Annotated in this window: 90 protein-coding genes, 1 tRNA gene and 1 pseudogene (2 of these 92 only partly in view); 38 read left to right on the plus strand and 54 right to left on the minus strand. The window is 72.8% G+C overall.

The genetic code is table 11. From position 1 onward, the window contains the following. The 3 genes from ACZ6K0_RS11270 to ACZ6K0_RS11280 form a co-directional block, all read right to left on the minus strand. Positions 1-160 carry the beginning of a rhodanese-like domain-containing protein gene (locus tag ACZ6K0_RS11270; RefSeq protein ID WP_376409089.1) on the minus strand. It extends 422 nt beyond the left edge of the window, so 160 of the gene's 582 nt are visible here — the first part of the coding sequence; the start codon lies at positions 158-160; the stop codon falls past the left edge of the window. A 98-nt stretch (positions 161-258) separates the two neighbouring features. Continuing rightward, complete coding sequence (locus tag ACZ6K0_RS11275; protein ID WP_469231635.1) at positions 259-1,647, minus strand: MBL fold metallo-hydrolase; 1,389 nt, start codon at positions 1,645-1,647, stop codon at positions 259-261. Between the two features lie 84 nt (positions 1,648-1,731). Next, entirely contained in the window at positions 1,732-1,872 is a 141-nt protein-coding gene (locus ACZ6K0_RS11280) for a hypothetical protein (protein ID WP_376409084.1), read from the minus strand. 186 nt (positions 1,873-2,058) lie between these two features. On the opposite strand from ACZ6K0_RS11280, the gene ACZ6K0_RS11285 reads away from it, so the two are divergent. Further along, a complete protein-coding gene (locus ACZ6K0_RS11285) occupies positions 2,059-3,333 on the plus strand; it encodes an MFS transporter (protein ID WP_469231637.1) in 1,275 nt (424 codons plus the stop codon). Between the two features lie 57 nt (positions 3,334-3,390). Here ACZ6K0_RS11285 and ACZ6K0_RS11290 read toward each other — a convergent pair whose 3' ends face one another. The 3 genes from ACZ6K0_RS11290 to ACZ6K0_RS11300 form a co-directional block, all read right to left on the minus strand. Then, positions 3,391-4,860, minus strand: a complete 1,470-nt coding sequence (locus ACZ6K0_RS11290) for an oxygenase MpaB family protein (protein ID WP_469231638.1) — start codon at positions 4,858-4,860, stop codon at positions 3,391-3,393. Beyond that, positions 4,857-5,543, minus strand: a complete 687-nt coding sequence (gene uppS, locus ACZ6K0_RS11295) for a polyprenyl diphosphate synthase (RefSeq protein WP_376409402.1) — start codon at positions 5,541-5,543, stop codon at positions 4,857-4,859. The genes ACZ6K0_RS11290 and uppS overlap by 4 nt, the downstream gene beginning before the upstream one ends. Before the next feature lie 474 nt (positions 5,544-6,017). Further along, on the minus strand, positions 6,018-6,203 hold the full coding sequence (locus ACZ6K0_RS11300; RefSeq protein WP_469231640.1) for a CsbD family protein: 186 nt from the start codon (positions 6,201-6,203) through the stop codon (positions 6,018-6,020). 201 nt (positions 6,204-6,404) lie between these two features. On the opposite strand from ACZ6K0_RS11300, the gene ACZ6K0_RS11305 reads away from it, so the two are divergent. The 5 genes from ACZ6K0_RS11305 to ACZ6K0_RS11325 all read left to right on the plus strand — a co-directional run bounded on the left by ACZ6K0_RS11305 (position 6,405) and on the right by ACZ6K0_RS11325 (position 10,872). After that, a complete protein-coding gene (locus ACZ6K0_RS11305) occupies positions 6,405-7,058 on the plus strand; it encodes an HdeD family acid-resistance protein (RefSeq protein ID WP_469231642.1) in 654 nt (217 codons plus the stop codon). Between the two features lie 96 nt (positions 7,059-7,154). Then, complete coding sequence (locus ACZ6K0_RS11310) at positions 7,155-8,501, plus strand: nicotinate phosphoribosyltransferase (protein WP_469231644.1); 1,347 nt, start codon at positions 7,155-7,157, stop codon at positions 8,499-8,501. A 145-nt stretch (positions 8,502-8,646) separates the two neighbouring features. Continuing rightward, positions 8,647-9,309, plus strand: coding sequence for a DUF4389 domain-containing protein (locus ACZ6K0_RS11315; RefSeq protein WP_376409066.1), 663 nt, complete (start codon positions 8,647-8,649; stop codon positions 9,307-9,309). A 169-nt stretch (positions 9,310-9,478) separates the two neighbouring features. Continuing rightward, the gene (locus ACZ6K0_RS11320) at positions 9,479-10,669 is read left to right on the plus strand and encodes a cytochrome P450 (protein WP_376409063.1); all 1,191 of its coding nucleotides are present in this window, start codon (positions 9,479-9,481) and stop codon (positions 10,667-10,669) included. A 14-nt stretch (positions 10,670-10,683) separates the two neighbouring features. Further along, positions 10,684-10,872 (plus strand): ferredoxin, encoded by a 189-nt coding sequence (locus tag ACZ6K0_RS11325; RefSeq protein WP_469231647.1) that lies wholly within the window; start codon positions 10,684-10,686, stop codon positions 10,870-10,872. 35 nt (positions 10,873-10,907) lie between these two features. On the opposite strand, the gene ACZ6K0_RS11330 is transcribed toward ACZ6K0_RS11325, so the two are convergent. The 4 genes from ACZ6K0_RS11330 to ACZ6K0_RS11345 all read right to left on the minus strand — a co-directional run bounded on the left by ACZ6K0_RS11330 (position 10,908) and on the right by ACZ6K0_RS11345 (position 15,125). Beyond that, entirely contained in the window at positions 10,908-11,567 is a 660-nt protein-coding gene (locus ACZ6K0_RS11330; protein WP_469231655.1) for a response regulator, read from the minus strand. Next, on the minus strand, positions 11,564-12,763 hold the full coding sequence (locus tag ACZ6K0_RS11335; RefSeq protein ID WP_469231663.1) for a sensor histidine kinase: 1,200 nt from the start codon (positions 12,761-12,763) through the stop codon (positions 11,564-11,566). Before ACZ6K0_RS11335 ends, ACZ6K0_RS11330 begins: the two co-directional genes overlap by 4 nt. Then, positions 12,751-13,722, minus strand: coding sequence for a hypothetical protein (locus tag ACZ6K0_RS11340; protein WP_469231665.1), 972 nt, complete (start codon positions 13,720-13,722; stop codon positions 12,751-12,753). The genes ACZ6K0_RS11335 and ACZ6K0_RS11340 overlap by 13 nt, the downstream gene beginning before the upstream one ends. A gap of 167 nt (positions 13,723-13,889) precedes the next feature. Beyond that, entirely contained in the window at positions 13,890-15,125 is a 1,236-nt protein-coding gene (locus ACZ6K0_RS11345) for a lipase (RefSeq protein WP_469231666.1), read from the minus strand. Positions 15,126-15,809: 684 nt separating this feature from the next. Here ACZ6K0_RS11345 and ACZ6K0_RS11350 point away from each other — a divergent pair. From ACZ6K0_RS11350 to ACZ6K0_RS11370, 5 genes are all read left to right on the plus strand, one after another. Next, positions 15,810-18,980: a non-ribosomal peptide synthetase gene (locus ACZ6K0_RS11350; RefSeq protein ID WP_469231668.1), complete on the plus strand. Its 3,171-nt coding sequence runs from the start codon at positions 15,810-15,812 to the stop codon at positions 18,978-18,980. Between the two features lie 191 nt (positions 18,981-19,171). After that, on the plus strand, positions 19,172-24,904 hold the full coding sequence (locus ACZ6K0_RS11355) for an amino acid adenylation domain-containing protein (RefSeq protein WP_469231670.1): 5,733 nt from the start codon (positions 19,172-19,174) through the stop codon (positions 24,902-24,904). Continuing rightward, positions 24,901-28,215: an amino acid adenylation domain-containing protein gene (locus tag ACZ6K0_RS11360; RefSeq protein ID WP_469231672.1), complete on the plus strand. Its 3,315-nt coding sequence runs from the start codon at positions 24,901-24,903 to the stop codon at positions 28,213-28,215. The genes ACZ6K0_RS11355 and ACZ6K0_RS11360 overlap by 4 nt, the downstream gene beginning before the upstream one ends. A gap of 201 nt (positions 28,216-28,416) precedes the next feature. Continuing rightward, positions 28,417-31,545 (plus strand): class I adenylate-forming enzyme family protein, encoded by a 3,129-nt coding sequence (locus tag ACZ6K0_RS11365; protein WP_469232205.1) that lies wholly within the window; start codon positions 28,417-28,419, stop codon positions 31,543-31,545. A gap of 107 nt (positions 31,546-31,652) precedes the next feature. Further along, positions 31,653-33,161 carry a DUF4246 domain-containing protein gene (locus ACZ6K0_RS11370; protein WP_469231673.1) on the plus strand — a complete coding sequence of 503 codons (1,509 nt, stop codon included), beginning with the start codon at positions 31,653-31,655 and terminating at the stop codon, positions 33,159-33,161. Between the two features lie 48 nt (positions 33,162-33,209). On the opposite strand, the gene mvaD is transcribed toward ACZ6K0_RS11370, so the two are convergent. The 4 genes from mvaD to ACZ6K0_RS11390 are packed head-to-tail and all read right to left on the minus strand — an operon-like array spanning position 33,210 to position 38,134. Next, positions 33,210-34,211, minus strand: coding sequence for a diphosphomevalonate decarboxylase (gene mvaD / locus ACZ6K0_RS11375; RefSeq protein WP_469231675.1), 1,002 nt, complete (start codon positions 34,209-34,211; stop codon positions 33,210-33,212). Further along, positions 34,208-35,272 carry a mevalonate kinase family protein gene (locus ACZ6K0_RS11380; RefSeq protein ID WP_469231676.1) on the minus strand — a complete coding sequence of 355 codons (1,065 nt, stop codon included), beginning with the start codon at positions 35,270-35,272 and terminating at the stop codon, positions 34,208-34,210. The genes mvaD and ACZ6K0_RS11380 overlap by 4 nt, the downstream gene beginning before the upstream one ends. Next, entirely contained in the window at positions 35,269-36,645 is a 1,377-nt protein-coding gene (locus ACZ6K0_RS11385; RefSeq protein WP_469231677.1) for a hydroxymethylglutaryl-CoA reductase, read from the minus strand. Before ACZ6K0_RS11385 ends, ACZ6K0_RS11380 begins: the two co-directional genes overlap by 4 nt. A 7-nt stretch (positions 36,646-36,652) precedes the next feature. Beyond that, positions 36,653-38,134 carry a hypothetical protein gene (locus ACZ6K0_RS11390; RefSeq protein WP_469231679.1) on the minus strand — a complete coding sequence of 494 codons (1,482 nt, stop codon included), beginning with the start codon at positions 38,132-38,134 and terminating at the stop codon, positions 36,653-36,655. Positions 38,135-38,406: 272 nt separating this feature from the next. Here ACZ6K0_RS11390 and ACZ6K0_RS11395 point away from each other — a divergent pair, with 272 nt between their 5' ends. Together ACZ6K0_RS11395 and ACZ6K0_RS11400 are read left to right on the plus strand one after the other, a co-directional pair. Beyond that, on the plus strand, positions 38,407-39,729 hold the full coding sequence (locus tag ACZ6K0_RS11395) for a hypothetical protein (RefSeq protein WP_469231681.1): 1,323 nt from the start codon (positions 38,407-38,409) through the stop codon (positions 39,727-39,729). A 703-nt stretch (positions 39,730-40,432) separates the two neighbouring features. After that, on the plus strand, positions 40,433-43,738 hold the full coding sequence (locus ACZ6K0_RS11400; protein ID WP_469231683.1) for a S8 family peptidase: 3,306 nt from the start codon (positions 40,433-40,435) through the stop codon (positions 43,736-43,738). Between the two features lie 89 nt (positions 43,739-43,827). Here ACZ6K0_RS11400 and ACZ6K0_RS11405 read toward each other — a convergent pair whose 3' ends face one another. The 3 genes from ACZ6K0_RS11405 to ACZ6K0_RS11415 all read right to left on the minus strand — a co-directional run bounded on the left by ACZ6K0_RS11405 (position 43,828) and on the right by ACZ6K0_RS11415 (position 46,953). Then, complete coding sequence (locus ACZ6K0_RS11405; protein WP_469231684.1) at positions 43,828-44,304, minus strand: hypothetical protein; 477 nt, start codon at positions 44,302-44,304, stop codon at positions 43,828-43,830. Positions 44,305-44,371: 67 nt separating this feature from the next. Further along, the gene (locus ACZ6K0_RS11410) at positions 44,372-45,718 is read right to left on the minus strand and encodes a hypothetical protein (protein WP_469231686.1); all 1,347 of its coding nucleotides are present in this window, start codon (positions 45,716-45,718) and stop codon (positions 44,372-44,374) included. Between the two features lie 119 nt (positions 45,719-45,837). Then, positions 45,838-46,953: an ABC transporter substrate-binding protein gene (locus ACZ6K0_RS11415; RefSeq protein ID WP_469231688.1), complete on the minus strand. Its 1,116-nt coding sequence runs from the start codon at positions 46,951-46,953 to the stop codon at positions 45,838-45,840. Between the two features lie 211 nt (positions 46,954-47,164). Here ACZ6K0_RS11415 and ACZ6K0_RS11420 point away from each other — a divergent pair, with 211 nt between their 5' ends. Together ACZ6K0_RS11420 and ACZ6K0_RS11425 are read left to right on the plus strand one after the other, a co-directional pair. Further along, positions 47,165-48,667 carry an APC family permease gene (locus ACZ6K0_RS11420; RefSeq protein WP_376398495.1) on the plus strand — a complete coding sequence of 501 codons (1,503 nt, stop codon included), beginning with the start codon at positions 47,165-47,167 and terminating at the stop codon, positions 48,665-48,667. A gap of 1 nt (position 48,668) precedes the next feature. Then, on the plus strand, positions 48,669-49,085 hold the full coding sequence (locus ACZ6K0_RS11425) for a universal stress protein (RefSeq protein ID WP_469231691.1): 417 nt from the start codon (positions 48,669-48,671) through the stop codon (positions 49,083-49,085). Between the two features lie 43 nt (positions 49,086-49,128). Here the strand turns inward: ACZ6K0_RS11425 and ACZ6K0_RS11430 are convergent, their stop codons facing one another. Beyond that, a complete protein-coding gene (locus tag ACZ6K0_RS11430) occupies positions 49,129-50,361 on the minus strand; it encodes a serine hydrolase domain-containing protein (protein WP_376398501.1) in 1,233 nt (410 codons plus the stop codon). A gap of 91 nt (positions 50,362-50,452) precedes the next feature. Beyond that, on the minus strand, positions 50,453-50,677 hold the full coding sequence (locus tag ACZ6K0_RS11435) for a hypothetical protein (protein ID WP_376398504.1): 225 nt from the start codon (positions 50,675-50,677) through the stop codon (positions 50,453-50,455). 229 nt (positions 50,678-50,906) lie between these two features. Here ACZ6K0_RS11435 and ACZ6K0_RS11440 point away from each other — a divergent pair, with 229 nt between their 5' ends. Further along, positions 50,907-51,860 (plus strand): LysR family transcriptional regulator, encoded by a 954-nt coding sequence (locus tag ACZ6K0_RS11440; RefSeq protein ID WP_469231693.1) that lies wholly within the window; start codon positions 50,907-50,909, stop codon positions 51,858-51,860. On the opposite strand, the gene ACZ6K0_RS11445 is transcribed toward ACZ6K0_RS11440, so the two are convergent. From ACZ6K0_RS11445 to ACZ6K0_RS11475, 7 genes are all read right to left on the minus strand, one after another. Next, positions 51,835-52,500 carry an HAD family hydrolase gene (locus ACZ6K0_RS11445; RefSeq protein ID WP_469231695.1) on the minus strand — a complete coding sequence of 222 codons (666 nt, stop codon included), beginning with the start codon at positions 52,498-52,500 and terminating at the stop codon, positions 51,835-51,837. The genes ACZ6K0_RS11440 and ACZ6K0_RS11445 overlap by 26 nt on opposite strands. A gap of 55 nt (positions 52,501-52,555) precedes the next feature. Next, the gene (locus tag ACZ6K0_RS11450; RefSeq protein ID WP_469231697.1) at positions 52,556-54,310 is read right to left on the minus strand and encodes a glycoside hydrolase family 35 protein; all 1,755 of its coding nucleotides are present in this window, start codon (positions 54,308-54,310) and stop codon (positions 52,556-52,558) included. Between the two features lie 46 nt (positions 54,311-54,356). Then, positions 54,357-56,300, minus strand: coding sequence for a glycoside hydrolase family 5 protein (locus ACZ6K0_RS11455; RefSeq protein ID WP_469231699.1), 1,944 nt, complete (start codon positions 56,298-56,300; stop codon positions 54,357-54,359). A 70-nt stretch (positions 56,301-56,370) separates the two neighbouring features. Further along, the gene (locus ACZ6K0_RS11460; RefSeq protein ID WP_376398518.1) at positions 56,371-57,216 is read right to left on the minus strand and encodes a carbohydrate ABC transporter permease; all 846 of its coding nucleotides are present in this window, start codon (positions 57,214-57,216) and stop codon (positions 56,371-56,373) included. Positions 57,217-57,223: 7 nt separating this feature from the next. Next, positions 57,224-58,243, minus strand: coding sequence for a carbohydrate ABC transporter permease (locus tag ACZ6K0_RS11465; RefSeq protein ID WP_469231702.1), 1,020 nt, complete (start codon positions 58,241-58,243; stop codon positions 57,224-57,226). Continuing rightward, positions 58,240-59,523: an ABC transporter substrate-binding protein gene (locus tag ACZ6K0_RS11470; protein ID WP_469231704.1), complete on the minus strand. Its 1,284-nt coding sequence runs from the start codon at positions 59,521-59,523 to the stop codon at positions 58,240-58,242. The genes ACZ6K0_RS11465 and ACZ6K0_RS11470 overlap by 4 nt, the downstream gene beginning before the upstream one ends. Before the next feature lie 122 nt (positions 59,524-59,645). Continuing rightward, on the minus strand, positions 59,646-60,812 hold the full coding sequence (locus ACZ6K0_RS11475) for an ROK family protein (protein WP_376398526.1): 1,167 nt from the start codon (positions 60,810-60,812) through the stop codon (positions 59,646-59,648). A gap of 131 nt (positions 60,813-60,943) precedes the next feature. Here ACZ6K0_RS11475 and ACZ6K0_RS11480 point away from each other — a divergent pair, with 131 nt between their 5' ends. The 9 genes from ACZ6K0_RS11480 (at position 60,944) to ACZ6K0_RS11520 (ending at position 69,637) form a co-directional block, all read left to right on the plus strand. Next, complete coding sequence (locus ACZ6K0_RS11480; RefSeq protein WP_469231705.1) at positions 60,944-63,070, plus strand: alpha-galactosidase; 2,127 nt, start codon at positions 60,944-60,946, stop codon at positions 63,068-63,070. Between the two features lie 110 nt (positions 63,071-63,180). After that, complete coding sequence (locus ACZ6K0_RS11485; protein ID WP_469575771.1) at positions 63,181-63,810, plus strand: alkaline phosphatase family protein; 630 nt, start codon at positions 63,181-63,183, stop codon at positions 63,808-63,810. Positions 63,811-63,819: 9 nt separating this feature from the next. After that, entirely contained in the window at positions 63,820-64,083 is a 264-nt protein-coding gene (locus tag ACZ6K0_RS11490; protein ID WP_469575774.1) for a hypothetical protein, read from the plus strand. A 118-nt stretch (positions 64,084-64,201) separates the two neighbouring features. After that, a complete protein-coding gene (locus ACZ6K0_RS11495) occupies positions 64,202-65,806 on the plus strand; it encodes a sensor histidine kinase (RefSeq protein ID WP_469231708.1) in 1,605 nt (534 codons plus the stop codon). After that, a complete protein-coding gene (locus tag ACZ6K0_RS11500) occupies positions 65,803-66,204 on the plus strand; it encodes a roadblock/LC7 domain-containing protein (protein WP_376398539.1) in 402 nt (133 codons plus the stop codon). The genes ACZ6K0_RS11495 and ACZ6K0_RS11500 overlap by 4 nt, the downstream gene beginning before the upstream one ends. Next, the gene (locus tag ACZ6K0_RS11505) at positions 66,201-66,554 is read left to right on the plus strand and encodes a DUF742 domain-containing protein (protein WP_376398542.1); all 354 of its coding nucleotides are present in this window, start codon (positions 66,201-66,203) and stop codon (positions 66,552-66,554) included. The genes ACZ6K0_RS11500 and ACZ6K0_RS11505 overlap by 4 nt, the downstream gene beginning before the upstream one ends. After that, positions 66,535-67,170: a GTP-binding protein gene (locus ACZ6K0_RS11510; protein WP_376398545.1), complete on the plus strand. Its 636-nt coding sequence runs from the start codon at positions 66,535-66,537 to the stop codon at positions 67,168-67,170. Before ACZ6K0_RS11505 ends, ACZ6K0_RS11510 begins: the two co-directional genes overlap by 20 nt. Then, positions 67,167-68,396 carry a cytochrome P450 gene (locus tag ACZ6K0_RS11515; RefSeq protein WP_469231709.1) on the plus strand — a complete coding sequence of 410 codons (1,230 nt, stop codon included), beginning with the start codon at positions 67,167-67,169 and terminating at the stop codon, positions 68,394-68,396. The genes ACZ6K0_RS11510 and ACZ6K0_RS11515 overlap by 4 nt, the downstream gene beginning before the upstream one ends. Next, entirely contained in the window at positions 68,393-69,637 is a 1,245-nt protein-coding gene (locus ACZ6K0_RS11520; protein WP_469231711.1) for a cytochrome P450 family protein, read from the plus strand. Before ACZ6K0_RS11515 ends, ACZ6K0_RS11520 begins: the two co-directional genes overlap by 4 nt. A 59-nt stretch (positions 69,638-69,696) precedes the next feature. Here the strand turns inward: ACZ6K0_RS11520 and ACZ6K0_RS11525 are convergent. Beyond that, a tRNA-Leu gene (locus ACZ6K0_RS11525) sits at positions 69,697-69,784 on the minus strand. A gap of 177 nt (positions 69,785-69,961) precedes the next feature. On the opposite strand from ACZ6K0_RS11525, the gene ACZ6K0_RS11530 reads away from it, so the two are divergent. Next, positions 69,962-70,633: a DUF2278 family protein gene (locus ACZ6K0_RS11530; protein ID WP_469231712.1), complete on the plus strand. Its 672-nt coding sequence runs from the start codon at positions 69,962-69,964 to the stop codon at positions 70,631-70,633. Positions 70,634-70,684: 51 nt separating this feature from the next. Here the strand turns inward: ACZ6K0_RS11530 and ACZ6K0_RS11535 are convergent, their stop codons facing one another. Continuing rightward, entirely contained in the window at positions 70,685-73,294 is a 2,610-nt protein-coding gene (locus ACZ6K0_RS11535; RefSeq protein WP_469231714.1) for an MFS transporter, read from the minus strand. A gap of 124 nt (positions 73,295-73,418) precedes the next feature. Here ACZ6K0_RS11535 and ACZ6K0_RS11540 point away from each other — a divergent pair, with 124 nt between their 5' ends. Both ACZ6K0_RS11540 and ACZ6K0_RS11545 read left to right on the plus strand, forming a co-directional pair. Continuing rightward, positions 73,419-74,252 carry an amidohydrolase family protein gene (locus ACZ6K0_RS11540; RefSeq protein ID WP_469231716.1) on the plus strand — a complete coding sequence of 278 codons (834 nt, stop codon included), beginning with the start codon at positions 73,419-73,421 and terminating at the stop codon, positions 74,250-74,252. 38 nt (positions 74,253-74,290) lie between these two features. After that, positions 74,291-74,629 (plus strand): thioredoxin family protein, encoded by a 339-nt coding sequence (locus tag ACZ6K0_RS11545; RefSeq protein WP_469231717.1) that lies wholly within the window; start codon positions 74,291-74,293, stop codon positions 74,627-74,629. 57 nt (positions 74,630-74,686) lie between these two features. On the opposite strand, the gene ACZ6K0_RS11550 is transcribed toward ACZ6K0_RS11545, so the two are convergent. From ACZ6K0_RS11550 to ACZ6K0_RS11575, 6 genes are all read right to left on the minus strand, one after another. After that, positions 74,687-75,715, minus strand: coding sequence for a LacI family DNA-binding transcriptional regulator (locus tag ACZ6K0_RS11550; protein WP_376398566.1), 1,029 nt, complete (start codon positions 75,713-75,715; stop codon positions 74,687-74,689). A gap of 71 nt (positions 75,716-75,786) precedes the next feature. Next, complete coding sequence (locus ACZ6K0_RS11555) at positions 75,787-77,625, minus strand: glycoside hydrolase family 36 protein (protein ID WP_469231719.1); 1,839 nt, start codon at positions 77,623-77,625, stop codon at positions 75,787-75,789. A gap of 5 nt (positions 77,626-77,630) precedes the next feature. Beyond that, positions 77,631-78,446: a carbohydrate ABC transporter permease gene (locus ACZ6K0_RS11560; protein ID WP_376398572.1), complete on the minus strand. Its 816-nt coding sequence runs from the start codon at positions 78,444-78,446 to the stop codon at positions 77,631-77,633. Next, entirely contained in the window at positions 78,443-79,447 is a 1,005-nt protein-coding gene (locus tag ACZ6K0_RS11565) for a carbohydrate ABC transporter permease (protein WP_469231721.1), read from the minus strand. The genes ACZ6K0_RS11560 and ACZ6K0_RS11565 overlap by 4 nt, the downstream gene beginning before the upstream one ends. Positions 79,448-79,449: 2 nt before the next feature. After that, positions 79,450-80,784 carry an ABC transporter substrate-binding protein gene (locus ACZ6K0_RS11570; protein ID WP_376398578.1) on the minus strand — a complete coding sequence of 445 codons (1,335 nt, stop codon included), beginning with the start codon at positions 80,782-80,784 and terminating at the stop codon, positions 79,450-79,452. Beyond that, on the minus strand, positions 80,769-81,974 hold the full coding sequence (locus tag ACZ6K0_RS11575; protein WP_469231723.1) for an aminotransferase class V-fold PLP-dependent enzyme: 1,206 nt from the start codon (positions 81,972-81,974) through the stop codon (positions 80,769-80,771). The genes ACZ6K0_RS11570 and ACZ6K0_RS11575 overlap by 16 nt, the downstream gene beginning before the upstream one ends. Positions 81,975-82,342: 368 nt before the next feature. On the opposite strand from ACZ6K0_RS11575, the gene ACZ6K0_RS11580 reads away from it, so the two are divergent. Next, positions 82,343-82,828 carry a VOC family protein gene (locus ACZ6K0_RS11580; protein WP_469231725.1) on the plus strand — a complete coding sequence of 162 codons (486 nt, stop codon included), beginning with the start codon at positions 82,343-82,345 and terminating at the stop codon, positions 82,826-82,828. A 113-nt stretch (positions 82,829-82,941) separates the two neighbouring features. After that, the gene (locus ACZ6K0_RS11585; protein ID WP_469231727.1) at positions 82,942-83,718 is read left to right on the plus strand and encodes a YqjF family protein; all 777 of its coding nucleotides are present in this window, start codon (positions 82,942-82,944) and stop codon (positions 83,716-83,718) included. Between the two features lie 135 nt (positions 83,719-83,853). On the opposite strand, the gene ACZ6K0_RS11590 is transcribed toward ACZ6K0_RS11585, so the two are convergent. The 4 genes from ACZ6K0_RS11590 to ACZ6K0_RS11605 form a co-directional block, all read right to left on the minus strand. Continuing rightward, a complete protein-coding gene (locus tag ACZ6K0_RS11590) occupies positions 83,854-84,147 on the minus strand; it encodes a hypothetical protein (protein ID WP_376398590.1) in 294 nt (97 codons plus the stop codon). An 86-nt stretch (positions 84,148-84,233) separates the two neighbouring features. Continuing rightward, positions 84,234-85,520, minus strand: a complete 1,287-nt coding sequence (locus ACZ6K0_RS11595; RefSeq protein WP_469231729.1) for a TerD family protein — start codon at positions 85,518-85,520, stop codon at positions 84,234-84,236. 115 nt (positions 85,521-85,635) lie between these two features. Beyond that, the gene (locus ACZ6K0_RS11600; RefSeq protein WP_376398597.1) at positions 85,636-86,091 is read right to left on the minus strand and encodes a MarR family transcriptional regulator; all 456 of its coding nucleotides are present in this window, start codon (positions 86,089-86,091) and stop codon (positions 85,636-85,638) included. Between the two features lie 2 nt (positions 86,092-86,093). Further along, entirely contained in the window at positions 86,094-86,594 is a 501-nt protein-coding gene (locus tag ACZ6K0_RS11605) for a MarR family winged helix-turn-helix transcriptional regulator (RefSeq protein ID WP_376398599.1), read from the minus strand. A 187-nt stretch (positions 86,595-86,781) separates the two neighbouring features. On the opposite strand from ACZ6K0_RS11605, the gene helR reads away from it, so the two are divergent. Next, positions 86,782-88,962 (plus strand): RNA polymerase recycling motor ATPase HelR, encoded by a 2,181-nt coding sequence (gene helR, locus ACZ6K0_RS11610; protein ID WP_469231732.1) that lies wholly within the window; start codon positions 86,782-86,784, stop codon positions 88,960-88,962. Positions 88,963-89,016: 54 nt separating this feature from the next. On the opposite strand, the gene ACZ6K0_RS11615 is transcribed toward helR, so the two are convergent. Continuing rightward, positions 89,017-90,462 (minus strand): sensor histidine kinase, encoded by a 1,446-nt coding sequence (locus ACZ6K0_RS11615; RefSeq protein WP_469231733.1) that lies wholly within the window; start codon positions 90,460-90,462, stop codon positions 89,017-89,019. Continuing rightward, positions 90,459-91,121 (minus strand): response regulator transcription factor, encoded by a 663-nt coding sequence (locus tag ACZ6K0_RS11620; RefSeq protein ID WP_376398608.1) that lies wholly within the window; start codon positions 91,119-91,121, stop codon positions 90,459-90,461. The genes ACZ6K0_RS11615 and ACZ6K0_RS11620 overlap by 4 nt, the downstream gene beginning before the upstream one ends. Positions 91,122-91,232: 111 nt before the next feature. On the opposite strand from ACZ6K0_RS11620, the gene ACZ6K0_RS11625 reads away from it, so the two are divergent. Next, complete coding sequence (locus tag ACZ6K0_RS11625; RefSeq protein ID WP_376398611.1) at positions 91,233-91,880, plus strand: PepSY domain-containing protein; 648 nt, start codon at positions 91,233-91,235, stop codon at positions 91,878-91,880. 1 nt (position 91,881) lies between these two features. Here ACZ6K0_RS11625 and ACZ6K0_RS11630 read toward each other — a convergent pair. Beyond that, positions 91,882-92,019 (minus strand): annotated as a pseudogene (locus ACZ6K0_RS11630) (flavoprotein); the annotation flags it as partial. Positions 92,020-92,047: 28 nt separating this feature from the next. Between ACZ6K0_RS11630 and ACZ6K0_RS11635 the strand changes: the two are divergent. The 3 genes from ACZ6K0_RS11635 to ACZ6K0_RS11645 are packed head-to-tail and all read left to right on the plus strand — an operon-like array spanning position 92,048 to position 94,634. After that, positions 92,048-92,410: an ArsR/SmtB family transcription factor gene (locus ACZ6K0_RS11635; RefSeq protein WP_376398614.1), complete on the plus strand. Its 363-nt coding sequence runs from the start codon at positions 92,048-92,050 to the stop codon at positions 92,408-92,410. Further along, positions 92,407-92,598, plus strand: coding sequence for a hypothetical protein (locus ACZ6K0_RS11640; RefSeq protein WP_469231736.1), 192 nt, complete (start codon positions 92,407-92,409; stop codon positions 92,596-92,598). The genes ACZ6K0_RS11635 and ACZ6K0_RS11640 overlap by 4 nt, the downstream gene beginning before the upstream one ends. 59 nt (positions 92,599-92,657) lie before the next feature. After that, a complete protein-coding gene (locus tag ACZ6K0_RS11645; RefSeq protein ID WP_469231737.1) occupies positions 92,658-94,634 on the plus strand; it encodes a flavin monoamine oxidase family protein in 1,977 nt (658 codons plus the stop codon). 33 nt (positions 94,635-94,667) lie between these two features. On the opposite strand, the gene ACZ6K0_RS11650 is transcribed toward ACZ6K0_RS11645, so the two are convergent. Beyond that, positions 94,668-96,155 (minus strand): SulP family inorganic anion transporter, encoded by a 1,488-nt coding sequence (locus tag ACZ6K0_RS11650; RefSeq protein ID WP_469231740.1) that lies wholly within the window; start codon positions 96,153-96,155, stop codon positions 94,668-94,670. 315 nt (positions 96,156-96,470) lie between these two features. Here ACZ6K0_RS11650 and ACZ6K0_RS11655 point away from each other — a divergent pair, with 315 nt between their 5' ends. From ACZ6K0_RS11655 to ACZ6K0_RS11665, 3 genes are read left to right on the plus strand one after another with little or no spacing between them, the layout of a single operon-like run. Beyond that, the gene (locus ACZ6K0_RS11655) at positions 96,471-98,711 is read left to right on the plus strand and encodes an MMPL family transporter (protein ID WP_469231742.1); all 2,241 of its coding nucleotides are present in this window, start codon (positions 96,471-96,473) and stop codon (positions 98,709-98,711) included. 4 nt (positions 98,712-98,715) lie between these two features. After that, positions 98,716-99,876 carry a sensor histidine kinase gene (locus tag ACZ6K0_RS11660; protein ID WP_469231744.1) on the plus strand — a complete coding sequence of 387 codons (1,161 nt, stop codon included), beginning with the start codon at positions 98,716-98,718 and terminating at the stop codon, positions 99,874-99,876. 1 nt (position 99,877) lies between these two features. Further along, positions 99,878-100,561: a response regulator gene (locus ACZ6K0_RS11665; protein ID WP_469231745.1), complete on the plus strand. Its 684-nt coding sequence runs from the start codon at positions 99,878-99,880 to the stop codon at positions 100,559-100,561. 19 nt (positions 100,562-100,580) lie between these two features. Here ACZ6K0_RS11665 and ACZ6K0_RS11670 read toward each other — a convergent pair whose 3' ends face one another. The 12 genes in view from ACZ6K0_RS11670 to ACZ6K0_RS11725 are tightly spaced (at most 22 nt apart) and all read right to left on the minus strand, a layout consistent with a single transcriptional unit that may run on beyond the window. Next, positions 100,581-102,974: a hypothetical protein gene (locus tag ACZ6K0_RS11670; RefSeq protein ID WP_469231747.1), complete on the minus strand. Its 2,394-nt coding sequence runs from the start codon at positions 102,972-102,974 to the stop codon at positions 100,581-100,583. After that, positions 102,971-106,696: a hypothetical protein gene (locus tag ACZ6K0_RS11675; protein ID WP_469231749.1), complete on the minus strand. Its 3,726-nt coding sequence runs from the start codon at positions 106,694-106,696 to the stop codon at positions 102,971-102,973. Before ACZ6K0_RS11675 ends, ACZ6K0_RS11670 begins: the two co-directional genes overlap by 4 nt. Positions 106,697-106,715: 19 nt before the next feature. Beyond that, positions 106,716-107,801 (minus strand): hypothetical protein, encoded by a 1,086-nt coding sequence (locus ACZ6K0_RS11680; protein ID WP_376398641.1) that lies wholly within the window; start codon positions 107,799-107,801, stop codon positions 106,716-106,718. A 13-nt stretch (positions 107,802-107,814) separates the two neighbouring features. Then, positions 107,815-108,429, minus strand: a complete 615-nt coding sequence (locus tag ACZ6K0_RS11685) for a hypothetical protein (RefSeq protein WP_376398644.1) — start codon at positions 108,427-108,429, stop codon at positions 107,815-107,817. Beyond that, the gene (locus ACZ6K0_RS11690) at positions 108,426-110,636 is read right to left on the minus strand and encodes a hypothetical protein (protein ID WP_469231751.1); all 2,211 of its coding nucleotides are present in this window, start codon (positions 110,634-110,636) and stop codon (positions 108,426-108,428) included. Before ACZ6K0_RS11690 ends, ACZ6K0_RS11685 begins: the two co-directional genes overlap by 4 nt. Beyond that, positions 110,633-111,961 (minus strand): baseplate J/gp47 family protein, encoded by a 1,329-nt coding sequence (locus ACZ6K0_RS11695; protein ID WP_376398650.1) that lies wholly within the window; start codon positions 111,959-111,961, stop codon positions 110,633-110,635. The genes ACZ6K0_RS11690 and ACZ6K0_RS11695 overlap by 4 nt, the downstream gene beginning before the upstream one ends. A gap of 3 nt (positions 111,962-111,964) precedes the next feature. Next, a complete protein-coding gene (locus ACZ6K0_RS11700; protein WP_469231752.1) occupies positions 111,965-112,348 on the minus strand; it encodes a DUF2634 domain-containing protein in 384 nt (127 codons plus the stop codon). Positions 112,349-112,353: 5 nt separating this feature from the next. After that, positions 112,354-112,695, minus strand: a complete 342-nt coding sequence (locus tag ACZ6K0_RS11705) for a hypothetical protein (RefSeq protein WP_469231754.1) — start codon at positions 112,693-112,695, stop codon at positions 112,354-112,356. Beyond that, positions 112,695-114,380 (minus strand): hypothetical protein, encoded by a 1,686-nt coding sequence (locus tag ACZ6K0_RS11710; RefSeq protein WP_469231756.1) that lies wholly within the window; start codon positions 114,378-114,380, stop codon positions 112,695-112,697. The genes ACZ6K0_RS11705 and ACZ6K0_RS11710 overlap by 1 nt, the downstream gene beginning before the upstream one ends. Next, entirely contained in the window at positions 114,377-114,721 is a 345-nt protein-coding gene (locus ACZ6K0_RS11715) for a hypothetical protein (RefSeq protein ID WP_376398661.1), read from the minus strand. The genes ACZ6K0_RS11710 and ACZ6K0_RS11715 overlap by 4 nt, the downstream gene beginning before the upstream one ends. Before the next feature lie 22 nt (positions 114,722-114,743). Next, positions 114,744-115,232, minus strand: coding sequence for a hypothetical protein (locus ACZ6K0_RS11720; RefSeq protein ID WP_351813542.1), 489 nt, complete (start codon positions 115,230-115,232; stop codon positions 114,744-114,746). A gap of 3 nt (positions 115,233-115,235) precedes the next feature. Further along, a protein-coding gene (locus ACZ6K0_RS11725) for a hypothetical protein (RefSeq protein WP_376398664.1) crosses the window boundary here: on the minus strand, positions 115,236-115,343 show its end. It continues 171 nt past the right edge of the window; the window shows 108 of its 279 coding nt (coding positions 172-279); its start codon lies off the right edge, out of view; the stop codon is at positions 115,236-115,238.

Consider the following 115,343-nt stretch of genomic DNA (forward strand, 5'->3'; position numbering starts at 1 on the left):
CGCGCAAGGTGCTCAGAGGCACGTTGTACGAGCCGGGGATGTGGGAGGTGCGGAACTCGCCCGGGGTGCGCACGTCGAGCAGGCGCGGGGCGTGGCCCTCCTGGACGAGACGGTGCAGGACGGCGGGGGTGATCGACTGGACGGTGCGCTCGGCGCTCATGCGGGACTCCGGAAGATATATACGGGTGGGGGTATGCAAAGGGCCGTGACGGCCGGCGGTTCGTGGACGGGCGGGACGGGCGGGACGGGCGGGCGCGCTCAGACCTTGACGGACCCGGCCGCCAGGGCCCAGGCCGCGTAACCGCCCAGGATGTCGGAGACGTCCTCGATGCCGCGGTGGCGGAGGAGGCTGGCGGCGATGGAGGAGCGGTGGCCGCCCGCGCAGTGCAGGACCAGGGGCCGGTCGGTGGGAAGTTCGCCTACCCGGGAGGGCAGTTCGCTCAGCGGGATGTGCAGGGCCTCGGGGATGAAGCCGTTGGCCTCGCGCTCGCCGCAGGTACGGACGTCCACCACGAGCGGCGGGTTGGCCCCGGCGAGGGCGGTCTTCAGGTGCACGGCGGTGAGGCGGCCGGCCGGGGCGACCTCTGCCTCCATCACCCGCAGGGCGTCCTCGGGGTTGCGGACGTAGCCCACGACGCGGTCGAAGCCGATGCGGGCGAGACGGGTGACAACCTCCACCTCACGGTTCTGCGGCGCCATCACCACCAGTTCCTCCGCCGGGTCCAGGACGGTGCCGGCCTGCTCGGCGAACCGGCCGTCGGCCGGCACGTTCACCGCGCCGGACAGGTGACCGGCCGCGAACTCCTGCGGGTCACGCGCGTCGACCACCACCGCGCCACCGGCCCGTAGCCCGGCGAACTCCTCCAGGGACAGCGGACGGGAGGCCGAGGCCCCGTCGTACAGCGGGCGCTCCTTGCGGTTGAGGTCGGCGTCGTAGGCGAAGTAGCCCGGAGCCGCGGACTGGCCCGCGGTGACCAGCGCGACGAAGGCCTCCCGACTCATCGGGGCGCAGGCGTAGTTGGTCGCGCGCTGCTCACCGATGGTGGAGTGCTTCTCGGTGGACAGGTTCTTGCCGCAGGCCGACCCGGCGCCGTGCGCGGGGAAGACCCGGACCTCGTCCGCGAGGCCCATCAGCTTGTTCTGGACGCTGTCGTGGAGCATGCCGCCCAGTTCCTCGGCCGTCACGCCCACCGAGGCGAGCAGGTCGGGGCGGCCCACGTCGCCGATGAACAGCGCGTCACCCGTCAGGACACCGTACGGAACGGTGTCGCCGGCGCGCTCGTAGACGATGACGCTGATCGACTCCGGGGTGTGCCCGGGGGTCTCCATGACCTCCAGCACCACCTCGCCCAGCGTGATCCGCTCGCCCTCGGCGAGGTGCCGGACCGGGTACTCGGTCTCCGCCCGCGAGCCGTAGCCGATCCACGCGCCCGTCTCGTCGGCCATCTCCAGGTGTCCGGCGACGAAGTCCGCGTGGAAGTGGGTGTTGATCACGCCGACCACGGTGAAACCGTGTGCCCGCGCATCGGCGAGGTACTCCGAGACGTCCCGGCGCGGGTCGACGACAACAGCCTGCCCGGTCGTCTCGTCGGCGATCATGTACGACGCCTGGGACAGGCAGTCGAGGTAGTACTGGGCGAAGAACACGGCGAACCTTTCGACGGAGAGCAGGGCGCGGAGCGGAGCCCCGCGAGACGGGATGAAGCGAGGTGGGGGTGGGCGGCCGGCCGTTCAGGCGGCCCGGGCGTCCGTTCCGCACACGATCGGGCGGCCGGTGCGGGCCCGTCCGGAGTCGTCCGGTTCGCGTACGTCGACGGCGAAGGCTCCCTCCGCCAGGTCGGTCGCGAAGACGTCCAGATCCACTTCACGCATGGAAGATCACCCTTTCGGATACCCCCCGGGGTACTTATGCCGCCGACTGTAGGCAGGGGCACCAGGGGAAGTCAAATACCCCCTGGGGTATCGCACGTCACAGCCCGAACCCTTCGCGGGGGCATAGATGAAAATACCCATGGGGGTATGGTGACCTGTGGATATGAGAACGGATGGAACATCGGGATGACACAAGGGACCACGACGGCGCAGCCCCCGCAGGACACCGTGCTGCTGGGCCTTCGGGAGAACAGGGCGCAGTTCGGCCTGCTCGTCGTCGTCACGGCGGCGGTCGGGGCGCTCGTCGGTCTGGAGCGGACGACGGTCCCCCTGATCGGCACCGAGGTCTTCGGCCTCACCGGGAACCTGGCCGTCTTCTCGTTCATCGTCGCCTTCGGCCTCGCCAAGGCCCTGACGAACCTCGCAGCCGGTGTGCTCACCGCCCGTTTCCGGCGCAGGCAGCTCCTGCTGGCCGGCTGGCTGATCGGCGCACCCGTGCCGTTCGTCCTCGCCTGGGCGCCTTCGTGGTGGTGGATCGTCGCCGCGAACGTCCTGCTCGGCGTCAACCAGGGCCTGACGTGGTCGATGACCGTCAACATGAAGATCGACCTGGTGGGGCCCGCCCGCCGGGGACTCGCCACCGGCCTCAACGAGGCCGCCGGCTACGTCGCGGTCGGCGCCACGGCCCTGCTCACCGGCTACCTCGCCACCCGGTACGGGCTGCGCCCCGCCCCCGAGCTCATCGGTGTCGTCTTCCTCGCCGCCGGTCTCGGCCTGTCCCTCCTGGCCAAGGACACCGCCGCCCACCTCGCCCTCGAACTCGCCCGCCACCCGGCGCCCGAGGGCGGCAAGGACGGCAGGCCGTCCTTCACGGAGACCTTCGCCCGTACGTCATGGCGCGACCGGTCCCTGCGCGGTGCCGGCCAGGCAGGCCTGGTCAACAATCTCAACGACGGCCTGACCTGGGGCGTCTTCCCGCTCCTCTTCGCCGACCACGGCCTCGGCGTCGCTGCGATCGGCCTGATCAAGGGGCTCTACCCGCTGCTGTGGGGCATCGGCCAGATCCCGGCCGGCCACCTCGCCGACCGGATCGGCCGCAAGCCGCTCGTCGTGACGGGCATGCTCGTCCAGGCGGCGGCGCTCCTGATCGCCCTCGTGCTCCTCGATCGCCCGCTCCTCGCCGGGGTCCTCTCCGCCGTCGGCCTGGGCCTCGGCACCGCGCTGGTCTATCCGGCGCTCATCGCCTCCGTCTCCGACCACGCCCACCCTTCCTGGCGGGCCCACGCCCTGGGCACGTACCGGTTCTGGCGCGACATCGGCTACGCGGCCGGCGCCCTGCTGGCGGGTGTCCTCGCCGACGCGCTGGGCCTGGACGCCACGGTCCTCGCCGCCGCCGTGCTCACCGCGATCTCCGGCCTCCTCGCCGCCCGCTGGATGACCGACCGCCCTCGACAGCACTGACCCTCAGGCACTCCTGACGATCCCTACGAAGCGCCTCAGGCGTCGGTCAGACATCGGTCAGGCGTCGGCCAGGAGGGGGTCGTACGGGGTGCTCGTCCGGCGGCCCGACATGAAGGAGAGGAAGTCGCCCACGAAGGCGCTCCGGCCGTAGGCGCCGTCGGTGGCCGTGAGGTCGCGGTGGAAGGCGGTACGGAAGAGGGTCCGGTACTCGTCCGCGTCGATGGTCCCGCTGCCGTCCTTGTCGGTGGCGTCGAAGAGGACCTCGGCGACGCGGATGAGCGCGGGTCCGGCGAGGGAGGGGACGGAGGCGGCGTACTCGTCGGGGCTGATGCGGCCGTCGCCGTCCGTGTCGAGGGCGGCCTGGAGCTCGCGCCACCATGCGGCGAAGGCGTCGTAGAGCCGGGTCTCCTCGGGTTCGTCCAGGTCGAGGCGGGTGGAGAGTTCGCGGGCCATGGCGGCGAGGTCGGGCCAGTCGAGGTAGCCGTCGCCGGTCTGGTCCAGCACCCGGCGGAAGAAGTCCTCCGCCGAGCGTCGGCCCTCGCCCGTGGCCTCCGATGCTGCCGGGCCCGGGGCCGGGTCGGCGTCGCCGCCCAGCGGTGCGAGGAGGCGGAGCAGGGCCGATGCCCGCTTCATGCGGGCGCGCAGGGCGGTCACGGTCCGGGCGCGGGGGTCGTCGCTGCCGGGCGGGAGTGAGAGGACGTCGATGATGCTCTCGGCGTTGATCCAGCCCGCGGGCAGGAAGCGGGCGAGCCCGGCGGCGAAGTAGGCGCCCTGCATGAGGGTCGGGGCTCCGGGCATCTCCGGCAGGCCGGCCCGGCGCCGGTACGGCTCGGGGAGCGAGGCGACGGTGATCGCGCCGAGGAGCGGACCGGCGACGGCCCGGCCGGCCGCCCACAGCGTCGGCGCGCCGTCGAGCAGCGCCGGGGCGGGCAGGTGGTCGAAGAGCCGGTAGAGGATGACACGGGCCGCCTCGGTGTTCTCCAGTTCGTTCTCGACGACCCTGTCGAAGTACCGCCAGAAGTCGTGGAGTTCCTCGGGGAGTTCGTCGGCGTCGCCGTCGAGCGCGGCGAGGAACGCGCGGTACTCGGCGTACATGCGTTCCATGGTGTCCTGGTCGAGCGGCTGCCCGCTCAGCCGGCACATGGTGACGGCGCTCTCGAAGAGGGTGGCGATCACCCAGGCGCGGGTCGCGCGGTCCATGGCGTCGTAGGCGCGGCCGCGGGAATCGGAGCCGTTCATCCGGGTGTGCAGCCGGTTGAGCCGGGCGGCCTCCCGTTCGCGTACCTCCGGGTCGGCGTCGAACATGCGCCGCATGCTGAGGAAGGTGTTGCGGAGTCGGCGCCAGGGGTGGGCGACGAAGGTGGAGTTGTCGACGAGTGCGGCACCGATCTGCGGGTGAGCGGCCTCCAGTACGGTGGCCCGGATCAACGCCAGCGCCCAGCGCGGGTCGTCGAAGAAGGCATGGAACTGTGATTCCGTGCCGAACAGGGGTGCCTCGTCGCCCGTTCCCATGGTTGCGGTCGTCATGATGGGTCTCCGTTGGTCCGGGGCGGCACTCCGCCGAAGCGGCGGTCGCGGCGCCGATAGGTGTGCAGGCAGGCGAGGAAGTCGGGGGCCCGGAAGTCCGGCCAGAGCGCCTCGGGGAAGATCCACTCGGCGTAGGCGACCTGCCAGAGCATGAAGTTGGAGATGCGCTGCTCGCCGGAGGTACGGATGACGAGGTCCACGTCGGGGGTGTCGGGGAACGGCAGGTGGTCCGCGAAGAGCCGCTCGGTCACCTCGCCGGCGGGCGTCCCGCTGCGGATCAGCGACCTGGCGGCCTCGACGATGTCCCGGCGCCCGCCGTGGTCGAAGGCGACCGTGAGCGTCATCCCCCGGTTGTCGGCCGTCAGCGTCGTCAGGTCGTCGAAGTCCCGGGCCAGCTCACGGGGGATGCGCGAGTCGGCGACCCCGAGGAAGCGGCAGCGGATGCCGCGGGCGAGCAGCAGCGGCGCGTGCTTGCGTACGACCCGGCGGACCAGACGCATCAGGTAGTCGACCTCGCTGCCGGGGCGGTTCCAGTTCTCGGTGGAGAAGGCGTACAAGCTGAGCCACTCGACGCCGGCCGCCCGGGCCGCCTCGATGATGTCGATGACGGTGGTCTCCGCGGCCCGGTGGCCCGCCGTGCGGGGCAGCGAACGCTGCTGCGCCCAGCGGCCGTTGCCGTCCATCACACAGGCCACGTGCCGCGGCACGACACGCGTCGCCGGCCCGTCGGCCCGGCGCTGCTCGCCGGGCCCTTCGATCCGCCGCTCCCGGCCCGGCCGGTCGTCCGGCTGCTGCCCGCCGGGCTCCTCGGCACCCTGTCGCCGGCCAGGCCGGTCCTCCGTCACCCCGCGTGCGCGCGGCACGCCGTGGTCCGTCACGCCCGGCCCCGTCCCCTCCGGAGCGGCACGACCAGTCGTCCCGCGTTCGGTCACGCCCACCCTGTCTCGCCGCCCCCGCCTCGCCCGCGCTCCGCCGGCGCGTTCCCTCCCGAGAGTCTGACTATGTGAAAGGGCCTGACCGGCGGAAACGGGTGACTGTCACCCTTGGCGCGTGCGTTCGTGCCCGCTCAGGGGCCGGCCCTTCTCCTGCCGGGGACGACCGGGCTCGCGGGCGGGGCCTTCGCGGGGAAGTCGATGCCGATCGACAACGGTGCTGTCCTACGAGCGATCGCGCTTGAGCGAGTCCATGATTCCTTCGGCCCGGTGGCGAACACTGTTCACCTTCTGGCGGAGCTTGGCTTTCGTCTGGTCCGTCCTGCCCTCGGCCTCAAGGCGCTCGTGGCCGGTGATCTTTCCGGCGATCTCTTTGAGCCTGCCCTTGGCCTTGTCCATGGCGTCGCTCATGCTCGCGATCCTCCGTCCGATCGGTTCCCACCCTCCACGCTAGGTTCGGTCGCCCCCCGGTGCTCGTCGGCCGAACCCGGCGGCAGCGCCCCGCCCTGCCCGTTCCACATGAGGTGAGGCGGCGGGCACGCGAAAGGTGCAGACTTGTATCGGAGCCTCGCGCGGCCCGCCTCTTACGACGGGCGAGCGGGAGGAGGACACATGACCACGCCACAGGGCAGCACGCCCGGTGCCGGACCGGAGGACACGACCGGCGAGGCGCTCACCGGTCCCGCGGTCGACCCGGCGGACCAGCTCGCACGACTCGGCCGTTCCTGGATCTGGCTCCTCGGCGCGGCGATGGCGACACTCGTACCGGGCATCCTCGTGCTCGTCTGGCCGGACGTGACCCTGCACATCCTGGCCGTACTCATCGGGCTCTACCTGCTGGTGATCGGCGTGTTCCGGTTCGTGTCCGTGTTCGGCCGCGACAGCGGCGACCGCGTGCCCGGCCTGATCGTGGCCGTCCTGTGTGTCCTGGGCGGGGTGCTGTGCCTGAGGAACCCGCTCCAGACGATCGCCGCGCTCTCGCTGATCGTCGGCTCCGTCTGGCTGGTGTCCGGCGTCGTCACCCTGTACTCGGCCATCGCCACCAAGAACATGCCGCACCGCGGCATCGTCATGGCCCTCGCGGCCCTCGGCATCGTCGCGGGGATCGTGGTCCTGGCGCTTCCGGCGGAGTCGGCCCGGGCCCTGACCAGGTTGCTCGGGCTGTGGCTCGTCCTCATGGGCCTGGCCGAAGCCGCGGTCGCCCTGGCGTGGCGGTCGGCCCTGCGCAGGGCGGGCATCCCCCCGGGCCACGACGCGTCCGGCTGAGTGCCGGTGGCATGGCCGGGACTCTGTGAAGCTCCCGGCCGTCGTGGAGTCGGCGTTCCCGATGCGGGTCGCGGATCCGCCGCGCATGCTCGAAGCATGTCCCAGGTGACGACCACCGACCTGTACGAGGTCACGATGGCGCTCTCGTACCTGCGGGAGGACATGCGCGCACCGGCGACTTTCAGTCTCTTCGTGCGCGGCCTCCCGCCGGGGCGCGGCTTCCTCGTCGCCGCGGGACTCGAACCTGCCCTGGACTACCTCTCCCGCTTCCGGGTGAGCGGCTCCGACGTCGAGGAGTTCGCGGAGGTGCTGCGGCGGCCCGTGGAGGACCTCGCACCGCTGCGCGGTCTGTCCTTCGACGGCCAGGTCCGTGCCGTGCCCGAGGGCCGGCTCGTGTTCGCCGGAGAGCCGCTCCTGGAGGTCACCGCACCGCTGCCGCAGGCCCAGCTCGTGGAGACGTACCTGCTGTCCCTCGTCTGTCATCAGACGGCGGTCGCGTCGAAGGCGGCGCGGTGCGTGCTCGCCGGCGCCGGCCGGCCCCTGGTGGACTTCTCCCTGCGCCGCTCCCACGGTCCGGAGGCGGGCATCCAGGCGGCCCGCGTGTGCGCGCTGGTGGGCTTCGCCGGTACGAGCAACGTCGCCGCCGCGCGCCGGTACGGCATCCCGGTGGCGGGCACGATGGCCCACTCGTACGTCGAGGCCTTCGACTCCGAGGAGCAGGCGTTCCGCGCCTTCGCCCGTACCCATCCGGGCCCGGTGACCTTCCTCGTCGACACCTACGACACCGATCGCGGCGTCGCGACGGCCGCACGCGTGCTCGCGGACCTCGGGCTCGGCCCGGAGTGCGGGATCCGTCTCGACAGCGGCGACCTGGGCGCCCAGGCCCACCGGGCCCGTGCCGCGCTCGACGCGGCGGGGCTGCGGGACGTGCGGATCATCGCGAGCGGCGGTCTGGACGAGTACGGCGTCGACCGGCTCGTACGGGAAGGGGCGCCGATCGACGCGTACGCCGTGGGAACGAAGGTCGGCACGGCCGCCGACGCCCCGTACCTGGACGCGGCCTACAAGCTGGTCGAGTACGACGGCCGGCCCGTCATGAAGCTCTCGGCGGCGAAGGTGACCGCTCCGGGCCCGAAGCAGGTCTTCCGCGCTCCCGGCCTCGACGACGTCATCGGCCTGCGGAACGAGGAGCCGCCCGAGGGCACGGAACCGCTGCTGCGGACCGTGATGCGCGGCGGGCTCCGCACGGAACCGCCCACGACCCTGACGGCCTCCCGTACCCGCTGCGAGACCGACATCGCCGCGCTCCCGGAGGCTGCCCGGCGCATCGAAGGCCCGGTGCCGCAGGCGCCCGCGGTGTCGACCCGGCTCGCGGCCCTCACGACCGTCGTACGCCATCGCACCGAGGCGTGGACCGGCTCCGGGCGGTCGGCGCCCGGATGACGTGGCCGCCCGTACGCGCGGAACGGCGCCGGCGGCCCTCCGTCCCGGTCCCGGAGGGCCGAGGCGGCGAAAACGGGCGATCCTGAGAAGTGGGAGGCGTCCGACTCACGTCCGCGCGGCACGACCCGGCAAGGAAGTGACGATCATGGAAACCCAGCGCGGTTCCTACCCTCCGGTGACGGTGACGGCCGTACTCGACAAGCCGCTCTCCCGCTGGCTGTGGCTGGTCAAGTGGTTCCTGGCGATCCCGCACTGGATCGTGTTGTTCTTCCTCTGGATCGCCTTCCTCGTCGTCAGCGTGATCGCGTTCTTCGCCATCCTCTTCACCGAGCGGTTCCCCCGGGGTCTGTTCGACTTCAACCTCGGCGTGCTCCGCTGGTCCTGGCGCGTCTCGTACTACTCGTACGGCGCACTCGGCACCGACCGTTACCCGCCCTTCAGCCTCGGGCCCGAGCCCGACTACCCGGCCCGGCTCGACATCGTCTACCCGGAGCGGCTGTCCCGCTCGATGGTCCTGGTCAAGTGGTGGCTGCTGGCGATCCCCCACTACCTCGTGATCGCCTTCTTCACCGGCGGGATGCGCGCCACGGGCTGGTGGAGCGGCGGCCTGATCACGCTCCTGGCGCTGATCGCGGGCTTCGCCGTGACCTTCACCGAGCGGTATCCGCGCGATCTGTTCGCCCTGATCATCGGGCTGAACCGCTGGGTGTTCCGCGTCGCCGCCTACGCGAGCCTCATGACGGACGCCTACCCGCCCTTCCGCCTCGACCAGGGCGGCGAAGAGCCGGTCGCCCAGGAAGCCCGCTGACGGCGGGACGTTCCCTGTCGGGAAACGCTTCCTCCGGGGTGGCGGCCGAATGGATGAGCCCGTTCCGGTGGATTGGCCGAACTGTGCGTAGACCAGATAGGTGCCTGAGGCATGTAGTGGAGACGGCACCAACGTCCAAGCCACCCGATTCGCCCCTTGCGAGGCCCCCATGACGGAAGCCGTGGCGTTCCCCCAGAACCGGACCTGCCCCTACCACCCACCCACCGCCTACGACCCGTTGCGAGAGGAGCGCCCTCTGTCGCGAGTGACCCTGTGGGACGGGCGCTCCGTGTGGCTCGTCAGTGGGCACTCGGCCGCCCGGACGCTGCTCTCGGACGCGCGTCTGTCCACCGACTCCACCCGGACCGACTTCCCGCTCCCGACCGAGCGGGCCCAGGCCCTGCGCCGGCGCCGGCGCCCCGCCCTGCTCGGCTGGGACGATCCCGAGCACAACGTCCAGCGCCGGATGCTGATCCCGAGTTTCACGCTCAAGCGCGCCGAGCGGCTGCGCCCGCGCATCCAGGAGACCGTGGACGGTCTGCTCGACGCGATGGAGGCCGCGGGCCCGCCGGCCGAACTGGTGAGCGCGTTCGCGCTGCCGGTGCCCTCGATCGTGATCTGCGACCTGCTCGGCGTCCCGTACGAGGACCACGACTTCTTCGAGGAGCAGTCCGCGCGGCTGCTGCGCGGCCCGACGGGCGCGGACACCGAAGACGCGCTCTCCCTGCTCGAGGGCTATCTGGGCGACCTGATCGAACGCAAGCGGAAGAAGCCCGGCGAGGGCGTGCTCGACGACCTGGTGGCACGGCAGTTCGAGGAAGGCGGGCCCGACCGCGAGGAGCTGGTGCAGCTCGCCACGATCCTGCTGATCGCGGGGCACGAGACCACCGCGAACATGATCTCCCTCGGTACGTACACGCTCCTGCGCCACCCCGAGCGGATGGCTGAGCTCCGGGCCGACCCCGGACTCGTGCCGACGGCCGTCGAGGAGCTGCTGCGGTTCCTGTCGATCGCGGACGGGATTCTGCGGGTCGCCCGCGAGGACGTGGAGATCGGCGGCACGGTGATCCGCGCGGGCGAGGGGGTGGTCTTCTCGACCTCCGTCATCAACCGGGACGCCGCCGCCTACGCCGATCCCGACAGCCTGGACTGGTCGCGCTCGGCACGGCACCACCTGGCCTTCGGCTTCGGCATCCACCAGTGCCTGGGGCAGAACCTGGCGCGCGCGGAAATGGAGATCGCGCTCGGGACGCTGCTCCGCCGGCTGCCGGGGCTGCGGCTCGCCGTCCCCGCCGAGGAGATCCCGTTCAAGCCGGGCGACACGATCCAGGGGATGCTCGAACTCCCCGTCACATGGTGAAAAGGCCCGCACGGATGCGCATCTCCATCGACGGGGACGTCTGTATCGGCGCCGGGCAGTGCGCCCTGACCTCCCCGGACTTCTTCACCCAGGACGACGACGGGTTCGGGACGGTGGTCCCCGGCCAGGAGGGAGGCGGCGGCCCACTGGTCCGCGAGGCCGCCCGCGCCTGCCCCGTCCGGGCGATCAACGTCGAGGAGTAGAGAGGAGGCGGGAGCGGGTGCCGGCCGCCGTGCCGTCAGGATCCGATCCGGATCAAGCGGTGCTCGTAGGCGTAGATCACCGCCTGTACCCGATCCCGCAGCCCCAGTTTGGCGAGGATGCGTCCGACGTGTGTCTTCACCGTCCCTTCGGAGAGGAACAGTTGTCGGGCGATCGTAGCGTTGGAGTCGCCGCGCGCGATCAGCAGCAGGACATCGCGCTCCCGGTCCGTGAGCGACGCGACCGGGCCCTCCGCGCCGTGGCGCACCGGGAGGTCGGCGGCCACGTGGTCGAGCAGGCGGCGCGTGGTGGAGGGGGCGATCACCGCATCGCCGCGGTGCACGGTACGGATCGCCGCGAGCAGGTCCTCCGCCGGCGCGTCCTTCACCAGAAAGCCGCTCGCCCCGGCCTGGAGTGCGGCGAAGGCGTGCTCGTCGAGGTCGAAGGTGGTCAGGACGATCACCTTCGGCGCGTCGGGGCGGGCCAGCAGCCGTCGGGTCGCCTCCACCCCGTCGAGTCGCGGCATGCGTACGTCCATCAGCACGATGTCGGCACGGCGGCGGGCGAGCAGTTCCAGCGCCTCGGCGCCGTCACCGGCCTCGCCGACGACTTCCATGTCCTCCTGCGACTCGACGACCATGACGAAGCCGTCCCGCACCATCACCTGGTCGTCCACGAAGACCACCCGGATCGTCATCGCGTCTCTCCTCCCGCTGTCCGTGGCAGCCGTGCCCGGACCAGATAGCCGCGGCCGTCCTCGCCCGCCGGACCGGTGTGCACCGTGCCACCGACCACCGCCATCCGCTCGCGCATCCCGATCAGCCCCTGCCCCGCCCCGTCGCTCACACCGGGCCCGCGCCCGTCGTCGCTCACCTCGACCACGAGCGCCCCGCCCGACCAGTCGAACCGTATCCGGGCCCGGGCTCCGCGGCCCGCATGCTTCAGGGTGTTCGTGAGAGCCTCCTGAACCAGGCGGTGCACGACCAGCCCGGCCGCCTCGCTCATCGGGTACGGCTCCCCGACGACCAGGTGATCCACGGTCAGCCCCGCTGCCCTGACCCGGTCCAGCAGCACCGGCAGTTCCGCCGGCCCGGGTTGCGGATCCCAGGCCTCGGTGACCTCGGGAGCACCGGCGCGCAGTACCCCGAGCAGTCCTCGCATGTCGGTCAGCGCCTGCCGCCCGGTCTCCTCGATCCGGCCGAGCACCTCGGCGGCGCGCTCGGGCCTGGTGCGCGCCGCATAGCGGCCTCCCTGCGCCTGGCTGACGATCACCGACAGGGAGTGGGCGATGACGTCGTGCATCTCCCTGGAAACACGCGCCCGTTCACTCGCCACGGCGCTGCGGGCCCGTTCCTCGCGGTCGGCCTCGGCGCGTGCGGCGCGGGCCAACAGTTCCCCCATATAGGCCAGTTGCATACGGCGGTACGCGCCGAGGCTGACCGCGACCGCTACCACGGCCAGGAGCAGGCCGGCCAAGTACGCCACCGGTACGGGCATGCGACCGGGGCCTCCGGCGGCGGACCAGACCGCGGCCGTGACAGCTGCCGTCGCGCCGACGGTCAGGGCGACGAGCCGGGACCGGTCTCCGCCGTGGGCCGTGTACGCGTACAGCGCGATCGGGAACACCAGCAGCGAGGGCAGTAGTGGCAGCCCTCCGGCTCCGGCGAGTTGCGCGGTTCCCGCCGCGGTGACCACGGCGAACGACAGCGTCGGCGCGACACGCCGCCAGGCCAGGGCGGCATGTCCGACGAGTACCGCGACCGCGAACGGCAGCAGTCGGTTCCTCGGTACCGCCAGCCACAGCAGTGTCAGAGACCACGCGCCGACCGGCACCGCGACGACGGCCGCGAGCAGGATGTCCCTCGGCGCGGGACGCGGTATCAGTACCCGCACTGTGCGCACTCCCTCCTGGTGCGGCGCCCGTACGAGAGAACGGCCCCGGCGAGCGACAGACCGAACAACGACCAGCTGCCGTACACCGCTGTGATGACAAGGAAGTTGTCATCGGCGGACCCGAACGGTAGCTCGGGTCCGCCGAGCAGACGGTTGACGCCGGCGAAGACCGGGATCAGACCCTGCAAGATGTGCACGGAGGCCAGGCTCCATCCAGCGAGCAGCGGCATCCATCGCGGGAGCCCGCGGCCCCACGGCCGTACCAACGCCAGGGCGAGCAGCACACTCCCGGCCAGCAGCAGCGCCGACATGACCGGGGCGCCGGTCTCCTCGAAGTCCGCGGGGCGGCCGAACCCACCGCCCAGCCACCAGGAGAACTTCACCGCCGGATACACGCACGCCAGCGCGCAGGCCGCGTATCCCGGCCAGGCCGGCTGCCACACCTCCCCGCCGGCCGTGCGGCCGCACCTGGCACAGCCGGCCCCCGTCGCTCGTTGGTACGCCAGTACGGTCCTCGCCAGCGCGACGGCCGCGACGAACGCCACCGCTCGTGTCAGGAAACCGGGCCAGTCGACCTGTGCGAAGTCGCCGGCAGGGATGCCGGTGACCCAGAAGAAGGCGCGAAAGCCGTCGAAGACGACTCCGACCGCGGCCCACAGCAGCAGCGCGGACGCGATCCAGCCCACGGCCATGACCGGCCGCCGCCCCACCCCACGCGAGATGGCGAGCGCCGCGCCCAGTCCCAGTACGCCGGCGACCCAGGGCGCCCAGTCCGGGACGATGCCCAGGGAACTGATGTAGTCCCGTCCGCCGGGCAGGTACGGCTGGACGGCGCAGGCCACGAGAGTGGCGGCGGCGCCTACGGCACTCACGGCCGGCGGTAAGGACCTGGACACGGCCACAGATGTCGTCTTGCCCTCGCTCGTCATGCTCTCGCTCGTCTTGCTCTCGCTCGTCATGCGCCTACCGTGGCCGCCGCGGCACCCTGCGCGCGTCTGCCTGAAGTCTCGATGCGGTACGACCTGAGGCAGAGATCTCTCCGTATCGCCATGAGCCACGGGGCGCCGGCGCCCGGGCGCCCCGACCCTGACAGGGGGATCGGAGGACGCGGAACCGGGCGTTCCCGTCAGCGCCGGCGGAGCTCACCGAACCAGCGCACGATCGACGACGTGGCTGCCACGTTGGACCCCAGGTGACGGGATCCGTGGTAGTCCACGTCACCCAGATCGACGACCGGGACGTCCACGCCGTTCCTGAGCAGAGCCGTCCGGCAGTGCTCGGTGTTGTCGGTGACGGCCTGCTCGTCTCCCCTCGCCATGTAGAGCCGCACCGGGGCGCGAGGGGTCCAGTCGGCGCATACGGCGTCGGTCGCGCGCAGCGCCTCCGCCAGCGGCCCCGTCGGTTGCGCCAGCAACGTGCGGCCGTGCTCGGTCAGCAGCTCGTCCAGCGCCCCCGGGGTGCCCCGCATCAGCTGCTCCCCCGTGTGGGCGCCGTCGAAGAGCGCCTCGACGGTGCTGTCGTAGGGGGCACGGAAGACCTCGCCGGGACTGTCGTAGAGGTGGTGGAGCCGGTTGAACGCGACGAGGGTGTACGCCGCGTACAGCACACTGGACTTGGGCTCCAGCCGGCCCGCGAGCAGCGCGGGCAACTCCGCGCCGCCGAAGTCGTACGCGCCGCTGACCGGTGCCAGCGCGCCCAATCTGAACCAGCGGTCCTCACCTGCCTGCAGAGCACGGCCGAGACCCAGCGCCGCCGAGGCGCCCTGCGAGAAGCCGGTGACCATGACCTCGCGCTCCAGCACGTGTCCGGTCCGGGGCGCGAAGGCGCGGGCCGCCCGCAGCATGTCGAGGGACGCCGTGGTCTCGGAGTCGATGTCCATCCAGGGGTGCAAGCCCGGTCCCTTGCCCATCCCCAGGTAGTCGGGCGCGACGGCCGCGGCACCGGCCGCCGCGTGCGCGATCACCGGCGCGGACACGAACCTGGCGCGCTGCATGGACGGGGAATCGTCCTTGTGGCTGCCGGTGCCGTGCGCGAAGGAGACCGTCCGCAGCCGTCCCTCGCTCGTGAGCGGCAGCACGAACAGCCCGCTCGCGGTGGTGGGTTGTCCGTAGGCGTCCACGGTCCGGTAGATCAGCCGGTACGCGACCACGCCGTGCCGGACGGTGTCGTCGTCGAAGCCGGCGGCGCCCAGCTCGGTGGACACGGCCTGCGGGGTCGCGAGCGTGTACAGCTTCTCGGCGGACACCAGCGTGCCTCGGCCACGCTGCTCATGCTGCTGGACCCGGGCATCCGCGGCGGGCGGAGCGGCGGCGGTGGCGACGGCGGGTGCGCCCAGCAGCAGGACGCAGCAGACGGCGGCCACTTGCGCCCGGCGACCGCGAAGGTGCCGGGTTCCGCTGCGCGACGATGTCGAGGTGGAGATGTCCACGAGTTACCCCAAGTGCGAGTCGATGACGACCCCTTCAGCCTCACGCGTTGCGGTGTTCGGCGCACGGGTGCAGGCCCCCGGATCCTCCTGGTGCCCGCCCCCGGTCACGGTGCGAACTCCAGGCGCTCTGCGTCCGCAAAGCGGGGCTCTCCCCTCCAGTACTCCCGGCCCGGCGGCGGCCCGATTCAGCCGTGGACGCCCGGGAATTGACGCACTGTCAGGGGCGCATCATACACAGGATGTTTGGGGGCAAGTCGGTAGACCTCGGCGCGGACATGGAGGTCGATTCCGGGCAGTGGACGGCTCTTGACGGTGCTTTGGCGTTGTGCGAATCTCTCGACAGGTCTGGACCAATGACTTTCATCGGGTGGGGCGGAAACACCAGACGCCCCGGGGCAACCTGAAAGTCCGGCCGTCCTGACCGCACACGGCCGTCGGCCGGTCCCCGGGGGGTGGACCGACGTCACACGGCGGCCGGTGCCGTTGTCGAACCCGGCTACCGCAGACAGCCGTTGGCGCCCGAAGCGCCGACGTGCGGCAGCCCGGTCCCCGCGCCGCGTCCGCACGTTCACCCGTGCTGCTCCACCACTCCGCTCCGACGTCCTAAGTGAGCCGCCGATGTCCGAAGTCCTCTCCCTGGCCGACCGCATTCCGGCCTCCCCGGCTCAGCAAGGGGTCTGGCTGACCGATCGACTCGGCCTGGCCCGCGAGGCGTTCCACATGCCGGTGCGGATCTCCTTCGACCGGGTCGACACGGCGGCGCTGAGCCACGCGGTGGCCGCCGTGACCAGGCGCCATCCGGCCCTTGCCGCTCGCCTGGTGGAGCGTGACGGCCAGGTCTGGCAGGAACCCGCGGCGCAGCGGCCCGAACTGGTGCAGCTCGAAGCGCCCGTGGACGAGGCCGACCTGGAGCGGCGGCTGGAGGAGGAGGCCGCTCGTCCGTTCCCCCTGGAGACCGGACCGCTCAGCCGCTTCACCCTGCACCGGCGGGCGGACGGGAGCGCCGAGCTGCTGGTCACCGCCCACCACTCGGTCTTCGACGGCAACTCCAAGGACCTCCTGGTACGGGACCTCGCGGCCGCCTACGGCTCGGCGCCCCTGCCCGTGACCACCCCGCAGGACGCGGCGGACGCGCCGGTCGCGCCGAGAGCCGAACCGGACACCGTACGACGGGCTGCCGAGTGGTACGGGCCGCGCTGGGCCGCCGCCACCGAACCGGTGCTGCCCGGTGCGCCGCGCACCCCGACCGTCGCCGGCGCAGGTGAGGCGGTCGAGTGGCGCCTCGACGGCGTCGAGGCAAGCGAGTTGGCCGCCGCGGCAGCCCTCGGCGGCACCACCGTCTTCGAGTTCCTGCTGGCTGCCCTGCACGGGCTGCTGCGCCGCTACGGCGGCGAAGCGGTGCCGGTGTCCGTACCGCTCTCCACGCGGACGCCCGAACTGTGCGAGGAAATAGGGCTGTTCGTCAATGAGCTGCCCGTCCACGCGCCCGCGGCCGATGCGTCGCAGACCTTCATCGACTTCGCCGCCGCCGTCCGGGCCGAGCTGCGGGCCGGCTACCCGTACCGCAGCGTGCCCTTCGGCAGCGCGGTCACCGGGCTGAGCCCCCGCGTCGGCCTGACCGCGGTCTCGCTCGGCTACCGCCGGCGCGGCCCCGACCCGGACTTCGCGGGCACCGGCGCCCGGATCGCCTGGGCCGTGCACAACCGGACCGCCCGCAACACCCTCCACCTCCAGATCGTCGAGGCCCCCGACTCCCCCGGCACCACGGGTACCCCGGGTGGCGGCATCGACTTCAGCCTCCAGTACGACCCGGCCGTGCTCGACCCGGACGCCGCCCGCCGGATCGCCGGGCACTACAGCACCCTGCTCGCCGGCGCGGTCGCCACACCCGGCGCCCGGCTGCTGGACCTGCCGCTCCTGGACGCCGCCGAACTCCGGGCCGTCACCACCGCACCGAACGCCACCGACCGGCCCTATCCGGCCGACCGGACCGTGCTCGACCTGGTGCGCGCCCAGGCCGCCGCCACCCCCGACGCGATCGCGGTCAGCGCGACCGGTCGCCACCTCACCTACCGCGAACTGCTCCTCCGTGCCAAGCAGTTGGCCGCAGTACTGCGGGCCGGCGGCGTCCGGCCCGGCGACCTCGTCGCCCTCCACCTGGATCGCACCGCCGACCTGCCCGCCGCGCTGCTCGCCACCCTCGCCACCGGCGCGGCCTACCTGCCGCTGGACCCCGGCTATCCGGCCGAGCGCCTCGCCCTCGTCCTGCGCGACTCCGGCGCCGTTCTGGTGCTCGCCGACCGCGAGCCCTCCCCCCTGGTCGCCGATGCCGCCCCCGCGGTCCTGCGGCTCCCCGCGCCGTCGGCGCCGCAGGACCCGGCCGAGGCCGCGCCCGAGGCCGCCCCCGACACCGCGCCCGACGTCGCCCCCGGTCCGGACGACGTCGCGTACGTCCTCTACACCTCCGGCTCCACGGGCCGCCCCAAGGGCGTCGAGGTCGGCCACCGGGCGTTGGTCAACCTGCTCACCTCCTTCGCCGACCGGCTCGACTCCGGCCCTCGGCACGCCTGGCTCGGCCTGACCTCGCTCTCGTTCGACATCTCCGCTCTGGAGCTCTACCTGCCGCTGATCACCGGTGGCCGTCTGGTCCTGGCCCCGGACGGCCTCGCCGTCGACGGCCCCGGACTGCTCACGCTGATCGGCTCCGAGGGCGTCACCCACGTCCAGGCCACCCCGTCCGGATGGCGGGTCATGCTCACGGCGGGGACCGGCGTCGACGCGCTCACCACTGTCACGGGCCTGGCCGGCGGCGAGGCGCTTCCGCTCCCGCTCGCCCGCGAACTGCGCGCGCGCACCGCCCGGCTGTTCAATGTGTACGGGCCCACGGAGACCACCATCTGGTCCACCTGCGCCGAGCTCCCCGCCGAGCCCGCGCGGGTACGGATCGGCCGCCCCATCGCCAACACCCAGGTCTATGTCGTCGACGAGCAGCTGCGTCCCACCCCTCTCGGCATCCCCGGAGAGCTGCTGATCGGCGGGGACGGCGTCGCTCACGGCTACCTCGGCCGCCCCGAACTCACCGCCGAGCGCTTCGTACCGAACCCGTTCGGCCCGCCCGACACCCGGCTCTACCGCACCGGGGACCAGGCCGTGTGGACGCCCGACGGCGAACTCGACTTCCTCGGCCGGATCGACGACCAGGTCAAGATCCGCGGCCACCGGATCGAACTCGGCGAGATCGAGTCCGCCCTCCTTGAGCACCCTGCCCTCGCCCAGGCCGCCGTCGCCGTCCGCACCGAGGAGGACGGTGAGCCGTTCCTGGCCGGCTATCTGGTCCCGGCCGCCGGCGGCTCATCGCCCGCCCCCGCCGAGCTGCGCGACCACCTGATGCGCACGCTGCCGGCCGCGATGGCGCCGCAGCGCTGGCTCACCATGGAGCGTCTGCCGCTCACCCCGAACGGCAAGCTGGACCGGCGGGCCCTGCCGGTACCGCCACGCGAGGCTCCGGCGCCACAGGCCGCCGATACCCCTGCCGAACCCGGCACCCGTGCCGATGCCGATACCGGCGACGAGACGACCGCGACGGTCCGCCGGATCTGGGCCGAGGTGCTGAACCTGCCCGATGTCGGCCCCGAGGACGACCTGTTCGACCTCGGCGGGCATTCACTGACGGTGGTTCAGATCGCCGCTCGGATCCGCGACGCGCTCGGCGTGGACGTGGACTTCGACATCTTCTTCGACGTCCCGACCCCGGCCGGCATCGCCGCCGCCGTCCGCGACCGCCAGTAGGCCGCCCCTTCGCCCGCTCTGCCGGGCACAGCCGCCACGGGGTGTCTCGCCGATCAGGCCGGACTCGCGGGGTCTGACACCTCGCCGCGTCGTCGTCGGCCGCCGACGCCCCCCGTAGCCCTTCGGCCGTGCCCGGCCCCGTCGCGTCCGCACCCCCTGATTCCCCCGCCGAACGTCCGAACAGGAACCCGATGACGGATACCCAGGACCTGCCCGCCGGCTGGTCCGCAGCCAAGCGTGCCCTGCTCAGCCAGCGGCTGCGGGGCGCCGCAGCCCCCGCCCGGGTGGTGGACCCCCGCCCGGCGGACACCGCACCGCCGCTCTCCAGCGGCCAGGAACGGCTCTGGTTCATGGACCAGTTCGCTCCCGGCTCCACCGCCTACACGCTCGCTCCGGCCCGCCGGCTCCGAGGCCCCCTCGACCGCGCCGCGCTGGACGCCGCCCTGACCGACCTGGTGGCCCGGCACGAGAGCCTGCGGATGACCTTCCGGACCACCGAGTCCGGCACCGCCGAGGTCCGGATCACCGAGCCCGCGCTGTTCGCGGCCCGGCACCTGGACGCCGGCGCGGACCCGGACCCGGAGGCGCGCGCCACCGCCGAACTCGGCGCGCTGATCGCCGAACCCTTCGACCTGGAGACCGGCCCGCTGCTGCGCGCCCTGGTGGTCCGGATCGCCGAGGACGACCACGTACTCGCCCTGGTGATGCACCACATCATCTGCGACGGCTGGTCGATCGACCTCCTCAACCGCGAGTTCGACCTGCTCTACGCCCACCACGCCCACGGCGCTCCCGGCGAACTGCCGGCCCTCGCCGTCCAGTTCGGAGACTACGCCGCCTGGCAGCGGGACCGTCTGGAGAACGGGCAGCTCGCTGCCTCGCGTGAACACTGGCGCACCGAACTCGACGGAGTCCCGGCCCTGGAGCTGCCCTCCGACCGGCCCCGCCCGCCCCTGTTCACCTTCGACGGGGCCGCGACCGAGTTCCGCTGGGGCTCCGAACTCTCCGGCCGGATCGGCGAGGTGGCACGGGCCCACGGCGCCTCCACGTACATGGTGCTGATGGCCGCGTTCCAGGCCCTCCTGGGCCGGCACGCCGGCCAGCGCGACTTCGCCGTCGGCTCCGCCGTCGCCGGCCGTCTCCACCAGGAACTCGAAGGCGTCGTCGGCGCGTTCGTCAACATGCTGCCGATCCGCGCCCGGCTCTCCGCCGACCTCGACTTCGGCCGGCTGATCAGCCGGGTCCGCGAGACCACGCTCGACGCGTACGCGCACCAGGAGGTCCCCTTCGAGCAGATGGTCAACGATCTCGCGGTGGAACGCGACGTCAGCCGCGCCGCCGTCTTCCAGACCACCTTCGCCTTCCAGAACTACGGCGACCGCGCCACCACGCCCACCGCGGGCCTGGACACCGAGGGCTTCGGCTACGAAGCCACCACCACCCACGCCGACCTCGCCCTCTACATGCGCGAGGAGCCGGACGGCGGCCTCTACGGTCTGTTCACGTACCGCACCGACCTCTTCGACGCCGCGACCGTCGAGCGCTTCGCCGAGCGGTTCGAGCTGCTCACCGCGGCCGGCGTCGCCGACCCGGCACTGCCGGTCGACCGGCTGCCGCTGCTGAGCGCGGCCGAGCGGACGGCCGTACTGGAGACCTGGGCCGCCGGTCCCGCGCTGCCGGACGGCGGTCCCGCCACGCTCACCCGGGCGCTGGCCGAGGCGGCGGCCCGGACGCCCGAGGCCCCGGCGCTGGTCTTCGAGGACCGCACGCTGACCTACGGCGACCTCGATCGCCGCGCCGACGCCATGGCCCGGCGCCTACGGACGCTGGGCGTGGGTGCGGACGACCGGGTGGCCGTCTGCCTGGAGCAGTCCGCCGAGCTGGCGGTCGCCCTGGTCGCCGTACTCAAGGCCGGCGGCGGCTACCTGCCGCTCGACCCGGAACAGCCCCCCGCCCGGCTCGCCCACCTGGTCGCCGACGCCGGAGCCAAGGTCCTGATCACCGACACCGTGCTGCGGCAGCGGTTCGGCGACCACCCGGCGGTCGACCTGCTGACCGACGACGGTACGGAAGCGACGGAGCGGGACGCGGCGGACGGGGACTGGGCGCCTCTGGAGGAGGTCTCCGGCGCCGACCACCTCGCGTACGTGATCTACACCTCGGGATCCACCGGCACGCCCAAGGGCGTCGCGGTGCAGCACCGCCAGATCCTCAACTACCTCGCGGGCGCGCGCGAGCGGCTGCGGATCGAGCCCGGGGCCTCCTTCGGGCTGCTGCAGTCGCTCTCCTTCGACTTCAGCATGACGATGCTCTACCTGGCGCTCACGACCGGCGGGCGGGTCCACCTCCTGCCGCGCCGGATCGCGGGGGTGGAACTGGCCGCGGAGATCGCGCGGGCAGGCATCGACCACCTGAAGATGACGCCCTCCCACCTGGCCGCGCTGACCGCCGACGCACCGCTTGAGCAGCTGCTGCCGCGCCGTACGCTGGTCCTCGGCGGCGAGGCCAGCAGCTGGTCCTGGGCGGCGGGCATCGCCGCGCTCGGCCGGTGCGCCGTGTTCAACCACTACGGGCCGACCGAGGCGACGGTGGGGATCACCGTCCACGAGGTCACCGCCGACGCCGGCCTGGACGTGCCGGGCAACACCCCGATCGGCAGCCCGCTGGCCGGCGGGCGCTGCTACGTGCTGGACGAGGCCCGCAACCCCGTTCCGCCGGGTGTCACCGGCGAGTTGTACGTGGGCGGGGACCGGCTGGCCCGCGGCTACCTCGGGCGCCCGGACCTGACCGGCGAGCGGTTCCTGCCCGACCCGTACGCCGACCCGGCCGCCGACCCGTTCGTCGACCCGTTCGTCGACCCGTTCGTCGACCCGTTCGTCGACCCGTTCGTCGACCCGGCCGGCGCGGGCCCTTCCTCAGCCGTGCCGGCTGCCCCGGTCGACACCGACCGGGACGCCCCGGGGAACGGCGGCCCGCGGATGTACCGCACCGGCGACCTGGCGCGCTGGCGGACCGACGGGACCCTGGACTACCTCGGCCGCGGCGACGACCAGATCAAGGTCCGCGGCTACCGGGTCGAGCCCGGTGAGATCGAGGCAGCGCTGACCGCCCTGCCCGGCATCACCCAGGCGGTGGTCCTCGCCCGGGGCGAGGGCGTCAAGCAGAACCTCGTCGCCTACCTGGAGCGCCCCGCCGGCGGCGAACCGCCGACCGCCGCAGAACTGCGCGCCACCCTGGGCGAGGTCCTGCCCGACTACATGGTCCCGGCCCGCTACGTGGTCCTGGAGCGGCTGCCGCTGCTCGCCCACGGCAAGGTCGACCGGAAGGCACTGCCCGCGCCCGCGGACGGCCCGGCCGCAGGCGCCCACGTCGACCCCGAGGGCGAGACCGAGCAGGTGATCGCCGCCATGTGGGCGGACCTCCTGGAGCTCCCCCGCGTCGGCGCGCTGGACGACTTCTTCGAACTCGGGGGCCACTCCCTGCTCGCCACTCAGGTGGTCGCCCAGATGCGTCGGGCCTTCCCCGACCTGGCCACCCCGGTCGGCGTGATGGACCTCTTCAAGCACCCGACGGTCCGCCGGCTCGCCGAACTGGTGGCCACCCCCGAGGGCGACCGCGGCCCGCGCCGGCTGCTGCACCTGCTCACCCCCGAGCGCCGCGAGGTGGCGGCCAGTGTGGTCTGCGCCCCCTACGGCGGCGGCAGCGCACTGATCTACAAGCCGCTCGCCGACGCCCTGCCGGCGGACTGGGCCCTGCACTCCATCGCCGTCCCCGGCCACGAGCTGGGCGAGGAGGCGATGGACATCGACGAGGTCGCCCGGCTCTGCGCCGAGGAGATCGTCGCGAACGTCGCCGGACCCCTGGTGCTGTACGGGCACTGCGGCGTCGGCGTCCGGCTGACCGTGGAGATCGCCCGCCTGGTGGAGGCGGCCGGCCGGGAGATCGACGCCGTCCACCTCGGAGGCATCTTCCCGTTCGCCCGCCCGAAAGGCCGCGGCGCGGCACTCGCCGAGCGCTTCGCCGAGCTGACCGCCCGTCTCCGCAGCGACCAGGGCATGATCAACGCCCTGGCCGCGGCAGGCCTGGACGTGGACGAGGTCGACGAGGACCAGCTGCGGCTGATCGTGCGCAACCGCCGGGTCGGCACCATCGGCGCCGAGCGCTACTTCGGCGAGCTGTACGAGAGCGAGGGCGGCACTCTCACGGCGCCGGTGATCGCCGTCTGCGGCGACCGCGATCCGGCGACCGAGTTCTACGAGGAGCGGTTCCGCGAGTGGCACCGGATCACCGGGACCGCCGCGGTGGTCGTCCTGGACGAGGCCGGGCACTTCTTCCTCAAGTACCGCGCCGAGGAGCTGGCCGGCATCGTGACCGGGGTGCACCGCTCGATCGCCGCAGGCGAGGAGGCGCGCCACGAGCGCACCGCCGATGCCACCTGGTGGCTGGCCGGTGTGTCCCGCGACGCCGGCGGGACGGAGTCGGAACCGGCGCCGGACGCCGGGTCGGAACCCGGGCAGCCGGCGGGACCGGAGGAGTCAGGGGCTCCGGAGACGGCCCGCACGGCCCGCAAGCGCCGCCCCGTCCGCCCGACGATGGGCCGCTTCCTGGCCGTCGCCACCGGCCAGCAGCTCTCGATGATCGGCTCGGCGCTCACCGAGTTCGCCCTGCCGATCTGGATCTACCTGCAGACCGGCTCGCTGCTCCAGCTCGGTCTGCTCGCCGCCTTCGGCCTGGTGCCCGGCATCGTGGTCGCCCCGCTGGCCGGCGCCGTCGTCGACCGCGGCGACCGCCGCCGCGTGATGCTGTGGGGCGACGTCGCGGCCGGCCTGACCCAGGCGGCCCTGCTGGTGCTGTACTTCAGCGACTCGCTGGAGATCTGGCACTGCTACGTGATGATCTCCCTGCTCTCCGCCGCGCTCGCCTTCCAGCGCGTCGCCTGGGGCTCGGCGGTGCCGCAGCTGGTGCCCAAGCGCTTCCTCGGCCGCGCCAACGGTGTCGTCCAGATGGCCTTCGGCCTGGCCCAGTTCCTCGTCCCGCTGATCGCGGTCGGCATCCTGCACGTGATCGGTCTCGGCGGCATCCTGGTCTTCGACGTCGTCAGCTACCTGGTCGCCACCGGCGTCACCCTGGCGGTGCGCTTCCCCGACGCGATGGCCGCCGTCCGCCGCGAGAGCGTCGGCGCCGAGATCCGGGCAGGCTTCCAACGGGCGCTCGGAAGCCGTCACTTCAGGGCCATGCTGTTCTGGTTCGCGGCGCTGAACGTCTTCCTCTCCCCGCTCTTCCTGCTCGTCACCCCGCTGGTGCTCTCCTTCTCCACCACCGCCGCGGCGGGCTGGGTCTCCACCGCGGCCGGCCTGGGCGCCGTACTCGGCGGCCTCACCCTGCTGGTCTGGGGAGGCCCGCGCCGGATGCGCCTGCGTGGCGTCCTGGTCGCCACCCTGGGCCTCGCCGCCGCGTGCGTCGTCACCGGCCTGCGGCCCTCGGTGGCCGTGGTCGCCGCCGGTGCGTTCGGCATGACGTACGGGCTGGCGCTGCTCAACGGCATCTACGCGACGGTCGTCCAGACCAAGGTGCCGATGCGCTTCCACGGCCGGGTGATCGCGGTGAACACCATGGTCGCCTGGTCCACCCTCCCGATCGGCTTCGCCCTGGTCGCCCCGGCGGGCCCCGAGCTGCTCCAGCCCCTGATGGACGAGGGCGGCGCGCTGGCCTCCAGCGTCGGCGCCCTGATCGGCACCGGCGAGGGGCGCGGCATCGGCCTGCTCTACCTGGTGTTCGGCCTCGCCATGGCCGCGCTGGTCCTGATCAGCTTCTGCATTCCCGTCCTGGCCGGGTTCGACAGGGACGTCCCGGACGCCGAGCCCGACGATCTGATCGGCCTGGAGACCCTCAAGGCCCGCGCGAAGAGCGAGAGGAACGCATGACCTCCCCGACCCCGATCGCCCGTCATCCGCTGACCGATGAGCAGCGCCGCCTCTGGCTGCTCCAGCAGCTGAACCCGGAGGACGCCGGGTTCAACATGTACCTCAACCGGCGCTGGAGCGGCCCGATCGACCCGCGGGCGCTCGGCACGGCGCTCACCCGGCTCACCGCTCGGCACGGGGTGCTGCGCACCCGGTTCGCCATGGACGGCGAGCAGCCCGTCCAACTCGTGCAGCCCGTACGGGACATCGAACTCACCCTGGTCCCGATAGCGGACGCCGCGGAGGAGTCCTTCACCGCGGCCTGCGCCCCCTTCGTCAACGCCCCCTTCGACCTGGGTGCGCGCCCGCCGCTACGGGCCGTCCTGGTCAGCTCCGGTGAGCACGAGCACGCCCTGAGCGTGGTGGTCCACCACATCGTGTCCGACGGCTGGTCGTTCACCGTGCTCTGGCGTGAACTGCTCGCGCTGTACCGCGAGGAGATCGGCGAGCGAGCAGCCGAACTTCCCGACCTCGCGCTTCAGTTCGGCGACTTCGCACTCGCCGAGCGGACCAGGCTGGACGGTGGCGCGGCCGAGGAGGCGTTCCGGTACTGGAGCGGACGACTGGCCGGCGTCAGCGCGCTGCGGATGCCGCTGGACCGTCCCAGGCCCGCCGAGCCCGCCCACCCGGCCGGCTTCGCCGACCTCGCCCTCGGTCCCGACCTCGTCGCCGGACTCGACGCCCTGGCCCGCGAGGAGCGCTGCACCCCGTTCATGGTGCTGCTCGCCGCCTACCAGTGCGTACTGGCCCGCTGGAGCGGCAGCTACGACTTCGCCGTCGGCACCCCGCTGGCCGGCCGCAACGAGACCGCCCACGAAGCGCTGCTCGGCTACTTCTCGCGCACCGGGGTGATCCGCGCGGACCTCACCGGCGAGCCCGACTTCCGCACCGTGCTGCGCCGGGTGCGCTCCGCCACGATGGCCGCGCTGACCCATCAGGACGTCCCGGTCGAGCGGGTGGCCGCCGAACTGGGGCTGCCCGTGCTGCCGGGCGTCGGCCCTCTCTACCAGGCGGTGTTCGTCCACCAGAGCCAGTACCAGCTGGCCGGTGCCGACGAGCGGACCGCGCTGCCCGCAGGGGTCCGGACAGCGAGCATGGACTCCGGCTTCGACCGGTCCAAGACCGATCTGCTGCTGGACAGTTGGCGCACTCCTGACGGCGGGATGACGCTCTCGTTCTGCTTCGACCGGGAGCTCTTCGAGCGCGCCACGGTCGAGGCCCTGGCGCGCCGGGTGCGCGATCTGCTCGCCCGGGCCGTCGTGGACGTGGAGGTCCCGCTGCACGGTGACTGGCTGCTGCCCGGTGAGGAGCGCGCCGCGCTGCTCGCCCTCGGCGCCGGACCCGCCGTCGCCGAGGACGCCCGCCCGATCCTGCGCGGTTTCGCCGACCAGGTCGCCGCCCGCCCCGACGCTCCCGCTCTCGAGTGCGCGGGAAGCGTCCGCACGTACGCCGAACTCGACCGGGCTTCGGACGAGTTGGCCAGGCGGCTGGGTCCGGTGGCCGGCCGTGCGGTGGGCGTCCGGATCGAGCCCTCCTTCGCACTGGTCACCGCCCTCCTGGCGATCTGGAAGGCCGGTGCCGGCTACCTGCCGCTCGACCCCGCCCACCCGGCCGAGCGCCAGCGGCTGATGCTCGGCGAGGCGGACGCCGCCCTGCTGCTCACCGGAGGCGAGCAACCGGATCTGGGGGTCCCGGTGCTGGAGGTCCCGGTGCTGGAGGTCCCGGAGCTCGGGGTCCCGGAGCTCGGGGTCCCGGTGCCGGCCGTCGGCGATCCGGACGCCGCCGCCGGACGGGTGGGAGCCACCGGCGTCGAGACCGGGAGCACAGGCCCCGCACAGGCCGCGCTGCCCGGGGCCGACCCCGGCGGCCTCGCGTACGTCCTCTACACCTCGGGCTCCACGGGCACCCCCAAGGGCGTCGCCGTCGAGCACGCCGCTCTCGCCGAGCGCGTCCGGTGGATGGCAGGACCGGACGGCTACCGGCTCCAACCGGGCGACCGGATCGTCCAGTTCGCCTCCATCGGCTTCGACACCCACGCCGAGGAGATCTGGCCCGCCCTCACCGCGGGCGCCTGCGTCGTCCTGCTGCCCGGCGGCGGCCGGACGCTCCCCGACCTGCTGCACAGCGAGGCCGGACGGTCCGTCACCGTACTCGACCTGCCCACCGCGTACTGGCAGGAACTGGTATCGCTCGGCGACCGGGCCCCGTGGCCGCCGGCGCTGCGCCTGGTGGTCCTCGGCGGTTCCGAGGCGCGTGCCGGCACCCTCGCCCAGTGGCGGGAGCGGCACGGCGACACCGTCCGGCTGGTCAACACGTACGGCCCGACCGAGGCCACCGTCATCGTCACCGCGGGCGATCTCGGCGGCCGCCCCGTCAGCGGGCCGGCGGCCGAGCAGCGCCCGCCGCTCGGCCGTCCGCTGCCGGGAGTGCGGCTCTACGTCCTGGACGAGCGCGGCGGTCTGCTGCCCGCCGGATCCGAGGGCGAGCTGTACATCGGCGGGGACGGCCTCGCGCGTGGCTACCTGGCCCGGCCCGAGCTGACGGCGGAGGCTTTCCTCCCGGATCCGTTCGCCGACGCCGCGGACGGCCGGATGTACCGTACGGGCGACCGCGTCCGATGGCGCACCGACGGGCAGCTGGACTTCCTCGGCCGCGCCGACGACCAGGTGAAGATCCGCGGATACCGGATCGAGCCCGCCGAGATCGAGGCCGCCCTCACCGCCCACCCGGCTGTCGGCCGTGCCGCCGTGCTGGTCCGCGACGGCCGCAGGCTGATCGCCTACGCCGTCCTGCGGCCGACCGCCGGGCAGCCGTCCGCAGCCGCTCCGCGGGCGGGCGAACTGCGCGAGCACATGGCGCTGCGGCTGCCGGCCTTCATGGTGCCGGACGCCGTGGTGCTGCTCGACACCCTCCCGCTCACCGCCAACGGCAAGCTCGACACCGCGGCTCTGCCCGACGCGGAGCCGGCGGGCACGGCCGAGGCGTATCTGGCGCCCCGCACGGAGGCCGAGGCCCTGGTCGTCGACCTCTGGCAGGAGGTGCTCGGCGTACCGAAGGTCGGCGTACTGGACGACTTCCTCGCCCTCGGCGGGGACTCGCTCCTGGTCACGAGGGTCGCCGCCCGCATCCGGGCCGACGTCGGCCTCGACATCTCGATCCGCGACGTGTTCGAGTCCCCCACGCCGGCCGCCCTGGCGGCCCGGGTCGAGGCGCTGCTGATCGCCGAGATCGAGGCCCTCAGCGAGGAGGAGGCCGCCGACCGGCTGGGCTGACTCCGCGTCCGGATCCCGGTACGGCTCCGGCGGAGTGAAGGACATGACGGGCGGACGGCAGACGGGCGGCGTCGGATCGTCCGACCCGGCCCGTCCGTCGCGGCCCGCTCCCGCCTCCCCCGCACCCCGGTCCACCAGCAGACGCTCCCGTACTCGACGGCATGACAGCCGACCTCCCACCTACTCGCACCGGAGAACGCCATCGCCACCACCGCACCGCCCGCCGCGACGACCGTCCCGGAGCTCCTCGACGCGCGGGCCACCGAACACCCGGACCACACGGCGCTGCAGGTCGTCGGCGGCGGGGAGCTCAGCTACCGCCGTTGGCGCGAGGAGGCGCTGCGCGCTGCCGTCGGTCTTGCCGCCGCCGGGGTCGGACCGCGCGACAGGGTGGTGCTGCGGTTCTCCAACACGCGGTGGCAGCGGTACGCCGTCGGTTTCCTCGCCGTCCAGTACGCGGGCGGGGTGCCCGTCCCGGTCCGTGAGGACCTGTCCGAGACCGATGCCGCCGCCCTGGCCGCGCTGGCCGAAGCCGGCACGGTCCTGACGGACGGTGGGCTGCCCGGAGTCCCGGGACTGGTGGAGCTGCGTCTGGACGCCCTGCTGGCGGCGCACCCCGAGCCGCCGGCCGGCCCGCCGCACCGGGTCGTCCCGGCCGACCCGGCCCAGGTGATCGGCACCTCCGGCACCACCGGCGCGCCGAAGGGCGTGGTCGCCGCGCACGGAAACCTGACCGCCGGCCTTGCACCGCACCCCCGCCGCCGCGCCTACGCGCACTCGCGGCACGCCCTGCACGCCTTCCCGATCGGGACCAACGCGGGCCAGGTGATGCTGCTCACCGCACTGACCGCCGCGCCGACCACCCTCAGCCTGCCGCGCTTCGACGCGGACCAGTTCGGCGTCGCGGTCGAGAGGTTCGGCATCGGCACCGCCTTCCTGGTGCCCTCGATGGCGATCGAGCTGGTCAACGCGGGCACTGCCGGGCGGTACGACCTGAGCAGTCTGCGCCTGGTCAACTCCTCCGCCGCCGCGCTGCCCGTGCCGGTGGCGGCCGCGCTGGCCGCGGCACTGCCGGCGGCGACGCTGGTCAACACGTACACCTCCGCCGAGGCCTCGCCCGCGCAGATCTCGACCGTCGTCGACGCGCGCCGCCCCGGCTCGCTGGGCCGCCCGGCGGACCCCCGTGACATCCGGATCCTCGACGCGGACGGGCTGCCGCTGCCCGCCGGGCAGGCCGGCGAGGTCTGGCTGCGCCAGCCCGGACCGCCCCGTGGCTACCTGGGCGCCGCCGGGCAGAGCGCCCAGGTGTTCCGGGACGGCTGGGTACGGATGGGCGATGTCGGACGCCTCGACCCGGACGGCTACCTCTACCTGGTCGACCGGGAGAGCGACGTCATCAAGAGCGGTGCGCTGAAGGTCTCCACGCTGCGGATCGAGGAGGTGCTGCACGGGCATCCCGCTGTCGCCGACGCCGCCGCGCTGGGCCTGCCGCACCCCGTGATGGGCGCCGTCCCGGTGGCGGTCGTGGTGGCCCGGCCCGGCGGTCTGGACCTGGACGAGCTGCGGCTGTTCCTGAGCGCCCGGTTGAGCCGGCCCGAGCTGCCGGTCCGGATCCTGCTCGCGGGCGACCTGCCCAGGAACCCGAGCGGCAAGGTGGTCAAGCACCGGCTCCGCCCGCTGTTCGACGTGTCCGTGGATTCCACCGCCACCGGTCCTGCGGTAGCTCCGGCCACCCCGACGGAACTGCGGTTGGCCGGACTCTGGCGGCGTCTGCTCGGCCGGCCGGTCACCGACGTGGCCGCCGAGTTCTTCGCGCTCGGCGGCGACTCGTTCCGGGCGGTCCAGCTCGCCACCGGCATCAGCGGCGAGTTCGGCATCCGGGCGGGCACCGCCGTGGTCTTCGAGCGGCCCTCGCTGCGGGCCCAGGCGGCGTGGGTGGACCACCCCGACCGGCGGCTGACCACCGCCGATGCCGATGCCGATGCCGATGCCGATGCCGATGCCGGTGCCGGTGCTCCTGACGGAGCGTCGGCCGGGACGGAGACCGTGACGCCCTACCTGGCCGCGCTCCGTGCGCAGCCGCACGCCGTCGCCCTCACCTCGCAGCAGGAGAACTTCTTCCGCTGGATGACCGAAGCCCCCGGGCGGGACGCCGGCGTGGTGACGGCGCTGTTCCGGGTGGTCGACCGGCTCGAACCGGAGACCCTGGGCCTGGCCCTCACCGAGGTGGTCCGGCGCCATCCGGCGCTGCGGACCCGGTTCGAGGCGGTGGCGGACGGGGTCGTGCGGGCGGTGCTGGACGAGGAGCCCCGGGTGCGGATCACGCTGACCCGGGCCCCGGGGGCCACGGACGCCGAGGTGGACGCCCTGCTGCTGGCCGAACGCGACGGTCACTCCGACCTGGCCCGTGATCCGATGACGCGTCTCCTGGTGATCAGCCGGACGGAGACCGACCACGTGGTGCTGGTCGCGACGCACCACATGGTGTCCGACGGCTGGTCGGTCGGTGTGCTGCTGACCGACCTCGGCGTCGTCTACTCCGCGCTGCGACGGGGCCGGTCGGCACCGCCTGCCCGTTCGGGCCCGGGATACCGGGAGTTGGTGGACTGGGCGAACGCGCACTGGCCGGCCTCCCGGGCCCACTTCGGAACCGCGCTGGCCGGAGCGCCGGAAGCCGTCGAGCCGTTCCCCGGCCTCCGGGCGGCGGACGAAGTGCTCACCGAGTCGCACGAGTTCGAGGTGCCGGCGCCGTTGGCCCATGCTCTGCGGGCCCGGGCGGCCGAGCTCGGTGCCACACCCTTCCTGGCCGTCACCGCGGCCTGGACCGCGTTGCTGGCGGGCCGCAGCGGCCGTCCCGATCTGGTGGTGATGACCCCGGTGCCCGGCCGCCCTCGCCCGGACGCCGAACGGACGGTGGGCTGCTTCGTCCAGTCGCTGCTGCTGCGGGTGGACGCGAGCGGGACACCCGGTTTCGCCGAGCTGGTGGACCGGCTGCGGGTCGTCTACAGCGAGGCGCTGGACCACCAGCTGTACCCGTTCGCCGAGTTCAGTCCGTCCGTACCGTTCGCGGCCTGGCTCCGTTACGAGGCGTGGGCCGCGCCCGCGCAGCTGCCCGGCCTGGCCTGCGAGCCCTGGGAGCTGCCGCGCGGGAACACCGTACGCTGGACGGTGCCGGGCGGTGACCGGAGCGTGCCCGAGCTGACCGTGGTCGAGCAGCCGGACGGCGTCCTGCGGTGCTGGCTGCAGTACAACGCGCTGGCCTTCGACCTCCCCGTGATCATCGAACTGGCCGAGGAGTTCACCGCGGCTCTGGCCGCTGCCTGCGGGTGACCCGGCCCCGGAGGGGTGCGAACCGGGCATCGAGGACCGCGGCTGCGGTGTCAGTCCGCTGACGTATTCTTCCGGGCACCGCACACCGACTCGGAGGACCAAGAGAATTGACCGGCCTGTCTGCTTTTCCGCTGCCCTTTCGTGCTTCCCGTTCCCTGTCGTTCGCGACACCCCGAACGCTGCGTGAACTTCAGATGATGCAGTGCAGCGCGCACATCCGGGCGAAGCCGGAGTGGTTCGACAAGGTGAACGATGCCGACATCGTCGCGAGGTGGACGCGGGAAGCGGTCGCTCAGGGCCTCACCGAGGCGCAGGTTCGTTACGTGCTGGCCGAACTCGCGCATTACGCCGCGCTGCGGGACGGAGACACCGGAATCGAGGTGTCCGCCGTCGACGGGGTGTGGCAGTCGGACACCCTGATCGACGACAAGCTCGCGTCCCGGCTGCGCGAGGCGGTGCGGGTTCTGGAGCAGGTCCCCGCAGCAGAACAGGACTGGCATCCCGGATCCGACGGCCAGGTACTGGATCTGGTGCATCCCTCCCTGTTCTGCCTGGTGAGAGAGGTGAGCGGCGCGCCCGAGGAGGCTTGGCGGAATCCGACGGACCGCTACTCCGCGCACGAGTACTCGGAGAAGTTCCAGTGGCTGCCCACAGATGTCGACGTCAGTGACGACGGCGATGTCGATTTCCGCTCGTACGTCAACAACGTCCACCCCGAGGCTCATCAGGAACTGGCCTCCGTCCTGCCGGACTTGTTCGCGCGCATGCGCCCGCTGCTGGACAACGTGCTCACCGATCTGCGCCATCCGCGGCCCCTGCGGATCGAGGCCGATCCCTACGGGTGGTACGACTCGGAACCGGAGTATCCGAACAAGTCCTCCTACAGCGACGCGGAGGCCTATGACGAGGCCTACCAAGCATGGGAGGACGCCCAGGAGGACTGGTGGGAGAACCGCCGCCCGGTCATCCCGGACGCCCCGGCCTTCACCCCGCCCGAGTTGCCCGCCGCAGCGGCCCGAGTCGACCTGCGCGGCCGCCGCCTCCAGGTCATCGTCAAGCTCGCCACCATCCATCTCACGCCCGACAAGCCCGAGTACGCCGGCGGTTCCTGGCATGTCGAGGGGATGGTGAACGAGCGGATCGTCTCGACCGGCATCTACTACTGGGACAGCGAGAACATCACCGAAAGCCGGCTGAGTTTCCGGGCGGCCGTCGACGACCCGAACTATGAACAGAACGACGACAACGGTATGCGCGAGGTCTACGGCCTGGAGAACGAAGACGCACTGAACCAGGTGCTGGGATCGGCATCGACCCCGGCGGGCCGCTGCCTGGCGTTCCCGAACATCCTGCAGCACCGCGTCGGCTCGTTCCGCCTCACGAACCCCACCCGCCCGGGACATCGCAAGATTCTCGCGTTCTTCCTCGTCGACCCGTCGGAAAGGATCGTCTCCACGTCCGACGTCCCGCCGCAGCAACCATGGTCCGAGACCTCGACCATGACGCTCGATCAGGCCGAGACGTTTCGCGAACAGCTCATGAAGGAACGCAAGTTCTTCGTCGACGAACACAACGAGCAGCTCTACGAGCGAGAGTTCTCCCTCTGCGAGCACTGAGGCCGGTCACCGCCGCGGCGGGACGGACCGGGACGGCCGCCCCTCCGGTCAGTGGGTGAGGTGGTCGTCGGTGAGATAGGGACCGGTGCCGGTTTCGTCGGGGATCGTGGTGAGGACGCCCGGTGTCGCGGTGACGGCGTCCAGGACCTGGTCGCGGTGGGCGGGGGTGGTCAGCAGATGCACGTTCGGGCCGGCGTCGACGGTCGCGCAGACGTCGAGGCCGTCGGCACGCAGTTCTCGCGCCAGGGCGAGGAGGGCGACGGTGGGGGGCTGCCAGTAGAAGACCGGAGGGGCGGCGGACATCGCGATCAGGTGGAGGTCGATCGCCTCCTCCTCCACCGCCGCGGCGAGGGCGGTGAAGTCCCCGGTCCGCAGGGCGTGTTCGACCGTGGCGGTGCGCGCGGGGAGAGTCTCCAGGCGGCGGGCGAAGTACGGGCTGGTGACGGCCCGTCGGTGGCCCTCGCGGGAGCTGACCTCCTTGGGCTGGTTGTCGACGACGGCGATCACGTCGCACAGGGGGAACGTGTCGGCGTCGAGGACCTGGGCGGCGGCGCTGCTCGGGTCCTCGGGTGTGCCGGGCCATCGGACATAGCCGCCGAAGGCGGAGCGGGCGGCGGAGCCGGAGCCGGAGAGCCGTGAGAGTACGGACAGGTCGGCGGGGTCGGGCCGCTGGCCGAGCAGGGTGGTGACGGCCAGGGTGAGCGCGGTGAATCCCGAGGCGGACGAGGCGATGCCGGCGGCCGTGGGAAAGGTGTTGCCGGTGATGATGCGCAGGGCCGGACGATCGCCGTCGCGCAGCCGTCGCAGGTGGCGGCGGATGCCGTCGGCGACCGGCGCGGGGGCTGGTACGGTGCTGCCGTCCGCGGTGCGCCACCACAGTTCGTCTTCTCCCTCCGCGTCCAGTTCCTCGGCGGTGCAGTGGGACACGCACCGGCTCAGGGTCATGGAGAGGGAGGGGTTGGCGGGCAGCACGTCGGCCGGGTCGGTCATGCCCCAGTACTTGATGAGGGCGATGTTGGCCGGCGCCACGGCGGTGACGGGATTGTTCATAGCTCTTCCCAATGCAGTCCGGCGACGCCCAGCGGCGCGGCCACGGGTGTGAAGCGGTCAAGGCCCAGGTCGGTCGCCCGGCCGCCGTCGGGGCGGACGACGAGCAGGGCGCCGGCTCCGGGTCCTGTGAGTGATCCGGCGCCGCAGATCTTGGCGGCTCCCCCGTGCTCCTCCACGGTCCGGATGACCGTCGCGACGGGTTCCGGGACGACCGTGAGCCGGGTGAGGAAGCGCGCGCTGTCGCGGATCGCGGCGATGACCTCCGACCGGGCGGGCCGTGGGCAGGCCAGTGCGGTGCGCAGGGCCGTGGTGGCCTGCTCGGCCTGGGCCAGCGCCTGGGGGGTCAGGCGGTCGTGGACGGCGACGACGACCTGGCCGGTGGGTTCTCCGGCCGGTCCTGTGTGATGCAGTTCGAACATGCCCAGCGCCGTCTCGTCGATGGGCGGCCGGGCCGCCCGGCCGGTCCTGTGGGTGCCGGGGGGCAGCCAACGGGTGCCGCCGTGCTGCACGGTCGCGGTGTCGATGCCGGAGGGGGTGCCGTGTTGCAGGCGCTCGGTACGGGCGGCCACCGCGGCGACCGTCTCCGGATCGGGTGCCCCGTGGTGGTGGGCGAGTACGGCCGCGCAGGTGGCGACGGCGGTGGCGGCCGAGCTGCCGAAGCCCGCCCCGACCGGGATGCGGGACCTCACGGTGAGGGTGATGCCGGAAGGTGCTCGGCGCAGGTGCGGGAGTGTCTCGCCGAGGGTCGCGGCCACGACGTGTGCCGGGTCGTCGCCCCGTACGACCGCGAAGGCCGGACCTCCCGGTGCGGCGGCGAAGGCCGACCAACGCCGCCGTGCCCGGGCGGTGTAGGCACCGAGGGTCTGCCAGTCGGTGGTGCGGCGTACGCCGACGTCGGGCAGCAGCAGTTCCACGGCTCCGTCCCCGCGGGGGCGGACGACGGCGGTGCAGTGCAGTCCGAGGGCGGCGGCCAGTACCGGGCCGCCCCTCACGGCTGCGTGTTCACCGGCGAGGATGAGCTTGCCGGGTGCCCGGGCGAGCACGGCCGGCGCGGTGGTCACCGTGCCACCGGTCGGCCGAGCCGCTGGTGCGCGGAGGCGAGCGCGCCGCTCGACAGGGCGGCGAGGAGGTTCAGTTCGCCCGCGAGGACCACGGCGCCGAGGATCTCTGCGAGGCGCAGGGCGTCGTGGCCGTCCTCGGTGCTCGCGACCGCCTCGGTGCTCGCGTCGGTCCTCGCGACCGTGTCGGTGCCGGGGTGGATGCCGAGCAGCGCCAGGGCCTCCCGCTGGGTGTCGAGGCCGGTGCCGCCGCCGACCGCGGCGAGCGGTGCATCGGGCAGGAAGACGGAGACGTAGACGCCGTCGCCGTGGGGTTCGACGCAGGTGATGCCCTGGCAGGCCTCGGCGACCTGGGCGATGTCCTGGCCGGTGGCGAGGAAGAACGCCGCGACCATGTTGGCGTAGTGGGCGTTGAAGCCGCCGAGCGCGCCGGCCACGGCCGAGCCCAGCAGGTTCTTGCGGTACTGCACCTCGCACAAGCGCTCCTGGTCGGTGTGGAGGACGCGTGCGAGCACCTCCGCGTCCAGTCGGGCCTCGGCGAAGACGCGCTTGCCGCGGCCCTCCAAGAGATTCACGGCGGCGGGTTTCTTGTCCGTGCAGTAGTTGCCCGACAGGGCGACGCAGCGTGCGCCGGTGGCCGGTTCGATCAGCTCGCGGACGATCCGCTCGCAGGCGATGGTCGCCATGTTCATCCCCATGGCGTCACCGGTGGTGAACCTGAACCGCAGGTAGACGGAGGTTCCGACGGCCTGCGGCCGGACCTCCTCCAGGTGCAGACGGGTACTGCACGTGGCGGCCAGGGCCCGTATCTCCTCCAGGTGTCGTCCCACCCAGGCGACGAGGCGGTGGCTCTCCTCGATGCCGGAGGTCGCGAACACCGGTGCCCGGGTGATGCCGACGTCCTCCGCCCGGGCGGTGACCCCGCCCGCCGCTCCCAGCGCCCTGCAGCCGCGCGCCACCGAGGCGATCAGGGCGCCCTCGGTGGTGGCCAGCGGCACGTACACCTCCTCGCCCCGTACCCGCTCGCCGTGGACGAGCAGGGGTCCCGCGACGCCCAGCGGCACCTGGACGGCGCCGATGACGTTCTCGCAGCGGGCCCGGGCCAGGCTCGTGCTGTAGTCGCCGATCGCCGGCAGCGCCACGCCGTGTCGGCGGGCCAGGGCGGTACGCCGCACGAGCGCGGTCTCGTCCGCGCTCAGGTCGGCCGGCAGGGCGTGCAGGCTCCGGGCGCCCCGGGCGATCTCGTCGGCGAGGGTGTCGGCGCGGGGGTCGGCACGGGCCTCGGCAGGGGTGTCGGCGCGGGGGTCAGCGCCGGCGTCTGCGCGGGCGTCGCATGACGGCGTCTCTTCGGTGACGATTCCGTTCGGTGTGTTCATGGCCGTCTCAGTACTCGTAGGCGTAGTAGTCCACGGCGAGGTCCTGGAAGTCCCGCCCGTACTCCGTGCCGGTCCGGTCCACCGTGAACTGCTCGCACGGATGCAGGGCCAGGCCGGGGACCTCCCGCCGGTCGTGCAGCGCCTCGTACTGCTCGCGGTCGAGGTCGACGGGGTTGTCCAGCGAGCGCCGGAAGCCGATGCGTGCCGCTGCGGCCTGCCATCCGTCGACAGCGGTGAGGGGCAGGGCGAGCGCGGCGTCGCCGCTGCCGTAGCCGACCGCGAGGAGGGGCGCACCGGCGAGTTCGACGCCCTGCCGGGCGGCGTCCTCGACTCCGGCGGCCAGCCAGGCGGGCAGTGAGGCCGAGTAGAGGTTGCCGACCTCCTCCAGGAGGTCGGCGCCGGACCCGAGGACGCGCTGCGCGAACGCGCGGAAGGCGGGCTGCGCGCGCAGGTGGGCGCTGACGGCGACGGTGGCGGGCCACGGCGCGGGGGCCCGCTGCCCGGCGAGGACGGAGCCGTAGAGGTCCGGTTCGACGCGCAGTTCCGCCAGGACGTCGTCTAGGGCGGTGTCGTAGCCCCGGCAGAGGCGTTCCAGTTCGGGGTGTCGCGCCGGGGAGGCGGCCATCGCGCGGACCTGGAGGAAGGAGAGTGCCTGGACAGGCATCCTTCGGTACGGGCGGTGCATGAACAGGCCTTGGACGCGGTCGAGTTGATCGGCGGGGGCCGCCGCGTCGGCGGCCCAGAGCGTCTCGACGGCGCTGGTGACCGCGTCCAGGTAGGCGGTGGCGGAGTACCGGCCGCTGAAGACGGGGAAGTCGCTGAGCCGCTGCGTCCCGGCGGCGTAGCCGTCGATACGGTGGCGGGCGGCCGGCTTGCGGAAGTCCGGGCCGCGGTAGGCGGACGCTCCGGCCGCCCCGCCGAGGTCGATCGCCAGCAGCGCGGGGGACCGTTCCACCAGCATCGCCACGGCGCCCGCGCCCTGGGTCTGTTCGCCCGAGCTCCCGCGCTCGTACTCGGCGATGTCGGAGGCCACGACGACGGCCTGCCGGCCCTCGCGGTCGAGCGACGCGAAGCGGGCCGCGCCCTGCAGCGCGTACATCCCGCTCAGGCAGGCGTGCTTGTACTCGGGGACCTCCACGTCCCGGGGCAGGGCGGGCATCCGCCGTCTGCGCAGTTCCCGGTCGATCATCCCGCGCACGGTGACGGCCCCGAAGGCGTTGTCGGTGCTCGACTCGGTGCCCAGCGCCAGGAAGCCGACGCGCCGCGGGTCGATGCCGTTGTCCAGGATCAGCCGGAGGACGGCGGTGGCCGCCATGGTGTAGACGTCCTCGTCCGGACCGGCCATCCGGAAGGCCCGGCCGGTGACGGCGGCGACCTTTCCCCAGTCGCCGGAGGTCCACTCGCACCACTGGCGCAAGTCCACCCGCAATCGGGGCAGGTAGCAGCCCATCGCGCTGATGCCCACGGTTTCCTCGAATGCGAACTTCACTCCGCTCCCCCGTTCCGGGCCTGATGGCGGCCCTGCTGGTCTGCTGCGTCAGGCCATTGCAGCAGTCCACGATCGGAGAGATCGGCGAATTGCTCGTCGCATCGGTTGAAAGGCCGCAGATGTTGAGAGACCCCGGAAGGTGACGGGTCGAACCGTTGAAAGGGTGGAAAGCGTTGAAAGCGTTGAAAGGAATTCTCGGCATCCCGGACCTCGTGTAGGACATCCCCACCGCGCGAAAGCGCCCTCGCACCACACGGAGCCGGGAGCACCCCATGGGACGAAGCCGCAGACCGAACCTCGCACTGCGCCGCATGATGGGCCAGGCCGGCTGGAACGGTCCCGCTCTGGCCGCGGCTCTGCGTGGCATCGCGGGTGAGAGCGGACTGAGCGTCGGCTACGACCGGACCACCGTGGCCCACTGGCTGACGGGAACCCAGCCCCGGCCGCCGGGACCGCAACTCCTGGAGGCGGCCTTCTCGCGCCGGCTCGGCCGCGCCGTCCTCCCGCACGAGCTCGGCCTCCCGGCCGGCGACGGGGCCGACGCCGAGGACCGGGAGGCACTGGACGATGGCTCTCCCTACGACGCCGTCGCCCTGCTGCACCGCGAGACCCTTCCGTACACGAAGGGTGAAGAATCGATTCCGCCCCGGCTGTACGAGCTCGGCCGGCTCCCCGGCCACCCCAGCGGGCCCGCCCCGACGCCCCTCCCCGGCCGCACCGAGCGGGTCGGATCACGGCACATCGAGGCGGTCGACGCGGTCACCCGGTACGGAGCCCAGCACTACGACGCCTTCGGCGGCGCGGCGGCCCGCAGCCTGCTCACCGTCTACCTGCGCCATCAGGTCATGCCCTGGCTCCGGCAGCCCTCGACGAACGAGCACCACCGGGCCCTGCTCTCCGCAACCTCCCAACTGCTCCGTCTCGTCGGCCGCACCCACACCGACGACAACGCCCACGGCCACGCCCAGCACCACTACCGACTCGCCTATCTGCTGGCCACCGAGGCATCCGATTCCACCGCCCAGGCGATGGCACTGCGCGACCAGAGCACCCAGGCCGGAGCCCTCGGGCACCACCGGTACGCCGCACAGCTGGCGGAGGCGGCGACACTCTGCCTCCCGGCCTCCGCCGGCCCCGCCGGCCCCGCCGTGCGCGCCTTCGCGCTCGCCCAACAGGCGGTCTCCACCGCGCGGCTCAACGACGCGACCAAGGCGCGGCGCGAACTGGACGGTGCGCAGGAGCAGTTCGCCCTTGCGGCGACCGAGGGCAGGCCCGACCGCTACCCCGAGCCGGCGCTGCTCTACCAGAGCGCGCAGGTGCACCGCGTACTCGGCCGACCCGAGCTGGCGCTCTCTCACCTGCGGGCCTCACTGCGCGCCCGACCCGTGACGGAGCACCGCACGATCGGCGTCAGCCTGCTTCAACTCGCCCATCTCGAACTGGACACCGGGAATGTCCACGCCGCGCGCCACGCCTACGCGAGGTACGTGGAACGGCACCACACGAACGGGTCGCCGGCCACGGCGGTCGAGCTGGCGAGACTGCGCGGCCGGCTCTCCCCGCTTCCCCGGACGTCCAGGGCCGGTCCTCGCTAGGTGTGGCGAACGGGTGACGGTCGCCGGAGCGGGGAGTATCCGGCACCTCCTACAGGCAGTAGTACTCCCATGAACGATCCGTCCGTTTATCAGTTCGCCAGTCCTCCGCCCCCTCGTACCACCGTGACGCATGCCGTGGCGGCCCCCCTCCCGCTGCCCACCGGACGGCAGTTCCGCGTCTTACGCGTACCGCACGCCGACCACGGCCGAGCTGCGGCGCCCACGCCCGACAGCCACCGCTGACACCGCTGACACCGGACGACCACGAAGGACTCTCCCGCGCGACACCGCGCGGGAGGGTCTCCTCAAGGTGCGGATACGGGCCAATGGGAGGAACGCGCTCCGGCCGCAGGGGTGTCGGTCCCCGAAGCCCGGGCGGGGCCTGCCCTGGACCGCGATCCGGCGGGGCCGCAGGGCGCCGGTGTCGCACAAGCATCGCGCCGGTGTCACACACTCGTCACACTCCCATCGTCGCCCCATCGAACTCGCGGCCGCCAGGATGGCTTGAACTCGCGCGGCTCGATCCCTCACGTCTCTCTCGCCTCACATACTGCGCTGACCAGCGGCGAGTGGCCTCGTGCCCACCGCTGGACATGACCCCTCCATTTCCTTCCAAGCTCCTGGGGGAGACTTGCGCGCACACGTGCAGAGAGCACGCGCCTTCAGCATCGCAGCGGCCACATCGGTGGCTCTCGTGGCAGGCATGACCGGCCCCACGACGGCGATCGCGGCGAACACGACGCCCGCACCGAACACCACCCGCTTCGACGGCAGCCAGCGGATCCAGCTCATCACGGGCGACCATGTCGTGGTCGGTGCCAAGGGCCAGGTCCTGGGCTTCGAGGCCGCCAAGGGCCGTGAGCACATACCTGTACAGGTGCAGCGCATCAAGGACCAGTACCTGCTGGTGCCCAGCGACGCGCAGCGCCTGATAGCCGACGGCACGCTGGACCAGCGGCTGTTCGACATCAACGAGCTCAGCGACCCGCGGCTGCGCAAGAGCCACCGCGACGGGCTCAAGCTGATCGTCCAGTACGACGGGGGCGCCGGCGCCGCACGGGCCGAGGTGCGTTCCGCCGGTGACACCCAGCTTCGACGCACGTTCCCGTCCCTCAACGCCGATGCCATCCGTACGTCGCAGGACGACGTGGCCAAGGTGTGGGACGCCCTGACCAGCCAGCAGAAGAGCGGCGCGCGCGCCACCACCGCGGCGGCCGGCATCGGCAAGGTGTGGCTGGACGGGGTGCGCAAGGCGAGCCTGGACCGCAGCGTCCGGCAGATCGGCGCCGACAAGGCGTGGGAGTCCGGTTACGACGGGACGGGCGTCAAGATCGCCGTCCTCGACACCGGTGTCGACAAGACCCACGACGACCTCAAGACCCAGGTCGTCGGCGAGAAGAACTTCTCCGCCTCGCCCGACGCCGTGGACCGCGTCGGACACGGCACCCACGTCGCGTCGATCGCCGCCGGCACCGGCGCGAAGTCCGGTGGGACGTACAAGGGCGTCGCTCCCGGCGCCAAGGTGATCAGCGGGAAGGTCCTCGACGACGAGGGCTACGGGGACGACTCGGCCGTCATCGCGGGCATGGAGTGGGCCGCCACCGAAGGCGCGGACGTCGTCAACCTCAGCCTCGGCAGCGGTGACAGCCCCGGCGTCGACCCGGTGGAAGCCACGGTGAACAGGCTGACCGCCGAGAAGGGGATCCTGTTCGCCGTCGCGGCGGGCAACGACGGCGAGTACGGCGACGAGACAGTCGGCTCCCCGGGCAGTGCGGACGCCGCGCTGACCGTCGGCGCGGTCGACAAGGACGACAAGCTCGCGCCCTTCTCCAGCATCGGCCCGCGCGCCGGCGACGGTGCCGTCAAGCCGGACGTGACCGCGCCCGGCGTCGCCATCACCGCGGCCGCCGCCCCGGGCAGCCTGATCGACACGCGCCCCGGCACACCGCACCCGGCCCCGGGCTACCTGTCGATCGACGGCACCTCGATGGCCACCCCGCACGTGGCGGGCGCGGCGGCGATCCTGAAGCAGCGGCATCCGGACTGGAAGTCGACCGAGCTCAAGGGCGCGCTGGTCGCGTCCACCAAGGGGGGCGACTACACCGCCTTCCAGCAGGGTTCGGGCCGCGTCCAGGTCGACAGGGCACTGGCCCAGAGCGTCATCGCCGACCCGGTCTCGCTGACCTACGAGAAGGCGCAGTGGCCGCACGCCGACGACAAGCCCCAGACGCAGAAGGTCGGTTACCGCAACCTCGGGACCAGCGACGTCACCCTCGACCTGTCGGTGACCACCCTTGACCCGACGGGCAAGCCGGCCCCGGCCGGATTCTTCACGCTCGGCGCGAACCAGGTGACCGTGCCCGCCGGCGGCCGGGTCGAGGTCGACCTGATCGCCGACACCCGGGTCGGTGGCGTCGACGGCACCTTCTCCGGCTACGTCACCGCCACCGGCGCGGGTCAGTCCGTCCGCACGGCCGCGGTCGTCGTCCGTGAGGCGGAGTCCTACGACATCACCCTCAGGACCATCGGCCGCGACGGCGCGGACGCCACGAACTTCTCCAGCAGCCTCACCGGCATCGACGGCGGCGCCGAGGGGTTCACGACCCGCGTCGACAACGAGCCGGGTACGCACACGATCCGGGTGCCCAAGGGCACGTACACCTTCAACACGGCCGTCTACCAGGACCCGTCGGACTACGCCAAGGGCACCGACTGGATCGCGCAGCCGAAGCTGGAGATCACCGGAGAGACCGCGCTGGTCGCCGACGCACGCATCACCAAGCCGGTGGAGCTGACCGTGCCCGGCCTGACCAAGGCCGACAACGCGGGCACGTACTACGAGGTCGCCACCGACCGCGGCAGCGTCGGCAACGGCTGGGTCCTCGACAACTTCACGGGCTTCCGCACCGCCCACCTGGGTCCGGCCGTCACCGACGGCTCGCTCCTGCAGACGTGGGACGCCCACTTCGCCAAGGACGCCACCACCCAGTACGCGGTGGGCTTCGGCGGCAAGACGAGCAAGGTCGCGACGGGCTACACCAAGCACGTGAAGGCGAACGAGCTGGCCACCCTGAAGGTCGGTCTCGGCGCTTCCGCTCCCGGGAAGACCACGCTCGTCTTCCCCCACCCCGTGGTGCCCGGTGCTCCGGAGGGCAACTCGTTCTCCCCGTACCAGGCGGCGCCGGGGATCCGTACCTTCCTCGTCTCCACCGGTGACGGCGTCTCCTGGCTGACCAGGTTCAACCAGTTCGGCGAGCCCAACGAGTGGGGCTACCCGGCCTTCGAGGGCGGGTACGAGATGGTCCGGCCGAAGAAGTACGCGGCCGGCAAGACGTACCGGGAGACGTTCAACACGGGCGTCTTCGGCCCGCTCCTGGGCGAGAACATGGGTGTCTTCCGCACGACGCCCGACCTGGCCACGGGCGAGCAGCAGATCGTCGGTTCCCTTCCGCTGTTCGCCGACGGCGAGGGCCACGCGGGCCGTACGAAGCACACCTCGGCCACGACGACGCTGTACCGCGACGGCGTCAAGGTCGCCGAGAACGACGACCCGCTGACGGGCGAGATGCCCTTCACGGTCGGCGCCTCCGATGCCCAGTACCGGCTGACGACCTCCGTGGAGCGCGCGGCGAACGTCGCCGCGGTCTCCACCCGCGTCGACGCCGACTTCACGTTCCGCTCGCAGCAGGTGACGGCCACCACGGCGCTGCCCGTGTCCACGGTCCGCTTCGCGGCCCCCGTCGACCTCGCCTCGCGCGCCCCGGCCGGCGCGTCGGTCCTGGTCCCGGTCACCGTGCAGGGCTCGGCGGCCGGCACCAACCTCAAGTCCCTCGCCGTGTCCGTGAGTTACGACGGCGGGACGACCTGGCAGCTCGTGAAGGTCACGAACGGCAAGGTCTCCGTGAAGAACCCGGCGAAGGACGCGGGGATCTCCCTCCGCGCCGAAGTCGCGGACAAGCAGGGCAACACGTCGAAGCTGACGATCCACAACGCGTGGCTCGGCAAGTGACGCCGACCCGCTGACCTGACTCGCCTGACGCGGCGTCACCACCTCTGGTGGTGACGCCGCACCGTCATGAGCGGGTGCGCCGACGGGCGTCAGCGCATGACGGAGGAGAAGGAGTCCAGCTGGATCCAGGTGGCGGGGTTGGCCGAGGTCGGGCCGAAGACCTTGACGAGGCCGGTCGTGTACGCCTCGACGCGGATCGCGTTGACCCCGGCGTTGTTGTTCCGGGTCGCGGTGCCGCGGGTCGTCTTGGGCGGGCGGATCGAGGGCGGCAGAGTACCGATGAACTCGTCCGCGGTGAGGGGGACGGGGCAGGTCAGAACGCCGCGCAGCTGGAGGAACTCGGTGCCCGCGAGCCGTATGACACGGGCCTGGTAAGGAGAGCCGGCCTCGGGGGTGACAGAGGCGTCCGGGGTGACGTCGGTCCACGGAACCACGGTCTGGCAGCCGTCGGTGGGCTCCGCGGCCGCGGCGGGGGCGGCGGTGACGAGCGGGACGCCGACGGCGGCGACCGGGGCGGCGAGCGCCGCGGTGAGCAGGGAACGACGGCTGGTCGTGTGCTGGGCCATGCGCGATCCTCCGGATCGGGAAGAAGAGGGGAAGTTCAGGGGCGGCGTGCTGCGGACCGAGGGTCCGTCATCGCCAGACGGTGGAGAAGCTGTCCAGGTCGATCCAGGTGATGGCGTTGTCCTCGTACGCGCCGTACACCCGCAGATCGCCGAGGATGTCGGCCTCGACGCGACAGATGTAGCGTCCCGCCTTGTTGTTGCGGGGCACGTTCTGCCGGGCCACCAGTGTCGGGCGGAGCCGGTGCGGCAGCGTCGCGATCCTGCCGTCCGCGGTCATCCCGCCGGCCGGCGGGTTGATGGTGCCGCGCAGCTGGAGGTAGGTGGTGCCGGCGAGAGCGATGAGCCGGCCGCGCGGACGCTCCGCCCCGGCGGTGAACCCGGGCGCGAGGGTGAGGTCCTCCCAGTCGGCGAGGACCTTGACGCCGTCGACGGCGGGCTTCGTCGGGTACCAGCCGATGGTGACGTTCCGTGCGCCCGACGTGGGTGCGACCTTGTCGCTGAAGCCGAACAGCAGGCGGGTCTCCTGCGTATCGGGGTCGATCTCGACCGCGAGGCCTTCCGGCTCGCGGTGTTTCAGGCCGGGGGCGCTCGTGACCATCACCTGGCTGAGACGGGGACGTTCGCCGCCCGCCCAGGTGTCGGACCACTCGTACGCGGTGATGAACGCGTAGCCGGGGTTCTCGTGGTCCTCCACGTCGAACGGCGCCCAGTGGTAGGCGTACAGGATGCCGCCCAGCGTCTGGAAGCCCTGCGCGACGAGCGTGGCCTGCACCGGGGGCTCCTGGGGGAGGCCCGGGGGCACCGTCTTCTCGTTGTCGGGCATGACGAAGGTCGTGCCCACGGGCGTCCAGGTGCCCGCGGCGGCCAGGGTGGCGTCGTAGCGGGTGAACTGCCGCTTGCCGCCCTTGTGGTACATGACGGTCAGCAGGTTCGTCGTCGGGTCGTACGACGGGCCGACGGCTTCCGTGCTGCCGGGCGGGGTGAACCTCTGCGGGGCCGGGATGGACTGGGCGGCGAGCACCCCGTCCTTCTCGAACTTGAAGCGCGTGACGGCCTTGCCGAACGCGTACTCGCCCTTCAAGTACAGGGGGGCCGCCGCCGCGCTGCCGCACTCGGTCCACAGGTAGGTGTCGTCGCCGTCCGGCAGGGCGACCAACGACAGGCCGTGGCCGAAGCCGATCAGCTGCATCTGGCCGTCGGGCTGACCGGTCCGCCGGTTGATGCGGTTGAGGTACATGTTGCCCGAGTTCTTGGGCGCGGTCCCCGAGGACTCCAGCTGGAGAACGAAGATCCACCCGTTCTTCGTGTCGGTGGCGATGGCCTGCGGGGCCGGGTTGTCCCGTAGGTCGACGGTCTGGATGAGCCTGCCGGTCACACCGGACAGGTCGACGCCGTTGGCGTCCGTGGTCGTCATGGTCTCTCTCCCCCATGGATCCACCTGCGGATCCACGTCCGGTGGATCATCACACAAGAGAAGAGCGCAGATCACGGGGGCGGCCGCCGGAGCCGCCCCCGTGCGCAACCCGTCCTCGCTCAGCCGGTGCGGAGGATCCGGAACCGATCGGCATCCGTCGGGTCCCGGTCGACGACCTGGACCGGCGGCCAGGCCCATTGCCGGACGCCGATGCCCGGCGTACGGGAGAACCGGATCGTGCCGCGCGTGCCCTCGACCGCCACGTCCGGCCACGCCCCGGCGATCGCCGCCCGGTCCGTGCCGTGGGAACGCAGCACGTCGGCGAGGACGGTGACGGCGTCCCAGCCCTCGAAGGCGACGAAGGAGGGCGCTTCGCCCAGCCGCGCGCGGAGCTCCTTCCCGACGCGTTCGCCGAGGGGGCCGAGGTGCTCGGGCAGGTAGCGCAGGAACGGGATCCCGGCGCCGTCCGCGCCGAGGACGGCGGCCCATTCCGCGAACTCGGGCTGTCCCGCCGGAGCGCCGACGAGGAGTTCCGCGAGCCGGCGGTCGCTCCGGACGGCCCTGACGATCGGTACCGCGGGCTCCGGCTGGCCGACCAGCAGGAGGAGCGCGGTCGCCCCGTGGTCGACGAGCGCGTCGCACAGGGCCTCGGGAGTGAGCTCGTTCGCGTCGAGTTCGACGACGGTGCCGCCGCGCGCGGCGAGGTGGTCCCGCAGGATGCGGGTCCCGGACGCCCAGTAGACGCTCGGCTGGGTCACCACGGCGATCCGGTGCCGGCCCGCGCCGAGGAGGAAGTCCGCGTAGATCCGCCAGCCGTGGGACTGGGCCGGTGCCAGGCGCGCGACCCACTCCGTCGGCTGCTCGGTGAGCGCGTCGAGTACCGCGGAAGAGCAGAGGTAGGGCACGCCGAGGGCGTCGGCCCGGGCGGCGGCGGAGCGGGCGACGACGCTGTGGTACTCACCGACGACGGCGGCCACGCCCAGACCGGCCAGGTCGTCCACGGCCGCCGCGGCCCGTTCCGGATCGGCCGCGGTGTCCCGGACCACCAGCTCCAGGGGCCGCCCGCCGATCCCGCCGGCGTCGTTGACCTCGGTGACGGCCAGGTCCAGTCCCGCGAGGAGGTGCCGTCCCGCCTCGACCCAGCCGGGCCGTGTCAGCGGAACGAGCGCGCCCAGGCGGACGGACGCCCCCTCCTCGGCATGATGCGCTCCGGACGGCGATGGTGACGTGTTCATCGGGTGGTGCCTTCCCCTGGGGCGATGCGGTCGCGAACGGCCGGGACCGTGGACCTGCCGGTCATTGGATCCACCACCCTCCCCGCAGGCAACCGATTATCTGTTCGTTCGCGTGGGACGCCGCTGCTCCGCATGCAGGTGCGGCCGGACCTTCCTACGATGAAGGCATACGTCTCGCTGTTCTGTCGGGGTCCAACCGGAGCGAGGGAACATGGCAGCCGAGGATGCCGGGTCCACCGGGCGGCCGGCGGGCCTCAAGGCCAACGCGATCGGCTTCGTCGACGCCCTCGTCATCGGACTGAACTCCACGTCCCCCGCGTACTCCCTCGCGGCCGTCATCGGCCCCGTCGTCGCCCTGGTCGGGATCTACGCCCCCGGCGTGATGTTCGCGGCCTTCGTGCCGATGCTGCTGATCGCCTCGGCGTTCTACTACCTGAACAAGGTCGACCAGGACTGCGGCACCACCTTCTCCTGGGTCACGCGCGCCATGGGCCCGTGGGCGGGCTGGCTCGGCGGCTGGGCCATCGCGATGACCGGAGTCCTGGTCGTCGGCTCGCTCGCCGACGTGGCCGTGACCTTCGGTCTGCTGGCCGTCGGCCTCGACAGCTGGGTGGACAACACCTTCGTACGCCAACTGCTCACGGTGCTGCTGATCTTCGTCATGACGGCCGTGTGCGTCGTCGGCACCGAGCTGTCGGCGAAGGTGCAGAACGTCCTCATCCTCGCGCAGGTCGCCTGCCTGCTGATCTTCGTCGGCGTGGCGTTCGCCAGCGTCTACGACGGGACGAGCAAGTACGACTCGGTCGAGCCGGCCCTCAGCTGGCTGAACCCGTTCGGCGCCGGCGGCGCGGCGCTGACCGGCGGGCTTCTCCTGGGCGTCTTCATCTACTGGGGCTGGGAATCGGCGGTCAACCTCACCGAGGAGGTCAAGGACTCCGCGACCGCCCCCGGCAAGGCGGGGATCTGGTCGACCGTGATCCTGCTCGTGACGTACGTGTCCGTGGGATTCGCGGTCGTGGCCTACGCCGGTCCGACGTTCCTGGCCGAGAACGCCGGGGAGGAGGAGTTCATCTTCGCCCAGCTCGCCACGGACGTCCTGGGCGGCTGGGACTGGATCCTGCTCCTCGCCGTCTGCACCTCGGCGATCGCCTCCACGCAGACCACCATCATCCCGGCCTCCCGCACGGCGCTGTCCATGGCCCGCCGCCGGGCACTGCCCGACCACTTCGGCCACATCAGCCCGCGCTTCCGCACCCCTGACGTGAGTACGTGGTGGGTCGCCGGCATCGCCACCGCCTGGTACCTCGTGGTGAACCAGATCAGCTCCAACGCCCTCTTCGACTCGCTGACCGCGCTGTCGCTGCTGATCGCCTTCTACTACGCGCTCACGGGTGTCGCCTGCGTCATCTACTACCGCCGCCACCTCTTCGAGAGCGTCCACAACTTCCTGCTGATCGGCCTCGGCCCCCTGATCGGTTCCGGACTGCTCGCGTGGCTCCTGGTGCGGTCGGTCTCCGACATGTCCGATCCGGAGAACTCGTACAGCGGCACCTCGTGGTTCGGCCTCGGTCCGCCGCTCGTCATCGGCATCGGCATCGCCCTCACCGGCGTGGTCGTCATGGTCGTGCGGCGCCTGCGGGAACCGGCGTTCTGGCGGGAGCGCCCGGGCGTGGCCGACCCCGACCTGGTCCACGGCCGGCGGAAGGAGCCCTGAGATGTCGGTCGTGCTGGGCTACGACGAATCCCCCGGCGCCGCTCGCGCGTTGCGCATCGCGGTCGAGGTGGCCGCCGCGTTCGACGAGCGGCTCGTGCTGGTCTACGGGGCCGCGGCGCCGGGCCCCGTCGGCGAGGAGTACGCCTCCCACTACGAGGCCATCCGCCAGGTAGGCCGCGACGGTCTGACGCACGCCGTCGCGGAGGCCGACCTGGCGGGGGTGCCGACCGTCGTCGAGGTGATCGACAAGGCACCCGCCCAGGCCCTGATCGACGCGGCGAACCGGCACGCCGCGCGGGTCATCGTGGTCGGCAGCTGGAGCGAGAGCCCGATGCGCGGCGCGCTCCTGGGCTCGACGCCCCACAAACTCCTGCACATGTCGAGCGTCCCGGTGCTCTGCGTGCCTCCCGAGGAATGAGCGCCCCGAGACCCCGGCAACCCGCCCCGGTCGGGCGTGCGGCTCAGCCGAAGTCGGGGACGGGGTGCCCGGGGGCCAGGGCGGCGGCGATGCGCTGGGCGATCACGTGGGCGGTGTGGCCGTCCGGGGTCGTGGGGCCCTGCGTGGTCGAGACCGCGATGGCCAGGCGCTCCGACGGGAGATAGGCCATGGAGGCGGAGTAGCCGAAGAAGAGGGGGTGCTGGGCGATCCAGTCGCCGAGCACGACCACGCCCATGCCGTAGTGGGTGGCCTGGGTGTTCGCGAGGCAGACGGTCGCCGGGCACTTCCGCGTGGCGTGGCCGAGTCCCACCGTTCCCGGGTTCAGCAGCTGACGGTACGAGGACGGGGACAGGAGCTCGCCGGAGCCGAGGCCGGCGGCCGACCGGGCCAGGTCGCAGATGTCGGTGGTCTGGACGGCGCCGGGCGCGGTGGTCCAGGAGGGGTTCCAGTAGGTGGACTCCTCGTACGTCCCGCGGTCGGCGGTGAAGGCGTGCAGGGCGGGTTCGGGGATGTCCGGGGTGAAACCGTTGCGGGTCTCGCGGAGCCCGAGCGGGCCGGTGACCTGCTGCCGGATCAGGACGTCAAGACGGGTGCCGGTGATCTTCTCCAGGGCGGCGCCGAGGAGGACGAAGTTGGCGTGCGAGTAGCTCCAGTTCGTGCCCGGCTCGTACCACCGCTGCTCGCCGGTCGAGAGGGCCACGACCTCCTTCGCCGTCCACTGGCGGAACGGGTCGGCGGTGACGGCCTGCTGGAACGCGGGGAGGCGGACGTAGTCGACGAGACCGGTGGTGGACGCCGCCAGCATGCGCAGGGTGATCCTCCGGCCGTGCGGGAGGTCCGGCAGCCAGCGCGCGACGGGGTCGTCGAGGCCGACGACGCCCTGGTCGACGAGGCGCAGGAGCGCCGTCCCCAGGTAGCTGATCGCCACGTTGCCGTTGCGGAAGTGCAGGGCGGGGTCGGCCGGCACCCCCGTCATCGACTCGCCGAGGGCGGTGGTGACGACCTCGCGGCCGTCGACGGTGACGCGCAGGATCACGGACCGCAGGCCGAGGTCCGCCGCGGCCCGCTCGGCGATGCGCCGGACGTCGCGGGCCGTGCCGTGGTCGGGCAGCCGGGAGGCGGCGCACGGCCGCCGGTGGCCGCCGTCGCCCGCCGCGGTGCCGGCCGTCGTGAGCGGTGCGCCGAGGGTGACGAGTGCGGTGAGCGCGGCAACGACCGCACGGCGCGACCGCGAGGTGGAACGGGCTGAGGTCATGGCCGGAGTATCGGCCGGGAGCGCCCGCGCGCCGGCCCGGCGGCCGTCGACCCGCGGGGGCGTCACCCGTGCCGCCGAGCGCGTCCGGGACTCAGCCCTGCGCGCGGTGGAGCGTCAGCCGGCCGGGCACGAACAGGTGGACGTAGCCGCACGTCAGGCAGATGAGACCGTTCGCCGACTCGTTGGCCCAGGCCATGTTGAAGAACTCCATCCCCGTGCTGTTCAGCTTCACCTCCCGCTCACGGAAGACGTCTCCGTCACAGACGTGGCAGCGGAACCTCTTGTCCCCGATCTCCGCGTGCACGACCTTGGCCATACCGTCTCCCCCTGGCGATTCCCGGCCGCCGGCTCTCCCGGCCACCGTCATCGAACGCGTCTTCGATGATCATGCCGCATCATCGTGACGCACCACGACGCACCAGGTCATTGCCGTGATGCGGCAGTCTTCGACACCGCGATCATGCTGGTCGCCGACCTGAACCAGCACCGCCACCACCCGGTCAGGCCCTGACGACAACACTTGGTTGTCACCTAGGGTGAGAGCCGTGGATCTCGACATGGCGCAGGTGCGTGCCTTCGTGCGCACCGCCGAAGAGCTGCATTTCGGGAGGGCCGCCGGGACGCTCGGCATCTCCCAGCAGGCCCTGTCCAAGCGGATCGCGCGGCTGGAAGCCCTGCTCGCCACCCGGCTGTTCGAGCGCGGCGGCAACGGTGTGCGGCTCGCCCCGGCCGGCGAGCGCTTCCTCCCGCCCGCCCGGCAGGCGCTGGCCACCTCCGACGCCGCTGTCGCGGCGGTCGCGGGGGACGGCCGGCCGCTGCGCGTGGACGTCTGGGGGCATCTCTACGCGCCGATGAGGACTCTGGCCCAGGTCGCCCGCGAGGCCGGGGACCTGGTGTCGGGGCACGGACGCGACCTTCCCGCGGTGACGAACGCCCTGCTGCGCGGCGACATCGACGCGGCCTTCGGCCGGATCCACCCTCCGCCGCACGCCGGGCTGACGCACCGGCTCGTCCGCCTCGAACCGGTCGACGTCGTGTTCGGCGCGGACCATCCGCTCGCCGCCGAGGCGTCGCTGCGGCCGGACCGGCTGCGCGGCAGCGTGCTCTGGGCGCCCGGTGCGCTGGACCGGCTCGACTTCCTCCGCCGGTTCGCCGACCGGTTCGGCATCCGCGACCGGGCCGAGAGCGCCAACCTGGGCCTCGCCCACTTCCTCGGCGAGGTGGCGGCCGACCCGCGGCGCTTCTCGCTGCTGCCCGCCGACGTGCCCCTGCCGGACGTCCCCGGGCTGCGCTCGGTCCCGCTGGTCGACCCCACGCCGCTGTACGCGTGGTCGCTGGTGTGGCGCACCGGCAGCGGGCACCCGGGGCTGAGCGCCCTCACCGCCGCCTGCGCGGCGGAAGCACGGCGCAGCCGCTGGCTGGAGTACGACCCCGCGCGGGACTGGCTGCCCGATCCGCCCGCGCCGGATCTCCTCACGGAGCGGCCGTCAGCCGTCTGAGCAGGTCGACGTCCACGTCCAGCAGACTGCGCACGACGGTGCGGTGGGGTGCCGGGGCGATGCCGGTGAGGGAGGGTACGGCCACCACCTGGCAGCCGGCCGCCTCGGCGGAGGCGACGCCGGTCGGGGTGTCCTCCACGGCTACGCAGGAGGCCGGGGCGGTGCCGAGTCTTGTCAGGGCCGCCCGGTAGGGGTCGGGGTACGGCTTGGTGCGCGGCGTCTCGCCCGCCGCCACGGAGACCGTGAACCAGTGCCGGCCGAGGGCGTCGAGGACGGTGTCCACGACCGGCCGCGGCGAGGCCGAGACCAGCGCGGTGGGGATGCCCTCGGCGTGGAGCGCCGCGAGGAGTTCCACGGCCCCGGGGAGGGGGACGACCTGTCGGCGTACGAGTGCGGTGAAGCGGCGTTCGAGGGAGTCGCCCAGCACGGCCGCGTCCACCCGGCCGTCCGTACGCGAGGCGAGGTGCGCGGCGCAGTCCTCGACGGCGCGGCCGAGGACGAACGCGAGGTCCGCGTCGGTGAGGGCGATGCCCCGGCCGAGGGCCTCTTCCTCGACCGTCCGCCGCCAGAGCCGCTCGGTGTCGACGAGTGTGCCGTCCATGTCGAAGAGGACCGCTTGGAGTTCGGTGTGCACGGGCACGGGGATGCTCCCTGGTGATGGGCTCGGGACGGTGGGGCCGGCGCACCGGGTCGGGTCACTCCTCGGTGGCGCCGAGGGCGGGGGCGTCGCGCAGGTGGACGTGACGCGTGGCGGCGGCGTGGAGTTCGAGGACGGTGACGTCGTTGACGCCCGGTACCAGGACGGGAGCGGGGACGTACAGCGAGGCCTGGGGGCCGCGGGACCAGTAGCGGCCCAGGGGGAAGCCGTTGATCCAGGCCAGGCCCTTGGTCCAGCCGTCCAGGTGGAGGAAGGTGTCGGCCGGCTCGTCCACGGTCAGGTTTCCCCGGTGGAAGGCCGGTCCGACCGGCGGCCGTTCGGGGACGAACGGCCGGTACGCGAGGGTGTCCGGGCGGTCGAGGGGCAGGGCGCGGCTGCGCCAGGCGGCGGGCCGGGTGCCGTTGATCGTGGTGCGGCCGAGCAGGCCCTTGTGGTCGCGGAGCCGCGGCCCGTAGTTGACGCGTCCCTGGTTCTCGACCAGGACGGCGAGGCGGGCTCCCGGGCGGGGGACGGTGAAGGCGAGGGCGTGCTCGTGGTTCTCGCGTTCCAGGACGCCGACCGGTTGCCCGTCGACGAAGACCTGGGCGCGGTCGTGGACCTGCTCGGCGTGCAGGACCGCCGGTCCCGGCGTGGGCAGGTCGGTCTCGTAGAGGACGAAGCCGAAGGGGTGGCCGAGCTCTTCCATGGTCAGCGGCCGGTCGGCCGTCGCGGGGACGCCGAGGTCGTCGGCGTGTTCCAGCAGGCCGGCCGTGTGGGTGAGCTCCACCGGCCCGTACGCCGCCTTGGGCGCGACCGGGGGTACGGGGTCGGCGGGGACGGGCGCGTGGCGGGCGATGACCTCGCGGAAGGCGGCGTACTTGGGAGTGGGGTCCCCGGCCTCGTCGAGGAGGGCGTCGTAGTCGTAGGAGGTGACGGTGGGGCGGTAGGTGCCCTTGTCGTTGGCTCCGTTGGTGAAGCCGAAGTTGGTGCCGCCGTGGAACATGTAGATGTTGACGGAGGCGCCGGCGGCGAGCAGGGTGTCGAGCTCCGCGGCGGCGTCGGCCGCGTCGCGGCGGGCGTGGATGCCGCCCCAGCGGTCGAACCAGCCGATCCAGAACTCGGAGCACATCAGCGGGCCCTGCGGCCGGAGCGCGCGCAGCGCCGCCAGGCCTTCGGCGGCGCGGCTGCCGAAGTTGGCGGTGGCGAGGACGCCGTCGAGGCTTCCCCGGGCGAGGTCGGCGGGCTGGTCGCAGGTGAAGAGGGGGACGTCGACGCCGTGGCGGCGCAGCATGGCGGCGAGCTCGGCCAGGTAGGCGTGGTCGTCGCCGTGCGCGCCGTACTCGTTCTCGACCTGGACGGCGAGGATCGGCCCGCCGTTGCTGCCGAGGTAGGGGCGGAGCGGCTTGAGGAGGGCGCCGAGGTAGTCGTCGACGGCGCTCAGGTAGCGGGGGTCGCGGCTGCGCGGGACGAGGTCGTCCTCGGCCAGGAGCCAGGAGGGCAGGCCGCCGCCCTCCCACTCGGCGCAGATGTACGGGCCGGGCCTGAGGAGGACGTGGAGTCCTTCGGCGGCGGCGGTGTCGAGGAAGCGGGGCAGGTCGAGACCTCCGTCGAGGTGGAACTCCCCGCGGCGGGGGGCGTGCGCGTTCCACGGGACGTAGGTCTCGACCGTGTTGAGGCCCAGCAGCCGTGCCTTGTGGAGTCGGTCGGCCCACTGTTCCGGGTGGACGCGGAAGTAGTGCAGGGCTCCGGAGATGATCCGGAACGGGTGGGCGTCGAGACGGAAGCCGTCGTCGGCGATCTCCAGTCGGGACATGGCGGTGGTGCTCCTCAGAGGGCTGTCGGGGTGCGGCGGTCGGTTTCTAGGCGAGCGGGCGGCACAGCAGGGCGTCGGGGACGCCGCCGTGGTTCCACTTCCAGGTGAAGGCGACACCGGCGACGTACTCGTTGTCGGCGCACTGGCCCTTGTAGTAACCGGGTGCCCAGTCGCTGGCGGTCGAGCCGCCGGTGGCGGGCCGGTTGTCGCCCTTGTCGAACCAGAGCACGCGGTTGGTGGTGGGCAGGGAGGCGGCCGCGGGTGCGCACAGCAGGGCCGACATGGCGCTGCCGCTCACGCTGTAGCCGACCGCGAAGGTGCGGTCGGGGCACTGGCGCTTGTCGTAGCCGCTGGCCCAGTCGCTCCCGGTGACGTACCGCTCGTCGGTCACGACGGTCCAGGGGCCGCTCGCCTTGGCCGGCTGCCCGGCGTCGGTGCACAGTCCGCGGCTGTCGCTGCGGCCGAGGCCGACGAGTCGCTGGGTGTCCGGGCAGTTGGCCTTGCGGTTGCCCGGGGACCAGTCCGGCTTGGCCAGCATGGTGGCGGAGACGTTGTAGTCGGCGTAGTCCAGATTGAGCATGTTCCAGCGCGTGGCGGGGGCGATCCGGCCGGTCCTGCCGGAGGCGCCGACGAGCTTGTTCCAGTCGGTGGCGCGCCAGTCGCCGGCGTCCATGACACCGAGCCGTGTGCCGTTCGCGCTGTAGTTGACCATGGCCCAGTTGTCCTGGGGCGTGCCGTTCGCGTCGGTCCAGCCGACCAGGGGCCAGATGGCGAAGTCGGTGTCGTTCCTCACCAGGATGTCGGTGAAGTTCGTGAACCAGGCGCGTTCCCTGGCGTCGGGCTCCCCGCGGCCGGCGGCGCCGAACTCGCTGATCCACACGGGTGCGGTGAAGTGCTGGCCGGACCGGGTGACGAACAGGGCCTGGTCGTCGACGACCTGGGCGAGCTGTGCCGGCGTGAACTCCTCGTAGCGCGGGTCGTGGGTCTCGCCCGTGCCGGTGGCGCCCGTGTGGTTCGGCCCCGTGTAGCCGTAGAAGTGGGCCGCGTAGACGAGCTTGTCGGAGCGGATCAGGGTGTGGGACAGGGTGGCGACGGGGGTCAGCGTCGGGCGGCCGTGGGGGGTCAGGTCGGTGGGTATGCCCTGCCAGTTGATGCCCTCCATGATGACGAGCATGTCCGGGTCGGCCTGAAGGATCTTGTTGCCGGCCTCCTCCATGGCCTTGTAGAGGTCGTGGTCGTTGCCCCAGCCCCAGTTGGGATCGTTCCAGGTGTCGCGGCGGACCTCGTTGCGCAGGTCGGCTCCGACGACCCGCTTGTCGGCCTGGTAGCGCTTCACCAGGAACACCCAGTCGTCGATCCACTGCTGGGTCGACTGGCCGCTGTTCCAGCGCTCGTTGCCGTCCAGGCCGCAGCAGAAGCGGTAGCTGGTGGTGTGGTTGTTGAGGATGACGGCGAAGCCGTCCGCGGTCAGGGCCCCGACGACGGCGTCGAGCACCTGCAACGGGGTCTTGCCCTTGAGCTGCGGGTTGGCGGCGACGGCCGAGTCCGGGACGACGGTGGTGTCGTGGATCACCGCGTTGGCGAACGGCAGCCGGATGCTGTTCAGGCCCAGGGCGTGGAAGTCGGCCAGGATCCCGGCGATGGGCTTCCTGTCCAGGCCGAGCGGAAGGTTGTGCGACATCTGCCTCGCCTGGTGGTTGGCGACGTCGCCGACGTCACCACTGCCCTGCCAGGTGCCCTGGGCGCCGGCCCAGTTCCCGGACTTGAGCTTGAACCGGTCGCCGTTCGCGTCGACGACGTACCGGTCCCGGGTCGACAGCGGGGCGGTCCAGGAGGCGGCGAGTTGCGGGCCGGTGAGGGGGACGGGCGCCGCGACCGACGCCGCCGCGTCCGGCTGGAGGGGTGCGGCGGCGGCGGGGGCGCCGACGATCAGCGCGGACAGGACGGCCAGGGCCGCGGTCGCGCGTCGGATGAGGGTGCGAGGTGTCACGGGATCTCCTTGCGGAAGGGGTCGTGAGCCTGTTCTTTGTGGTGCGGCGTGAGGGGGCGTGGGCCGTGGGTCAGCCTTTGAGGCCGCTGGTGGCGATGCCTTCGACGATGTAGCGCTGGGCGACGAGGAACATGACGACCAGGGGCGTGATGGTGACGACGGCGCCGGCGAACAGCCCCGGCAGGTTGATGGTCTGCGAGGTGAGGAAGGTGGACAGCGCGATCTGCGCGGTCCAGGCGGACGGATCCTGGCCGATGACCAGCGGCCACAGGAAGGAGTTCCAGCTGTCGATGAAGGACAGCGCTCCTAGCGAGGCCAGCATGGCTCCGGAGCTCGGCAGGGCGATCCGGCCGTACAGGCCCAGCCAGCCGAGGCCGTCGAGCCGTCCGGCCTCTTCGATCTCGGTGGGGAACTGGAGGTAGAAGTTGCGGAACAGCAGGACCGCGAAGGGGTTGAAGAGGCCGGGCACGATGATGCCCCAGAGCGTGTTGACGCCTCCCATGGAGCCGACGACGACGAACGTGGGCACGAAGGTGACCGAGCCGGGGATCATCAGCGTCGCCACCACCAGGGCGAGCAGCACTCCGCGTCCCGGGACGGGGATCCGGGCGAGGGCGTAGCCGGCGGCGGAGGCGAGGAGCGTGGAGACGGGCGCGGTGATGCCGGCGATCAGGAGCGAGTTGCCGAGGGCGCTGCCCATGTTGACGGCGGGGTCGGCGAACAGGTCACTGAAGTTCTCGAAGTGCATGGACGAGGGCCACCACGTCCACTCCGGTGCGGTCAGACTCGGGGAGTCCATCAGCGAGTTGCGGAGCATCAGGTAGAAGGGGGCGAGGAAGGCCGCGGTCAGCAGGCCGATGAGCAGGCCGCGTACGAGGAGGCGCACCGCTCGGGAGAGTCCGGGCAGGGTGGTCACGCGTGTCTCACTCTCCGCTCCTGCCGAAGCCGGTGAACCGACCCTGGATCAGGGTCACTCCGACGATGACGGCGGTGAGCACGAAGGCTCCGGCGGAGCCGAGTCCGTAGTTCTGGCTGCCCATGGCGGTGTTGTAGAGGTGGACCAGCGGGGTCTGTACGGGGGCGGTGCCGGTTCCGGAGAGCCCGCTGTTGAAGAGGTTGTAGAACTCGTCGAAGGCCTGGAAGGCCGCGATGAACAGGAGCATGAGGACGGCGACGGAGGTGTTCCGCAGCATCGGCAGGGTGATCCTGGTGAGGAGCCGTCGGCCGGTGGCGCCGTCGAGTGCGGCGGCCTCGTTGACCTCCTGGGGGATGGCCTGGAGTCCGGCGAGGAAGAGGACCATGTAGAAGCCGACCTGGAGCCAGAGGCGCAGGGTGACGAGGACGACCCAGTAGAGCGGCGGCGAGCTCGACTGCAGCCAGGCCACGGGCTCGGCGCCGAACCAGCCGCCGATCGTGTTGGCGATGCCCGCCGGCAGTCCGTTGAACAGGGACATCTTCCAGAGCAGGGACGCGGCGACGTACGAGACGGCCGCCGGGATGAGGAAGGTCGTGCGCAGCAGGGCGCGGCCCCTGCGGACCCGGTGCACCAGCAGCGCGAGCCCGAGGGAGGCGGCGAAGGTGACCGGGACGATGAAGGCGGTGAACACCAGGATCTGGAGCAGGGAGTCGCGGAACGCCTGGTCGGACAGGAGCGTCCGGTAGTTGTCCAGACCGACCCAGTCGCCGAGGGCGATGGTGCCGCGTGCGTCGCTGAGGCTGAGCAGGAAACTCCAGCCGATGGCGACGTACTTGAAGACGCCGAGCCCGATGAGCGTCGGCGCGGTCAGCACCACGAAGGCGATCCAGCCGGAGCGGCCGACACGGGGCCGGCCGGTGCGTGCCCGGCCGGTGCGGGGGCGGCCGGCCCGGCCGGGGCCCCGCGGGGTGTCCGCGAGGCGCCCGGCCGGTTCGGGCTTCAGCGTGAGGTCGGTCGCGGGATTCATCGGCCGCGCTGCTTGTCTATCTCGCTCTGGGCCTTCTTCACCGCTTCTGCCAGGAGGGCGGCCGGGTCGCCCTGTCCGCCGACGATCTTCGCGGCGGCCGCGTTGAAGGCGCTGCTCACGGCGGTGTCCCAGGTGCCGGGGTAGTGCTTCCCGTACTTCTGGGAGAGCCCCACGGTCTCCTTGGCGGGGCCGGCGGAGAGCTTCTTCGCGGTGGCCGCGACGGAGGTGCGCGGCGGGACGTGGAAGCCGTAGTTCTCGGCGAAGTCCTTCTGCAGGTCGGCCTGTTCGACCCACAGCCACTGGACGAACTTCTTGGCCGCCGCCGTGTTCTTCCCCTTGGCGTTGACGCAGCTGGTCCATCCGCCGACCCGTACGACGGGGGCGCCGCCGGCCTTGAAGGCGGGCCAGGGCACCACGCCGAAGTCGTCGCCGAGCGCCGCCGTGACGGCCGGCATCGACCACAGTCCGCCCCACTGCATGGGCACGACGCCCTGGGTGAGGGCGGCGGGGTCCCACCAGTCGGTGGTGAAGCCGAGGAGCAGCGACTTGTCGTCGTGGAGGCGCTTCAGGCCCGTCAGCGCTTCGAGCGCCTGCGCCGATCCGAAGGCCACCTTGCCGTCGGGGGTCACGAGGTCGCCGCCGTTGGAGAAGACGGCGAGGGTCGCGGAGTCGCCGAGGCCGTCGTTGCCGACGAACAGGCCCTTGTTCTTCTTGGTGGTGAGGGCCTTCGCCGCGGCGACGAGGCCGTCGAAGGTGGTGGGCGGGGTGATGCCGGCCTTCGACAGGACGCTCTTGCGGTAGTAGAGCATCATGACGTCGTCGATCATCTTGACGCCGTAGAGCTTGCCGTCGACGCCGACCGACTCGACGGCGTTCGTGTTGAAGTCGCCCTTGGCGCTGCCGTACACGTCGTCGAGCGCGGCGATCTGGCCCCGGCGGGCGAGGCTCTCGCTGAAGTCGCCGATCTCGAAGACGTCGGGGGCGGCGTCGGTCAGCAGGGTGGCGTTGAGCTTGCCCGCGTAGTCGCCGGGGACCCAGGTCACCTTGACGGCGATGTCCGGGTTGGCCTTGGTGAAGGCGGTGGCGTAGCGGAGGACCGCCTGCTGGGTGCCGGCCTCGCCGTAGGCGTGGTACCAGACGTTGAGGGTGGTCTTCGCCCCGGTGGCGGAACCGCCGGTGGGGTCGGTGCTGCAGGCGGTGGTCAGGATGCTTCCGGCGGCGACGAGCAGCGATCCCGTGAGGAATCCGCGTCGGCTAAGGTCGGTTCTGCGTGCGCTCATGTCCCGTCCTTCTGTGAGGGTGTGTGCGGGGCGGATGTGCTGCCCGGTCGGCGCCTTCGTCCATGCTTGCCGGCAGAGGAGGGCGACGGCCGGGGAGTCGTACGCGTCGGCTGCGGGGTACTTCAGCCGGCGCCGGCCGTGGGAGTGGCCGTGTACTGCGGGAAGAGCGCCTGGATGGCGACGGCGGCGCCGCCGCGGGCCCACTCCTCCCAGGGGAGCGGGCGCAGCGAGAGCGGGCACCGGGATGCCGCGCCGAAGGCCTGTGCGGCGTACGCGTCCTGGATGTGCCGGCCGAGCAGGTCGTAGGTGTCGACGCCTTCGCCGCTGACGACGACCCGCTCGGGGCCGACGAGGTTGACGAGTGCGGCGATGCCGACCCCGATGGCGTGCCCGGCCCGGCGGAAGGCCCCGCCGGCCGCGGGGTGGCCTTCGCGGGCCATGTGGACGACCTCGTCGAACGTGAGGTGCCCGCCCCCGGTGGCGTCGCGGACCGCCGCGAGGATCGCGTCGGTGGAGGCGATGGCCTCGACGCAACCGCGTGCCCCGCACCGGCAGCGCGGACCGGTCGGGTCCACGCAGAGGTGCCCGACCTCCCCCGCGACGCCGTAGGCGCCCCTGAGGAGACGGCCGTTGACGACGAGGGCCGAGCCGATGCCCGCGCCGATGGTGACCAGCGCGAAGTTTCCGGTGCCGATGCCTTCGCCGAACCAGTGTTCCGCGACGGTCAGGGCCCTGACGTCGTTCTCGACCGTGACCGACAGACCGGTGGCAGCGGTGAGCAGTCCGGCGAGCGGGACGTCCCGCCAGCCGAGGAGTCCGGCGTGCCGGAGCACCCCGCTGTCGCGGTCCACGTCGCCGGTGACGGCGACGCCGAGGTGACGCGTACGGTCCCGGAACGCGGGCTCGGTGTCAAGCAGTTCGTCGACCATCTCGGCGACGAGGGGGACGACGACCTCGGGGGTGCACGCGCCGAGCCGTCTGGCGGCCGTGGCCCGGATGCCGGCCCGCAGATCGCATACGGCGGCGAAGAGCCGGTCGGCGGTGATCTTCAGACCGATGAAGTACTCCCGGTCGGCCGCGACCGCGAGCGGGTTCACCGGTCGTCCCGCTCCCGGTGCGGTGCGCTCCGGCGGCAGTTCGTACAGGTAGCCGTCGTCGATGAGGGGCCTGGCCGCCTTGGTGACGGCGGTCGAGGAGAGCCCCGTCCGCCGCGCCAGTTCCACTCTGCTGAGCGGTCCCTCGGCGAGCAGCAGGGCGAGCACCGCCGTCTCGGCGGGCGCGGTGACCAAGGGCTGTGAGTGAGGAGGAAACACGGGAGCAACGTAGAGCAAATAAATAACTTCTTCCAGTATTGATTTACGAGTTGGGCCCGACCTACGCTCGGGCCGCCTCCGTGCCCATCACGTCAGGGGACCCATTCGTGCTCGCCACGCTCCCGCTCGCCACCTTCGATCCCGATCTCCGCCTCGCGCTGCTGCGCACGCCGAACAGCCTGTACGCGCTGCGCGTCGGCGCCGACGGCAGCCCTCGGCACCTGTACTGGGGCGCACCGCTCGACACCCTCACCCTCGCCGCGCTCCCCGAGGCCGTCTCCCCCGCCGCCAGCAGCTTCGAGGCGGACGCCGCCCCCGACGAGCTCGCCCCGCAGACCGGGGCGCGCTTCGGGCCTGCCGGCCTTCAGGTCCGCTTCGCCGACGGAACCCGGGGCACCCAATGGCGCTTCGCCGGTCACGCCGTCGACGGCGGGGAACTCCGGCTGCGCCTCGAAGACCGGCATCGCCCCCTGCGGGCCGAACTGTGCTACCGCGTCCGGACCGACACCGATGTCGTGGAGCGCTGGACGGAGTTGACCCACACCGGAGCCACGGACGGTCCGCCGGATCCGGTCATCGTCGACCGGCTGGACTCGGCGTCCTGGACCGCTCCCCCACTGGCCGACTACCGGCTGAGCCATCTCGTCGGCGGCTGGAACAGCGAGTTCCAGCTCCAGCGCGACCGACTGCCCGTCGCCGAGACCGTCCTGACGAGCCGTCGGGGCATCACCGGCCACCATGCGAGTCCGTGGCTGGCCGTCGACGACGGCACCGCGACCGAGGAGCAGGGCGAGGTGTGGAGCACCGCGCTTGCCTGGAGCGGGAGTTGGCGTGTCACGGTCCACCGGGATCCGGTCGGGCGCACCACCTGGACCGGGGGTTTCGGCCACGAGGGGCTGAGCTGGACCCTGCGGTCGGGTCAGAGCCTTCGCACACCGACGTACGCGGGCCTCTACTCCCCGCACGGCTTCGGCGCCGCCAGCCGCGCCTGGCACCAGTACGTCCGCGGCCATGTGCTGCCGGAGCCCGAGCGGGACAGGCCGGTGCTCTACAACTCCTGGGAGGCCACCGGATTCGACGTCGACGAGGCCGGCCAACTCCGGCTCGCGCGCCTGGCGGCCCGTGTCGGAGCGGAACTCTTCGTGCTGGACGACGGCTGGTTCGGCACGCGCCGCGACGACCGCTCCGGGCTCGGCGACTGGACCCCCCGCCGGGAGGCCTTCCCCGGCGGGCTGCGTCCGCTCGCCGACGAGGTGCACCGCCTGGGCATGGGCTTCGGGCTGTGGGTGGAGCCGGAAATGGTCAACCGGGACAGCGAGTTGTACCGGTCCCATCCGGACTGGGTCGTCCACTCCCCCCGGCTCGACGCGACGGAACTGCGCAACCAGCTGGTGCTGAACTTCGCCAGGCCGGAGGTGGAGGAGTGGGCGCGGCGGACCCTGGACCATCTCGTCCGCGCGTACGACGTCGACTGGCTCAAGTGGGATGCCAACCGGGCGTTCACCGAGGCCGGTTGGGCCGGCCATCCCGACCCTGACCGGCTGTGGATCGACCACACGCGGGCCGTCCACCGGATCATGGACCGGCTCCGCGCCGACCGTCCGGGACTGCGCATCGAGGCGTGCGCGGGCGGCGGCGGGCGCGTCGACCTCGGCATCCTCGCCCGCACCGACCAGGCCTGGACCTCGGACAACACCGACCCGGTCGACCGGATCGAGATCCAGCACGGCTTCGGTCAGCTCTTCCCGGCCCCGGCGATGGCCGCGTGGGTCACCGACAGCCCCAACACCACGACCGGACGGCGGACTCCGCTGCGCTTCCGCTTCCACGTCGCCATGGCGGGGGCGCTGGGGCTCGGCGGGGACCTGACGTCCTGGTCGGACGACGAGCTGGAGGAGACCGCGGCGCTCGTCGCCCAGTACAAGGAGATCCGCCCGCTCGTCCAGCGCGGGCACCAGCACCGGGTCGCCACGGGCGGACCGGTGACGGCCGTCCACTACGCGGCGCGGGACGACAGCGAGCACGCGGTCCTCGTCTGGCGCCCCACGACCCGCTTCGGCCACCCCGCCGACCCGGTGCGGCTGCCGGCCCTCGACCCCGGGGCGTACTACCTCGACCCGGAACTGGACCGCGTGCACAGCGGGGCCGTCCTGGTGGGCCGGGGCATCGACCCGCGGCTTCCGGCCGGGGACTACGCCAGCAGCCTGATCCGGCTCCGCCGCGTCACCCCGTGAGCCACCCCGCCGCTCACCGCGTCACCCCGTGAGCCACCCCGCCGCTCACCGCGTCACCCCGTGAGCCACCCCATCGCCCCCCACCCACCCACGACACTCAGGACCCACCCATGAACACTGCCACGGACAACCCCCGCGTCCTGGTCGTCGGCATCGACGGCGTACGCCTCGATCTGCTCCCCGAACTCGACACCCCCCACCTCGACGGCATCGCCCGTGCGGGCTTCCTGGCACCCGTCGAGGTGGACGCCGCGACACCCACGATGTCCGGCCCGTGCTGGACCACCATCGTCACCGGCGTCGGCGTCGCCAAGCACGGCGTGTGGGGCAACCGCCTCGACGGCAACCGGCTCGACGTCTTCCCCGACTTCACGACCCGCCTCGCCGCCGACTGCGGCCGGCGCACCTTCGCCGTCGGCGGCTGGGCACCGCTCTTCCTCGCCCAGCAGGGCGGCCCGCTCTTCGTCGCCCCCACCCGGCTCGGCTACGTCGCGCCCCGCGAGGACACCCCCGAGGCCTGGGAGGAGGTGGACGACAGGGTGACCGCCGACGCGGAGCACCTCCTCGCCCTGGACGAGGAGCTCCACGCCGGATTCGTCTACCTCGGAGCCGTCGACGAGACCGCCCACTTCCTCGGCTGCGACAAGGAGTACCGCCAGGCGATCGAGGCCGCGGACCGGCGCCTCGGACGGCTCCTCGCCGCCGTGGCCCGCCGGCCCGGTCACGCGGCGGAGCAGTAGACGGTCATCGTGGTGACGGACCACGGCCACCGTGACGAGGGGGGCCACGGGGGCCGCAGTCCGCTGGAGCGCACGGCCTGGATCGCCGCCCGCGGTCCGGGACTGGCCGCCGGCGCGGTGCCGGCGTCCCTCCACCACGCCGACGTCGCCGCGCATGTCTTCACGGCCCTCGGCATCACGCCCGACCTCCACTGGACGCTGGACGGCACCGCCTTCACCTGCCGGGAGGCAGACCGCACCAAGTCCGTCGTTAGTGGGCGTATTCATGGATGACTCCGCCCCCTCGTGAAGACCAATCCGATCAGGAGAGTTCCGGATCGATCAAGATCGGTTCTATAGTTCCGTCGTTCAACCTCCTTCCCCCGTATGCCTGCTCTCGAGAGTCCGGTTGATGTCGGCGTCGCCCACCCCGTTCCGCCCTGCCCTGATCGCCTCGCTGCTGACCCTCGCCGCGGGTGGTGCGCTCGCCGTGGCGGCGACGACCGCGGCGCCGGCCGGGGTCCGCCCCGCGCTCGGCTGGTTCGCCGCGTGCGGAGTCCTGCTGCTGTCCGCCGCGGCCTTCGCCACCACCTGGTACGCGCGCACCGCGCGGACGCTCGGCCGCCGGGCGGAGGTGCTCACCGCCGAACTCGCCTCCCGGGACGCCTACAGCGGCCGGTTCAAGGCCACCGCCGAGCGCGAGGCGGAGGCGCTCACCGAGCGGTACGAGGCGGAGGCCGCCGCCTCGGCGGCCCGGAACACAGCCCGTACCGAGGAGCTCGTACGGTCGCACGCCGCCGAAACGGCGGAGCTCGTCGCGGCGCGGGCGGCCGACGTCGAACGTCTTGAGGGCCGGCTGCGCCGCGCCGAGTCCGCCCGGTCGGCGGCGATGGCCGCCGCCGCCAACGCGGCCGGACGGATGCAGGCGCTGGCCACGAGCATGATGGCCGACCTGCGGGACATGGAGCACCGGCACGCCGACGAGGACGTCCTCACCGACCTCCTCCACCTCGACCACCGCACCGCCCAGGCGGGCAGGCTCGCCGACTCCATCGCCGTGCTGACCGGAGCCCGTTCGGGCCGCCGATGGACGCGCCCGATCGTCATGGAGTCGATCCTGCGCGGCGCCATGGGCCGGATCGGCGGCTACCAGCGGGTGCGCCTGCACTCCGGCAGCGAGGCGGCCGTGACCGGTCACGCCGCCGAGGGCATCATGCACGCCCTCGCCGAACTCCTCGACAACGCGGCGAACTTCTCCCCGCCCAACGCGGAAGTCCACGTGTACGTGGAGGAAGTGCCCGCCGGCCTCGTCATCACCGTCGAGGACGCCGGTCTGGCGATGAGCGACGTGCAGCTGAGGCGCGCGGAAGCCGCCGTCGGCGCCGCGGCCCAGGACCTGGCCGGTCTCTCCGGCACCCGCCTCGGCCTGCACGTCGTCGGCCGGCTGGCGCGCAAGCACGGCCTGACGGTCTCCTTCCGCCCCTCGGCGCGCGGGGGCACCGGCGTCCTGCTGATGGTGCCTCAGGAGCTGATCAGCCGCGCGCCCGAGGAGCGGACCGGCACGCCGGTCGAGCCGACGCCGCCCGTGGTGGGCCGCGCCGTGACCGCCCCGGCCCCCGAGCGGACGCCCGCCGCCGCCACCCCTCCCGTACCCGCGCGCGAAGCGGCGCCGGAGCCGGAGACCGTCCACGACACCGCGGCCCGGCCCGGCACGGACGCGCCGGACGGAATCGTCCTGCCGCGCCGCCGTCGCGGCGAGACCATGGCCGCCCAGCTCAAGGACGGGGAGACGCCCGGCGAGCCCCGCCCGGAGGCTCCGCGCACCGGCCCCGCCGCCGGGACCCCGCCGCGCTTCGGCAGCTTCCACCGGGCCGTCCGCGGCGCGGGAGGCCGGGCGGCCGACGGCGACGGCGACCCCGCCGACACACCCGTACCGTCCGACCAGCAGGACCCGGCGGCCGTACCGCACACGCCGGCGTCCACGAACTCCCCGTATTCGGAAGGCAATCCGCGATGACCGGCACCACCACCGACGAGAAGCTCAGCTGGCTCCTTGAGGGCCTGCTGGAACGCACCCCGGGCACCCGCCACGCCCTGGTGCTGTCCCGCGACGGACTCAAGCTCTGCCGCACCTCCGGGCTCTCCGTCGACCAGGCCGACCAGCTCGCCGCGATCTCCGCGGGCATCCAGAGCCTGTCGCACGGTGCCTCCGTCGAGTTCGGCGACGGCACGGGCGGGGTCCGGTCCGCGATGGCCGAGTTCTACGGCGGCATCCTCTTCATCGTGGAGGCGGGCGACGGCGCCCACCTCGCCCTCGTCGCCGACGAGGACGCCGACGCCGGACTCGTCGGCCACAACATGACGGAACTGGTCGAGCAGCTGGGCGAGCACCTCGTCGCCAGGCCCCGGGGATGAGCCGGGTCAGGCCGGGCCGGGACGACTCGCCCGACCGGCTCTACACCGTCACCGGCGGTCGTACCCGCGCCGGATCGGACGCCTTCGACGTGGTGACGCTGGTCGTCTCCGAGAGCGACCCGGTCCCCGGCATGCAGTCCGAGCACGCCGCGATCCTGCGCATGTGCCGGTTCCCCATGGCGGTGGTCGAGGTGGCGGCCGGACTCGGCCTGCCCGTGTCGATCACGCGGATCCTCCTGGCCGACCTGCACGACACCGGCCGGATCAGCGCACGACACCCCCGGCCCACGTACCGCCTTCCCGATCACGACATCCTGGAGCAGGTGCTCGTTGGACTCCGTAGCCTCTGAAACGCCGCACCGCCAGACCCTGCACAGCACCGCCGACAACGGACTGAAGATCGTCATCGTCGGCGGATTCGGAGTCGGCAAGACCACCCTCGTCCGCTCGGTCAGCGAGATCCGTCCGCTGAACACCGAGGAGACGATGACGCAGGCCGGCGCGCACATCGACGACACCGTCGGCGTCGCCGCGAAGAAGGCCACCACCGTGGCGTTCGACTTCGGCCGGATCTCCCTGGACGCGCGCAACGTCCTGTACCTGTTCGGCGCGCCCGGCCAGGAGAGGTTCTGGTTCCTGTGGGACCGGCTCTTCACCGGCACGCTCGGTGCGGTCGTGCTCGTCGACACCCGGCGGCTCTCCGACTCCTGGTACGCCGTCGACCGGCTCGAACACCACGGCACCCCGTTCGTCGTCGCCTGCAACGACTTCGGCGGACCCGCCCACTCCCCCGCCCAGATCCGCGAGGCCCTCGACCTCGCCGACGAGGTCCCGCTGGTCTTCTGCGACGCCCGGTCGCGCGAGTCCGGCAAGCAGGTCCTCATCTCGCTCGTCGAGCACCTGAAGACCCTCGTCCCCTCGGCCCCGCAGCCGATCCCGCAGCCGATCCCGGAGCCCACCCCGTGACCCACCCCGCGCACCCGCCCGTCCCGCTGAGCGGACCCGCGTTCCAGACCGACCCCGTCGAGCTGTACCGGCAGATCCGGCGCGAGCACGGCGCCGTCGCCCCGGTCGTGCTCGACGGCGACGTGCCCGCCTGGCTGGTCCTCGGCTATCGCGAGCTCCACCAGGTCACCAGCGACCCGGTCCTCTTCTCGCGCGACTCCGAGCTGTGGAACCAGTGGGACGCCATCCCGGCGGACTGGCCGCTCCTGCCCATGATCGGCCGCAAGCAGCCGTCCATCCTCTACACCGTCGGCGAGCGGCACCGCGAACGGGCCGGCGTCATCTCCGACGCCCTGGAGGCCGTCGACCCCTTCGCCCTGAAGGAGCGGGCCGAGCGCTTCGCCGACGAACTCATCGACGGGCTCTGCGGCAAGGGCGCCTGCGACATCATCGCCGAGTACGCGATGCTGCTGCCGGTCCGCGTCCTCGCGAGCATCTACGGCTTCGCCGACGAACAGGGCCCGGCCCTGGTGACCGCCCTGAACGACATGATCAACGGTCAGGCGGGGGCCCTGGAGGGCCAGCGCCACCTGGCCGAGTCCATGGTCGCGCTGCTCACGGCCAAGGCGGCGACGCCCGGCGACGACGTCGCCTCGCGCATGATCGCCAACACCGCCGGATTCACCGCCGAGGAGGTCGCCCAGGACCTCATGGTGATGCTGGCCGCCGGCCACCAGCCCACCGCCGACTGGATCGGGAACTCGCTGCGCCTCATGCTCACCGACGACCGGTTCGCGGCCTCCCTCTCCGGCGGCCGCCACAGCGTCGGCGAGGCGATGAACGAGGTCCTCTGGGAGGACACCCCCACCCAGAACGTCGCCGGCCGGTGGGCCTCCCGCGACACCCACCTCGGCGGACGCCGGATCGGCCGCGGCGACCTGGTCCTGCTGGGTCTGGCCGCCGCCAACTCCGACCCGCACGTACGGGCCGACTCCGGCGCCCTCACCGGCGGCAACAACGCCCATCTCTCCTTCGGGCACGGCGAACACCGCTGCCCCTTCCCCGCACAGGAAGTCGCCGAGACCATCGCCAGGACCGGCATCGAGGTGCTCCTCGACCGCCTGCCCGACGTGGACCTCGCGGTGGCGGAGGACGGCCTCACCCGCCGCCCGTCCCCGTGGCTGCGAGGCCTCACCGCGCTCCCCGTGACGTACACCCCGACCCCCGCCCTTGGAGCCTTCGCATGAGCTGCCCGTACGACCACACCGCCGCGTCCGGCGCCGACGTGATCGTCCTCGACCCCTTCGTCGCCGATCTCGACGCCGAGAGCGCCCGGCTGCGCGAGGCGGGCCCGCTGGCCCGTGTCGTCCTGCCCGGCGGCGTGCCCTGCTGGTCCGTCACCCACCACGCCGAGGCGCGGAAGCTCCTCACCGATCCCCGGCTGGTCAAGGACATCGGCGTCTGGGGCGCCTGGCAGCGCGGCGAGATACCCATGGACTGGCCCCTGATCGGCCTGGCCAACCCCGGCAAGTCCATGCTGACGGTGGACGGCGAGGAGCACCGCCGGCTGCGCACGCTGGTCGCGCAGGCGCTGACGGCGCGCCGGGTGGAGCGGCTGCGTGCGGGCATCGAGGCCCTCACGACGGAGAGCCTCGACCGGCTCGCGGAGCGGCCGGCGGGCGAGGTCGTGGACCTGAAGGCGGAGTTCGCGTATCCGCTGCCGATGAACGTGGTCAGCGAGCTGATGGGGGTCGACAAGGCCGACCACCCCAAGATGAAGGCCCTGTTCGACAAGTTCTTCTCGACGCAGACGCCGCCGGAGGAGGTGCCGCAGATGATGGCGGACCTCGGTGCGCTCTTCTCGGGGATCGTGGCGGCGCGGACCGAGCAGCCCGGCGACGACCTCACCAGCGCGCTGATCGAGGCCGCGGAGGGCGGCGACCGGCTCAGCACGGAGGAGATCACCAACACCCTCCAGCTGATGGTGGCCGCCGGTCACGAGACGACGATCAGCCTGATCGTGAACGCGGTCGTCGCCCTGGAGACCCACCCCGAGCAGCGCGCCCTGGTACTGAAGGGCGAGGTGCCGTGGGAGAACGTGATCGAGGAGACCCTGCGCTGGTCGACGCCCACGTCGCACGTACTGATCCGGTTCGCGAGCGAGGACATCGAGGTCGGCGACCGGGTCCTGCCCAAGGGTGACGCGCTGATCGTGTCGTTCGGCGCGATCGGCCGGGACGAGGCCCAGCACGGGACGACGGCCGGCGCGTTCGACGTGACCCGTACGCCCAACCGGCACATCGCCTTCGGCCACGGTCCGCACGTGTGCCCGGGGGCGGCGCTGTCCCGGCTCGAAGCGTCGGTGGCGCTGCCCGCGCTGTACGCGCGGTTCCCGGAGCTGCGGCTCGCCGTGCCGCGCGAAGAGCTGCGGAACAAGCCGGTCGTGACGCAGAACGATCTGTTCGACCTGCCGGTGTTCCTGGCCTGACCCGGCCCGGGCTTCCTCCTGTCGGGCGGGCCGCGGCCGGCCCGACAGGAGGGGTGATCTGGTGTCCAAGGGGGGACTTGAACCCCCACGCCCGATAAAGGGCACTAGCACCTCAAGCTAGCGCGTCTGCCATTCCGCCACTTGGACCAGGTGTGTGTCGTGACGCGGAGTGACCCCCGCGGCGACAGAGATCAATCTACCAGGCCTCCGGCGTGCTCTTCACCCACGTTTCCCGAGGTCAGCGCCGTACGGCCACACACCCATGCGATTACTCCACGTCACGACCGCGCTGCGTGAAGTGACGGAGAGTGCTTCACTGGCGGTATGCCTTTCGCTCACTACGGCATGCTCGCGGGAACCCTCTACCGGCACTACCGCGACCAGCCCGACAACCAGGGCCGCTGGTTCCACATGAACCTGGAGGTGGACGCCCCCGACGGGCGCTACCACTGCGCCGTCGACGTCGACAGCCACAAGTCCAACGTGGGCGTGCAGTGGAAGACCTTCACCGTGGACGCCGCCGCGCTCGGACCCGCCGTGGCGTTCGCGCCCGGCTATCACGACCTCGCGCCCACGCCGGAGTCCGGCGCCCTGGACTACCTGCGCCATCCGGAGCTGGTGGACCGCACCGGTGTCCTCTTCGAGCGCCGGCCGCCGTCCTGGCTGGGGGAGCTCCTGGACCTGCTCGGCTCGCGGCCGTGGCATGCCGGGTCGAACGTCGACGCCGCCGCCGCGCTGGAGGCGGTACTGGTGCCGGGGCAGCGGGTCCTCGTCTTCGGCGAGCCGTTCACCGACGACCTCGAAGGCGACCTCGGGATGCACAACATCCACCAGAACCAGGGCGATCCGGTGGGCTCCCAGTGGTGGGCGGAGAACGGGATCTGGCAGGACGGGGCGACGGTCGCCCGGCGCGACGACGGCCGGTACGACGTCTTCCTGAACAAGTTCTCCAGCCAGGCAGGGCGCACGGACGGCGGGGGCCATCCCGTCGGGTGACCCCCACCGCCCCGCCCCGGCAGGTCCTGGGGCGGGTTCGCCGGACAGTCCCTAGCGGACCCGCTCGGGCGTCCTCGCCGTGATCAGCAGTCCCGCGAGGAGGCTCGCGAGCAGCAGGAGGCCGGCCGCGCACCACAGGGCGACGGAGTATCCGCCGAGCACCGCCGCGTCCGCCTGCTCGACGACCTCGGCCAGCGATTCCGGCAGACCGTGCCGACGGAGCAGGACCCCGTCCTTCGCCGCCTCTGCCAGGGGTTCGGGAAGCCCGGGCACGTCGCTCAGCCGGGCCGTGATCGCCCAGGCGAGCACGGCTCCCAGCAGCGGCGAGGCGATCCAGCCACCGAGGTGGTGGGCGGTGAGGACCATCGCCGCCGCCCCGCCCGCGTGTTCGCGGGGCGTCCCGCCCGTCGCGGTCGCGAGGAGCGGCCCGGAGGCCAGACCGAGGCCGAGACCGACGAGGAGGAGGCCCGGCAGTACGTCGCCGGTGTACGAGCCGTCGCCGTCGAGGCCCGTCAGGAGCGCGAGGCCGGCCGCCGCGAGCAGCAGGCCGGGGACGATCAGGTACCGGGGCGCCAGGCGGTACTGGAGGCGGGCGGAGATCTGGGTGGAGCCGAGCAGGACAGCGCCCGCCAGAGGCAGCAGGGCCATGCCGAACTCGCCCGGGGCGTAACCGAGACCGTCCAGCAGATACCCCTGGAGGATCAGGAACAGGACCAGCGTGCTCGTGCCCGCGAGGACGAGCGCGAGGAGCGAGCCGACGCCCTGCCGGTCCGTGACGACGGACGCCGGGACGAGCGGGGAGCCCATCCGCGTCTGTGACCACACGAAGGCGCCGAACAGCACGGCGCCGCCCACGAGGAGGGCCACGGCAAGGGGGTCGGACCAGCCGCCCGCGCCGGAGCCCGGGGTTCCGGCGACCCTGTCCAGGCCGTAGACGAGGACGGCGACCGCGCCGCTGCCGAGCAGCACGCCCGGCGCGTCGAAACGGACGGGAGGACGGGTCGAGCGGTCGTGCGTCAGACGGCTCGCGACGAGCGCCACCACCCCGGCCAGCGCGGAGGCGGCGTACAGGCACGCGCGCCAGCCCAGACCTTCGACGAGCCGGCCGCTCGTGAACGCACCGATCGCGAGACCGCCGACGACGGTCACGGCGTAGAGCCCGAAGGCCCTGCCGCGCTCCTTCGGATCGGTGAACCCGCCGGCCACGAGGGCGAGGGCGGCGGACGAGAGCAGCGCGGCGAACACGCCCTGGACGGCATGGGCACCGGTGAGCATCCCGGCCGAGCTCGCCAAGCCGCCGGACGCGGTGGCCACGGCATATCCGGCCAGGCCGATCAGCAACGCCCTTTTGCGGCCGAGGAGATCGGTGAGGTGCCCGCCGAGGAGCAGCAGACCGCCGAAGGCCAGCGCGTAGGCGAGGAGGATCGTTCTCAGGCCGTCCGAGGAGAGGCCCAGGTCGCTCTGGACGGACGGGGCCGCCGCGCTCGCGGTCGCCCCGCCGATCACCACCAGGAGCTGCGCCGACACCGCCGCCGCGAGTCCCCACCACCGCCTCGGGGACGGTCCCGGCGGGTCGAGAGGGAGGGCGGGGGGCGCCCAGGCCCCCGGTACGAGGGCCTGGGGCGGCCCGAACCCGGGGGGAGCCTGGTGGTGGGCGTCCACCGGGGTCGTCGGCGTGTAGGCGGGCGGCCGGGGCGGCGCCGGTGGCGCGGCGGTCCCGGACTGGGCCGGGATCCGCGGATCCACGGGCGCGTCCCGCGGTTCGGGGGCGAAGTCGAGCAACAGGGCCGCGTGCCGTCCGAGTTGCGCGAGCACGGAGCCGGGCAGCCACTCGTCGGCCCGGTCCGGCCCCGTGAGGGCGGCCACCTCGGCGGGGGTCGGCCGGCGCGCCGGGTCCTTCTGCAGGCACGCGCGGACGAGGTCGACGAGCGACTCGGGTACGCCGGTCAGGTCCGGCTCCTCCTCCGCGACGCGGAAGAGGTGGGCGTTCAGTCCGGTCTCCGCGGCACCGAAGAGGAGGCGGCCGGTGGCGGCGTACACGAGGACGGCACCCAGGCAGAACACGTCGCTGGCCGGGGTGAGTTCGAGGCCGCGCACCTGCTCGGGCGACATGAAGCCGGGCGAGCCGATCAGCGTGCCGGTGCGGGTGTGCAGGCTGTCCCCGGTGAGGCTGTCCATGGCCCGCGCGATGCCGAAGTCGATCACGCGCGGTCCGTCGACCGTCACGAGCACGTTGGACGGCTTGAGGTCCCGGTGGATCAGGCCCGCCCCGTGCACGGACCGGAGGGCGACCGCGAGGCGGTGGGCGAGGGTGCGGACCGCGTCCTCGGGCAGCGGCCCGAAGTCCCTGGCGACCACGGTGGCCAGGTCGGGTCCGGGGATGTACTGGGTGGCCACCCAGGGCACGGGCGCGTCGGTGTCGGCGTCGAGGACGGCCGCGGTCCACTCCCCTCCGACCCGTCGCGCCGCCTCCACCTCGCGCGCGAACCGCCTGCGGAACTCGGGGTGCCGGGCGTGCTCGGCCTGCACCACCTTCACGGCGACCGTCCGCCCGGCTTCCGACCGTCCGAGGTACACCAGGCCCATGCCGCCCGCCCCGAGACGGGCGATGAGCCGGTAGGGACCTATGCGCGTCGGATCTTCGGTGATCAACTGTTCCACGTCAGTAACATAGTTGAGCCGACCGACGCCCGGCACGAGATCGCCGCGAACGGCCGGAGGTCACCCGCGGCGCGACCTCCGTCGTGCGGCGGCCGCCGCACGACGACAAGGACGGAAGACCCGCATGCGATCCCTCCCCGAGCCGGCCGGCGCAGCGGAGGGCGCTCCGCTGCCGCGCCCCGTCTTCGACGCCCACCTCCACATCGTGGACCCGCGCTTCCCGCTGATCGCGAACGACGGCTATCTGCCGCCCGCCTTCACCGTCGAGCAGTACCGCGAGCGGGTCGCCGGGCTGTCCGTGCGCGGCGGCGCGGTCGTCTCGGGCTCCTTCCAGGGCTTCGGCCAGGAATATCTCCGCGACGCCCTCGCCGCGCTCGGTCCCGCCTTCGTCGGCGTCACGCAGGTCCCGGCCGGGGTGACGGACGAGGAGATCGCCGATCTCGACGCCGCGGGCGTGCGCGCGGTCCGCTTCAACGTCCGCCGCGGCGGATCGGCCGGCCTCGACGACCTGGACCGCCTCGCCCGCCGCGTCCACGACGTCGCCGGCTGGCACACCGAGCTGTACATCGACGCCCGCGACCTGCCGGACCTGGCCGCGACCCTGGCCGCTCTGCCCGCCGTGAGCATCGACCACCTCGGCCTGCACCACGACGGCCTCCCCCACCTGCTGGCCCTGGTCGAACGGGGCGTGAAGGTCAAGGCGACGGGGTTCGGGCGCGTCGACCTCGACCCCGCCGAGACCATGGCGGCCGTCCTGAAGGCCGACCCCACCGCCCTCATGGTGGGCACGGACCTGCCCTCGACCCGGGCCCGCCGCCCGTTCACGGACGACGACCTCGCGCTCGTCGCCCGGACCGTCGGCGAGGAGCACGTCGACGCCGTGCTGTGGGACAACGCCGCCGCGTTCTACCGCGTGCCCGCCGTCCCGGGTCCCAGGTCCCTGCCGCGCGGGGGATGATGGGGAGGGAACGACGGAACACCAGGTCAGGAGCGTGCATGGCGAAGCGGGTTCACCAGCCCCGTGAGGACGCGGAGTTCGATTTCATCCTCCGGATGAGCGGAGTCCCGGTCCTCGCCTACTTCACCGGGACATGGCCCAAGGCGATCGAGCCCTGCCGGGCGATGGACCTCGTCGTGGGCGCCATCGCCGACGAGTACACGGGCCGCGTGACGGCCGTCCGTACCGACATCACCCGCTGTCCGGCCGCGACCGAGCGGTACGGGGTCACCGGCGCCCCGTCCTGCGTCGTCCTGAAGGACGGGGAGCCGGTGGCGCACGCCACGGGACCCATGAGCAGCAGCGAGCTCCGGGAGCTCCTGGACGGCCACCTCTGAGACGGGCCCCGGAGCGCCGAGACGGGTCCTGGGCCGCCTCGGCCGTGGGGGTGCCGCCTATCGGCGCGGAGTGCTGTCGCGGACGACCGGGTCCGCCGGGAGCAGCAGTCCGCTCGTCGGGGCGGCGGCGGGGTCCTCGACGGCGGTGATCAGGCGGTCGACGAGGGCGTGGGCGATGCGGGACAGCGGTAGGCGGACGCTGGTGAGGGCGGGCTGGAGCACCGTACAGAGCGGCATGTCGTTGAAGCCGGTGACGGCGACGTCGGCGCCGACCGTGAGGCCGGCGGCCCGGACGGCCTGGTAGGCGGTGAGGGCGAGCCAGTCGTTCGCGCAGACCAGGGCGGTCGGGCGGTCGGGTCCGACGAGCAGGCGCCGCACCGCGTGGGAGAGCGCGGCCGGGTCGTCGTCGGGAACGCCGACCTCGAAGGCGCCGTCCGGGGCGGCGGCCGCGGCCTGGAGCAGGCCGGCCCTGCGGTCGGCGAGCCAGGGCAGGGAGGCCGCGGAGTTGACGTAACAGATCCTGCGGTGGCCCTGTTCGAGGAGGTGGCCGACCAGGGCGGCGGTGGCGCCGGCGGAGTCGATGTCCACCCAGTTCTGCGGACGCCCCGGGGCCGTACGGCCGAAGGCGGCGAACGGGAAGCCGGCCTCGGCGAGCACGTCGACGCGGGGGTCGTCGTGGATGACGTCGGAGAGGACGAACCCGTCGACCTGGCGGGCCGCGATCAGCCCGTTGAAGGACTTGGCGACCGCTCCGGCGCCCTGCTGGGGGTCGCAGCGGAACAGCAGGATGCGGTGGCCGACCGCGTCGGCGGCGCTCACCAGGGCCTGGAGGAAGCCGCCCATCAGGGGGTTGGGGTCGGCGGGGTTGTCGGCGGGTGCGGGATAGCCGATGACCTTGCGGGTGCCGGTGCGCAGGCTGCGGGCGGACTGGTCGGGCTGGTAGCCGAGCTCTTCGATGGCGGCGGTGACCCGGGCGAGGGTGGTGGCGCGCAGCCGGTGGGGGGCGTTGAGGGCGTTCGAGACGGTCTGGCGGGAGACGCCCGCCGTGCGGGCGACGTCCTCGATGGTCACCTGTCGAGCGGTCATCGTTCCTCTGGGGGCGGTGGTCGGGGGCTGCGGGCGGCGATCGGCGGTCCGCCGCCCCCAGCCCCCGGTGATCAGTGCGCGCGGGTCAGGGTGAGCAGGCCGCCGGTCGGCACGGTCACCGGGTTCACGCCGGCGACGAGGTCGAGCACGGTCTCGGACAGGATCTCACCACGGCAGTCCTGTACGCGGGCGAGGGCCCGTTCCGGCCGGCCGGCCGTCAGGAGCACCACGGGGTCGGCGTCCGCGTTGGCGACGAGCAGGGTCCCCGGGCCGTCCGGGAGGGCGACGGGCAGCGGTGCGTACCGGGCCACCACCGTCGTGTCCTCATCGCCGGCGCGGACCTGGGGGTAGCCGAGTTCCGGGCGGGAGGGTTCCAGGGAGCCGAGCTGGAGGACGCCGGCGTGGCGGCGGAAGACGCCGAGCCAGAAGCGCAGGGTGGCGAGCTGGTCGGGGGTCTGCGCGGCAAGGTCGACGGAGATCTGCGGCACCGAGAACAGGGCGTTGATCAGGTGGACGGCGACGGACTCGGGAGTCTCGGCGGGGTGCCACATGATCATGTCGGCATGGACGGCGAGCGGTCCCGCGATGAGCCGGCAGTCGATGACGCGCTGGCGGTTCTCGGCGGGGCTGAGCGGGCAGTCGGTGGCGCGGACCATGGTGGCGTACGGCCAGAGGCCGGCGCCGACGTACGGCTGACGGTGCTCGACGATCACGTCCGGCCGGGTGCGGCGCAGGCGGGTGTCGAGGTCGGCGAGGAGCCGGCGTACTCCTTCGTGGAGGGTGGCGTGGTCCGCGCCGGCGGGTGCGGGCGGCGGGTCGGCGGCGGCGAAGAGGTCGATGAAGTCGAGCTTCACCCCGTCCATGTCCCATTCCTCGACGGCGCGGGAGATCTTGTCGATCAGGTGGGCGCGGACCTCGGGGTGGCGGGGGTCGAGCACGGCCGCGTCCAGGTTCGGCATCTCGCGCAGGATCATGCCCTTGAAACGGTCCCAGGCGTCGTTGTGCCGGCCGATGAACGGCACCGCGTACCAGAGGAGGTAGGCGAGGCCGAGCCGGTGGACCTCGGCGACGTGGGCGGCGAGGTCGGGGAAGGCGGCCTCGTTGGGGTCCCAGTCGCCGCAGTGGCCGTAGCCGCGGGTGCGGTCGGCGGTCTGCCAGCCGTCGTCGACGATGATGCTGTCGATGCCGAGTTCGGCGGAGAGGGCGGCCTGGCGTTCCACGGCGGCGGCGTCGACGTTCTGGTGGAGGCTGTACCAGGTGGAGTACGCGGGCATCCGCGCGGCGGGGGCGACCCCGGGGTGCTGCCGCCCCTCGCCCCACCAGTCGCCGACGGCCCGCAGGGTGGCGGCGAAGTGCTGGCCGCTGAGGTCGATCCGCAGCCGCATCGGCGGCCCGTCGGGGGTGAGCTCCTGCTCGACGGTGAACGCGAACTCCCCGCTCTCCTCTACCACGCCGGCGCCGACGCGGACGGGCGCGGAGGTCTCTCCGGCGGCGGCGGTGCACAGGGCGCGGTCGTGGGTGCCGACGAGGCTCGCGACGGGGGCGCCCAGGGCGAGGGAGGCGGTCTTCGGCGCGGTCCAGGAGGGCGGCAGCCAGCGGGAGGCGTTGGTGGCGGGGGTCCAGTAGGCGGTGGCCCCGACGCAGGGGACGCGCCATTCGGCGTGGAGGGTCACCGCGTCCGCCGCCGTGACCTCGATCAGGACGACGCCGTCCTCGACGCGGGTGACGGCGGTCTCCCAGCGGTCGCTGCCGAGCCCGGTGAGGTGGACGGTGAGCGGGTCGCCGGTGGAGTGGAGCAGGCCGGTGGCGAGCTGCCGGTCGACGACGGTGCCGGGGGTGTCCCCGGCCGGTGTGTTCGGCCGCCAGGCCGGGACGGGCTGCTGCGGGGTGGCGTCCGGTGGGGTGGTCACGGTGGTCACTCCTTGGTGGCCCCGGCCAGCAGGCCGGAGATGAACTGGCGTTGCAGGACGAGGAAGAGGGCCATCACGGGGATGGCGGCGATGGCGCCGGCGAGCAGGACCTGCGCGTAGTTGGTGGTCGACTGCCCCATGAGAGTCGCGGTGGCCACGGGCAGCGTGTACATCTCGGGGCTGCGCAGCGCGATCAGGGGCCAGACGAACTGGTTCCAGCCGCCGAGGAAGACGAACAGCGCGAGCGCCGCGATGATCGGCCGGTTGACCGGGATGACGATCCGCCACAGGACGCGGAGTTCGCCGGCGCCGTCGACGCGGGCGGCGTCGAGGAGTTCGTCGGGCATCGACCGCAGGGCCTGCCGCATCAGGAAGATGCCGAACGGGGTGACCAGGCCGGGCAGGATGACGGACTGGTACGAGTCGATCAGGCCCAGGTCCATCATCATCTGGAAGATCGGGATCAGCATCACCGTGTCGGGGATGACGAGGGTGCTGAGCAGCAGGACGAAGAACAGATTGCGCCCGCGGAAGTCGAACTTGGCGAAGGCGTAGCCGGCGAGGACCGAGACGACGACCGCGCCGACGGTCTGGATGCCCGCGACCAGGAGGGTGTTGACGAGGACGCGGGTCAGGCCGATGGAGTCCTGGAGGCCCTGGAGGTTCTCCATGAGGTGGCCGCCGGGCAGCAGCTTCGGCGGCCAGGAGAAGACGTCCCTGTCGTCCTGGGTGGCGGCCATGGCGAGCCAGTAGAAGGGACCGACGCAGAGCCCGAAGGCGCCCGCGAGGAGCACGGTGAGCAGGGTGCCGCGGAGCTTCATCGACGCTCTCCCATCAGGCGGACCTGAAGGATCCCGAGCACGGACACGAGCAGCGCGAGCGCGTAGGCGAGGGCCGAGGCGTAGCCGAAGTCGAAGTACTTGAAGCCGTTGTTGTAGAGGTACATGGTGACCGTGAGGGTGGCGTTGTCGGGGCCGCCGCCGGTGAGGACGTACGGCTCGTCGAAGAGCTGGAGGGTGCCGATGGTGGAGAGCACCACCGTGAGGAGGAGGATCGGCCGCAGCTGCGGCAGGGTGATGGAGAAGAAGCGGCGGACCGGTCCCGCGCCGTCGACCATCGCGGCCTCGTACAGCTCCTTGGGGATGCCCTGGAGGCCTGCGAGGTACATCACCGCGTTGTAGCCGGTGTAGTGCCAGGTGATGACGAGGACGACGCCGACGCGGGCCCAGGCGGGGCTGCCGAGCCAGTTCACCGGGTCGATCCCGAAGAACGAGAGGACCCAGTTCAGCAGTCCGGCGTCGCGGTTGAGGATCACGGAGAACATCACGCCGGCGGCGACCAGGCCCGTCAGCGACGGCACGAAGACGCCGAGCCGCCAGAGCGGGCGCAGCCGGACCATGGTGGAGTTCAGGCCGAGGGCGACGAGCAGCGCGAGGCCGAGCATCAGCGGCACCTGGACGACCAGGATCAGCGCGGTGTTCTTCAGCGCGGTCCAGAACAGCGGATCGTCCAGGAGACGCCGGTAGTTGGAGAGCCCGGTGAACTGCCGGGCGTCGCCGTTGCCGGTGGTGAGGCTGATCCAGAACGAGGCGACGATGGGGTACGCCTTGAAGATCGCGAAGCCGAGTACCGCGGGCATGATCAGCAGGTACGGGACGGATTCGCGCGTCAGCAGCCGGCGCCGGCCGGTGCGGGCCCGCCCGGGGCGCGGGGTGGCGCGGCGACCGGGCGGGGTGCCACCTCCCCCGCCACCGGTGGTGGCGGAGGAGGAGGCGGCTGTGGCGGTGGCGGCGCGAGTGGGTTCGGGAGGTGCGAGGGACATGGTCAGGCTGCCTGCTGCCGACCGGTCTGCTGGGCGAGCTGCGCGGCGGCCGCCTTGAGGGCGCCGGCCGGGTCGGCGCCCTTGAGCAGCACCTGGCTCTGGGCGTCGCTGGCGAGCTTGAGGGCGCGGCTGTAGTCGCTCGTGAAGTTGGTCGCCTCGGAGCCGGCGGCGAGCGAGTCGACGAGGGACTTCAGGACGCGCTGGCCACCGTAGAAGGGGTGCGGCGCGTTGAACATCGGGTCCGCGTAGGCCGCCTTGAGGGCGGGGAAGACGCTGCCGGAGGAGTACATGCGGTTGATCTCGGCCGGCTTGGTCAGCGCGTACTCGACGAAGCGCCAGGCGGCCTTGCGGCGCTTGCTGGTGTTGGAGACCGCCAGGTAGGTGGAGTTGACGATGACGCTGCGCCCTCCCCCGGGGACGGCGGCCGGCGGCTGCATGACGCGCCACTTGCCGCTCTGCGAGGGGAACTTCTCGGCCATGTACCCGACGGCCCAGGCGGCCTCGGGGGCGGTGGCGAGCTTCCCCTGGTTGATGAGCCGCTTCCAGGTGCCCTGGCCCGCGGTGTCGGCGAGCAGACCGCCGTCGTTGAGCCGCTTGATGACGGTGAGGGCCTTGACCGCCTCCGGGGAGGCGAGGGTGACCTTGCCGTCGCTGTCGAAGTAGAAGGCGCCCTGGAGCTGCATCAGGTTCTGGAAGAAGTCCATGTCCTGGGTGGTGCCGGGCTTGTCGAGCCCGATCAGCTGGGCGCCGGTGGCGGCGCGGATCTTCGGTCCGGCGGCGATCAGGTCGTCCCAGCTGGTGATCGACGCGGGGTCGACGTCGGCCTTCTCGAAGAAGTCGTGGCGGTAGAACATCCCGAGGGGGTTGACCTCCCACGGGAGGGCGTGGACGGCTCTGTCCTTGCCTATGACGGTCGGCCACAGGCCCTCGACGAAGGCGTCCTTGTGCTTGTCGGCGCCGAGCCGGGACAGGTCGGCGATGCCCTCCGGGAACTTGTCCAGGTAGCCGGGCAGGTAGTCGACGCCGATGTGGAGGACGTCGGCGAGGCCCTTGCCGCCGGAGGCGAGGCCGACGGTGATCTTGTCCCAGATGGCCGGTTCGCCGACGTCCTGGATCTCCACCGTGATGCCCGGGTTGTCCCGCTCGAAGGAGGGCACGACCCCGCGCAGGGCCTCCGCCGCGGAGGTCCAGCTCCAGACGGTGATCTTCCCGCTGTCGCCGTCGGCGCCGGCGGTGTCGCCGCCCGATCCGCCGCTGCCGCAGGCGGCGAGGCCGAACCCGGCGGCGGTGGCGCTGGCGAGGTGAAGCATCTGGCGGCGGCTCAGCTGGTGGGACATGACGGCTCCTGGGTGAGGGTGTCGGCGAGGGTGTCGGTGAGGTCTTCGGTGAGGGTCTTGTCGTGAGGGGTGAGGGTCGTGCCGTGGGGAGTGAGGGTCGTGCGGTGGGTGGTGAGGGTGTGCAGTGCCTCCGCGAGCACGTCCGCGACGGCGGCCGGCGTGGAGACGTGCGGGGAGAGGCGGATCCACTCGTCGCGGCGGGTGGTGATCACACCGGCCGCTTCGAGAGTGCGGTGGACGGTCACGGGGTCGTGACCGGGGAGGCGGAACGTGCCGATGCCGGCGCGCTCCTCGGGGCCGAGCCCGTCCAGGAGGACCTCGGCGCCGGCCCGCCGGGCCCGGTCGAGCAGCTCGGCGAGGGTGGCCCGGATCCGGGCGCCCGTGGCGGCCGGGCCGCCCTCGGCGAGCAGCTCGTCGACGGCCGCGCCGAGGGCTGCGGCGGCCGGGAAGTCCGGGTTGGTGGCGAGGTGGGCGGCGGCCCCCGGCAGTGGAGCAGCGGGGTGCTGCTCCGCGAAGGGTTCCGCGACTCCGGCCCAGCCGCCGAGCCCGGGAACCAGGCGCTCGGCGCACCGGTCGCGGATCAGCAGCAGGGCGGCTCCCCAGCCTGCCCGCAGCCACTTCTGGCCACCGCTGACAAGGGCGTCGGCGGCGTCCGCTTCGAGCGGGACCGCGCCGAGCCCCTGGATGGCGTCGACGACGAGGAGCCGGTCCGGCCCGAGGATCTCCTTGAGGGCGGCGAGCGGAGCCACGTGGCCGGTGAGCGAGTCGACGGCGCTGACGGTGAGGGCGGTGACGTCGGGCGTGAGGTGCCGTCGCAGCAGGTCGGGGGTGATGTGGCGCTGCCCGTCCGGGTCGAGGAGACGGACGTCCGGGCCGCCTCGGCCGGCGAAGCGGAGCCAGGGGTAGACGTTGGCGGGGAACTCGCCCCGGGGCACCAGCACGGTGCCGGGCCCCCGGAGCGCCGCGGCCACGGTGAAGAGGCCGTTGCTGGTGGAGGGGGCGAGGGCGATCTCGTGGGCTTCGGCGCCGAGGAGCCGGGCCGCCGAGGCCCGGGCGGCGTCGCTGAGGGCGAACAGCCGGTCGAGGTCGGCGGGGTCCGCGCGGCCGGCCAGGTCGTTCGCGGCGGAGAGCGCGGCGGCGGCCCGGCGGGAGAGCGGGCCGACCCTGGCGTGATCGAGGTAGCCCGCCATCGGACCACGGACGGGGGTCGGACCGGGAGCCGCGCGGGTGGCGGCTTCGGTTGCCCGTGGATGAATTTGATCGTTCAAAATCTGTCCCTCAAGAGGCCAGGCACATGGTCGACCCGGAATTTGAAGGTTCACATTAGAGAGATGAGGTCACCCCGGGCAAGAGGTTGGACAAGGCGAAATGAAGATCGCCCCCGCCGGCTCCGTCATCGTCACGGGGAACCGCAGCCCTTCGGGGGAACCCGTCGCGGGTCGTCGCGCGGCGCCGACGGATGCCCTCGGGGTTCGGGCTATCCATGGCCACAGGCGGCGGTCGCCCGTGACCGTCACCGTCCGGACGCCGTCCGGAAGACCGGAAAGGTGGGAGCCCCGTGGCCGTCCAGCCCATTCCCGAGGGATACCCGCGCGTCACGCCGTACCTCTGCGTCGACGGAGCCGCGGCCGCGATCGACTTCTACGTGTCCGTGCTCGGCGCGGTCGAACGCATGCGGATGCCAGCGCCCGGAGGGGCGATCGGCCACGCCGAGCTGTCCCTCGGCAACTCGATCATCATGCTCGCCGACGAGTTCCCGGACATGGGGTTCCGCTCGCCCAAGACGATCGGCGGCACACCCGTCACCCTGCACGTCTACGTGGAGGACGTCGACGCGGTCTTCGCCAAGGCGCTCGCGCAGGGCGCCAAGGAGCTGTCGGCGGTCAAGGACGAGTTCTACGGCGACCGCACCGGGCAGCTCGAAGACCCCTTCGGCCACCGCTGGAACCTCGCCACGCACATCGAGGACGTCCCCGAGCAGGAGATGGAGCAGCGGGCGAAGGCGGCCCTGCAGTCCATGCAGCCCCCGTCGGACGCCGCCTGAGCCGCGGTCCGTACCGGGCGGTGACGGACCTGCCGGCGGCAAGGGGCCGCGCCGCGACGTACCGGCGCGGGGCCCCTTGCCGCCCGCCGTAGGGGCTCTGCCATCCTGGCGAGGTGACGCTCGCGCCGCCCACCGCACTCGCCCCCGAACCGATCACCCCGGACTCGCCCCACACCACGCCGAACCCCCTCCTGACCCAGTCCTGGCTCGACCTGGCCTTCCTCCACTGGCCCGTCGACCCCGACGTGGTCGCCCCGCTGCTGCCGGCGGGGACCGTGCCGGACACCCTGCACGGGGTGACGTACGTCGGGCTCGTCGCCTTCCGGATGCACCGGGTCGGGTGGTTCCGGCTGCCCGGCGTCCCCTACCTGGGCAGCTTTCCCGAGACCAACGTCCGCCTCTACTCGGTGGACGCGCGGGGCCGGCGCGGTGTGGTGTTCCGCTCGCTCGACGCGTCGCGGCTCGTGCCCGTCGCCTTCGGGCGGACCCTGTTCCGCCTCCCGTACGTCTGGTCGCGGATGGCCGTCCGCCGTGACGGCGCCACCGTCACGTACAGCAGCAGCCGGCGTCTGCCCGGGCCGCGCGGCGCGCACAGCAGGGTCTCCCTGCGCGTCGGGGAGCGCGTCGAGACCCCCACCGAGCTCGAACACTTCCTGACGGCCCGCTGGGGCATGCACACCGCCTTCTTCGGGCGCCCGCTCTACCTCCCGAACTCCCACCCGCGCTGGCCGCTGCACCGCGCGGAACTGCTCGCGTGCGAGGAGGACTTGGTGGCGGCGGCGGGTCTGCCACAGCCGGCCGGCGACCCCGTGAGCGTGCTGTACTCCCCCGGCGTCCCCGTCGCGTTCGGCCGCCCGGCCCACCACCCCGGCGGCATCCCCACGCCCTGAACGGAGCCGGCTCCGGGGTGTCGCTCATGGACCGCTCGTACGATCCGGCGCACAGACGTCGAACCGGCACCGTGCGGTGCCGCACGGTGCCGGTTCGGGGGCGGCGCGTCGGGGCGTGCCGCGGGGGACGGTGGGTCAGGAGATCTCGGGGAGCAGGCCGGTGGCCGGGGCCGCCAGGTCGGTGAGCTGGTGGATCTGGCCCAGCTCGTTCACCCGGCTGAGGCCGCCCAGCTGGCTCGCGATGCCGGGGAACTGGGCGCGGGACTCCGCGGGGATGCCGGTCGTCGCGACGGCGTCGAGCTCGCTGATCGGGTTGATGGGCGGGCCGAGCGGGCTGGTGGGGGCGACGGCCTGGGCCGCGGACGCGCCGAGGCAGGAGAAGGCGGCGGCGACGGCCAGGACCGAGGAAATGCGTCGTGTTGAGGTCATACCCCTCACAACGGAGCGGCGTGCCGACGGACACGGCCGCCCCCCGCTCCCACCGTCCGAACGGGCGTACCGGACGCGGCGGTCCGCTACACCCGCTTCAGCCGCGCCCGCCACGGCCCGTCCGCCGCCTCGAACTGCACCACGAGCGGCCCCTCGGGCAGGGGAACGGTCTCGCGCCGCGCGCCGATCTCGTTGACCAGGTTCTCGTCCCCGGGCAGGGCGGTGTGGTCGCCGTGTCCGGCGAGTTCGTAGACGTTCACGATGAGGTTGTCGTCGCCGCGGTAGTGGATGGCGAGGTCGGCCACTCCCCCGGTGTGCAGGAGCACCTCGGGACCGCGGAACTCGGCGTCCTCCTCCGTCAGTCGGCGGGCCGACGCCAGCGGCGACACCTCCACGCGCCACGGCCCCTCCGCCTCCAGCCGGAGACGGAGGGTCCCGTTCTCGGGGACCGTGGCGAGCACCCGGCCCCGGAAGTCGTCCTCGGTGCTGTTGACGAGGAAGTCCTTCTCCTTGTTGCGCCGGTCGAGGACCGCCAGGCCCGTGTACCCGTCGCCCTGTACGTCGAGTTGGACCACGACCGGACCCGGCGGGAGCCCGCTGACGGTGATCACGTCGTTGTCCCGGCCGATCTGTGTGTACGGGGCGAAGACGGGTCCGTACGACCAGGGGTGTCCGTGCGGCCTCCGGTCCACTGCGGCCGCGGCGAACGGCGAGACCGGTGCGGCCGGTGCGGCCGGTGGCGCTGGTGCCAGCGGTGCGGCAGGCGGCGGCGTGGGCGGAAGCGCGAAGGGCGGGGCCTGCTGCGCCGGCGCCGGCGTCGGCAGCGGCTGCGGCTGCGGCTGCGGCTGCGGTGTCGGCTGCACCGCCGGCTGAGCCACGTCCACGCCGTGGTCGGTCGCCAGGCCCGCGAGGCCGTTCGCGTATCCCTGGCCCACCGCCCGGAACTTCCAGCCGCCCGCCCGCCGGTACAGCTCCGCGAGGACCATCGCCGTCTCCCCGGCGCCGTCCGTCACGTCGTACCGCGCGACCGACGTCCCGTCGGGGGCGAACGCCTCCACCGACAGACCCGCGACGTCCCGCATCGTGCCGTTCTCCGTCGAGCCGACCACCAGGACGCGGGCGATCCGCTCCTCGACCGCGGTGAGGCCGACGTCCAGCCAGGCCGTGCCGCGGCCGACACCCCCACCGACACCGCCCTCCGTCAACCGGACGGCCCCGGACGGATGCACCGGCGCGCCGTGGAAGACGACGTCTCCGTCGCCCCTCACCGCCCCGCTCTCCGTGAGCAGCAGGGCCATGGCGTCCAGCCCGCCGCCCCGTACCGCGATCCGCAGCGGGACGGACGGTACGAAGCTGTTGTCTCCCTTGATCATCGAACCCACGGCTCGGCGGCCCTTCCCCTCGTGTCCCCACCCTTGTCGATCACGGGGCGATCCTGCATTCGACGGGCGCGTACGGACAAGGCCCCTGGTCGACGGAGGTGGCGGCTCAGGCGCCGGCCAGCTCGGCGTTCGCGCGCTCGGTGACGAGTGTCAGCACGCGGCCCGCGGTCGCGAGGTCCTCGGCCGGGATGTCGGCGTACAGGCGGGCGGAGATCTCGGCGGACTCGGCGGAGGTGGTCGCGTCCAGTTCCCGTCCGGCGTCCGTGAACCGGAGGCGGGACGTCTCCGCCGGGTCCTCCTCCAGCAGCTTCGCCGCGATCAGCTCGTCGACGACGCCGCGCACGACCGAATCGTCGGTCTTCAGCGAGCCGTTGACGTCGGCGACGAGCTCCTCGCGGCCGAGGGAACCGCCCGCGGCCACGACGGCCCGGAGCGTCACGCTCTGGTGGTACGTGATGCCGTGGCGGGTCAGTACGCCCTCCAGGACGGCGCGCCCTGCGAAGAAGGCCAGGGCGACGACCCGGCCGTTGGCCGAGGGTGCGGTGGTAGTGGTGGTGGTCATGACTACTCCTCGTCGTTCTCGGTGTGCGGATCACTGTGCGGATCAACGTGCGGATCGAGCGGTACGTCGAGCAGGGTCGCCAGCTCGCGGGTGAACTGCCGTGCACGCGGCCCGTCCTGGCCCCCGAGCGGCTCCAGCAACTGGTCGAGCAGCCGCTGGACCACCGTGACGGCGCGGCGCGTGACGTCGTGCCCTTCCTCGGTGAGCGACAGCTGTACGGCGCGGGGGTCGTCCGGGTCCCGGGTGCGGGCGACGAGCCCGGCGGCCTCCAGGGCGCGGGCGAGCTTGGAGACGTACAGCGGCTCGAGCCCCGTGTGGTCGGCGAGGCGCCGCTGACTGGGCCGGAGCCCGGAGCGCCCCATGCCGTACAGCGACGCCATCAGCGCGTACTGGGCATGGGTCAGGCCCAGCGGCGCGACCGCCCGGTCGACGGCCACCCGCCACTTCATGGACAGGCGCCAGACCAGAAATCCCGCTGTGGCGCCCTCAGTTGCTCTGCTCACATCGAGATACAGTACATGGCTACTATGTACATGGCTACTATCTTCTCGCGGGTATCACCGGAGGGAGAGGGGTGAAGGAGGGGGGAGGAGGGCGGCAAGAGGACGTACGCACTCCTTGCCACTTACAACTTATAGCGCACAGGGGGGCTTGCGGCAAGGCCCCGGTGGTACCGCAGAATCTCTCACCATGACCCCCCTGATCACCAGTGCGTTCGACCTGCCCGACCGACTCTCCCCCAAGGCCGACCCGGCGCTCATCGCCGGCGACGAGAAGCACTTCGCGGACATCGCGGAGAGCCTCGACCAGGTGATCGCCGAGCTGTCCGACCGTCTCGACGCCGAGCTCAAGGCCCCCGGCGGCGTCGGCCGTGAGGCGATGGAGCGGGACATGGAAGTCCACCGCCTGACCTCCCGCCTGCGCGCGCTGCGCCGCTTCGGCCTGGACCTGTGCCTCGGGCACATGGTCGCCGAGGACGGCTCCGAGCCCCTGTACGTCGGGCGGCTCGGCCTCACCGACACCTCGGGGCGCCGACTGCTCATCGACTGGCGCTCCCCCGCGGCCGAGCCGTTCTTCGGCGCGACCCACGGCAACCCGATGGGTCTCGCCAGCCGCCGCAGGTACCGCTGGACCGGCGGCCGGATCAGCGACTACTGGGACGAGGTCTTCACCCAGGACGCGTTCGTCGGGCACGCCGCCCTCGACGACCAGTCGGCGTTCATCGCCGGCCTCGGCACCAACCGGTCGGCCCGGATGCGTGACGTGCTCGGCACCATCCAGGCCGACCAGGACGCGATCATCCGCGCGGGGTCCCGTGGCGCTCTCGTCGTCGACGGCGGCCCCGGTACGGGAAAGACCGTCGTCGCGCTCCACCGCTCCGCCTATCTCCTCTACTCCGACCCCCGCCTCGGTCACCGTCGCGGCGGCGTGCTGTTCGTCGGTCCCCACGACCCGTACCTGGCCTACGTCGCCGACGTCCTGCCCAGCCTCGGCGAGGAGGGTGTGCGGACGTGCACCCTGCGGGACCTCGTCCCGGAGGGGGCGTCGGCGCCGGACGAGGCCGACGCCGAGGTGGCCCGTCTGAAGTCGTCCGCGGACATGGTCAAGGCGATCGAGAAGGCCGTCAGGTTCTACGAGGATCCGCCCACCGAAGGGATGTCGGTCACCACTCCCTGGGCCGAACTCCGGCTGAGCGCCGACGAATGGGTCGAGGCGTTCGAGGCGCCGGGGCCGAGCACTCCGCACAACGAGGCCCGGGACCTCATCTGGGAGGAGCTGACCACGATCCTGTGGGACAAGTTCGACGGAGACGGGTTCGCGGACGCCGACGGGGACGGGAACGCCGTGTCTCCCGAGCAGTTCCGCAGGTCGCTCCTGCACGACAAGGAGCTGGTCGGCGCGCTCCACGGCGCGTGGCCGCTCCTCGAACCCGCCGACGTCGTCGGCGACCTGTGGTCGGTCCCCGCCTACCTGCGGATGTGCGCGCCGTGGCTCGACCGCGACGAGGTCCGGATGCTCCAGCGCGCGAACCCGCAGGCCTGGACGGTGTCCGACCTGCCGATCCTGGACGCGGCACGGCAGCGGCTCGGCGACCCGAAGGCCTCGGAGCGCAAGCGGCGCCACGACGCCACCGTCGCCGCCGAGCGCGAGCGGATGGCCGGTGTCATCAGCGACATCCTCGACGCCGACGCCGACGGCGAGGGGGCGGTCACGATGCTGCGCGGCCGGGACCTCCAGGACAGCCTGATCGACGAGGGCGCGCTGCCCGGCGCCGACGTGGACCCGCTGGCCGGCCCGTTCGCGCACGTCGTCGTGGACGAGGCGCAGGAGCTGACCGACGCGGAGTGGCAGATGCTGCTGCTCCGCTGTCCGTCGCGGAGCTTCACCATCGTCGGTGACCGCGCGCAGGCCAGGCACGGCTTCACCGAGTCGTGGCGGGAACGGCTGGAGCGGGTCGGGATCGACCGGATCGACGTGGCCTCGCTCAGCGTCAACTACCGGACGCCGGAGGAGGTCATGGCGGAGGCCGAGCCGGTGATCCGGGCGGCGCTCCCCGACGCCAACGTGCCGAGCTCGGTCCGCAGCAGCGGCATCCCCGTGGTCCGCGGATCCGTCGCGGAGCTCGACGCGGTCCTCGACACGTGGCTGGCCGCGAACGCCGACGGGATCGCCTGTGTCATCGGCGATCCGACGTTCCCCGCGACGTCCCGCGTCCGGTCGCTGACCCCGCAGCTGTCGAAGGGCCTGGAGTTCGACCTGGTCGTGCTCGTCGATCCGGAGACGTACGGCGAGGGCGTCGAGGGGGCGGTCGACCGCTACGTCGCCATGACCCGGGCGACCCGGCAGCTCGTGATCCTCACGAGCTCCTGACCGTCATCACATCCTGACCGTCACGTGGTCCTGATCGCCACATGGTCCTGACCGTCACGAGCTCCCGACCTCGGCGGGCGGCAGGCGGAGCGTGAAGCGCGCGCCGCCGTCGGGGGCCTGGTCGACGGTCAGGTCCCCGCCGTGGCGGCGGGCCACGTCGCGGGCGATGGCGAGGCCGAGGCCCGCGCCGCCGTCGTCCCGGCTCCTGGCGTCGTCGAGGCGGACGAAGCGCTCGAAGACCCGGTCGCGCTCGGCCTCGGGGACCCCTGCGCCGTCGTCGTCGACGCACAGCAGGACGCCGCCGCCCGTCACGCGCACCGTCGCCGTGATCCGGGCGTCCGCGTGCCGCTGGGCGTTGTCCAGGAGGTTGCCGATCACCCGGGCGAGCTGCTGCCGGGAGCCCGCGACGACCGCCCCGGCGTCGGCTTCCGCCCGTACGCCGATCCGGTCCCCGGTCCGCTGGGCGACCTCCCCGGCCAGCAGCTCGCCCAGGTCCACCCGCCCGTCGCCCGGCCGCTCGCCGGCGTCCAGGCGGGCGAGGAGGAGCAGGTCCGTGGCGAGGTGCTGGAGCCGGACCGTGTCCTCGACGGCGCCGGGCAGGTCGAGGAGGTCGGGGTGGGCCGCAGCGACCTCCAGCTGGGTGCGCAGGCTGGCGATGGGGCTGCGGAGCTCGTGGGAGGCGTCGGCGACGAACCGGCGCTGCCGTTCCACGGAGCCTTCGAGAGCGGCGAGCGTCTCGTTGGTCGTCCGGGCGAGGCGGGCGATCTCGTCACCGCTGACCGGCTCGGGGACGCGCCGGCTCAGGTCGGCGGAGGCGGTGATCGCGGCCATCTCGCGGCGGATGTCCTCGACGGGCCGCAGGGCGCGGCGGGTCACCAGCCAGGTCACGACGGCCACCACGCCCAGGAGGAGGGGCAGTCCGGCCAGCATCACGAGGGCCGCCGTGCCGACGGTGGACCGACGTCCCGCCAAGGACGCCCCGGCGTGGACGCGTACGGTCTCGTCCCTCGGGTCCGTGGCCTCGACCTCGCTGAACCGGTACGGGGCGTCGTGGCCGTCGACGGTGGCGCGGCCCTCGCCGTGCCGGGTGGTCGCGCCGACGCTGCCGGCTTCGGGGTCGTCCGCGTCGTCCCCGTCCTCCGCGTCGTCGTCGCGGTCCGGGCCGGGGCTCGGCGCCGGGGTGACACCGGGGACGCCGGTGCCGCTGATCGCCTCCAGGTCCTCGCTCACCGCGAGCACCCGGCCGTCCCGGTCGACGACCTGGACGGGGTGGTCCTCGGCGTCGGGCAGTTCGAGCTCCGTGTACGGGGTGCCGGCCGCGATCTGGGACGCGACCCGGCGCGCGGCCGCGTCGGCCGCCGCGTCGGCCTGCCCGCCGAGATTGCCGCGGAGCGCGAGGAGGACGGCGACGCCCGCCGCGAGCAGGGCGACGGCGACGACCAGGGTGGCGCCGAGGGTCGCCTTCGCCCGGACGGAGCCGAAGGGGCGCCGGCGGCTCACGGCGCCTCCAGGCGGTAGCCGGCGCCGCGGACGGTCCGGATCAGGTCGGCGCCCAGTTTGCGGCGCAGCGTGCTCACGTACACCTCGACGATGTTCGGGTCGCCCTCGTACGCGAAGTCCCACACGTGGGCGAGGATCTCGCTCTTGGAGACGACCTCCCCCGCGCGCACGGCGAGGTGCTCCAGGACGGCGAACTCCTTGGCAGCGAGCGGGATCTCCGTCCCGTCGCGGAACACCCTGCGCGCGGTGGTCTCGATCCTCAGGGTGCCGAGGTGCAGCACCGGCGAGCCGCCGGCTCCGTTGCTGCGCCGCAGGAGCGCCCGGATGCGGGCGACGAGGACGACGTACGAGAACGGTTTGGTCAGGTAGTCGTCGGCGCCCGTGTCGAGGCCCTCGGCCTCGTCGTACTCGCCGTCCTTGGCGGTGAGCATGAGGATCGGCACGTCGTGGCCCGCGGCCCGGAGCGCGGAGCAGACGCGGTAGCCGTTCATGCCGGGCAGCATGATGTCGAGCACCACCAGGTCGTACGGTTCGGCGGACGCCTGGTGCAGTCCTTCGAGCCCGTCGTGGACGACGTCCACGGCGAAGCCCTCCGCGCGCAGGCCCTTCGCGAGGGACAGGGCGAGGCGTCTTTCGTCCTCCACGATCAGCAGCCGCATGCCCCCAGCTTCGCAAACGGAACCTGAAGCCGGCTTCAGGTGACTTCAGGACCGCTTCAGCCTTCCTTCCGCAGAGTAGGGGCCATCGCATCGGACGACGGAAGGAACCCCATGAAGCGCAAGCTCGTGCTCGCCACCGCCACCGCGGTCGCCCTGGTCACCGGCGGCACCGCGGTCGCCCTGGCGGCCGGCGGCACCGAGTCGGCGCCGGTCCAGCAGGTCCGAGCGGCACTGGACCAGGACGACGACGGCGCCGGCGACGGCGCCGCCGACGACCGGGGGGTGCGGACCGCCGATCGGATCACCGCCGTCCAGGCCATCGACGCCGCCGTGAAGGCACGGCCGGGCACGGTGGTCTCCGCCGAACTGGACGACGACAAGGACGAGGACCAGGACGACGGCTGGGACGACGGCTGGGAGGTCGTGGTGCTCGGCGCGCGTGGCTCCACCACTCACACCGTGCACGTCGACCCGGTGTCGGGCCGCGTCCTCGGCACGGACACGGACACGGACGACGATTCCGACGACGCCGCCGAGGACGCCGCCGAGGACGCCGCGGTGCGGAACGCGAAGGTCGGCGCGCGCCAGGCGGCGCAGGCCGCCGCCGCGAAGGGCTTCGTGACCTCGGTCGAACTCGACGACGAGGACGACAGGCCCGCCACGGGCTGGGACGTCGGCGTCCGGCCGACCGGTGGGGCGGAGGACGACTGGAGCGTGGACGTGAAGACCGGCGCGCTCGCCGCTGACCACGACGACTGATACCGGAGGCGTCGACGACGGCGCGGGCGAGGAGGGTTTCCTCGGGGCCGTCGGTGCGGGTGACGTGGACGACGAACGGCTGGTCCTCCCGGTCGGCGTCGACGGTCCGGTCGCGGCCGGCGCGCGAGAGCCCGGACACCTGCATCGACATGCGTCAACATAGACACATGTCGAATGACTCCGTACTGCCGCTGCTCGCGCCCGACGCGGTCCCGTGCTGCCCGCCCCTCTCCGAGCGACCGCTCACGACCGAGGAGGCCGAGCGGGCCGCGCGGATGTTCAAGGCGCTCGGGGATCCCGTGCGGCTGCGGCTGTTCTCCGCCGTCGCCTCCCACGAGGGCGGCGAGGCCTGCGTCTGCGACATCTCCGACGTCGGCGTCTCCCAGCCGACCGTCTCTCACCACCTGAAGAAGCTGAAGGAGGCCGGGCTGCTCTCCTCCGAGCGGCGCGGCACCTGGGTGTACTACCGCGTCGAGCCGTCCGTCCTCGCGGCGATGGGCGCGCTCCTCACCAAGGCGGCCGTCGCATGACCGTCCCCGTCGTGCCCCTGACCGCCGCGCACGCCGAACAGGTCGCCGCGATCCACCAGGCGGGCATCGACGAGGGCCTCGTCGAGCGCCGCAGCCCGCTCGTCGACCGACCCGCTCACCCACACGACGGACGGCCGATCATGGCGTTGACCAGCGGGCTCCGTCATATAGCAGGACGAGTGGTTTAGCTCCCCGTCCGTGTGACGGAGCTGGCCCGTGGGACGCCCGTACGTCGAGTGTGTGCGCGATGACTACTCATGACACGCACACTCCGGACAACAGCACTCCCTCACGGCGCTCCGTGGTCACGGCGACCGGTGCCTCGGCGCTCGCCGCCGGGCTCGCCGCCGCATCCGCCGGGCCCGCGACGGCTCTGAGCCCGGCGACCACCCCCTCGACGGCGCCCGCCGCCGTCCCCGCCGCCGTGCCGCCGGGCACCGACCCCCGGGCGTTCACCACGGTCGCCCGCGCCATCGCCGTCTACGACGAGCACGACGAGTCCCTCGTCCCGACCTACCTCAGGGTCGTCGAGAACGGCCTGCCGACCCGTCGGGCGAAGGCCACGAAGCGGGTCCTGATCGTCGGCGCGGGCCCGGCCGGACTCCTCGCCGCCGACCTGCTCAACCGGGCGGGCCACGACGTCGTCGTGATCGAGGCCAACGGCAACCGCGTCGGCGGCCGCATCAAGACGTTCCGCAAGGGCGGCCACGAGAACGGGGAGCAGCCCTTCGCCGACCCGCTGCAGTACGCCGAGGCCGGGGCGATGCGGCTGCCCGAGAGCCACCCGCTCCTCATGGCGCTGATCGAGAAGTACGAGCTCCCCCGCCAGGAGTTCTACCTGGTGGACGTGGAGGTCGGGAACCCGTCGAAGCAGGCCAACCGGACCTGGATCCACGTCAACGGCGTCCACATGCGCCGGGCCGACTACGAGAAGAACCCCGCGCGGATCAACGACACCTTCGGCGTCCCGGACGCCTACCGCGCCAAGACGGCCGCCACGATCCTCGCCGAGGCCCTCGAACCCGCGCGCCGGCTCGTCCGGGACAAGGAGGGGACGGCCCTCGTCGAGGGCTGGGTCGAGATCCTCACGCAGTACGGGCACTGGTCCATGTACCGGTACCTCACCGAGGTCGCCGGACTCGACACCCGCACCATCGACCTCGTCGGCACCATCCAGAACCTGACGTCGCGGCTGCACCTCTCCTTCATGCACAGCTTCCTGTCCGCCGCGCTGATCGACCCGAAGACGAAGTTCTGGGAGATCAAGGGCGGCACCGCTCTGTTCGCCGACGCGCTGTACGCGCCGGTGAAGGGGAAGGTGCGGCTCGACCGGCGCGCCGTACGGATCGAGCGGAGCGGCGGCAAGGTCAGGGTGCACACCGTCTCCGAGGACCACCAGTCCGGCGGGGAGGGCGTCACGGAGGTCTTCGAGGGCGACGAGGCGATCATCACCGTCCCGTTCTCCGGACTGCGGCACGTGACCTTCGCCCCTCCGCTGGCCTACGGCAAGCGGCGGGCGATCACGGAGCTGCACTACGACGCGGCGACCAAGGTGCTGCTGGAGTTCTCCCGGCGCTGGTGGGAGTTCACCGAGGCGGAGTGGAAGGAGGCGCTGGACTCCATCGAGGACGGGCTGTACGAGAAGTACCGGGCGGGCGGGGTCGCGCACGGCGAGTACCTCGGCGCGCACCGGTCCGTGAAGGACCTGGGGGTGACGGTCCCGGACGGCCTCAAGGAGTACTTCTCCGTCTTCCGGCCCGTCGCGGGACGCGAGCCGGAGGCGTCGCACGTGCGGGGCGGCGGCACGGTCAGCGACAACGCCAACCGCTTCATGTACTTCGAGCACGCGCAGCCCATGGAGGGCGCCGACGGGGGCATCATGCTCGCCTCCTACAGCTGGGCCGACGACGCCCTCAAGTGGGACGCGTTCGCCGACGAGGAGCGGTACCTTCGGGCGCTGGCCGGCGTGCAGGCCGTCTTCGGCCGCCGCTGCGAGGTCTTCTTCACCACCAAGTGCAGGACCCAGTCGTGGATGCGTGACCACTACGCGTACGGGGAGGCCTCCGTGCTCTTCCCGGGGCAGCACACCGAGCTGTTCCCGGACGTGCCCACGTCCGAGGGGCCGCTGCACTTCGCGGGGTGCCACACGTCCATCAAGCCCGCCTGGATCGAGGGCGCGCTGGAGTCCGCCGTCCGGACGGCCCTGAAGGTCCACACGCGCTGACGGAGCGGGTGAGGGTCACCGGTCCGGTGGCCCTCACCCGGGGGTGAGTTCGCCGCTGAGCCTGTCGTGGAGGGCGGCGCTGGGTTCGTTGAGGCCGACGATCTCCACGGTCTTGCCGCGCTGCGCGTACCTGGCCCCGATGGCGTCGAGGACGGCGACGGAGGACGCGTCCCAGATGTGGGCGGCGGAGAGGTCGATGACGACCTTGCCGGGGTCGGTGGCGTACCGGAACCGGCCGACGAGGTCGTGGGATGAGGCGAAGAACAGCTCGCCGGTGACGCGGTAGACGACCGTGGTGCCGTCGGGGTCGGTGACGGCCGTGACGTCGGCGTGGTGGGCGACGCGTCGGGCGAAGATCACCACGGCGGTGACCGAGCCGGCGACGACGCCGACGGCGAGGTTGTGCGTGGCGACCACGCACACGACGGTGATCACCATGACGGCGATCTCCCCGGCGGGCAGCCGCCGCAGCGTCTTCGGGGCGACGGAGTGCCAGTCGAAGGTGGCGAAGCACACCATGACCATGACGGCGACGAGCGCGGCCATGGGGATGTCGGAGACGACCGGGCCGAAGACGATGCACAGCACCATCAGGAACGCGCCGGAGAGGAAGGTCGACAGGCGCGTACGGGCGCCGGAGACCTTGACGTTGATCATCGTCTGGCCGATCATCGCGCAGCCGCCCATGCCGCCGAAGAAGCCGGTCACGATGTTGGCAATGCCCTGGCCGATCGATTCGCGGGTCTTGCTGGAGCGGGTGTCGGTGATCTCGTCGACCAGCGTGGCCGTCATCAGCGACTCCATCAGGCCGACCAGCGCCATCGCGAGCGCGTACGGGGCGATCAGCGTCAGCGTGTCGAGGGTGAACGGCACGTCGGGCAGGCCCGGCCCCGGCAGCGAGGACGGCAGGGCGCCCTTGTCCCCGACGGTCGGGACCGCGATGCCGGCGGCGACGGTGACGGCCGTGAGGATGACGATCGAGACCAGCGGTGCCGGGACGGCCTTCGTGACCTTGGGGAAGAACACCATCAGCGCGAGCCCGGCCAGGACCAGCGGGTAGACGGCCCAGGGCACGTCCCGCAGCTCCTTGATCTGGGCCATGAAGACCAGGATCGCGAGGGAGTTCACGAAGCCGACCATCACCGAGCGCGGGACGAACCGCAGGAGCTTCGCCACCCCGAGCGCCCCGAGGACGATCTGGAAGACACCGGCGAGGATGACGGCGGCGATCAGATAGCCCAGCCCGTGCTCACGGTTGAGGGGCGCGATGACGAGGGCGACGGCGCCGGTCGCGGCGGAGATCATGGCCCGCCGGCCGCCGACGACGGAGATGACGACGGCCATGGTGAAGGAGGCGAACAGGCCGATCGCCGGGTCCACCCCCGCGATGATCGAGAACGAGATCGCCTCGGGTATCAGCGCGAGGGCGACCACCAGGCCGCCGAGCACCTCGGTGCGCCAGACCTTGGGGTCGCGCAGCCAGTCCGGCTTCAGCCCGCGCAGGCGCGCGACCGGGGACACGACGGAAACGGAGGAGGACAAGGGATTCGGAACCTGTCGTGCTCGGGTGCGCCCGGTTGCGGCGGGCGGGAGGGCGGAACGAGCGACTCTATCGCGAGGTCAGGACCGCGGGCCTCGGGGCCGCTCCGCGCACCTCCTGCGCCAGGCCGGCGAGACGTACACCAGGGCGACGAGGACGGGGACCTCGATGCGGGTGGGGGGCCGCGGGCGGGCTCTCCGGCGGTCCGCGTGCCCTCGTGTCCACCGACCGGTGGACACGAGGTTCAACCGGCCGAGCCTGTCGGCGAGACGGCGCCGACGGCGAGGCTGGGGCGCATGACGAACCCCACCGTACGCATGGCCCGGTACAGCGCCCGCCACCCCTGGCGCGCGCTGGTCGGCTGGATCCTCTTCGTGGCCCTCTGCCTCGGCACCGGCCTGGCCGTCGGGGCCGACCCCGCCACCACCGAGGACTTCCGCATCGGCGAGGCCGGCCGTGCCGAGGCGCTCGCCGCCGAGGGCGGCCTCCAGCAGAAGCCCCTGGAGCGGGTCCTCGTCCGGGCCGCGCCGGGCAGCGGCCCCCTCGACCGGGCCGAGGCCGACGCCGCCGCCCGCGACGTCGTCGCCCGGATGCGGAAGCTGCCCGAGGTGCTGGCCGTGGCCGGCCCGGTCGCCGACGCCCGGCGCACCGCGCTGCGCGTGGACGTCACCATGAAGGGCGCCGAGTTCGAGGGGAAGCAGCACGTCGACGCGCTCCTCGCACAGACCGCCGAGGTCCAGGCCGCACACCCGCGGCTGGTCGTCGAGGAGGTCGGCAGCCCCTCGATCGGCAAGGGGGTCGACAAGCTGCGCGGCGACGACCTCGCCCGCACCGAGATCATCGCGCTGCCCGTCACCCTGATCACCCTGCTGATCGTCTTCGGCTCGGTCGTCATGGCCGTCGTACCGCTGCTGCTCGCGCTCTCCTCGATCGTGGCCGCCGTCGGCCTGTCGATGGTCGCCTCGCACGTCTTCCCCGACGCCGGGGTCGGCACCAACGTCATCCTCCTGATCGGCCTGGCCGTCGGCGTCGACTACACCCTCTTCTACCTCAAGCGGGAACGCGAGGAGCGGGCCCGGGCCGGTGGGCGACTCGGCACCCAGGCCGTCGTGGAGCTGGCCGCGGCGACCTCGGGCCGGGCCGTGGTCGTCTCCGGGCTGGCCGTGGCCGTCTCCAGCGCCACCCTCTACCTCGCGGACGACGTCATCTTCTCGTCCATCGCCACCGGCGCCGTCGTCGTCACCCTGGTCGCCGTCCTGAGCTCGCTGACCGTGCTGCCCGCACTCCTCGCCCTGCTCGGCGCGCGCGCCGAACGCCGCAGGATCCGCCGGGAGACGCGAGCCGCCGAACGCGCCGCCGCCGGCAGGCCCGTACGGCGTCGTGCCTCCCGCCAGCCGGGTACGGCCCGTACCGGCGGCGGCCGGATCACCGCCGCGATCCTCCGTCCCGTCGCCCGGCACCCGGCCGTGACGCTCGCCGTCTCCGGCCTCGCCCTCGTCGCGCTCGCCCTGCCCGTCCTGAACATCACCATCACCGAGATGAGCCGCGAGACGCACTCCCGCGCCATCCCCGCCATGCGGACCTACGACCGGCTGCTGACCGCCTACCCCGAGCTGAGGTCGATGCACCAGGTCGTCGTACGGGCGGACGCCGAGCGGGCCGCGGACGTCGCCGGCTCCCTGCGCGCACTCGCCCACCGCGCCGCCGCCGAGGACCCCGCGATCAGCGGCACACCCGTCCTGCGCACCTCCGCCGACGGCCGCACCACGCTCCTGGAGATGTCCGTCCACCGCTCCGTGAACAGCGCCGAGGCACGCGTATCGCTCGACCGGCTCCGCGGCACCCTCGTACCGGCGACCGTCGGCGCGCTGCCCGGTACCGAGGTGGCCGTCACCGGCGAGGTCGCCCGGTACGCCGACTACCCCGCGCACCAGAAGCGCAAGCTGCCGCTGATCGTGGGGGCGCTGCTGCTCGTCACCTTCGCGATGACGGTGTGGACGTTCCGGTCGGTGGTCCTCGGTCTCGTCGGCGTCGTCCTCAACCTGCTCTCCGCGTTCGCCTCGCTGGGCGTGCTGGTCCTCGTCTTCCAGAACACCTGGGCGGAGGGGCTCCTCGACTTCACGTCCACGGGCTCGATCGGCTCCCGGGTCCCGCTCTTCCTCTTCGTGATCCTCTTCGGCCTCTCCATGGACTACCAGGTGTTCGTGATCAGCCGGATCCGTGAGGCACGCCTCAAGGGCGCCCCCACCCGGCAGGCGGTCCTCGACGGCCTGTCCTCCTCCGCCGGGGTGGTCACCAGCGCGGCCGTGGTGATGGTGACGGTCTTCGCCAGCTTCGCCGCGCTGCACCTCATCGAGATGAAGCAGATCGGGTTCAGCCTGGCGGTCGCCGTCCTGCTCGACGCCTTCGTGATCCGCATCCTGGTCCTGCCCTCCCTGATGCTGCTGCTCGGCGAGGCCAACTGGTGGCCCGCACGCGGAATGCGCCCTGCCGGGAGGCCCGAGCGGACCGAGCACAGCCCGGTGTCCGTAGGCTGATCGGATGACGGACCGCATGACCGATCCCCTGCCCGAGCGGCCCGCGCTCACCGCCCTCCGGCGCTGGTACACCGCCGCCTGGCTGCTCCTGGGTCTCATCCCCTCGGTCATCGCCGTCGGCAACGACGCGGGGCCCGCGAAGTGGGCCTCCCTGGCCCTGGTCGGACTGGCCCTCGCCTACACCGCCGTCCACCGCGCCCGGAACCACACGCCGGTCTACCTGGGGGCCCTGGCCGCCGGTCTCGGCGTGATGGCGGCCCTTCCCGGCGGCGGCGCGGCCCTGCTGCTCGCCGCTCTCCCCCAGTTCTGGTTCCAGACCCTCGGGCGGCGGGCCGCGGTCCTGTTCAGCGGCGGCGCGGCGGCGGCCACCGCGGCGGGGAGCCTCGTACGCGACTCGCCGGGGAACGCGGTCGCGGCCCTGACGGGCTACGCGGTCTCCGTCCTGGCGGGAATCCCGCTCCACCGCCTGCTGACGGACAGCGAGGCCCGCGCCACCGCTCTGGCGGCCGAACTTTCGTTGGCCCAGGAGCAGTTGGCGGACGCCCACCGTCGTCAGGGCGCGATCGAGGAGCGGGAGCGCATGGCCCGCGAGATCCACGACACCCTCGCGCAGGGGTTCGCCTCCGTCATCGTGCTGGCCGAGGCGGCCCGGGCCGGCCTCGGCGGCGATCCGGAGCGCACCGCCCAGCAGTTGCGTTCCATCGAGCGGACGGCTCGGGAGAACTTCGCCGAGGCGCGGGTCCTGGTGGGCGCGGCCCCGCACAGCGGGCTGACCCCCGGTTCGGTCGTGCCGACCCTGCGCCGCACCCTGGAGCGGTTCGCCCAGGACACCGGGCTCGCGGTGGAGGCGGAGCTCCCCGAGGACGTCGACTGCGACCAGCAGACGCGGATCGCGCTGCTGCGCTGCACCCAGGAGTCCCTGGCGAACGTCCGGAAACACGCCGACGCGAGCACCGTCGGCGTGGTCCTCGCGCAGCACCCGCACGCCATCGAGCTGGAGATCACGGACGACGGGCGGGGCTTCGTGGTCGAGGAGTCGCGGGGCTTCGGCCTGGACGGCATGCGCAAGCGGCTCGCCGAACTCGACGGCGAACTGACGGTGACGAGCTCGGTCGGGGACGGCACCCGTGTCCTCGCCACCTTCCACACGAACGGACAGTTCTGACATGCCCGCAGCACACGAAGCCCGCGGCGCCGGCGCCGCCACAGCCCCGATCCGGGTCGTCGTCGTCGACGACCACACCGTCATGCGCGCCGGCGTGGTCTCGCTGCTCGCGCCCGCCCAGGACATCGTCGTCGTCGGCGAGGCGGACGACGGCCGCGCGGGCGTCGCGCTCGTCGAGCGGCTGACCCCGGACGTGGCCCTGGTCGACCTGCGCATGCCGGTCATGGACGGGGTCGCGGCGACCACCGCGATCACCTCCGGTCCCGCCCCGACCCGGGTGCTGATCCTGACCACGTACGACACCGACGTCGAGATCGAGCGGGCGGTGGAGGCCGGTGCCATCGGCTACCTCCTGAAGGACACCACCGGCGAGCAACTGGCCGAGGCCGTACGGGGAGCGGCCCGCGGCGAGACCGTCCTCGCCCCGCGCGTCGCCGAGCGTCTGGTCGCCCGGATGCGCCGCCCCGCCCCCGTCGTGCTGACCGCGCGGGAGCAGGACGTGCTGGGGGCGGTGGCCGACGGCCTGTCGAACGTCGAGATCGGCAGGCGGCTCGTCATCGCCGAGGCGACGGTCAAGACCCATCTCCTGCGCGTCTTCGCGAAGCTGGACGTCAGCGACCGTACGCGCGCGGTGGTCGTGGCCCTGGAGCAGGGCCTCCTGCCGGACCGCGAGCCGCCGCGCTAGTCCGGAGCGGTCCCTTGCCTCACTGTTGTCCGCCCGGGCCGTGGCCCTCCCTGATCGCCTTGGCGAGGGCCTTCTGCGCCGCCGCGTTGCGGGCGGCCGCCTGGTAGGCGCGGAGCTGCTGGATCTCCTCCGTGGTCTTGCCGACATGGCCGTAGTAGATCTCGGCCGCCTCGACGAACTCTCCGCCCTGGGAGAGGACGGCCCGGTAGAGCATGGTCTTCGCGACGTGACCCTGCCGTTGGACGGGTACGAGGTCCCAGACGATGAGTCCGCGCGGCGAGCGGGTGACGAGGTCCGGTTTCAGGTCGCCGATGACCCGGATGTCGCCGCTGCCACGGCTCCGGAAGAGAGATTTCAGGGTGCTCGCGTAGTCGGCGACCTCGGGCGTGCCGGCGACGAACTCCTCGATGGGCATGTCGAGGAGTGACGGGGGAAGGTTCGCGAAGTCCCGGATCGGCTCCTCGGTCACGGCCCTGAAAGCGATGGCCCCGAAACGCTTCTTGACCAGGTCACTGAGCGCCTGGTGCATCCGGATGCCCCGCAGTTGGGCGGAGAACCCCGCGCTGCCCTCCATGCCGGAGACCTCGGCGATCGCCTGCACGACCAGGGGTTCCAGGGTGCTCGGGGTCACCATGGTCGCGGCGGCGGCCGCGGCGCCGGACTCGCCGGGCGTCCCCGCGGGCTTCTTCGCCGCTTCGTCCCACATGCGGAAGGCCTCGTCCAGTTCGGCGTCGGAGAGCGGCGCCTTGGCCGTGTCCAGGGCCTTGGCGATCTCGTCCTTGGCGAGCGCCGAGGTGCCCTTGACCTTCGCCCCCGAGAGCAGGACGTCCTCGCCGGCCGCCATCATCATGATCCCGTCCGGAGTGACGTACGAAGGCTTCTTCGACAGGACGAAGCGCAGGACTTCCCAGAAGGTCACGCCGATGTCCTTGAGTACGGCGAGGCCGACGCGTGTCACGGTCATGGCGAGGTGGGCCACGCGCCGGGCGACCGCGGGTGCCGACTTCAGGGCCGTCCACGCCGTCCACACGAACACCGCGATCTGCCCGACGATCCGGCCGAGGTCGAAGAACTCGCGCTGCTCGAACTTCTCCATGACCGTGGCGATCAGCAGGCCCATGCCCGCCGTGCCGGTGACGACCGGGTTCTCGACGAGCGCGACGATGCCCTGCCAGAGCTGGTGCCGCTCCCGCGCGAGATCCTCCGAGACGAACGAACCCGCCAGGATCCGGATCAGTTCGACGACCTGGTAGTAGCTCTCGCCCGCGCCCCACACGATCCCGCCGACCAGGGCGGCGACGTCGGCGGCGTCGAGCTCCGAGTGCTTGAGCACGTACGCCCTGGGCACTCCTCGCGCGTTCAGGAACTCGCGGAACTCGCGCACCCGGGCGAAGGCGAGCACCGTGCCGAGGTGGCCGAGACCGCGCAACTCCTCCAGGGCCGCCATGAGTCCGTCGTGGTCGAGGTCGCGCAGATAGGCCTTCAGGAGACCCGTGGCGACGCTCGCCGGTGACGTCGGCCCGAGGTGCGGAAGCGCCGCGACGATGAGGGCCACGGCCCGCTTCGGATCCCCGCCCTTGCCGCCGGCGGGGGCGGGCGGGGCCGGCGGAGCGGCGGCGGAGTCCGTCGTGTACGCGAGGATGCCCGCCGGTACGGGCTCGGTGTCCCGGGTGAGGACGAGGAGTCCGGTGTCCTGGCGGCGGCCGTCGGCCGCGACCCGCTGGACGGCGTACGCTGCGCCCGGGGCCGCCGCCGCGAGAAGGCCCAGCCGGTCGCGCGGGACCGGCTGCAGATAGAACGTCCCAGGACCGAGCCGGGCCGACACCGTGGCCGGACTCGCCTGGGCGGCTGCACCGAGCGCCGGCATGAGATGGGCCGAAGTCTCGGCGAAGAAGAGCGTGTTGACCGTGATGCGGCCGAGGGGCGCGGCGCGGAAGGCGGGACCCATGCGGTCCCGGACGGCGGCCAGGGCCGCCAGCGGCGCCGCGGCTCCGACGGGCGAGGCGTCGGGACGGTGCCGGCCCGCGCGCCCGCCCAGGTTCAGCGCCCCGGCCCCGGACCGGCTGCCGGGGCCCACGCCGCCCGCGGACCGGCCCGTCGAACCGCCGCCCACCGCCCGGCCCGTCGTCCCGCCGCCGCTTCCGCCCGTCCCCCGTACCGGCAGGACGACCGGACGGCCCTCCCCGTCGAAGCTCGGCACGCGGTAGCCGTCGGGCACGGACCGCTCCGGCACGTACGGCTCGCGCGGCGACCGGCCGGCCCCCCGCGCGTCGCCGCCCTCCGGCGGCACGAGACGGATCGCGGCCTCCACCGCCTCGCGCACCACCCGCTCCAGGCGCCGGGCCGCCTCGGGGGAGAGCCCCTCGGGCCGGGCCGGCGGCTCGGGCAGGTGGTAGTGCCGTCGCGCTGTCATCGCACTCTCCGTCCGGCGAGCAGCCGGTGCACCGTGCTCGTGTCGTCGGCCGTCACCTCGAAGAAGATCTCCGGGTGGCGGGAGCTCAGGCGGGCCAGTACGCCGAGCCGGGGGCTGCCGCCGAGGCCGGTCGCGCAGGTCGAGCAGACCTCCTGGTCGATGCGGATGAACACCGTGCGGCCGCGGGCCGCCGCCCGTTCGGCGTCGGACAGGGCGGCGAGTGCCGCGTCGAGCTGCTGCGCGAGATCCTGCTCGGCGTGTCCGTGGGCCTGGGGGACGACGACGTTCTCCGGTGGCCGGATGGGATGCGCCGGGTCGTACGTACCGAACGCGCGGGGCGATCCGCCGGTGAACCGCCGTCCGGCGAGGGCGGGGATGTCGGACCGGGCGACGCCCACCGTCCCCTCGTACGCGGCGGCCGACTTGGCGGTGGGCGGCACGTCCTGGGTGCCCGCCGCACGGCGCTTCTCCTCCCAGCCGCCCGGCTCCCGCTCCCCGGGGGGACGCCCCTGCTCCTCCAGGTACCGGCGCCGGGCCTCGGCAGCCTCGCGCGCCTCCCGCAGGTCCTCGCGGAGCCGGGCCTGCACGTCGGGGTCGGAGGGGCGCTCGGGGACCATGGGGCGACGCTTGCCGCCGCGCATCGCGTCGAGGAACTCCTTGGCCACGGGATCGTCGGGCTCGCGGGCCCTCAGCTGCTCGTACGAGGCGTTCTCGTACCAGCTCAGGTCCTGGCCGGCCTCCGGGTCGGTCCTGGCGGCCTCCTCCAGCTCCTTGCGGCTCTTCCAGCGCGGTTTCGGGCCCGGTGCGCGCACCGGGCGGGGCCGGGGCGGGGTCGGCGGCTCGGCGGGCGGCGGCGTGCCCGGCGGTACGGGGGTCTCGGTGACGTGCGGGTCGGTGCCGTGCGGGCCTCCGGTGTGCGCGCCGGACGCGGGGGCGGGCCTCGGCGCGGCGGACGCGGGCGCGGGCTTCGGCGTACCGGGCGTCGCTCCGGCCTCGGGCGCCGGGCGGCCCCCGGCCGGGCGGATCCTCGCGAGCTCCTCGCCCACCTCGTCGACCCGGCGGCCCACCGCCGACGACCAGGCGCCGGCCTCCGCCTCCCGGAGCGTGCCGGCGAGGGTCTGTTCCATGCGCTGCTGTCCCGTCGCCGAGGCGACCGCCCACTGCTCGGCCGTCACACCCTGGCCGGCGAACAGCTGCGCGACGAGCGCCGCCTTGGCCACCGTGGAGCCGAGGCGCGTGGACACGGCCTGGTAGGCGCCGCGCAGCAGCGGCTCCCCGACGAAGGAGAAGAACAGGCCGATGAGCGCGCCCCAGCCCATGCCCTCCACGTACGCCTGGGTGTCGTGGCCGGTGCCGCCGTGCAGGGTGACGTCGACCAGGTCGCGGGCGAACAGGTCGAGGGCGGCCGTGGAGGCACCGGTGACGGCGCCCGTGGTCAGCTTCTGCGCCACCTTGCCGGCGAGGCGGCTCCCCAGGCCGCGGGTGGCGAGGGGGCCGGCCCAGCCGCCGAGCCCGCTGCCGAACCGGAAGCCCACGGCGCCGAGATAGCCCTCCACCGCCGCCATGGCGAATCCTTCGAGGGACAGGTGCTCGCTGCCGAGGACGACCTTGATGAGGTAGATGGCCTCGGACAGGGCGATGCTGGTGAGGATGGGGCCGATGCCGCCGCCGAGCTGGATCAGGATGCCGACGATCCCGACGGACCATCCGACGACGATCGCGCCGGCGCCGACGACGATCAGGTTCACGACCTGGAGGGCCTCGCCCGACCGGAGCATTCCCCACTCGTGCAGCCGCGTCTCGAACTCGCCGAAGTGTTCGACGATCGGCCCGGCGCTGCGCTGCCACTCCTCGCCGCTCCCGGTGGTCCGCGAGACGATCTCGAAGCGGATGTCGTGCGAGGGCAGCCCGTCGCGTTCGGCGGCGATCACGTCGAGCAGCCGGATCGTGTACGTGACGTCGACCTTCTCGAAGTCGTCCTCGGTGAGTCCCGCGGCCTTGGTGGCGCGGGCGAGGGAGGTGACCGAGAAGGTCTTGGCGTCGTAGACCTCGGTGTCGCGCCCGGTGAGGATCTCCTCGGCCAGCCGGTGCCGTTCCCGGAGCAGGTGCTCGCGCAGCGCCTCCGCCTTGCCCGGCTTCGGCCGCAGCCCGGGCACCTGCCGGGAGTAGATCTCGTCGCCCTGGGCGAGGACCTCCCCCGCCGTCACCCGCTTCCCCTCCTGGTGGTCGAGCAGGATCGCGCCCTGTCCCTTGCCGCCGGGGACGTACGCGTGCGCCGAGGTGGCGGCGCGCTCCGCGGCGAGCGCGGTGCGGAGCCGCTGCACCCTGGCGTGCCGGGCGTACGGGGTGACCGCGCAGTGCTGGAGCAGCCGGGCGCGCAGCGCGAAGCGGCCGGTGGCGTCCACGGCGTCGAAGACCTCGTCCCACGCGTGCTCCCGCTCCAGCTCGGCGAGGACGTAGGTGAAGAGGCTGCCCAGCCGGCCGCGCGCGTGGGGGGCGCCCACCTCGTCGAGCAGCGCGTCCATGACGTGTCCCGCGTCCTCCCCCGCCCTGAGGCGCGTGAGGAGCGTACGGACGAGCTGACGGGCCACCGGGTGGTAGATCGCGGCGCCGAGCCGCTCGGGCGCCAGGTCCAGGTGGGCGCGCGCGTAGAGGACCCGGGTGCCCGGCTCGTCGGGCCACTCCGCACGGCCGCGGACCGGTTCGGGAAGTCCGGGGAACGTGTCCCCGTCCTGGACGAACAGGCGTGCTGCCGGGTCCCGTTGGCGGGTGCCGCCGCCGGTCTGCCGGTCGAGCAGCAGGAACACGACGTCCTCGCGGACCCCTCCGCCGGGGGTGCGCGCGGGACCGGAGGAGGGGCGGATCACGGCGGGCCGGATCCAGACCGTCACCTGCTCCTCGGCGAACTCCTCCGCGTACCGCTCCCACGGCACTCCCGTCGCCCGCTCGAACAGCACGGGGTCCACGCAGAAGCCCGCGTCGCGCACCGGGACGGTGAATCCGAGGCCGGGGCCGGTCGCGGCGACGTCGGCGATGTCGATCCGGGGCAGCGTCATGAACGCGAACAGGACGTGGCCGGACTGGAGCGCGGGGACGCGCGCGGCGACCGGGCCGCCCGGTTCGAGCGCGTGGAGGGCGCGCAGGGCGGCGGACGAGCCGGTGAGGACCCACGCGGGTTCGGTGCGTGCCGCGGAGCCCGGGCGGCCGGGCCGTGCGGTTCCGGCGGCCCGTACGAGGAGTTCCTCGCCCAGCTCCTCCGGCAGGGCGGGGGCGTCGACCCGTACGAGCCAGACCTCCAGGGGGAATTCGACGCCCGCCCGGTCCTCGTACAGCGCCGCGAGGGGCAGGGGGTGGCCCAGGACTTCCCCGACGTAGGCGAGGAACCGGTCGGCCGCCATCCGGGTGCCGACCGTGCGGACCACGGTCCACGGCTTGGTGACGGCCTTGCCGCGCACCGGGATCCGGGCCGGGCGGCCCTCGGCGTCGTACGAGGGGACGGCGTACCCGCCGTGTCCGCCGCGTCCGGTGTCGAAGGCCTCGCCCGCCGGGTCTCCGGGGCGCCCGGTGCCGGAGCGGGGGAGCATGCGTTCGGCGTGGGCGAGACGGGCGGCGACGGCCGTGGTGAGCTGTCGCCGGAGGGCGTCCAGTACCTCCGGGCCGGGTTCACCGACGAGGGTGATCCGGACCGGTACGCGGACGTGGATCTCCTGGGTCTCGCCCATGGCCGCCGCCGCTCCCCCGCTACTCGGTGACCAGGATCATGACGCGCAGCCCCGAACCGACCCGTTCCTTCTCGTCGTTGAGGGACAGGTCGAAGGTGTGGAGGCTGCCGACGGGGGCGTCGGGGTCGAGCTGGACCTCCAGCTCGCTGAGGACGGCGTCCCCCATCTTCTCGTCCCGCTCGAACGTCTGGTCGAGGCCGGGGATCCCCTCGGCCTTCAGCGAGAAGGACATCCGGCTCGTGGCCCGGGTCACGCGTTCGGTGCCGTACGAGGTCTTCAGCACCAGCTCGCCGAAGTCGGATCCGAAGACGTTCGCCGGGTCGGTGCCCGGGTCGATTCCCGATTCGGCACCCGGGCCGGTCGGCGGGTCGGTGCCGGGCTTGGTGCTGGGTTTGGTGAACTCGATCTCCCGCACCTGGGAGAGGACGAGAAGCTCGTCCGGACTGAACCCTTCGAACTCGAAGGGTTCCGCCATGATCTTGTACTTGCGTGGATGCACGGACGGCGCCTCGGGCCGTGTCGTGTACTGCACCTTCACCGGCTGGGAGACGGCCGGCTGACGGGCCGGTTGGAGGATGATGTTGCGCTGGCCCTGGTGCTGTTCGCCGTTGGGGTTGAAGCCCTCGGTCGCCGTGATCGGCGCGCTGCCCGGGTCGGGCGAGGCGACGTCGTCCTCACTCTGGTAGACGTTGGCGATGAGGCACATGTGCCCGTCGCCCTGGAGCTCGGCGGGCTGGGGCGTCCAGGGACCGAATCTGACGACGTTTCCGTCGTCCGGGTCGTTGGTGCCGGCGCCCGGTGGGATGTCCTTGGGGGCCGCGAAGATCTTGGTGGCGGTCCCGAACGTCGGGGGCACGCCGATGGACGCGGGGTAGATGAACGCCTGGACGCGGACGGCCTTCATGATCTGGCTGCCCCTGTTGGAGACCCGAACGCGGATGAAGGAGGGGTCACCGACCGTCGCCTTGGTGATGCCGGGCTCCAGCCAGATGCTGGCGTTGGCCCAGAACGGCGGATCCTCGCGGACCCACGGACGCGAGCCGCTGTCCTCGCCCGGGCCGTTGTTCCGGCCGTAGTCGACACCGACGTAGAGGTTGCCTGCCATGGTGGACTCGCTTTCAGTCGAGGATGTAGGAGATCTGGAGGGAGGCGATGGTGACCGTGTCCGAGGTCGAGGCGCTGGCGAGGCTCGCCTTCACGGAGTAGCGGAAGCCATTCATGTCGACCCGCTCCATGCCCGGTTGGATGTTCTCGGAGGCGTCGTACGTCCCGGTGCCGACGACCCGGGACAGGACCTGCTGGGTCGGGGTCTGGGAGATCGGCGACCGGACGAGGAGGATGTTCAGGGTGCCGCTCCCGGTGTTGGTGCCCAGGGCCCGGAACTTCAGCAGCTTGGCTCCGTCCGGCAGTGGGACGGCGACGATTCCCCGTGCGCTGACCGCCAAGGCGGGGCGGACCGCGACTCCGTTGGTGTCCAGCTCCCAGTTCGAGTCGCCGGCCAGCGGGGCGAACGCCGGCGCCACCGACAGCTTCCGCTCGACCGAGATGTGCTGGCCGGCCGCCTTGATGGCGACGTCGATGGTCTTCACCACCCCCGACAGCGACTCCAGGTCCTGTTGCAGCGTGTCGAAGCGGATGTTGAAGCCGTTCGGTCCGCTGGCGGACACCCGGTCCCGGGTGTCCACCCAGGGCGTGTGCTTGAACGCGGGGGTGAAGGCGATGCTGTCGGTCATGGTGTTCCTCCGGTCAGCTCCTTGGTGACCACTTCCACGCCCAGCGGATGCAGCTCGGCGAGGAGATGGGTGATGAGGTCCCGCTCGGCGGGTGTCAGGACGTGACCGGCCAGCTCGGGGGTGCGCAGCCGTACGGTGACCTGGTACGCCCCCGGTCCGGCGGTCGGCCGGTAGGCGGCCTGCACCCAGGCGAGCCCCGGGTGTTCGCCTCGTACCGACATCTCGGCGGGGGCGGTGGTGAGGAGGGACGCGGCGCCGTCGCCGGTGGACCAGACGAGGACGCCGAGGGTGCCGACCGCCGCTTCGGTGGGACTGACGAACAGCTTCGCCACCGCCCCGACCTCCAGGACGCCTTCGGTGAGTCCCGTGGCATGCACCTCGACAGGGTGGTCGCCGACGTTCTGACGGACCGTCACCGACCCACCGCCCACACTGACATGGCTGAAGCCGGCCCGGTGCGCGAGGACCGCCAACACGCCCGCGGTGACACCCGGATGCTTCAGTCGCAGCTCCCGGCCCTCCTTCGCGAGCGACGATCCGGTCGGTGCGAACGCGGCCTCGACGACGAGCTTGCCGGACTGGCCCGTCAGCAGGGCGACGAGGCGGTCGAGGTGCCGTGCGGTCTCCCGCCGCATCCGGTGGTGGTTCGGATCGGCACCGTAGTCGACGTGCGAGGGATCGTCGTGCAGGGCCAGGAACACCGGGTCGATCGGGACTCCGGGGGCGGGCGGTGCCGGGTTTGCGGTGCCGTCCGCACCGATGGCCTTGCCGTCGGCGAGGGGCGCCGGGAGGACCGTCACGTCCTGGGTGACCGTGAGGGTGTGGGGCCCGTCGCGCAGTTCGGCGGTGACGACGACCCGCCCCGGCGCCTCGCCGGTGAGCTGGACGAACACCTGGTCGGCCGGCCCGGTGAACACCGCCCGTCCGGGCCCGCAGTGGACCAGGTACCAGCGGATCGTCGCCCCCGACGGCGGGGCGGGCGTCACGCTCAGCGTCAGCTGCTGCCCTTCGGCGACCGTGCCCGCGCCGGTGTGCATCACGAGCTGTTCGTCCGGCGCGGTCTCCGCGTACACCTGCCCGTCGGGGCGATGGACGACCAGGTCGAATCCGGCGCGGTGCGCCAGCGCGGCGAGCCGGCCGGGCTCGGCCGAGGGGTGGGTGAGCAGGACGGCCCGGCCGGTGGCGCGCGCGTCCTCGGCCCGCGGGTCGAATCCGGAGGTCACCCGGGCCCGGGTGGCTCCGAGCAGAGCGGCGAGCCTGCCGAGGGCCGCCGCCACCGCGGGCCGTGTGCGGCCGGGCGCGGGGAGCGGGAGGCCCGGTGGGTACGGCCCGGGCGGCGGCGGTGCGATGTCCACCACCGCGGGGTCGAGGGTGAGCAGGTAGTACGGGTCGAAGTACCCCTCCGGCGCGGGCGGTTGCCGGCCGTCGCCCGGCCGGCCGAGCGCGTCGATCGACCGGCCGCGCGGCACCTCGGCCGGGACCACCCGCAGGGGCAGCAGTCCGCGGCGCAGCGGGCCGTTGCCGTCGTCGACGACCAGGGGGTTCGCGTGGCCGCCGATCGTTCCGATCGCGGCGTTGAGCGCGGCGGCGAATCCGGTGGGCGTGGGCAGGGTCCAGCGGCGGGCGAGGCGCACCCGCCTGCGGTAGGCGGGGTCGTCCTCGCCGCTCGACCGGACGACGTCGAGGCCGGCCCCGAGGAGGTCGAGGGTGCTTCCCCGGGCGTCCCGTGGCGAGCGGACGGTGGCGGTGCGGTCCAACTGCGCGCGCAGGTGGTCCCGTTCCCAGCCGAGCGCCCACAGGAGTTTGCCCGTCGTGCCGAGCAGGGCCGTCAGCCGCCACCGGGTCTCCTGGCTTCCGGCGAGGCCCGTGGACCGGATGCCGGTGAGCAGTCCCGAGGGTCGCGGCACGGCGACCGTGGTGCCGGCGAGGAGCCCTTCCGGCAGCGGGAGCGTGATCTCCTGCGGGCCGTCGTCGACGGTCAGGGTGACGGTCGTGGCCGGTGCGACGTCCTGCCGGGCCTGGAGGATGTACAGCGGGTCGGGATCCACTCCGAACAGGGCCTTGTGGAGCGCGAAGTCGTACAGGTCGATGTCCTCGCCCCGTACGACGAGCTCCAGGTGGTCGGCGCCCCGGGCGAAGGGGGTGGTGAGCCGCAGGGCCATGTCGGTGGCCGCCATCGGCGGGGCCGCGGTGGTGGCCGTGGTCATCGCGGCACCACCTGGATGTCGCTGAGGGCGGAGTCGCGGGTGAACTGCGCCATCTCCGTGAGGCCCATGACGAGGCTCTCGCCGACGGCCGCCTCGACGATGCCGAGCTGGTAGGGGACGGCGCCGAAGCCGAACCGGCCGAACGCGGGCGGGCAGCGCCGCAGATGGAGGTTGCGCACGTCGGTGACGCCCGGCTCGTCCACGAGCACGCACATCACGCGGGAGTAGAGCACGTCGTCGCCCAGTCTCAGCCGGCCGATGTCGTGGGCGAGGCGCTTTCTGATGCCGTCCTGCACGGCGGCCGTGGTGAACCGCGGGTCGAGGACGATCTCGGCGCGCACCGCGACCTCGATGTGGTCCGCCTCCACGACCCTGATGTGCACGCCGATGGGCCGTACCCGCTCGACGGCCGCCGTGACCCGGTCGAACACCCCTTCCACCGTCTCGGTGCCCGTGGTCGTGGTGAGCCACGGGCGCGGTCCACGGCGGGCGACGGCGACCTCGGCGAAGTACGGTTCGCCGACGCGGCGTTCGGCGCTGAAGCTGCGCTCGCCGAAGGAGAAGCCGTCGAAGAAGACCTGCGAGACGTCGACGCCGCCCAGCTCGTCCGTGACCCGCGCGTCGACGACGTCCTCGACGCCGAGCGCGGCCTGCCGGACGCTGTCCGTGGTCCACAGGGCGTGTGGCAGGGCGATCAGCCGGGACCGGTACGACGCGTCGTCCTCGGCTTCCAGGGCGCCGGCGAAGGGTGCCGGATTGGAAAGGGTGAGCGTGGCTCCCGCCCAGTCCGCGAGGTACTGCTCCGCGTGCTCGGGGTGGACCCGGGTGATCGTCGCGGCGGACACCGCCTCGCCGCCGCCCTCGACGGCGAGGACGTCCACCGTCGCCGTCGGGGCGGCGACGGTGAGGACCAGGGGTTCCTCGGTCGCGAACGCCCGGGCGGCGTCGTCCGTCTCCGACGGCGCGGTGAGCAGCAGCGTGCCCTCGGGGACGACGTAGGCGCGGTTCGGCGCTCCGTTCCCCAGGGTGAACAGCACCTGGCCCGCGCGCCGTCCGGCCAGGCGTTCGAGACCCGCGTCCTCGCCGAGCAGATCGAGCGCGGCGCCGGTCGCGGTGGCCGGGAACTGCGCGTAGTAGAGGGCCTCCATCCGTTTCCACAGCTCGGAGTCCTCGGCGGCGACGACCTCCAGGACCTTTCCCAGCGGGCTGGTGGGCCGCAGGTCGACGTCGTCGCCGAAGACGGCCTTGGCGCGTTCCCGGCTCTCTCTGAGGAGCTGGTCGATTCCCTTGAGGACGAAGCCCTCGTCCGTCACGCCGTAGGTCATGACTCACACCTCCAGGTCTGCCGTGACGGCGGTGGTCCGGCCGTCGACGGTCTCCACGACGACCGCGGCGGTCCACCGGCGGGAGGCCGGGTCGCCGGTGAAGGTCACCTCCGTCACCTCGTTCACCCGCGGATCGGCGGCGAGGGTCCTGACGATCTCCAGCCGCAGCAGCTCCTGCACGACCTGGGGGCCGCCGGGCCGGCCGAAGGCCTCCGTGACGCTGAGCCCGTACCGGTCGTCGAAGCGGTCGGAGCCGTACGGGGTGAGGAGCGAGAGGGTCAGGGCCTGGACGAGGTTGGCGAGGCCGCGCACCTTCACCAGGTCGCCGCCGCGGAGGACGAGGTCGCCGTTGTCCAGGAGCAGGCTGTGCCCCAGGGGCTCCGCCACCGTCGTCACCTCGCCTTCAGGAGGGTCTGGCCGGCCGACAGGACGTTCCACAGCACGGGTTGGGTGGGCAGGGCCAGGGTGAGGCCGCGGGCCGTGTCCAGGGCGACGGCGCTGCCCCGCACCGACAGGACCGTGCTCGTGCCGTCCGTCAGGGAGGTGACCTTGCCGCACTCCACCAGGCCGGGGCTGCCCTTGTTGGGGCAGGTGGGCACGGTCGCCGCGAGCAGGTCGCTCACGAGCAGGACCGGGTTCCCGGCGACGGTCAGCGAGGTCTGGGAGGGCACCACCACGAGCGGGGCGAGGTGGGCGCAGCGGATGTCGGCGGCGGTGGTGAGGACGTAGGGCATCACGTCACCTGTACCGCGCTGCCGTCCAGGGACAGACTCACGGTCCCGTTGCTGAGCATGATCTTCCTTCCTGTGGTGCTGACGGTGACCGCGCCCGTCGCGCCGACGGTGATGGTGGTCCCGCTCTGGTGCTCGATGGTCACGGTGTCGTCCGTGGGGGGTGTGGGGCGGGTGCCGACCGGGGAGAGGCTGCCGGTGCCGACCTGGATGTGCAGGCCGCGGGCCTGGATGACCCGGCCGCCCGCGGCGTCGGTGAGGTCGTTCGTGCCTGGGCCGGCGGGCAGGCCGTCGGGGCCGAGCCGGGTGGGCAGGGAGAGCCAGTAGTCGCCGGGGTGGGGTTCCGGGGCCTTGGCTCCGGGGGTGCGGGGCCACAGGTAGCCCACGACGGCCGCGTCGTTGACGAGGTCGCGGTTGTGGGCGAGCAGGGCCCGCATCCCGGGGTAGACGGGGGTCATCAGGCCGCACGGGCCGAAGGCGAAGGGGGCGGCCACCGGCTTGTCGAGCAGGGTGTCGTCGCCGATCTCGCCCTGGACGCTGGGGGCGCTCATCGCGGGCGGCGGGGACTGCCCGTACTTCAGCGACACCTGGTGGCCCCGGCCGCGGTACGTGGTGACCTCGCCGACGTCGACGGAGGGGCGGGCCCGCCGCTGACGGTCCGCGTGGGCCTCAAGCCGGTCGGCGAAGCCGCTCACCCCGCCGTCGACGACCTCGGCGACGGCGCCGGCGGGCACGGCGACGAGCTGGACCTCGCACACGTACCCGGTGCGACCGCCGAAGCGGTGGACGACGCGGGTGACGCGCAGCGGGCCCCGTGGCGCCTCGACGCCCTTGAGCGTCGCGACCTGTCCGACGCGCAGTCCGGGATGGCCGAGGACCACCAGGTCGAGCGAGGTGCGGGGCGGCTGGCGCTCCTCTCCGGGTGCGAGCGCCGCCGTCTCCTCGCCCTGGGAGTCCCCGTACGAGACGAGGTTGAGCGCCGGGTCGAACGGTACGGGCGCGGGGTCGTCACCGGAGCCGACCACCCGCCCGACGCGGATCTGCTTGTCGCGGATCACGACGGGCGCCGGGACGGTCGCGGCGAGTTCCCGCAGGGCGCCGAGCGCGGTCGGGCTGCGGACCGTGTGGTCGGTGAGGTCGGCCGTGAGCGTCGAGCCCTCGGCGAGCGTGAGCCCCGTCGCCTGGGCGATCCGCTCGGCGAACTCCAGCGCGTCGCAGGACTTCGCCCGGTGCAGCGCCACCTCCTGGGTGCGCAGGGCGTACCCGGCGGCGTCCTGCCCGGTGAGGCGGACGCGGCTGAGACCGTCCTCGCCGACCCAGGAGGTGATCCGGAGGATCCGGCCCGCCATCACCGGCTCGTCGACGCTGCCCGGCTCGTCGAAGTAGCCGAGCCGCACCGTGGCCTTGAGCGGGGTGTCGACGATCTTCGAGCGGAGCATGGCGACGGTGTCGCCGGGGACGTTGACGAGCAGGAGGTCGAAGGTGCCCGCCACCGCTCCCTCGTTCATCGTCACGGTGATGTCCGCGTCGAGGACGAGGGAGCCGTCGAAGATGTGGTTGGAGACGGTGAGCGGCAGTCCGGCGAGGCCCACCAGGGAGGCGACCGCGCCGACGATGGCGCCGAGCGGGGAGTCCTCCGGGGGTTTGTCCTCGTCCACGGTCACGCCGTAGCGGATCGCGATGCTCACGCCGACACCTCCACGACGACCTTCGAACCGTGGCTCCCCGCGCCGTTCAGGTTCCGCACGTGCACGCGGGCCTCCCGGAAGACGAGCCGCAGCGGGCCCGCCGGGCAGGGCAGTCCGCGCACCGCCTTCCGGCGCACGAGCGGCACGAGCCCGTCGGGGTCCTCGCGGCCGACGACGACCACGAGGAACGCGCTGCTCTCCAGGAGGTTCAGGACGTCCTGCGCCGCGACGGTCCGTTCGTCGGCGTTCACGTACAGGCCGATGCGGTACACGTGCGGGCCGAAGCGCATCCGGAAGCTCTGCGGGAAGCCCTCGTCGGGGTCGACGGGCAGCAGCGGCATCGCGTCTCCTCTCCGGCTCTGCCTACAACGGTGAACGGGGTACGGGGCCGGGGGCCGGCAGGCTCGGCACACCCGCGCTGCCCGCGCTCATCGCGAGGTCCGCGATCTCGCCGAGCAGCGCCGTCAGACTGGAGCGGGGCACGTGCTGGAGCGTCAGGGAGACGTCGAAGGCGTCCCGTTTCTGCACGCTCTGCGTGAACCGCAGATCGGTGATCTGCATGTCGAGGCTGAGCGTAAGACCGCAGACGACGGGGATCCCGGAGACGGCGAGCACCGGCGCGACGGCGGCGAGGAGCGCCCGCGAGGTGAGCGCGAGGACCTCCAGGGCCTTCTTGGTGGCGTGCCGCTCGGGGCCGAGGAGGACGGCCTCGATGACGATCGTCTTCGTCGACGGCTGGGTGGCCTGTGCGAAGCGGCTGCCGAGGATCCGCTCGACCCGGTACCCCTCGGTCATGGTGACGCTCTGCACGTACAGCAGGGGGACCGTGCCGACGAGCACCTTTTCCGTCACGGGTCACCCCCGGCTGCCGAGTTCGCGGTCGAGTTCGGCGAAGACGTGTCCGGCGATGCGCTGGACGTGGTGGTCGCCGAGTTCGCCGATCACCTCGACCTCGACGGGAAA

This window comes from Streptomyces sp. NPDC042346, assembly GCF_055581845.1.

Bases quoted from the DNA above. Each gene is read 5' to 3' on its own strand.
- ACZ6K0_RS11635 (WP_376398614.1), top strand. From the start codon at position 92,048: ATGTCGAATGACTCCGTACTGCCGCTGCTCGCGCCCGACGCGGTCCCG.
- ACZ6K0_RS11590 (WP_376398590.1), bottom strand. From the start codon at position 84,147: ATGACCTCAACACGACGCATTTCCTCGGTCCTGGCCGTCGCCGCCGCC.
- ACZ6K0_RS11670 (WP_469231747.1), bottom strand. From the start codon at position 102,974: ATGACAGCGCGACGGCACTACCACCTGCCCGAGCCGCCGGCCCGGCCC.
- ACZ6K0_RS11705 (WP_469231754.1), bottom strand. From the start codon at position 112,695: ATGCCCTACGTCCTCACCACCGCCGCCGACATCCGCTGCGCCCACCTC.
- ACZ6K0_RS11285 (WP_469231637.1), top strand. From the start codon at position 2,059: ATGACACAAGGGACCACGACGGCGCAGCCCCCGCAGGACACCGTGCTG.
- ACZ6K0_RS11280 (WP_376409084.1), bottom strand. From the start codon at position 1,872: ATGCGTGAAGTGGATCTGGACGTCTTCGCGACCGACCTGGCGGAGGGA.
- ACZ6K0_RS11695 (WP_376398650.1), bottom strand. From the start codon at position 111,961: ATGACCTACGGCGTGACGGACGAGGGCTTCGTCCTCAAGGGAATCGAC.
- ACZ6K0_RS11600 (WP_376398597.1), bottom strand. From the start codon at position 86,091: ATGACCACCACCACTACCACCGCACCCTCGGCCAACGGCCGGGTCGTC.
- ACZ6K0_RS11715 (WP_376398661.1), bottom strand. From the start codon at position 114,721: ATGCCGCTGCTGCCCGTCGACCCCGACGAGGGCTTCCCGCAGAGCTTC.
- ACZ6K0_RS11660 (WP_469231744.1), top strand. From the start codon at position 98,716: ATGACGGACCGCATGACCGATCCCCTGCCCGAGCGGCCCGCGCTCACC.
- ACZ6K0_RS11620 (WP_376398608.1), bottom strand. From the start codon at position 91,121: ATGCGGCTGCTGATCGTGGAGGACGAAAGACGCCTCGCCCTGTCCCTC.
- ACZ6K0_RS11290 (WP_469231638.1), bottom strand. From the start codon at position 4,860: ATGACGACCGCAACCATGGGAACGGGCGACGAGGCACCCCTGTTCGGC.
- ACZ6K0_RS11325 (WP_469231647.1), top strand. From the start codon at position 10,684: ATGCGCATCTCCATCGACGGGGACGTCTGTATCGGCGCCGGGCAGTGC.
- ACZ6K0_RS11565 (WP_469231721.1), bottom strand. From the start codon at position 79,447: ATGTCCCTCGCACCTCCCGAACCCACTCGCGCCGCCACCGCCACAGCC.
- ACZ6K0_RS11560 (WP_376398572.1), bottom strand. From the start codon at position 78,446: ATGAAGCTCCGCGGCACCCTGCTCACCGTGCTCCTCGCGGGCGCCTTC.
- ACZ6K0_RS11645 (WP_469231737.1), top strand. From the start codon at position 92,658: ATGACTACTCATGACACGCACACTCCGGACAACAGCACTCCCTCACGG.
- ACZ6K0_RS11540 (WP_469231716.1), top strand. From the start codon at position 73,419: ATGCGATCCCTCCCCGAGCCGGCCGGCGCAGCGGAGGGCGCTCCGCTG.
- ACZ6K0_RS11685 (WP_376398644.1), bottom strand. From the start codon at position 108,429: ATGACCGACAGCATCGCCTTCACCCCCGCGTTCAAGCACACGCCCTGG.
- ACZ6K0_RS11465 (WP_469231702.1), bottom strand. From the start codon at position 58,243: ATGAATCCCGCGACCGACCTCACGCTGAAGCCCGAACCGGCCGGGCGC.
- ACZ6K0_RS11450 (WP_469231697.1), bottom strand. From the start codon at position 54,310: ATGTCCCGACTGGAGATCGCCGACGACGGCTTCCGTCTCGACGCCCAC.
- ACZ6K0_RS11470 (WP_469231704.1), bottom strand. From the start codon at position 59,523: ATGAGCGCACGCAGAACCGACCTTAGCCGACGCGGATTCCTCACGGGA.
- ACZ6K0_RS11315 (WP_376409066.1), top strand. From the start codon at position 8,647: ATGGAAACCCAGCGCGGTTCCTACCCTCCGGTGACGGTGACGGCCGTA.
- ACZ6K0_RS11395 (WP_469231681.1), top strand. From the start codon at position 38,407: ATGGGACGAAGCCGCAGACCGAACCTCGCACTGCGCCGCATGATGGGC.
- ACZ6K0_RS11415 (WP_469231688.1), bottom strand. From the start codon at position 46,953: ATGAACACGTCACCATCGCCGTCCGGAGCGCATCATGCCGAGGAGGGG.
- ACZ6K0_RS11435 (WP_376398504.1), bottom strand. From the start codon at position 50,677: ATGGCCAAGGTCGTGCACGCGGAGATCGGGGACAAGAGGTTCCGCTGC.
- ACZ6K0_RS11595 (WP_469231729.1), bottom strand. From the start codon at position 85,520: ATGATCAAGGGAGACAACAGCTTCGTACCGTCCGTCCCGCTGCGGATC.
- ACZ6K0_RS11655 (WP_469231742.1), top strand. From the start codon at position 96,471: ATGACGAACCCCACCGTACGCATGGCCCGGTACAGCGCCCGCCACCCC.
- ACZ6K0_RS11420 (WP_376398495.1), top strand. From the start codon at position 47,165: ATGGCAGCCGAGGATGCCGGGTCCACCGGGCGGCCGGCGGGCCTCAAG.
- ACZ6K0_RS11665 (WP_469231745.1), top strand. From the start codon at position 99,878: ATGCCCGCAGCACACGAAGCCCGCGGCGCCGGCGCCGCCACAGCCCCG.
- ACZ6K0_RS11675 (WP_469231749.1), bottom strand. From the start codon at position 106,696: ATGGGCGAGACCCAGGAGATCCACGTCCGCGTACCGGTCCGGATCACC.
- ACZ6K0_RS11385 (WP_469231677.1), bottom strand. From the start codon at position 36,645: ATGAACACACCGAACGGAATCGTCACCGAAGAGACGCCGTCATGCGAC.
- ACZ6K0_RS11310 (WP_469231644.1), top strand. From the start codon at position 7,155: ATGTCCCAGGTGACGACCACCGACCTGTACGAGGTCACGATGGCGCTC.
- ACZ6K0_RS11305 (WP_469231642.1), top strand. From the start codon at position 6,405: ATGACCACGCCACAGGGCAGCACGCCCGGTGCCGGACCGGAGGACACG.
- ACZ6K0_RS11500 (WP_376398539.1), top strand. From the start codon at position 65,803: ATGACCGGCACCACCACCGACGAGAAGCTCAGCTGGCTCCTTGAGGGC.
- ACZ6K0_RS11520 (WP_469231711.1), top strand. From the start codon at position 68,393: ATGAGCTGCCCGTACGACCACACCGCCGCGTCCGGCGCCGACGTGATC.
- ACZ6K0_RS11625 (WP_376398611.1), top strand. From the start codon at position 91,233: ATGAAGCGCAAGCTCGTGCTCGCCACCGCCACCGCGGTCGCCCTGGTC.
- ACZ6K0_RS11330 (WP_469231655.1), bottom strand. From the start codon at position 11,567: ATGACGATCCGGGTGGTCTTCGTGGACGACCAGGTGATGGTGCGGGAC.
- ACZ6K0_RS11485 (WP_469575771.1), top strand. From the start codon at position 63,181: ATGAACACTGCCACGGACAACCCCCGCGTCCTGGTCGTCGGCATCGAC.
- ACZ6K0_RS11430 (WP_376398501.1), bottom strand. From the start codon at position 50,361: ATGACCTCAGCCCGTTCCACCTCGCGGTCGCGCCGTGCGGTCGTTGCC.
- ACZ6K0_RS11640 (WP_469231736.1), top strand. From the start codon at position 92,407: ATGACCGTCCCCGTCGTGCCCCTGACCGCCGCGCACGCCGAACAGGTC.
- ACZ6K0_RS11425 (WP_469231691.1), top strand. From the start codon at position 48,669: ATGTCGGTCGTGCTGGGCTACGACGAATCCCCCGGCGCCGCTCGCGCG.
- ACZ6K0_RS11570 (WP_376398578.1), bottom strand. From the start codon at position 80,784: ATGTCCCACCAGCTGAGCCGCCGCCAGATGCTTCACCTCGCCAGCGCC.
- ACZ6K0_RS11300 (WP_469231640.1), bottom strand. From the start codon at position 6,203: ATGAGCGACGCCATGGACAAGGCCAAGGGCAGGCTCAAAGAGATCGCC.
- ACZ6K0_RS11505 (WP_376398542.1), top strand. From the start codon at position 66,201: ATGAGCCGGGTCAGGCCGGGCCGGGACGACTCGCCCGACCGGCTCTAC.
- ACZ6K0_RS11405 (WP_469231684.1), bottom strand. From the start codon at position 44,304: ATGGCCCAGCACACGACCAGCCGTCGTTCCCTGCTCACCGCGGCGCTC.
- uppS (WP_376409402.1), bottom strand. From the start codon at position 5,543: ATGGACGGCAACGGCCGCTGGGCGCAGCAGCGTTCGCTGCCCCGCACG.
- ACZ6K0_RS11680 (WP_376398641.1), bottom strand. From the start codon at position 107,801: ATGGCAGGCAACCTCTACGTCGGTGTCGACTACGGCCGGAACAACGGC.
- ACZ6K0_RS11530 (WP_469231712.1), top strand. From the start codon at position 69,962: ATGCCTTTCGCTCACTACGGCATGCTCGCGGGAACCCTCTACCGGCAC.
- ACZ6K0_RS11350 (WP_469231668.1), top strand. From the start codon at position 15,810: ATGTCCGAAGTCCTCTCCCTGGCCGACCGCATTCCGGCCTCCCCGGCT.
- ACZ6K0_RS11360 (WP_469231672.1), top strand. From the start codon at position 24,901: ATGACCTCCCCGACCCCGATCGCCCGTCATCCGCTGACCGATGAGCAG.
- ACZ6K0_RS11690 (WP_469231751.1), bottom strand. From the start codon at position 110,636: ATGACCACGGCCACCACCGCGGCCCCGCCGATGGCGGCCACCGACATG.
- ACZ6K0_RS11410 (WP_469231686.1), bottom strand. From the start codon at position 45,718: ATGACGACCACGGACGCCAACGGCGTCGACCTGTCCGGTGTGACCGGC.
- ACZ6K0_RS11550 (WP_376398566.1), bottom strand. From the start codon at position 75,715: ATGACCGCTCGACAGGTGACCATCGAGGACGTCGCCCGCACGGCGGGC.
- ACZ6K0_RS11400 (WP_469231683.1), top strand. From the start codon at position 40,433: ATGACCGGCCCCACGACGGCGATCGCGGCGAACACGACGCCCGCACCG.
- ACZ6K0_RS11355 (WP_469231670.1), top strand. From the start codon at position 19,172: ATGACGGATACCCAGGACCTGCCCGCCGGCTGGTCCGCAGCCAAGCGT.
- helR (WP_469231732.1), top strand. From the start codon at position 86,782: ATGACCCCCCTGATCACCAGTGCGTTCGACCTGCCCGACCGACTCTCC.
- ACZ6K0_RS11495 (WP_469231708.1), top strand. From the start codon at position 64,202: ATGTCGGCGTCGCCCACCCCGTTCCGCCCTGCCCTGATCGCCTCGCTG.
- ACZ6K0_RS11545 (WP_469231717.1), top strand. From the start codon at position 74,291: ATGGCGAAGCGGGTTCACCAGCCCCGTGAGGACGCGGAGTTCGATTTC.
- ACZ6K0_RS11320 (WP_376409063.1), top strand. From the start codon at position 9,479: ATGACGGAAGCCGTGGCGTTCCCCCAGAACCGGACCTGCCCCTACCAC.
- ACZ6K0_RS11575 (WP_469231723.1), bottom strand. From the start codon at position 81,974: ATGGCGGGCTACCTCGATCACGCCAGGGTCGGCCCGCTCTCCCGCCGG.
- mvaD (WP_469231675.1), bottom strand. From the start codon at position 34,211: ATGAACAATCCCGTCACCGCCGTGGCGCCGGCCAACATCGCCCTCATC.
- ACZ6K0_RS11340 (WP_469231665.1), bottom strand. From the start codon at position 13,722: ATGACGAGCGAGAGCAAGACGAGCGAGAGCATGACGAGCGAGGGCAAG.